Annotated in this window: 94 protein-coding genes, 1 pseudogene and 1 riboswitch (1 of these 96 running past the window's edge); of the genes and pseudogenes, 49 read left to right on the top strand and 46 right to left on the bottom strand. The window is 66.6% G+C overall.

Going from position 1 to position 115,343, the window contains the following annotated elements:
• A protein-coding gene (gene glnE / locus QM741_RS03890; RefSeq protein WP_415206428.1) for a bifunctional [glutamate--ammonia ligase]-adenylyl-L-tyrosine phosphorylase/[glutamate--ammonia-ligase] adenylyltransferase crosses the window boundary here: on the top strand, positions 1-700 show its 3' end. Its footprint begins 2,132 nt before the window's first position; 700 of the gene's 2,832 nt are visible here — the last part of the coding sequence; its start codon lies off the left edge, out of view; it ends in the stop codon at positions 698-700.
• A gap of 149 nt (positions 701-849) precedes the next feature.
• On the opposite strand, the gene QM741_RS03885 is transcribed toward glnE, so the two are convergent.
• Positions 850-1,872 carry a mitochondrial fission ELM1 family protein gene (locus QM741_RS03885; protein WP_415206427.1) on the bottom strand — a complete coding sequence of 341 codons (1,023 nt, stop codon included), beginning with the start codon at positions 1,870-1,872 and terminating at the stop codon, positions 850-852.
• A gap of 191 nt (positions 1,873-2,063) precedes the next feature.
• On the opposite strand from QM741_RS03885, the gene QM741_RS03880 reads away from it, so the two are divergent.
• Positions 2,064-2,675 carry a YceI family protein gene (locus tag QM741_RS03880; RefSeq protein WP_415206426.1) on the top strand — a complete coding sequence of 204 codons (612 nt, stop codon included), beginning with the start codon at positions 2,064-2,066 and terminating at the stop codon, positions 2,673-2,675.
• A 69-nt stretch (positions 2,676-2,744) separates the two neighbouring features.
• On the opposite strand, the gene QM741_RS03875 is transcribed toward QM741_RS03880, so the two are convergent.
• Complete coding sequence (locus QM741_RS03875; RefSeq protein ID WP_415206425.1) at positions 2,745-4,007, bottom strand: Yip1 family protein; 1,263 nt, start codon at positions 4,005-4,007, stop codon at positions 2,745-2,747.
• Positions 4,008-4,187: 180 nt separating this feature from the next.
• Here QM741_RS03875 and QM741_RS03870 point away from each other — a divergent pair, with 180 nt between their 5' ends.
• The 4 genes from QM741_RS03870 to QM741_RS03855 all read left to right on the top strand — a co-directional run bounded on the left by QM741_RS03870 (position 4,188) and on the right by QM741_RS03855 (position 8,761).
• On the top strand, positions 4,188-4,409 hold the full coding sequence (locus tag QM741_RS03870) for a zinc-finger domain-containing protein (RefSeq protein ID WP_415206424.1): 222 nt from the start codon (positions 4,188-4,190) through the stop codon (positions 4,407-4,409).
• Positions 4,410-4,431: 22 nt separating this feature from the next.
• Positions 4,432-5,607, top strand: a complete 1,176-nt coding sequence (locus QM741_RS03865) for a glycosyltransferase (RefSeq protein ID WP_415206423.1) — start codon at positions 4,432-4,434, stop codon at positions 5,605-5,607.
• Positions 5,608-5,693: 86 nt separating this feature from the next.
• Positions 5,694-6,887, top strand: coding sequence for an O-antigen ligase family protein (locus QM741_RS03860; RefSeq protein ID WP_415206422.1), 1,194 nt, complete (start codon positions 5,694-5,696; stop codon positions 6,885-6,887).
• Between the two features lie 62 nt (positions 6,888-6,949).
• Entirely contained in the window at positions 6,950-8,761 is a 1,812-nt protein-coding gene (locus QM741_RS03855; RefSeq protein WP_415206421.1) for an LTA synthase family protein, read from the top strand.
• A gap of 54 nt (positions 8,762-8,815) precedes the next feature.
• Here QM741_RS03855 and lpxL read toward each other — a convergent pair whose 3' ends face one another.
• Positions 8,816-9,733, bottom strand: coding sequence for an LpxL/LpxP family Kdo(2)-lipid IV(A) lauroyl/palmitoleoyl acyltransferase (gene lpxL, locus QM741_RS03850; RefSeq protein ID WP_415206420.1), 918 nt, complete (start codon positions 9,731-9,733; stop codon positions 8,816-8,818).
• A 77-nt stretch (positions 9,734-9,810) separates the two neighbouring features.
• Between lpxL and waaA the strand changes: the two genes are divergently transcribed.
• The gene (gene waaA, locus QM741_RS03845; protein WP_415206419.1) at positions 9,811-11,151 is read left to right on the top strand and encodes a lipid IV(A) 3-deoxy-D-manno-octulosonic acid transferase; all 1,341 of its coding nucleotides are present in this window, start codon (positions 9,811-9,813) and stop codon (positions 11,149-11,151) included.
• Between the two features lie 94 nt (positions 11,152-11,245).
• Here waaA and QM741_RS03840 read toward each other — a convergent pair whose 3' ends face one another.
• The 12 genes from QM741_RS03840 to QM741_RS03785 form a co-directional block, all read right to left on the bottom strand.
• The gene (locus QM741_RS03840; RefSeq protein WP_415206418.1) at positions 11,246-12,805 is read right to left on the bottom strand and encodes a sodium/sugar symporter; all 1,560 of its coding nucleotides are present in this window, start codon (positions 12,803-12,805) and stop codon (positions 11,246-11,248) included.
• Between the two features lie 66 nt (positions 12,806-12,871).
• Positions 12,872-13,753 carry a 2-dehydro-3-deoxygalactonokinase gene (locus QM741_RS03835; protein ID WP_415206417.1) on the bottom strand — a complete coding sequence of 294 codons (882 nt, stop codon included), beginning with the start codon at positions 13,751-13,753 and terminating at the stop codon, positions 12,872-12,874.
• Positions 13,750-14,652: an SMP-30/gluconolactonase/LRE family protein gene (locus QM741_RS03830; RefSeq protein ID WP_415206416.1), complete on the bottom strand. Its 903-nt coding sequence runs from the start codon at positions 14,650-14,652 to the stop codon at positions 13,750-13,752. The genes QM741_RS03835 and QM741_RS03830 overlap by 4 nt, the downstream gene beginning before the upstream one ends.
• Before the next feature lie 7 nt (positions 14,653-14,659).
• Positions 14,660-15,808, bottom strand: coding sequence for a galactonate dehydratase (gene dgoD / locus QM741_RS03825; RefSeq protein WP_415206415.1), 1,149 nt, complete (start codon positions 15,806-15,808; stop codon positions 14,660-14,662).
• Entirely contained in the window at positions 15,805-16,422 is a 618-nt protein-coding gene (locus QM741_RS03820) for a 2-dehydro-3-deoxy-6-phosphogalactonate aldolase (RefSeq protein ID WP_415206414.1), read from the bottom strand. The genes dgoD and QM741_RS03820 overlap by 4 nt, the downstream gene beginning before the upstream one ends.
• Positions 16,423-16,443: 21 nt before the next feature.
• Positions 16,444-17,214 carry an SDR family oxidoreductase gene (locus tag QM741_RS03815; RefSeq protein WP_415206413.1) on the bottom strand — a complete coding sequence of 257 codons (771 nt, stop codon included), beginning with the start codon at positions 17,212-17,214 and terminating at the stop codon, positions 16,444-16,446.
• A 12-nt stretch (positions 17,215-17,226) separates the two neighbouring features.
• Positions 17,227-18,168 carry a family 43 glycosylhydrolase gene (locus tag QM741_RS03810; RefSeq protein WP_415209070.1) on the bottom strand — a complete coding sequence of 314 codons (942 nt, stop codon included), beginning with the start codon at positions 18,166-18,168 and terminating at the stop codon, positions 17,227-17,229.
• Between the two features lie 62 nt (positions 18,169-18,230).
• Positions 18,231-19,883 carry an exo-alpha-sialidase gene (locus QM741_RS03805; protein ID WP_415206412.1) on the bottom strand — a complete coding sequence of 551 codons (1,653 nt, stop codon included), beginning with the start codon at positions 19,881-19,883 and terminating at the stop codon, positions 18,231-18,233.
• Entirely contained in the window at positions 19,865-21,871 is a 2,007-nt protein-coding gene (locus QM741_RS03800; protein ID WP_415206411.1) for an RICIN domain-containing protein, read from the bottom strand. Before QM741_RS03800 ends, QM741_RS03805 begins: the two co-directional genes overlap by 19 nt.
• Positions 21,872-21,981: 110 nt before the next feature.
• Entirely contained in the window at positions 21,982-24,777 is a 2,796-nt protein-coding gene (locus tag QM741_RS03795; RefSeq protein WP_415206410.1) for a TonB-dependent receptor, read from the bottom strand.
• Positions 24,778-24,833: 56 nt separating this feature from the next.
• Complete coding sequence (locus QM741_RS03790) at positions 24,834-26,015, bottom strand: 1,4-beta-xylanase (RefSeq protein ID WP_415206409.1); 1,182 nt, start codon at positions 26,013-26,015, stop codon at positions 24,834-24,836.
• Positions 26,016-26,036: 21 nt separating this feature from the next.
• Positions 26,037-27,197, bottom strand: a complete 1,161-nt coding sequence (locus QM741_RS03785) for an aldose epimerase family protein (protein WP_415206408.1) — start codon at positions 27,195-27,197, stop codon at positions 26,037-26,039.
• Positions 27,198-27,363: 166 nt separating this feature from the next.
• Between QM741_RS03785 and QM741_RS03780 the strand changes: the two genes are divergently transcribed.
• On the top strand, positions 27,364-28,110 hold the full coding sequence (locus QM741_RS03780) for a FadR/GntR family transcriptional regulator (RefSeq protein WP_415206407.1): 747 nt from the start codon (positions 27,364-27,366) through the stop codon (positions 28,108-28,110).
• 205 nt (positions 28,111-28,315) lie between these two features.
• On the opposite strand, the gene QM741_RS03775 is transcribed toward QM741_RS03780, so the two are convergent.
• The 5 genes from QM741_RS03775 to QM741_RS03755 form a co-directional block, all read right to left on the bottom strand.
• The gene (locus QM741_RS03775) at positions 28,316-29,770 is read right to left on the bottom strand and encodes a TolC family outer membrane protein (RefSeq protein ID WP_415206406.1); all 1,455 of its coding nucleotides are present in this window, start codon (positions 29,768-29,770) and stop codon (positions 28,316-28,318) included.
• Positions 29,771-29,811: 41 nt separating this feature from the next.
• Complete coding sequence (locus QM741_RS03770) at positions 29,812-30,471, bottom strand: protein-L-isoaspartate O-methyltransferase family protein (RefSeq protein WP_415206405.1); 660 nt, start codon at positions 30,469-30,471, stop codon at positions 29,812-29,814.
• Positions 30,472-30,730: 259 nt separating this feature from the next.
• Positions 30,731-33,901, bottom strand: a complete 3,171-nt coding sequence (locus QM741_RS03765) for an efflux RND transporter permease subunit (RefSeq protein WP_415206404.1) — start codon at positions 33,899-33,901, stop codon at positions 30,731-30,733.
• 82 nt (positions 33,902-33,983) lie between these two features.
• Positions 33,984-34,442 (bottom strand): DUF2214 family protein, encoded by a 459-nt coding sequence (locus QM741_RS03760; RefSeq protein ID WP_415206403.1) that lies wholly within the window; start codon positions 34,440-34,442, stop codon positions 33,984-33,986.
• A 12-nt stretch (positions 34,443-34,454) separates the two neighbouring features.
• A complete protein-coding gene (locus QM741_RS03755) occupies positions 34,455-35,606 on the bottom strand; it encodes an efflux RND transporter periplasmic adaptor subunit (RefSeq protein ID WP_415206402.1) in 1,152 nt (383 codons plus the stop codon).
• Between the two features lie 220 nt (positions 35,607-35,826).
• On the opposite strand from QM741_RS03755, the gene QM741_RS03750 reads away from it, so the two are divergent.
• Positions 35,827-36,468 carry a TetR/AcrR family transcriptional regulator gene (locus QM741_RS03750; RefSeq protein ID WP_415206401.1) on the top strand — a complete coding sequence of 214 codons (642 nt, stop codon included), beginning with the start codon at positions 35,827-35,829 and terminating at the stop codon, positions 36,466-36,468.
• A gap of 84 nt (positions 36,469-36,552) precedes the next feature.
• Here QM741_RS03750 and QM741_RS03745 read toward each other — a convergent pair whose 3' ends face one another.
• The 9 genes from QM741_RS03745 to QM741_RS03705 form a co-directional block, all read right to left on the bottom strand.
• Positions 36,553-37,887 carry a dipeptidase gene (locus QM741_RS03745; protein ID WP_415206400.1) on the bottom strand — a complete coding sequence of 445 codons (1,335 nt, stop codon included), beginning with the start codon at positions 37,885-37,887 and terminating at the stop codon, positions 36,553-36,555.
• Entirely contained in the window at positions 37,884-39,458 is a 1,575-nt protein-coding gene (locus QM741_RS03740; RefSeq protein ID WP_415206399.1) for a serine hydrolase, read from the bottom strand. Before QM741_RS03740 ends, QM741_RS03745 begins: the two co-directional genes overlap by 4 nt.
• On the bottom strand, positions 39,455-40,582 hold the full coding sequence (locus tag QM741_RS03735) for a hypothetical protein (RefSeq protein ID WP_415206398.1): 1,128 nt from the start codon (positions 40,580-40,582) through the stop codon (positions 39,455-39,457). Before QM741_RS03735 ends, QM741_RS03740 begins: the two co-directional genes overlap by 4 nt.
• Complete coding sequence (locus tag QM741_RS03730) at positions 40,582-41,922, bottom strand: peptide MFS transporter (RefSeq protein ID WP_415206397.1); 1,341 nt, start codon at positions 41,920-41,922, stop codon at positions 40,582-40,584. The genes QM741_RS03735 and QM741_RS03730 overlap by 1 nt, the downstream gene beginning before the upstream one ends.
• Complete coding sequence (locus tag QM741_RS03725) at positions 41,919-42,923, bottom strand: dipeptide epimerase (protein ID WP_415206396.1); 1,005 nt, start codon at positions 42,921-42,923, stop codon at positions 41,919-41,921. The genes QM741_RS03730 and QM741_RS03725 overlap by 4 nt, the downstream gene beginning before the upstream one ends.
• A complete protein-coding gene (locus QM741_RS03720) occupies positions 42,923-44,908 on the bottom strand; it encodes a serine hydrolase domain-containing protein (protein WP_415206395.1) in 1,986 nt (661 codons plus the stop codon). The genes QM741_RS03725 and QM741_RS03720 overlap by 1 nt, the downstream gene beginning before the upstream one ends.
• 88 nt (positions 44,909-44,996) lie before the next feature.
• Positions 44,997-46,037 carry a DUF1611 domain-containing protein gene (locus QM741_RS03715; RefSeq protein WP_415206394.1) on the bottom strand — a complete coding sequence of 347 codons (1,041 nt, stop codon included), beginning with the start codon at positions 46,035-46,037 and terminating at the stop codon, positions 44,997-44,999.
• A 7-nt stretch (positions 46,038-46,044) separates the two neighbouring features.
• The gene (locus tag QM741_RS03710) at positions 46,045-48,264 is read right to left on the bottom strand and encodes a TonB-dependent receptor (protein WP_415206393.1); all 2,220 of its coding nucleotides are present in this window, start codon (positions 48,262-48,264) and stop codon (positions 46,045-46,047) included.
• Positions 48,261-49,457: a dipeptidase gene (locus QM741_RS03705; RefSeq protein WP_415206392.1), complete on the bottom strand. Its 1,197-nt coding sequence runs from the start codon at positions 49,455-49,457 to the stop codon at positions 48,261-48,263. Before QM741_RS03705 ends, QM741_RS03710 begins: the two co-directional genes overlap by 4 nt.
• Before the next feature lie 284 nt (positions 49,458-49,741).
• Between QM741_RS03705 and QM741_RS03700 the strand changes: the two genes are divergently transcribed.
• On the top strand, positions 49,742-50,446 hold the full coding sequence (locus QM741_RS03700) for a helix-turn-helix domain-containing protein (RefSeq protein WP_415206391.1): 705 nt from the start codon (positions 49,742-49,744) through the stop codon (positions 50,444-50,446).
• Between the two features lie 33 nt (positions 50,447-50,479).
• On the opposite strand, the gene QM741_RS03695 is transcribed toward QM741_RS03700, so the two are convergent.
• Complete coding sequence (locus tag QM741_RS03695; RefSeq protein WP_415206390.1) at positions 50,480-51,025, bottom strand: DUF3016 domain-containing protein; 546 nt, start codon at positions 51,023-51,025, stop codon at positions 50,480-50,482.
• Between the two features lie 171 nt (positions 51,026-51,196).
• Positions 51,197-51,299, top strand: a riboswitch (TPP riboswitch).
• A gap of 102 nt (positions 51,300-51,401) precedes the next feature.
• Between QM741_RS03695 and thiC the strand changes: the two genes are divergently transcribed.
• From thiC to QM741_RS03660, 7 genes are all read left to right on the top strand, one after another.
• Positions 51,402-53,282: a phosphomethylpyrimidine synthase ThiC gene (thiC, locus tag QM741_RS03690; protein WP_415206389.1), complete on the top strand. Its 1,881-nt coding sequence runs from the start codon at positions 51,402-51,404 to the stop codon at positions 53,280-53,282.
• Positions 53,283-53,346: 64 nt separating this feature from the next.
• Entirely contained in the window at positions 53,347-53,589 is a 243-nt protein-coding gene (locus QM741_RS03685; RefSeq protein WP_415206388.1) for a DUF4258 domain-containing protein, read from the top strand.
• Between the two features lie 28 nt (positions 53,590-53,617).
• Positions 53,618-53,821 (top strand): DUF2283 domain-containing protein, encoded by a 204-nt coding sequence (locus tag QM741_RS03680; RefSeq protein ID WP_415206387.1) that lies wholly within the window; start codon positions 53,618-53,620, stop codon positions 53,819-53,821.
• A gap of 283 nt (positions 53,822-54,104) precedes the next feature.
• Positions 54,105-54,689: a ferritin-like domain-containing protein gene (locus QM741_RS03675; RefSeq protein WP_415206386.1), complete on the top strand. Its 585-nt coding sequence runs from the start codon at positions 54,105-54,107 to the stop codon at positions 54,687-54,689.
• A gap of 159 nt (positions 54,690-54,848) precedes the next feature.
• Positions 54,849-55,742 carry a sulfotransferase family protein gene (locus QM741_RS03670; protein WP_415206385.1) on the top strand — a complete coding sequence of 298 codons (894 nt, stop codon included), beginning with the start codon at positions 54,849-54,851 and terminating at the stop codon, positions 55,740-55,742.
• Between the two features lie 76 nt (positions 55,743-55,818).
• Positions 55,819-56,832: a DUF2333 family protein gene (locus QM741_RS03665; RefSeq protein ID WP_415206384.1), complete on the top strand. Its 1,014-nt coding sequence runs from the start codon at positions 55,819-55,821 to the stop codon at positions 56,830-56,832.
• A 28-nt stretch (positions 56,833-56,860) separates the two neighbouring features.
• Positions 56,861-58,510 carry an ArnT family glycosyltransferase gene (locus tag QM741_RS03660; protein WP_415206383.1) on the top strand — a complete coding sequence of 550 codons (1,650 nt, stop codon included), beginning with the start codon at positions 56,861-56,863 and terminating at the stop codon, positions 58,508-58,510.
• Positions 58,511-58,535: 25 nt separating this feature from the next.
• On the opposite strand, the gene ppa is transcribed toward QM741_RS03660, so the two are convergent.
• Complete coding sequence (gene ppa / locus QM741_RS03655) at positions 58,536-59,084, bottom strand: inorganic diphosphatase (protein WP_415206382.1); 549 nt, start codon at positions 59,082-59,084, stop codon at positions 58,536-58,538.
• A 264-nt stretch (positions 59,085-59,348) separates the two neighbouring features.
• Between ppa and QM741_RS03650 the strand changes: the two genes are divergently transcribed.
• Complete coding sequence (locus QM741_RS03650; RefSeq protein ID WP_415206381.1) at positions 59,349-61,283, top strand: leucine-rich repeat domain-containing protein; 1,935 nt, start codon at positions 59,349-59,351, stop codon at positions 61,281-61,283.
• Positions 61,284-61,342: 59 nt separating this feature from the next.
• The gene (locus QM741_RS03645; protein WP_415206380.1) at positions 61,343-63,478 is read left to right on the top strand and encodes a S53 family peptidase; all 2,136 of its coding nucleotides are present in this window, start codon (positions 61,343-61,345) and stop codon (positions 63,476-63,478) included.
• Positions 63,479-63,481: 3 nt separating this feature from the next.
• Here QM741_RS03645 and mprF read toward each other — a convergent pair whose 3' ends face one another.
• Positions 63,482-66,133, bottom strand: coding sequence for a bifunctional lysylphosphatidylglycerol flippase/synthetase MprF (gene mprF, locus QM741_RS03640; RefSeq protein ID WP_415206379.1), 2,652 nt, complete (start codon positions 66,131-66,133; stop codon positions 63,482-63,484).
• 105 nt (positions 66,134-66,238) lie between these two features.
• A complete protein-coding gene (locus QM741_RS03635) occupies positions 66,239-67,132 on the bottom strand; it encodes an ATP-grasp domain-containing protein (RefSeq protein WP_415206378.1) in 894 nt (297 codons plus the stop codon).
• A 449-nt stretch (positions 67,133-67,581) separates the two neighbouring features.
• Here QM741_RS03635 and tnpA point away from each other — a divergent pair, with 449 nt between their 5' ends.
• Positions 67,582-68,013 (top strand): IS200/IS605 family transposase, encoded by a 432-nt coding sequence (gene tnpA / locus QM741_RS03630; RefSeq protein ID WP_415206377.1) that lies wholly within the window; start codon positions 67,582-67,584, stop codon positions 68,011-68,013.
• A 69-nt stretch (positions 68,014-68,082) separates the two neighbouring features.
• Here the strand turns inward: tnpA and QM741_RS03625 are convergent, their stop codons facing one another.
• Positions 68,083-68,694 carry a nucleotidyltransferase family protein gene (locus tag QM741_RS03625; RefSeq protein ID WP_415206376.1) on the bottom strand — a complete coding sequence of 204 codons (612 nt, stop codon included), beginning with the start codon at positions 68,692-68,694 and terminating at the stop codon, positions 68,083-68,085.
• Positions 68,695-68,696: 2 nt separating this feature from the next.
• Complete coding sequence (locus QM741_RS03620; protein WP_415206375.1) at positions 68,697-70,334, bottom strand: 4Fe-4S dicluster domain-containing protein; 1,638 nt, start codon at positions 70,332-70,334, stop codon at positions 68,697-68,699.
• Positions 70,335-70,493: 159 nt separating this feature from the next.
• On the opposite strand from QM741_RS03620, the gene QM741_RS03615 reads away from it, so the two are divergent.
• The 3 genes from QM741_RS03615 (at position 70,494) to QM741_RS03605 (ending at position 73,950) form a co-directional block, all read left to right on the top strand.
• The gene (locus tag QM741_RS03615) at positions 70,494-71,927 is read left to right on the top strand and encodes an amidase (protein WP_415206374.1); all 1,434 of its coding nucleotides are present in this window, start codon (positions 70,494-70,496) and stop codon (positions 71,925-71,927) included.
• A 52-nt stretch (positions 71,928-71,979) separates the two neighbouring features.
• Positions 71,980-72,585, top strand: a complete 606-nt coding sequence (locus QM741_RS03610) for an alpha-ketoglutarate-dependent dioxygenase AlkB family protein (protein ID WP_415206373.1) — start codon at positions 71,980-71,982, stop codon at positions 72,583-72,585.
• 84 nt (positions 72,586-72,669) lie between these two features.
• On the top strand, positions 72,670-73,950 hold the full coding sequence (locus QM741_RS03605; RefSeq protein ID WP_415206372.1) for a threonine/serine ThrE exporter family protein: 1,281 nt from the start codon (positions 72,670-72,672) through the stop codon (positions 73,948-73,950).
• An 84-nt stretch (positions 73,951-74,034) separates the two neighbouring features.
• Here QM741_RS03605 and QM741_RS03600 read toward each other — a convergent pair whose 3' ends face one another.
• The 3 genes from QM741_RS03600 to QM741_RS03590 form a co-directional block, all read right to left on the bottom strand.
• Positions 74,035-74,454: an H-NS family nucleoid-associated regulatory protein gene (locus QM741_RS03600; protein WP_415206371.1), complete on the bottom strand. Its 420-nt coding sequence runs from the start codon at positions 74,452-74,454 to the stop codon at positions 74,035-74,037.
• 121 nt (positions 74,455-74,575) lie between these two features.
• Complete coding sequence (locus QM741_RS03595) at positions 74,576-76,276, bottom strand: proline--tRNA ligase (RefSeq protein ID WP_415206370.1); 1,701 nt, start codon at positions 76,274-76,276, stop codon at positions 74,576-74,578.
• A 55-nt stretch (positions 76,277-76,331) separates the two neighbouring features.
• Positions 76,332-76,796 (bottom strand): DUF4124 domain-containing protein, encoded by a 465-nt coding sequence (locus tag QM741_RS03590; protein WP_415206369.1) that lies wholly within the window; start codon positions 76,794-76,796, stop codon positions 76,332-76,334.
• A 91-nt stretch (positions 76,797-76,887) separates the two neighbouring features.
• On the opposite strand from QM741_RS03590, the gene QM741_RS03585 reads away from it, so the two are divergent.
• The 10 genes from QM741_RS03585 (at position 76,888) to QM741_RS03540 (ending at position 86,793) form a co-directional block, all read left to right on the top strand.
• Entirely contained in the window at positions 76,888-77,697 is an 810-nt protein-coding gene (locus QM741_RS03585; RefSeq protein ID WP_415206368.1) for a CDP-alcohol phosphatidyltransferase family protein, read from the top strand.
• Positions 77,694-79,400 (top strand): ATP-binding SpoIIE family protein phosphatase, encoded by a 1,707-nt coding sequence (locus tag QM741_RS03580; protein WP_415206367.1) that lies wholly within the window; start codon positions 77,694-77,696, stop codon positions 79,398-79,400. The genes QM741_RS03585 and QM741_RS03580 overlap by 4 nt, the downstream gene beginning before the upstream one ends.
• Positions 79,397-79,738: an STAS domain-containing protein gene (locus QM741_RS03575; RefSeq protein ID WP_415206366.1), complete on the top strand. Its 342-nt coding sequence runs from the start codon at positions 79,397-79,399 to the stop codon at positions 79,736-79,738. Before QM741_RS03580 ends, QM741_RS03575 begins: the two co-directional genes overlap by 4 nt.
• Positions 79,739-79,788: 50 nt before the next feature.
• Positions 79,789-80,586, top strand: coding sequence for an MlaE family ABC transporter permease (locus QM741_RS03570; RefSeq protein ID WP_415206365.1), 798 nt, complete (start codon positions 79,789-79,791; stop codon positions 80,584-80,586).
• A gap of 23 nt (positions 80,587-80,609) precedes the next feature.
• Complete coding sequence (locus QM741_RS03565; RefSeq protein WP_415206364.1) at positions 80,610-81,419, top strand: ABC transporter ATP-binding protein; 810 nt, start codon at positions 80,610-80,612, stop codon at positions 81,417-81,419.
• A gap of 104 nt (positions 81,420-81,523) precedes the next feature.
• Positions 81,524-82,462, top strand: coding sequence for an MlaD family protein (locus QM741_RS03560; RefSeq protein ID WP_415206363.1), 939 nt, complete (start codon positions 81,524-81,526; stop codon positions 82,460-82,462).
• The gene (locus QM741_RS03555; protein WP_415206362.1) at positions 82,462-83,070 is read left to right on the top strand and encodes an ABC-type transport auxiliary lipoprotein family protein; all 609 of its coding nucleotides are present in this window, start codon (positions 82,462-82,464) and stop codon (positions 83,068-83,070) included. Before QM741_RS03560 ends, QM741_RS03555 begins: the two co-directional genes overlap by 1 nt.
• A complete protein-coding gene (locus QM741_RS03550; RefSeq protein ID WP_415206361.1) occupies positions 83,067-83,537 on the top strand; it encodes a hypothetical protein in 471 nt (156 codons plus the stop codon). The genes QM741_RS03555 and QM741_RS03550 overlap by 4 nt, the downstream gene beginning before the upstream one ends.
• 4 nt (positions 83,538-83,541) lie before the next feature.
• Positions 83,542-84,021, top strand: a complete 480-nt coding sequence (rimI, locus tag QM741_RS03545) for a ribosomal protein S18-alanine N-acetyltransferase (RefSeq protein WP_415206360.1) — start codon at positions 83,542-83,544, stop codon at positions 84,019-84,021.
• A 273-nt stretch (positions 84,022-84,294) separates the two neighbouring features.
• A complete protein-coding gene (locus QM741_RS03540; protein ID WP_415206359.1) occupies positions 84,295-86,793 on the top strand; it encodes a family 20 glycosylhydrolase in 2,499 nt (832 codons plus the stop codon).
• A gap of 5 nt (positions 86,794-86,798) precedes the next feature.
• Here the strand turns inward: QM741_RS03540 and QM741_RS03535 are convergent, their stop codons facing one another.
• From QM741_RS03535 to QM741_RS03505, 7 genes are all read right to left on the bottom strand, one after another.
• Positions 86,799-89,753 (bottom strand): valine--tRNA ligase, encoded by a 2,955-nt coding sequence (locus QM741_RS03535; protein ID WP_415206358.1) that lies wholly within the window; start codon positions 89,751-89,753, stop codon positions 86,799-86,801.
• A 96-nt stretch (positions 89,754-89,849) separates the two neighbouring features.
• Positions 89,850-90,443: a helix-turn-helix domain-containing protein gene (locus QM741_RS03530; RefSeq protein ID WP_415206357.1), complete on the bottom strand. Its 594-nt coding sequence runs from the start codon at positions 90,441-90,443 to the stop codon at positions 89,850-89,852.
• A gap of 144 nt (positions 90,444-90,587) precedes the next feature.
• Positions 90,588-91,562 (bottom strand): peptidylprolyl isomerase, encoded by a 975-nt coding sequence (locus QM741_RS03525; RefSeq protein WP_415206356.1) that lies wholly within the window; start codon positions 91,560-91,562, stop codon positions 90,588-90,590.
• Between the two features lie 208 nt (positions 91,563-91,770).
• Positions 91,771-94,083, bottom strand: a complete 2,313-nt coding sequence (locus tag QM741_RS03520) for a TonB-dependent receptor (RefSeq protein ID WP_415206355.1) — start codon at positions 94,081-94,083, stop codon at positions 91,771-91,773.
• A 226-nt stretch (positions 94,084-94,309) separates the two neighbouring features.
• Complete coding sequence (locus QM741_RS03515) at positions 94,310-94,732, bottom strand: DNA polymerase III subunit chi (RefSeq protein WP_415206354.1); 423 nt, start codon at positions 94,730-94,732, stop codon at positions 94,310-94,312.
• Positions 94,733-94,735: 3 nt separating this feature from the next.
• Entirely contained in the window at positions 94,736-95,137 is a 402-nt protein-coding gene (locus QM741_RS03510; protein ID WP_415206353.1) for a hypothetical protein, read from the bottom strand.
• Complete coding sequence (locus QM741_RS03505) at positions 95,134-96,618, bottom strand: leucyl aminopeptidase (RefSeq protein WP_415206352.1); 1,485 nt, start codon at positions 96,616-96,618, stop codon at positions 95,134-95,136. Before QM741_RS03505 ends, QM741_RS03510 begins: the two co-directional genes overlap by 4 nt.
• A gap of 283 nt (positions 96,619-96,901) precedes the next feature.
• Here QM741_RS03505 and lptF point away from each other — a divergent pair, with 283 nt between their 5' ends.
• Entirely contained in the window at positions 96,902-98,113 is a 1,212-nt protein-coding gene (gene lptF, locus QM741_RS03500; protein WP_415206351.1) for an LPS export ABC transporter permease LptF, read from the top strand.
• Positions 98,113-99,246 (top strand): LPS export ABC transporter permease LptG, encoded by a 1,134-nt coding sequence (gene lptG, locus QM741_RS03495; protein WP_415206350.1) that lies wholly within the window; start codon positions 98,113-98,115, stop codon positions 99,244-99,246. The genes lptF and lptG overlap by 1 nt, the downstream gene beginning before the upstream one ends.
• A gap of 9 nt (positions 99,247-99,255) precedes the next feature.
• Here lptG and QM741_RS03490 read toward each other — a convergent pair whose 3' ends face one another.
• Positions 99,256-99,702, bottom strand: coding sequence for an RDD family protein (locus tag QM741_RS03490; RefSeq protein ID WP_415206349.1), 447 nt, complete (start codon positions 99,700-99,702; stop codon positions 99,256-99,258).
• Between the two features lie 84 nt (positions 99,703-99,786).
• On the opposite strand from QM741_RS03490, the pseudogene xerD reads away from it, so the two are divergent.
• From xerD to QM741_RS03420, 14 genes and pseudogenes are all read left to right on the top strand, one after another.
• Positions 99,787-100,732: pseudogene (xerD, locus tag QM741_RS03485) on the top strand (site-specific tyrosine recombinase XerD).
• A 153-nt stretch (positions 100,733-100,885) separates the two neighbouring features.
• Complete coding sequence (locus QM741_RS03480) at positions 100,886-101,704, top strand: DsbC family protein (RefSeq protein ID WP_415206348.1); 819 nt, start codon at positions 100,886-100,888, stop codon at positions 101,702-101,704.
• Between the two features lie 169 nt (positions 101,705-101,873).
• Positions 101,874-105,776 (top strand): phosphoribosylformylglycinamidine synthase, encoded by a 3,903-nt coding sequence (purL, locus tag QM741_RS03475; protein ID WP_415206347.1) that lies wholly within the window; start codon positions 101,874-101,876, stop codon positions 105,774-105,776.
• A complete protein-coding gene (locus QM741_RS03470; RefSeq protein ID WP_415206346.1) occupies positions 105,734-106,468 on the top strand; it encodes an exosortase H-associated membrane protein in 735 nt (244 codons plus the stop codon). The genes purL and QM741_RS03470 overlap by 43 nt, the downstream gene beginning before the upstream one ends.
• Positions 106,469-106,475: 7 nt before the next feature.
• Positions 106,476-108,212: a type II secretion system ATPase GspE gene (gspE, locus tag QM741_RS03465; RefSeq protein ID WP_415206345.1), complete on the top strand. Its 1,737-nt coding sequence runs from the start codon at positions 106,476-106,478 to the stop codon at positions 108,210-108,212.
• Positions 108,212-109,429, top strand: a complete 1,218-nt coding sequence (gene gspF, locus QM741_RS03460) for a type II secretion system inner membrane protein GspF (protein WP_415206344.1) — start codon at positions 108,212-108,214, stop codon at positions 109,427-109,429. Before gspE ends, gspF begins: the two co-directional genes overlap by 1 nt.
• Before the next feature lie 9 nt (positions 109,430-109,438).
• Complete coding sequence (gspG, locus tag QM741_RS03455; RefSeq protein ID WP_415206343.1) at positions 109,439-109,897, top strand: type II secretion system major pseudopilin GspG; 459 nt, start codon at positions 109,439-109,441, stop codon at positions 109,895-109,897.
• A 39-nt stretch (positions 109,898-109,936) separates the two neighbouring features.
• Entirely contained in the window at positions 109,937-110,392 is a 456-nt protein-coding gene (locus QM741_RS03450; protein ID WP_415206342.1) for a Tfp pilus assembly protein FimT/FimU, read from the top strand.
• Positions 110,389-110,871 carry a type II secretion system protein gene (locus QM741_RS03445; RefSeq protein ID WP_415206341.1) on the top strand — a complete coding sequence of 161 codons (483 nt, stop codon included), beginning with the start codon at positions 110,389-110,391 and terminating at the stop codon, positions 110,869-110,871. Before QM741_RS03450 ends, QM741_RS03445 begins: the two co-directional genes overlap by 4 nt.
• A 70-nt stretch (positions 110,872-110,941) precedes the next feature.
• Positions 110,942-111,622 carry a prepilin-type N-terminal cleavage/methylation domain-containing protein gene (locus QM741_RS03440; protein WP_415206340.1) on the top strand — a complete coding sequence of 227 codons (681 nt, stop codon included), beginning with the start codon at positions 110,942-110,944 and terminating at the stop codon, positions 111,620-111,622.
• A 95-nt stretch (positions 111,623-111,717) separates the two neighbouring features.
• Positions 111,718-112,587 (top strand): general secretion pathway protein GspK, encoded by an 870-nt coding sequence (locus QM741_RS03435; RefSeq protein WP_415206339.1) that lies wholly within the window; start codon positions 111,718-111,720, stop codon positions 112,585-112,587.
• Between the two features lie 151 nt (positions 112,588-112,738).
• Positions 112,739-113,956 (top strand): PilN domain-containing protein, encoded by a 1,218-nt coding sequence (locus tag QM741_RS03430; protein WP_415206338.1) that lies wholly within the window; start codon positions 112,739-112,741, stop codon positions 113,954-113,956.
• Positions 113,940-114,563, top strand: coding sequence for a type II secretion system protein GspM (gene gspM / locus QM741_RS03425; protein WP_415206337.1), 624 nt, complete (start codon positions 113,940-113,942; stop codon positions 114,561-114,563). Before QM741_RS03430 ends, gspM begins: the two co-directional genes overlap by 17 nt.
• Positions 114,560-115,309 carry a hypothetical protein gene (locus tag QM741_RS03420; RefSeq protein WP_415206336.1) on the top strand — a complete coding sequence of 250 codons (750 nt, stop codon included), beginning with the start codon at positions 114,560-114,562 and terminating at the stop codon, positions 115,307-115,309. The genes gspM and QM741_RS03420 overlap by 4 nt, the downstream gene beginning before the upstream one ends.
• The last annotated feature ends 34 nt before the right edge of the window (positions 115,310-115,343 follow it).

The raw sequence follows: 115,343 nt of genomic DNA, 5'->3' as shown, positions 1-115,343 counted from the left end.
CGACGGTGCGCGCCCGCTCGACGGCATGCGCTACTACGCACGCATCGCCCAGCGCATCGTCAACTGGCTCGGCGTACAGACCCATGCGGGGCGCCTCTACGAGGTGGACGTGCGCTTGCGCCCCGATGGCGGCAAGGGCCTGCTCGTGACCGGCATCAAAGCGTTCGCCGACTACCAGTGCGAGCGCGCCTGGGTCTGGGAGCAGCAGGCGCTCGTGCGCGCGCGCCCGCTCGCGGGCGGCGCAGCGACGCTCGCGCGTTTCGCCGGCGTGCGTGCGGCCACGCTCGCGCAGGCGCGCGACGCGCGCGAGGTGATCGCCCAGGTCGCCGGCATGCGCGAACGCTGGCGCGTCGAGCGCGATCGTTCGACGCCGGAACGGTTCGACCTGAAACAGGGGCAGGGCGCGCTGCTCGATATCGAATTCTTGCTGCAGGCGCTCGTGCTGGTCCACGCGCACGAACACGCCGCGCTGCTGCGCAGCGGCAACACCGCGACGCTGATCGCGCTCGCGCGCCAGTCCGGCCTGTTCGACCGCAGCCAGTCGCGCACGCTCGCCGACGCGCACGCAACCCTGCTCGCGCGTTCGCTTTCGTGCACGCTCGACGCACGCCCGCGCCTGGTCGAGCGCGATGCGGAATTGCTGCGGCATGCGCGTGGTGTCACCGACATCGCCGCGCAATTCGGCCTGAAGTTCGCTTAGCTTCCCTTCTCCCGGCGGGAGAAGGTGCCCGAAGGGCGGATGAGGGGAAAGCCTCACAAGCTACGCCAAGCTTTCAGTTCTGGTGGCGCTCTTCCCTCATCCGGCGCTTCGCGCCACCTTCTCCCGGCGAGAGAAGGGAAGCAGAGCAATCAGCGATCGAGCGCGACGGCGATGTCGGGCCGCGTGGCCTCGATGCGGTGCCGGATCTTGCTGGCGACCGTGGCGAGTTCGCGCAGCGGCGGCGGTTGCCGCACATCGGCGGGTTCCGCGCCGATATCGTGCAGCCAACCCTGGTCGACCAGTTCGGCATGGAATGCCGCGAGCTTGGCGGGCGGATTCGCCGGCAGCGAGGTGAACACCGGCGCGCCGGTCGCGCAGGCTTCGCTGAGCATGTTGACCGAGTCGGGGGTGACGACGATGCGGTCGGCGACGGCGAGATAGCCCGGATACGGATTCGCGCCGTCGGCCTCGCCGCCCCAGAAACAGGTGGTGCCGTTCTTGAAGGCGGCGCGCAGGCGCTCGCGCCATTGCGGTGGCGTGCGCCGCGAGGTCGTGATCAGCATCGAACCGCCGTCGCGCTCGCGCCAGCGTTCGAGCCGTGCGATGAGCGCCGCGAGCCAGGCCTCGTCCATGTCCAGTCCGTGCCGCAGGCCGCCGACGAGCAGCGCCGTGCGCGGCCGCGGCAATTGCTGCAATGTGGAAAATTCCACTTTCGCATCCGCGAGCCAGGCGTCGTCGACCGGGTTGAGCGAGCCCATCGTCTGCACGACGTTGTCGCCGTCGAGGCCGTCGTGGCGTGGCGCGACGACGACGTCGAAATGCGCGGGGTCGATGCGCGGATCGAGAATCTGCACGGCGAACGTAGCACCGCCGCTGGCCTCGCGTAGCGCGCGCACGATCACGGCCGCGTGGCGGCCGCAGCCGATCGCGAGTGCGGGCCATGGCGAAGACAGCGTCTTCCACTGCCAGCGCAGGATCGACAGACTGGCGCCGCGCACGAACCCCGGTCCGATCCAGCGCCATGGCGCGCGCAGCGCGATGCGCAGCATGCGCGGCGACACGCGCAGGCCGAGCGCAAGCGACAGCGCCTGGCGCTCGTTGCCGGCCGCCCCGTCGGTGACGACGACGGTGCCTGCGGCGCGTCCCGGGCGATGGAGCGGTTCCTGTTTCACGCGGCGATTGTACGTTTGATATGCCTCACTGTCCTATCCGCGGCGGCAATCGGGAGTGTCGAGCTTCGCTATACTGCGCCCGTCTCGTCGCCGGGGCGGGGCGGTCCGAATCGTCGCGCGCCGCTCATCGAATAGCGGTTCGTTCGCCGGTCCGTCGCCGTAGTTCCGACACCCACCCAAGAGGATCTCCCATGAAACGCCTGGCTTTCGCCGTCGCACTGTTCGCCACCCTGCCTGCCTTTGCCGCCGATGGCGCGAAAGCGCCCGCCGCGGCCGCCACCGGCATCGTCCGCTACGATATCGATGCCGGCCACAGCAGCGTGATCTTCAGCTGGAACCATATCGGCTTCAGCAATCCGAGCGCGCGCTTCGACAAGATCGAAGGCAGCGTGCTGCTCGATGCGGCCGATCTGACCAAGTCTTCCGTCGCCGTCAGCTTGCCGCTCGAAGGGCTCGACAGCGGCATCGCCAAGCTCGACGAGCACCTGAAGAGCCCCGACTTCCTCGACGCGGCCAAGTACCCGACGATCACGTTCAAGAGCACCAAGATCGAGAAGATCGGCGAGAACGGCCTCAAGATCACCGGCGACCTCAGCGTGCACGGCGTGACCAAACCGGTGACGCTCGACGCCAGGGTCAACAAGATCGGCCTGTTCGAAATGGGGCCGTTCAAGGCTCAGGCGGCGGGCTTCGACGCGACGACGACGATCAAGCGCTCGGACTTCGGCGTGACCAAGTACGTGCCTGCCGTGAGCGACGAGATTCCCGTGCGCATCACACTCGACGCGAAGCAGCCGAAATAGCCGGGAAGGAAAAACGGCGGGCGGGGAGTCGTTCGATCCCGCCCGTTGCGCGCGCAGCGGAACGCAATCTCAGCCGTTCTTCACGCCTTGCGACTTGAGTGCTTCGAGGCCGGCGAGATTGAGGCCGCCGAGCGCGCTCTTGAGCGCGTCGATGTTCGCCACGTGCGAACCCTTGACGTTGACGATGAAGCGGTCGCCGAGCACGACCGTGTATTCGCCGTCGCCGGACTGGTTCCATTGTTCGTGGACGAGGCGGCCGTCCTGATGGTAAGTCTTCTCGTAGCCGTGGTCGGTCTGCTCTTCGTTTTCCATCGCGCCGAAGCCGGCCAGCGCCATGAAGCCCTTGGCGCTGCCCGAATCGGTGACGGTCAGTTCGTAGCTCGGGCCATTGCCCGAGCCGTAGCGCGCTTCCGCGATCGACACCTGCATGCCGAGCGGCGCCTGCTTCTGCACCGAGAGGCTGGTGCGCGGCAGGCCGGCGAGCGTCTCGGGCACGAACGGCTTGAGCGCGTCGGGCGCGAGCGCCTCGACCTGCGAGCCGCCGCCGAGCACCGCGCCGAGCATCTGCCCGGCCGCCGCGGCCTGCGCATTGGCGTCGCCGGACTTCTGCGCCGCCTCCATCTTCTTGCTCGCCGCCTCGGCCTGCTGGCCGATCGCGGCGAGCGTGCCGAGCGCGCTGTTCTTGTCGGGAGTGTAGGTCGACGACGTGTTCAGGCCGCCGCTCATCGCGCCCGTCATCGCGCCGCTGAAACCGGTGACGCTCGCGAGCACGGCGCCGAGGACCAACGACAGCACGAAGCCGATGATGATCGTCGCGGCCGCGTAGCCGCCCGCTTTCTCCTGCGGACACTTCATCGTGTGCGGTAGGCCCAGGTAGAGCAGGTAGATGCCGTAGATCGCGGCCGCGAGCCCGGCGAGGGAGCCGAGCAGCCCGAGCAGTCCGAGCACGCTGACGACCCATGCCGGCGTATAGGCGTAGGCGAACGACTTGAGCGCCTGCACCTGGTTCTTTTCGCCGCCGAACGTGGGCGCGAGCGCGTCGATGATGAGCATCATCAGGTAACACACGGCGAGCGAGACGATGTAGACCACGATCATCTGGGTGATGCCCGTGCCGATGCCCATGCGGATCGATCCGCCGACGATCGGAATCGAGATGCCGATGATGCTCAGCTTGAGGAACTGCACCACCGCCGGTATCGCGGCGAGGATGACGATGTAATTCGTGAAGATGCCGGGCACCGTGTCCGGCTCGGCCGCGATCACCGGCCATTCGGTCTTCGGCGTGAGCAGGATGTTCTTGACGCGCGCGATCAGCTTGTTGAAGTCCATTGCGGTGTTCCCCCAATCGATAGTGGCGACCAGCGCATCATACCCATTCTTCGGGTTGCCGAAATGTCGTCTTGCACAATCCCGTGGCGCGAATTGCGTCACGGTTCTGCGTGCGGCGCGAACCTTGCTAGAATCCGTTCCCTCGCCGCCTCGCGGCATCGCCCATGTGGAAATCGCGCCATGACTGCCGCCGCCGTCGCTCCGTCGAATCCCGCCACGGCCAAGGCAATTCCGGCCAACGCCCAGAACCGTTACGAGGTCACGGCCGCCGACCTGCCGCTGTCCTGCCCGATGCCGGGCATGTCGCTGTGGAACTCGCATCCCAAGGTCTACCTGCCGGTCGAGGCCGAGGGCAGCGCGAAGTGTCCGTACTGCGGCGCGGTCTACACGCTCAAGTCGTGACGCCGGCCTGCCGCGCGCCGCGATGCCCGCGCGTCCGCTGACCGTCGTGCAACTGCTGCCTGCGCTCGCCGCGGGCGGCGTCGAACGTTCGACCCTGGAAATCGGTGCGGCGCTCGCCGCGGCCGGGCATCGCTCGATCGCGGTCTCGGCCGGCGGCCGGCTCGTGGAAAAGTTCGTCGCGCAAGGCAGCGAGCATGTCGCGCTCGACATCGGCCGCAAGTCGCCGGCGACGTTGCGGCATGTCCGCACGCTTCGCCGCCTGTTCGCCGAACTGAAGCCGGATATCGTCCATGCGCGCTCGCGCCTGCCTGCGTGGATCGGCTGGCATGCGCTGCGCGGAATGCGCGGCGCACGGCCGCATTTCGTCACCACGGTGCACGGCCTCAATTCGCCGGGGCGGTACAGCGCGATCCTCACGCGCGGCGAGCGCGTGATCTGCGTGTCGAACACGCTGCGCGAGTACGTGCTGCGGCACTACCCGCGGCTCGAGCCCGCACGCATCGCGGTGATCCCGCGCGGCATCGATCCGGCCGAGTTCCCGCGCGGCCATCGTGCGGACGAGGCTTGGCGCACGCGCTTCTTCGCCGACTTTCCGCAACTCGCCGGCGGCAGGCTGCTGACGCTGCCCGGTCGCGGCACGCGCCTCAAGGGCCATCGCGACGCGGTCGAATTGCTCGCGGCGCTGCGCGCGCGTGACCTCGACGCGCGCCTGCTGCTGCTCGGTGCGCGCGAGGCGGGGCGTGAAAAGTACCTAGAGGAAGTCGAAGCGCTCGCGCGCGAACGCGGCGTGTTCGATCGTCTCGCGATCACGCCGCCGCGCGGCGACGTGCGCGAGGTCTACGCGATTTCGGATCTGGTGCTGCAGTTGTCGACGCAGCCCGAGTCCTTCGGGCGTACCGTGGTCGAGGCGCTGTCGCTCGGCCGGCCCGTGCTCGGCTGGGCGCATGGCGGCGTCGGCGAACTGCTCGCCGAGCTGTATCCGCGCGGCGGCGTGGCATTCGGCGAGTTCAACGCGCTGCGCGAACGCGCCATCGAGTTTCTGAGTGCGCCGCCACCCGTCGCGCCGCTGGAAAAATACCGGCTCGCGGACATGCAGGCGGCGACGCTGGCGCTGTATGCCCGGGTTGCCGCACGAGACCCCCTCTTCTCCGATGGCTCCAGCGTCGGGGGAGGTGATTGCGGCGAGGGGGGCTCTTGATCTCCGACGACAAGTACCAGGGTACCCCCTCGCCCAACCGGGGGAGAGCGCTTCGGCAAACATGGCCCGCACTGCTCTTCGTCGCCGTGCTCGTGCTGCTGCCGCTCGGCGTCGGCGCCGCGACGGTGGCGGTCGCGGCGTGCGCGATCGCGGCGCTGATCCGCGCATGGCGTGAACGGCGAACGCTGGCGACCCATCCGGGCGTGTGTCTCGCACTCGCCCTGTTCGCCTGCTATTGGCTGCCCGCGTTCATCTCGGCATTCGATTCGATCACGCCCGGCAAGTCGTGGAGCACGACCGCCGGGTTGCTGCGTTTCCTGCCGTTTGCGCTTTTCGCCTGTCTCGCCTTGCGCGAGGCGAGCCCGTGGCCGCGCGTCACGTTCGCGATCGGCGCGATCCTCGCGCTGTGGCTGCTCGACGCCTGGGTGCAGGCGCTCACGGGCTACGGCGTCGCCGGCAAATCCGATCCGGAACGGCTGTCGGGCATCTTCGGCGCGGGCAACCTCAAACTCGGGCCGGTGCTTGCGGTGCTGTCGCCGTTCGTGCTGGCGGCGGCGCGCGCGCGCTTAGGCCGCGCGGGCTTTCTCGCCGCGTTCGTGTTCGCGCTCGTGCCGATCCTGCTTGCGGGCGAGCGTGCGGGCTGGCTGATGTATGCGCTGGTCGTGCTCGCCTTCCTCCGGCGCGAGGCGCCCTCGCCGCTGCGCTTCGCCGGATGGAGCGCGGCCGCGCTCGCGCTAGCGGCCGTGCCCGCGCTCGTCGCCTTGCATGTTTCGCCGGCGTTCGATGCGCGCGTCGATCGCTCGCTGCGCGCGTTGCAGGGCAGCGAGGCCGCGGTCGACTACGCCAGTTCAGGGCGCAGCATGCACATCTGGCCGACCGCACTGCGCATGATCGAGGCGCATCCCGTCAACGGCGTCGGCGTGCGCGCGTTCCGCTACGCCTATGCGCAATACGCCGGCGCGGGCGATACGTTCGCGAGCGCCGCCGATCCCGACGAAGGCGCGCTGCACGCGCACCAGATCGTGCTCGAAGTGCTGAGCGAAACCGGTACGATCGGACTCGCGTTCTGGATCGCCGGCGTCGCCTTCGCCGTTCGCGCCTGGCGCCGCGCCGACGCGGCCGCGCGCGCGCGCGCCTTCGCGCCCGCGCTCGCGCTCGCGGCGATGACGTTTCCGCTCGATACGCACCTTGCGTTCTATTCGGCATGGTGGGGGCTGGTGTTCTGGTGGCTGCTCGCGCTGTATTGCGCTGCGTTGAACGCGAACGGCTCGCGCTCGTGAGGCGGTCCTAACCTGCGGTTAACCCATGGTTGCCGCTGTCATGGCATTGTCGCAATCCTGTCATGATCGCCCGCACCGCCCTTTCCGCGCCGACCCCGAGCCGGCGCGACGTCCTCCGCACCGGCGCCGGCATCGCCGCCTGCGTGACGCTGATCGTCGTGCTCGTCGCATGCTACGGCTACGGCAGCGGCGCGACGCCGCTTGCGCCGGGCGATCTCGCCTGCGTCGCCGCGCTCAACGCGCTGCCGGTCGTCGCGCTTGGCGCGCTGCTGCTCGCGCTGACGCGCCGCCTGCTCCTGAGCAGCTGGCTCGCGCTGCTGCCGCTGACGGCGCTGTACGCCGCGAACGCGGCCAAGGTCGCACAGTTGCAAACGCCGCTGCTGCCAGCCGACTTCCGCATCCTCGGCAACCTCGCACCGGTGGTTCGCCTGTTCAGCCAGTATCTCCACGTCGGCGTGCCGGTGCTCGCGCTGGTCGCGGCGCTGGCTGGCGTGACCGTCCTGCTCGTGCGCGAACGCCGCGTGCTGCGCATGACGCCGGCGCTGCGCATCGGCATCGGCGCCTGCGCGCTGCTGACGGCGGCGACGCTGTTCTCGGGCGCGTCGCCGTGGCGCAAGCTGTTCGACGCCGAGCGCTTCGGATTCACGCCGTGGTCGCTTTCCCAGAGCGTCGGCCGCGCCGGACTGGTCGGCAGCCTGCTGCTGTACCACTGGGAGGTGGGCAGCGGCGACGTGCCGCCGGCCGACGAGGCGGCGGCGATCGCGCTGCTGCAGGAACACGCGCCGGCCATCCAGGCGCGTCTCGCAGCGATGGGGGTGGCGAACGACCTGCCCGACATCGTCGTCGTGCAAAGCGAATCGCTGTTCGATCCCGCGCGCCTCAACGACGTCGCGACTGGCCGCTGGCTGCGCGAGCTGTACCGGCTGCGCGAGCATGCGACCGGCGGCGACCTGAGCGTGCCGACCTTCGGCGGCGGCACGATCCGCACCGAGTTCGAGGTGTTGACGGGCGCGCCGCTCGCGAGCCTCGGCGGCGTGCAGTATCCGTGGGTCGAGATCGACCGCGCGCGCATGCCGGGGCTGGCCGCGACGCTCGCGCGGCACGGCTACCGCACCACGGCGATCCATCCGAACTCGGCCGCGTTCTGGAACCGCGGCCACGCCTATCCCGCGCTCGGTTTCGATCGTTTCGTCGACGAAAGCGCGTTCGCGCCCGAGCGCATCGTCGGCCTGTTCGAGTCCGATGCGGCGCTGACCGACCGCATCCTCGCCGAGCTTGCCGACGACGGCGCGCCGCAGTTCGTCTTTGCGATCAGCATGGAAGCGCACGGTCCGTTCGACTGGCGGCCCGGCCTCGATGCGCAGCGCCTCGCCGCGCTGCCCGTGCCCGAGCGTCTCGACGACGGCGGCAAGTACTGGTTCCGCAATTACCTGTACCTGATCGACGATGCCGACCGCGAACTCGGTCGCCTCGCCGATGCGCTCGCCAAGCGCGAGCGTCGCACGTTGTTGCTGTTCTACGGCGACCATCTGCCGGCGCTGCCGCCGGTGTATTTCCAGCTCGGCTTCGAGGACGGCCGAGCGCCCGAGGCGCAGCCGGTGCCATGGCTGCTGATCGACCCGGCCTCGCCGTATCCGCGCCATGTCGACACGCACAGCTGGATGCTGCCGGTACGGCTGCTCGCCGCCGCCGGCATCGACGACGACCCGTACTTCGCCGTGCTCGACGCGCTCGACGACGACCTGGACGGCGCCGACCCGCTCGACGACGATGCGCGCGCCGGCGTCGACGCGCTCGCGCGACTGCACCTGCGCGGCGAACTGCCCGCCGTGATCGAGGATGCGCTCGGCGTGAGCCTGTCCGCTTCGGATTGAAACCGGACCAGGGGAATCGCGGGACCGGACCGCCGCCGCCGCAGTGCCGGCGGCTCAATACAGCGGCGGTGCGCCCGGCGGCCGCGACTTGAAGCGTTTGTGCACCCACAGATACTGTTCCGGCGCTTCGCGCACCATGCGTTCGATCTGCGCGTTGACGCGCGCGGTGTCGGCGACGACGTCGGCGGTCGGAAAGTCCTCCAGCGGTGCTTCCAGGCGCAGCGCGTAGCCGCGGCCGCCGGCCAGGCGGCGGTGGAAGAACGGGATGACCGCCGCGCCGGACAGGCGCGCGAGGTGGTGGGTCGCCGTGATCGTCGCGGCCGGGACGCCGAAGAACGGCACGAACACCGCGTCCTTGCCGCGCATGTCCTGGTCGGGCGCGTACCAGACGGTGCCGCCGCGGCGCAGGTACTTCACCGTGGCGAGCAATTCGTCCTTGGTGAACATCGTTTCGGCGTAGTCCAGGCGCGCGCGCAGCACTGCGCGCTCGAACACCGGATTGTCCATCACGCGGTACATGCCGGCGATGCGGATGCGTTGCGAGACCAGGCGCGCGCACAGTTCCAGATGCGAAAAGTGCGCGCCGACGAGCAGCACGCCGCGGCCCTGCGCGCGGCAGGCGTCGAGATGTTCGAGTCCTTCGATCGTGCACGGAACGCGCGCGAGCGCTCGTTCGCTGCCCATCCAGGCGAAGGCGAATTCGACCAGCATCAGGCCGAGGTCGGCGAGCGCGGCGCGCAGCAGTCGCGCCGATGCGTCAGCATCGAGTTGCGGAAAGCAGATTTCCAGATTGCGCCGCGCGATGCGGCGCCGCTCGCCGGGCAGGTGGCGCGTGAGCAGCCCGAGCGCGCGGCCGAGCACGTACAGCGCGCGATACGGCAGCAGCGCCACGAGCTTGATCATGCCGACGCCGAGCCACGCAAGCCAGTGACGCGGGGCGGCGAGGCGCGCGGATGGTCCGGGTGAATTCATCGCGAAAGTATACGGGAGCGATGAGGGGACGGCTTTTACTCTTGCCCGTCATTGCCGCCTTCGCCGGAAGGACGGCGATGCAGGCTTTTCCCGCGTTCTGCGTGCCGCCTCGCCGCTATACTTCGCCATCCGTTTTCCGCGCATCCACAGTGCCGCTACGCCGCCTCCTCTATACGCTGACGATGTACCTGTTGACGCCGGCGATCCTTTACCGGCTCGCGGTACGCGGCCTGCGTTACCGCGAATACTTCGACCGCTGGCGCGAGCGCTTCGGCCATTCCGCCGTCGATCTCGAGGAAAGCATCTGGATCCATGCCGTGTCGATGGGCGAGGTCAATGCCGCGCTGCCGCTGATCGACGCGCTGATGGCGCGCTACGCGGGTACGCCGTTCGTGATCACCACGGTGACGCCGACCGGCTCGGAACGCGTGCGCCGCGTCTACGGCGATCGCGTGGTGAACCTTTATCTGCCCTACGACCTGCCGACCTCGATCGCGCGCTTCCTCGACCGCATCCGCCCGCGCGTCGCGCTGATCATGGAGACCGAGATCTGGCCGAACCTGTTCTTCGAGTGCGAGGCGCGGCGCATCCCTTTGATCATCTCCAATGCGCGGCTGTCGGAAAAAAGCCTGCGCGGCTACTCGCCGATCCGCCCGCTCGTGCAGCGCGCGCTCGCCGGCGTGAGCTACATCGCCGCGCAATCGGCCACCGATGCGGCGCGTTTCGCCGAACTCGGTGCGCCGGCCGCTCGGCTCGGCGTGGTCGGCAACCTCAAGTACGACATGACCGTGCCGAAACACCTGCTCGAAGAGGCCGCGGCGATGCGCGACGCCTGGGACGCGCGCCGGCCCGTGTGGATCGCCGCGTCCACGCACGACGGCGAGGAGCTGCCGGTGCTCAAGGCGCACGCGGAGGTGCTGCGGCGCTTTCCCGACGCACTGATGCTGCTCGTTCCGCGCCATCCCGAACGCTTCAAGCCGGTCGCGCTCGCCTGCCGCAGCTTCGGCTTCGTCACGCGCACGCGCAGCGAGGACGCGGCGGCGAAATCCGACACGCAATGCTTTGTCGTCGACACGCTCGGCGAACTGCTCAACTACTACGCCGGCGCCGACGTCGCCTTCGTCGGCGGCAGCCTCGTGCCGATCGGCGGCCACAACGTGCTCGAGCCGGCCGCGCTCGCGGTGCCGGTCGTGGTCGGTCCGTACATGTTCAATTTCGCCGAGATCAACGCCAGCCTGACCGAGGCCGGCGCCGCGCTGCAGGTGCTCGACGGCGAGGAACTCGGTGCCGCGATCACGCGCCTGTTCGCCGATGCGGCCCTGCGCAAGCGCGTCGGCCACGCTGCGCAGCAGGCGTTCGAGCGCGAACAGGGCAGCGTGTTGCGCACGCTGGCGATCGTGGAGAAGGCGTTGGGTTGATCGCCCGACGGACTGAAGCGTCGCGAATCGCGCGCGATTCGAGTCGTGGCGCACCGGGCTGCGCGATCCGTTGCGAACGCCACGGGCCTGCGCATTACCAGAACGCCGCGTACAGCGCGACCAGGATCAGTATCACGACCGTGGCCCCGGCATTGAACGTGGCCGACGTGCGGAAGCTCACATCGTCGGTGCGGATCGTGTCGGCGGATGCGGGCGCGGTGGTCACCAGCGAGGCGACGGCGGCCAGCACGAGCGAGAGGACGAAAACCCAGCCCATGCGATTCATGAACGGCATTGCCGGAAGCAGCAGCTTGATCGCGATCGACAGGACGACCGAACTGACGGCCGCGACGAGCGCGCCGTTCTCGTTGGCGCGCTTCCAGAACAGGCCGAGCAGGAAGATGACGGTGACGCCGGGCGTGAAGTAGCCGGTGAAATCCTGGATGTACTGGAACGCCTGGTCGAAACTGCCGAGCAACGGCTTGGCGCTGAGCACGCCGATGAGCACGGCGCCTATCGCGGCGAGCCGGCCGACCGTCACCGTACGCGTCGGGTCGCTCTGCGGCACCATCTTGGTGTAGAAATCGAGCGTGAAGATCGTCGCGATCGAATTGATCTTCGAGGCGAGCGAGGCCATGACCGCAGCGATCAGCGCGGCGAACACGAGGCCGAGCACGCCCGCCGGCAGCAGCCCCATCATCGTCGGATAGGCCTGGTCGGGTTTGGCGAGGCCGGGCGCCAGCGTCACCGCGGCGATGCCGGGCACCACGACGATCAGCGGCACGATCAGCTTGAGGAACGCGGCCAGCAGCACGCCGCGCTGAGCCTCCTCCACGCTCTTCGCCGCGAGCCCGCGCTGGATGATGTACTGGTTGAATCCCCAGTAGCTCAGGTTCGCCACCCACATGCCGCCGACGAGTACGCTCAGGCCCGGCAAATCCTTGTAGAACGGGTTGTCGGGGCCGAGGATCATGTGGAAATGCTCCGGGTGCGCGGCGCGCAACTGCGCGAAACCGGCGAGGATGCTGCCGTCGCCGACGCGCGCCAGGGTCAGCGCTGTGATCGCGATGCCGCCGGCGACGAGCAGGCCGACCTGCACGAAGTCGGTCAGCGCCACGGCCTTGAGTCCGCCGTAGAGCTGGTAGGCTAGCGAGAACACGCCGAGCAGCGCGAGCGCGAGGAATTGATCCATGCCGGTGACCTGGCTGACCGCGATCGAGCCGAGCCAGAGGATCGAGGTCAGGTTGACGAAGACGTACAGGATCAACCAGAACACCGCCATCACCGTGCGGATGCGCGGGCCGTAGCGGTGCTCGAGGAACTGCGGCATGGTGTCGATGCCGTTGCGCAGGAACACCGGCAGGAAGAACTTGCCCACGATCAGCAGCGTCGCTGCCGCCATCCATTCGTAGGAGGCGATCGCCAGGCCCAGCGCGTAGCCCGAACCGGACATGCCGATGATCTGCTCGGCCGAGATGTTCGCCGCGATCAGCGAGGTGCCGATCGCCCACCACGGCAGCGCCTTGCCGGCGAGGAAGTAGTCCTTGCCGTCCTTCGCGTGCCCGCGCTTCTCGCGCGACACCCATTGCGCGAGGGCGAAGATGCCCACCAGGTAGACGAGGACGATGGCGATATCCGGCGTCGACAGCTTCATTTGACCTCCCGTTTCGTTCTTGGTGTTTCGCCCGTCGGCGAAATGGATGTTTATATGTTTATAGGGCTAAACCAGACCATGACGGACGGCCAGCGCATGCAGCCCGTGCGCCGCGGCGTGATCCGCGTGGTTCACCGCGCGCACGCCGCGGCGCGCCAGCGCCTCGCCGTACGGCACCAGCAGGCGGTCGGCGGCGATCAGGTGCAGCGTGTCGGCGCCGGCCGGCAAGTCGTTCAGTTCGTGGCCGATCAGCAGGCCGGAGAGATACGACGGCAGTTCGTCCGCGCTCAGCGTGCCGAACAGGCCGAGCGTACGCACCGCGAACAACTGGTTGAGCAAGTCGCGCGGCCGGCGCGCGTCGTCGACGCCGCGCGCGAACGCGACGGGCCGGTGCGGCGCGTCTGCGTCCATCAGGCGGCTGAGTAGGCTGTGCTTGCGGAGCAGGTCGAACAGCTCGCCGGTCATCGCGGTGCGGAAGCGCGCGATGCGGCCGTCGTGCAGTTCCACGTGCTTGCTGTGCGTGCCGGGCAGGCATACCAGGTGCCGGCCCGCGGCGAGTTCCCTGAGCAGGCCACAGATCTGCGTCTCCTCGCCGCGCATGACGTCGTGCGTGCCGTCCGCGTCCTTCACGCTGAGGCCGGGCACGAGCCAGATGCGTCGGTCCGGCAGCGACGGCACATCGAGTGGCGCCATCGCGGCGGCGATCCGGTCGATTCCGGCGGGGCACTCGACGTACGCCGCCTCGCGCCAACCCTGGCGGCTGCCGATCATGCCGCTCATGACGATCGATGTGTCTTCCCAGCCGTCGATCGCGGCGCGCAGGACGGCCTCGAACCGGCCGCTGGCGGCGAGCACGCCGTCGGACGAGCGACGCGTCTCGACGACGCGGCCTTCCGCATCGATGCGGAACGCGCGCAGGCTCGTGGTGCCCCAGTCGATCGCGATCATCGGTCGTCGAAGCGCGATTCGCGCAGGCCGATCGGTGCGTCGAAGCGCACGGCGAACAGGCCGCCCGCGTGCGGCTCGCGCGCGAGCGCGTCGGCGTCGAGGTCTTCGCGCGCGGTGGTGATGTAGGCGACGTCGAGGCCGGGGCCGCCGAAGGCGATGCAACTCGGTTGCCGCGTCGGCAGGTCGACGCGCTGCGCGACGCGGCCGTCGCGGTCGTAGCAGACGATGCGCGAGGCGCCCCATTGCGCGCTCCACAGGCGGCCGAAACGGTCGACGGCCGCGCCGTCGGGCGCGGCGGGCGGTTCGACTTCCGCGAACGGCTCGGGTCGGCCCACGCCGGCGGAGTCCGCATCGTAGTCGCAGCGCATGATGCGCCCCTCGCAAGTGTCGCAGAAGTACAGGCTGCGCCCATCGAGGCCGAAGCCGAGGCTGTTCGGAATCGCGACGCCGCCGAGATCGAGTGCGCGCAGGCCGTGCCGCGCCGAGTATTGATGGAAGCGTCCGCGCGGCGCGCGCGGCACGCCTTCGTCAAGCGTGCCGAAGACGAAGTTGCCGGCGCGGTCGGCGCGGCCGTCGTTGCAGCGCAGGTTCGGTTCGTCCGGTTCGACCGCGGCGAGCGGTTGCACCGGCAATGCCTCGTCCGCCTCCGCCGCGTCGAGGTCGGCGCTGCAGATCTGCTTCGCGAGCGCGAGCAGCAGCCGGCCGGATTCGCACAGCGCGAACGAGCCGAGCCGGTCCGGCAGGCGCCAGGAGCGCACCTCGCCGCTTCCGGGCCGGTAGCGCCACAGCCTCGCGGCATGGATGTCCGTCCACAGCACGCTGCGGTCGCGATCGTTCCAGAGCACGCCTTCGCCGAGCATGCAGCGGCTGTCGACGGCGAGTCGGGCGACCGCGGTCATGCCCGCCTCACCACTCGGCCACGCTGCCGTCGGCGTGGCGCCAGACCGGATTGCGCCAGTCGGGCGGATTCTTGCTGCGCTCGATCACGCGCGCCTCGTCGATCTCGACGCCAAGACCCGGTTTCGTGAACGGCTTGACCGAACCCCGCTCCATCGCGAACGCCTCCTTGTTGACGACGTAGTCGAGCACCTCGCCGTCGGCGTTGTAGTGGATGCCGATGCTCTGTTCCTGCAGAACGGCATTCCAACTTGCGAAATCCACGTGCAGGCACGCGGCGAGCGCGATCGGCCCGAGCGGGCAATGCGGCGCGAGCGCGATGTCGTAGGCTTCGGCCATCGCCGCGATCTTCATGCACTCGGTGATGCCGCCCGCATGCGAAAGATCGGGCTGGATGATCGAAATGCCGCCGCGCTCGAACACGTGCTTGAACTCGAAGCGCGAGTACATGCGCTCGCCGGCGGCGAGCGGGATCGCCGTCTGCGCGGCGAGACGCGGATAGTGTTCGGCCTGTTCGGCAAGCACCGGTTCTTCGATGAACAACGGGCGGTAGGGTTCCAGTTCGCGGATCAGCGTCTTCGCCATCGGCGCGGCGACGCGGCCGTGGAAGTCGAGGCCGAATTCGATCGTGCTGCCGAAGGCCGCGCGGATCTCGGCGACCTTGGCCACCGCCGCGTCGATCGTGCGGCTCGAATCGATCAGACCCATTTCCTCGCAAGCATTGAGTTTGAACGTGTCGAAGCCGTGTTCGAGGCGCGTGCGAATCTGCGCGATGATGTCGGCGGGACGATCGCCGCCGACCCAGCAATACGTCTTCATCCTGTCGCGCACGAGGCCGCCGAACAGTTGGTACACCGGCACGCCGAGCGCCTTGCCCTTGATGTCCCACAGCGCCTGATCGATGCCGGCGATCGCGCTCATGAACACCGCGCCGCCGCGGTAGAACGCGCCGCGGTACATCGTCTGCCAATGGTCGTTGATGCGCGCCGGGTCCTTGCCGATCAACTGCTCGCCGATCTCGAGCACGGCCCCCTCGACGCTGCGCGCGCGGCCTTCGATCACGGGCTCGCCCCAGCCGACCAGGCCTTCGTCGGTTTCGATCTTGAGAAACATCCAGCGCGGGGCGACGCGGTAGGTGGTGAGCTTGGCGATTTTCACGAAGTATACTTTTTATGGGATTGGACAAATGCCTCGGCGCGGGCATACGTCGCGGTGGAGAGTTGGCCCGGCTTGTACAGATCGCCGCCGAGCCCCGCGCCGCTGCATCCCGCGCCGAGGAAATCGGGGAGGTTGTCGGGCGTGACGCCGCCGACGGCGAACAGCGGCACCGTCTTCGGCAACACGGCCTTGATCGCGCGCACGTAGCCCGCGCCGAGATTCGACGAAGGAAACAACTTGAGGATCTGCGCGCCTGCGGCGAGCGCGGCAAAGGCCTCGCTCGGCGTCATGAAACCGGCGGCGACCGTGAGCCCGGCCGCGACCGCGCGGCGGATCAGCGGCGGATCGGTGTTCGGCGTCACCATCAATGTCGCGCCCGTCGCGGCGAGCGCATCGGCATCGGCGGCGGTGAGCACCGTGCCTGCGCCGACGATCGCGCGTCCGTTCGCATGCTTTTGCGCGCGCTCGACGCTGCGCAGCCAGTCGGGCGAGTTGGTCGGAATCTCGATCAGCGCGATGCCGGCGTCGATCAGCGCATCGACCTGCTCTTCGATCTCGCCGGGCGTGACGCCGCGCAGAATCGCGATTAGCGGAAGCGGGTCCTGCCAGTTCACGGATACGTCCTCATTCGCGTCCTATTCATGGTAGAGCTGCGAGCGGCCGCCATCGATGAGGATGTCGGTGGCATTGATGAAACGCGCCTCGTCGCTGGCGAGGAACAACGCGGTGTAGGCGACTTCCTCAGGCGTGCCGATGCGCTTGCACGGCAGCAGATCGGTCTGGCGCTCGCGCGCGCCGGGCTCGCGCTCGAACCAGCGCTCGATGCGCTCGACCAGGATCAAGCCCGGCGAAATCGAATTGCAGCGCACGCCGCGCGCGGCATATTGAATGCCCAGCGCCTTCGTCATGCCGATCAGGCCGTGCTTGGCGACCGGATACGGAAACGCGCCCGGAATGATGCGATGCCCATGCACCGAAGCGATGTTGACGATAGCCCCCGCGCCGCCGTCGAGCATCGAAGGCAATACGGCACGGCTGAAATTCCACGCGCCGCCGAGATTGGTGTCGAGATTGCGCCGCCAGTCGGCGTCGCTCAGCGACAACGGCTCGGCGAACACGTCCGCACCGGCGTTGTTGACGAGCACGTCGATGCCGCCGAACTTCGCGACTGCCATCGCGACGAATGCCGTCACCGCCGCCGCATCGGCCACGTCGCCCTGAGCGAAATGCGCGCACGCCGAGGCCACGTTCGCCGCCGGCGCACTGCGGTCGTATCCCGCCACATGCGCGCCGTGCGCGGCGAACAGCTTCGCGATCGCCGCGCCGATGCCGCTGGCCGCGCCGGTGACGATGGCGCGCTTGCCGGCGAGGCGCATGGCGGAAGACGAATGGTTTTCGGGATTCATCGTTCAAAATCCTTATTGCGAATGTCCATCGCCCTCGGCCGCTCCGCCGAATTGCGGCACGCCGGCCGCACTCCAGCGAAACCGCCGGATGTAGGGCGCGCGCCGGGCGGTGCATTTCCAGCCGGGGCCGCCGTTGGCATGAAAGATGATCCAGTCCTGCTTGCCGTCCGCCGATTTGAAAAAGCCGTTGTGTCCCGGAGCGTACACCTTGTTGGCGGTCGACGTCGCGAGCACGGGCGCGGCGGCTTTCGTCCATGCCCCCGGATCGGTCGGGTCGGAATTCCCATCGGCGCTAAGCAGGCCGATCGCATACCCGTCGGACCAGCAGGCGCTGGCCGAGTAGGAAAGAAAGATCTTGCCGGTGGGGCCCTCGAGAAATTCCGGCGCTTCGAGAATCTTGCGGTCGCCCTGCATTTCCCACGAATACGTCGGCGCGGCGATGTCGACTTGGCGGTCCGACAAGGTCCAAGGGTTAAGCATCGGCGCGATCACCAGATCGCTATGGTCGTCGACGTAGGCGGAATAGACGAAATAGCGTTTGCCGCGGTGCTCGAATACCGTGCCGTCGATGCCGCTGCGCGCGAGGTTCAGGCGGCCCTTGTCGATCCAGTGGCCGGAAATCGGGTCGGGTGAGGCGTTCTCGAGCACGAACACGTAGCGGTGGGCGTCGTCGTCGTGCATTTTGTCTGCGGCACTGTAATAGAGATACCAGCGACCATCGAGGAAATGCAGTTCCGGCGCCCAGATCGAGGCCGAGTTCGGGCCTTGCGGCGGCGCCCGCCAGACGACTGTCGGCTGTGCTTTGCCGAGCTGCGTCATGTCGGTCGTTTTCCAGAGCGCAATGCGATCGCCCAAGGTGTGCGTATAGTAGTAGGTTCCATTGCGTTGCGTCGCCCACGGATCAGGCCCGGAGGGCAACAGCGGGCCTGCTACAACCGCGGCGTGCGTGCGCATGGCCAAGGCAAACAGCGTGCCTGTCGAGGCGACGAGCGGCCGATATGGAGGGTGGCCCGTCATCATGGCCGATCCGCCGTCGCGGTGTCGCCATCCATCTGCAAGTAGTCGACATCGAGGGCGTGGTTGCCGCCTTCGACGTCGATGGTATTGAAGCCTGTTAGCAGTACAGTCATTGCGTCAATGAACTCCCAGCCGTCGTTGGCCTTCGTCACTTTGCCATCCGACAGGCGCATACCGTTGACGGTAAGCGCCGGTCGAGCGGCGAGGCCGAGGTCCGCGAAACGCACGTGCAGCGCGTGTTCGCCACCGTTGTCGTTGACCACGAAGCGCAATCTTCCTTCCGGCCCCGCACCCAGACGCGCCTTGCGCAAATTCGATGCCTTGGGATCGGGCACCGCAACGGCACCGGTGAACTGTGCGTCTTCGGCTTCGTAACGATTGAAGTCCAGTTTGGCGGCGTGATACAGAATTTCATTGGTAGCCACGCTATCCGGCTTGTCCGACGACGACGAGCTGGTGACGTGCAGGAAACGGCCGTCGTCGCGCAACAGCAACGCCTGCGTCCAACCCGCGTGGATGTTGCCGGTACGTTTCTGTACCGGTGCACGCACTTCCCACCACGGGCCGCGTCCCGAAGCGTTGTTCCAGTAAAGGTCGCGACCGCCTTCGTCACCGCCGCCGCCGGCACGCTCGGCCGAAACGACGAGGACGCCTTCCGGTCCGCCCACGGGAAACCAGCGCACCACCGGACATGCCGCCGGCCAGAAACCCGAGAGCGTCGCCACCGGTTCGCCGTGGCGCTGCGGGTCGCCCCAATCCAGTCCGTCGCGGCTGAACTTGACGAACACCTGTCCGTTCTTCGGACCGTCGATGTTCTCGTAGGTCATCGCATGGCGGCCGTCGCCCAGACGCGTGACGATCGCCATGCCGGGTCGTTGTACGCCACCCGGTATGGTGACATCGAGCGCTTCGATGCCCCAGTGCTTGCCGCCGTCGCCGGACACCTTGTGCGCCAGCGCCTGGTTGTATCCGTCGGCCTTGTGCTGTTCGGTCGAGTAGTACGCAACCATGCGCCCATCGTCCAGCACGTGGAGGTTGGACTCCCACACGCCTTTGTTGTCCTTGTCTTCCGGACGGCCGCCGCCCTTGACGATGGAACTGCGGTAATGCCAAGTCTTGCCCGTGTCGTTTGAGGTGTAGGCCTGCAAATCCTCCTCGATCACGCGCCCCTGCGCATCGTTGCCGGTGGCATTGGCGGAGAGTACCAGCGTTCCCGCCGGCAGATCGCCGCTTGCCCGCTGCAATTCGGTGATGTGCGGCTGCCAGCGCAACTGCCAACGTTTGTCGTTGGCATGCGTCTGGTCGGTGACGTTCATGAGGAAACGCCAGTGCTCGCCGCCGTCGCGGCTTTCCCACAATGGGATGCCACCCATGCCGTCTTGCTCGAACACCATCAACAGGCGTCCTTTGTCTTCAATCAGGCCGTGCTCGACGCGCACGATGCTCACGTAACCGGAGCCGTCGGCAAGATGCGTTCCCACAACCGGATCGTGCCCAACTTGGCCCACGGTGCCGGCGGAGAATGCGGCAAACCAGGCCGAAGCCGACAGTCGAAGTCCGAATCTCAAACGTATCATGCACGGTTCCCGCATGCGGATGCTTAAGGTCTCTCTGATGCGCCGATCGAAGCTTGCTATGGCACGAAGGTCCATTGCTGCGGCGTCAAGCCATTGTCAGTCCAGATTTGCAGTTGCGTGCCGTGCGTCGTCGAACCGCCCGGATCGTCGAGCATCAGCGAGCCCGAAGCCTGGTTCATCAGTTTGAAGTTGCCGCTGCCGACCGGCATGATCATCCAGTTCTGGTTGGCGTTGTTGGCGCAGTCCCACAGCGTGACGAGATTGCCCGGCGCGGTGCTGCCGCCGGTGTTGTCCAGGCACAGCCCGGAATATTGGTTCTGCAGGCTGTACCAGCCGCTGCTTTTCGCATGCACGGTCCAGTTCTGCACGGACAGACCGTTGCAATCCCACAGTTCGGCGCTGGTGTTGTTCGACGTCGACCAGCCGGTATCGTCGAGGCAAAGAGCCGGAGCCCGCACGCTGTGTACGGCATAGGTCGCGCCGTCGGGCGGCAGTTGCTGCAGCGTCCATTGCTGCGGCGGAAGGCCGTTGTCGGTCCAGATCTGCAATTGCGTGCCGTGGGTGGTCGAGCCTTGCGGGTCGTCGAGCACCAGCGAACCGGACGCTTGGCTCATCAGCTTGTAGCTGCCGTCGCCGAGGTCCATGAACATCCAGTTCTGATTAGTGTTGTTGGCGCAACCCCATAGCGTGACGAGGTTGCCCGGCGTGGCGCTGCCGCCGGTGTCGTCCAGGCATAGTCCGGTGGCCTGATTCTGCAGCGAAAAATAGCCACTGCCATGCGCGTGCATCGTCCAATTCTGCACCGGATAACCCGTGCAGTCCCAAAGATCGGCGCTCGTGTTGTTGGATGTCGACCAACCGGCATTGTCCAGGCAAAGGCTCGACGCTTGCACGCTACGCAAGGCATAGGTTGCGCCGTCCGCGGGCAGGCGATTCCAGGCTTCGCTGGCGAAGTAGGTGTTGCACACGCCGTTGTTATAGTCGGAAGCAAGCTCAAGGATGCTTGATCCGTCCGCGGCCGGCAGCAGCGCCGAGGAATAATTCGGGCAATAGTTATCGTACGGATTCGGCACGTGCACCGGCGCGTTGATCGTGTACCAGTCGCCTGCGCCGTCGACGTTGGTGTTGACGAACAGCACCGAACCGTTCGACGCGGACACGCTGCCGTTGGCGTCGTAGACGATCTGGCCGGTGAGCATGATCGCACCATTGCTGGACAGCACCGACGGACTCCATTTGTTCAGCGGCGTATGTTCGAGATACTGGCCGCTCGCGGTCTGCACTTTCGTGCCCATGTTGGTCGGGTCGCCGAAGTTCCAGCCGTCGGTGGAGATGCGCGAGAATACCGTGCACGCGGCCGGGCCGCACAGTTCGTAGGTCATGAAGAAATGGTTGTTCGGCAGCTGGCTGACCGTGACCATGCCGGGGCGGTCGGCCTGGATCGTGCTGCGCACCGTATCGGTCTGGTTCTGCCAGCTCGTGCCGTCGTAGGTGCGGATCTGCGCCAGTTTCTGGCTGCAGCACGGATCGGTTTCGTCGGACCAGAACATCACGAGCGCGCCGTCGCTCGCAATTTCGAATTCCGGCTCCCACAATCCGTGCGGGCCGTCGGTGTCGCCGCCGACTACGGGCATGCTGTGATACGACCAGGTCGCGCCCTGGTCGGTGCTGGTGTACACCTCGATCGCCGGCGTGCCGCCGTAGAGATAGGATGCCGAGGACAGCAGCGTGCCTGCGGCGAGCGCGCCGACCGTCTGCGGCATTTCGTAGAGCGTGGCGCAGCAGCGCTCGGTGCTGCCGGCGGCGGTCGGCACGGTGCCGAGCTGGCTCCAGCTCGCGCCGTTGTCGGTGCTCTTGAAGATCACGCCGTTCGTGCTCGCGATCAGCTGCCCGTTGGACGCGGGCGGCGCGTGCGCCAGACGCACGACGCGCGGATACAGTGTGCCTCCCTCCAGCAGCGTTCCAGTGGCTCCGTGCGCACAGGAGGCGCACAGGCTGAAGGCAAGAATCAGAAAAACCCCCAAGGCGATCGACGCCGCCGAATCGAATTTCGAACCGCTCATGAAAAGGCCCTCGCTGAATTGCGGATGTCGGGGATACGGATTCGTTCGAAACCAAGCCGCCCCGAAAAAGAGCCCGCGGGCCATCCTGCGCCGCGGGCTGCCGGTGGAGATCAGAGTTTCACGCGCAGTCCGAGGCCTACCGTGCGGTCCTGGTAGCGGATGTCGCGCGGCCGCGTATCGCCGTCGCCCCAGAACTGGTGCAGGTCGGCGCCGAGGATATTGCTGGCGTTGAACACGACGGTGAGGTTCTTGTTCACGTCGTAGCCGAGCGACAGGTCGAGCTGGTTGGCCGGCTTGATTTCGTCGTTGATGCCGGCCACCGTCGGCTGGGTGAAGAAGTCGATGTAGCGGCTGCGGTAGTTGTAGGCCAGGCGCGCCGAGATGCCGTACTTCTCGTACATCAGCACGACGTTGCCGTTGTTCTTGGAAACGTTCTGCAGCGGCGTGGTTATGCTCGGGCCGCCGAGCGTTTGCGGCGATTTCGTCGAGCCGTTGACGCGCGTGTAGTTGACCTGCACGCCGAGTCCGCTCAACGCGCCGGGCAGGAAATCGAAGAACTGCTGGTAGGCCAGCTCCAGGCCGCTGAGATAGCCCGAGCCCGCGCTCTGCGGCGACGACAGCTGGTAGGCCTCGCCGTTGATCGTGACGTTGGTGACGTAGGTCTGGATGTAGCCGTTGATGTCGCGATAGAAACCGCCGGCGCTGAGGTAGCCGGACGGCGCGAAATACCATTCCAGCGACGCGTCGAAATTCTTCGAGCGGATCGGCGTCAGGTTCGGGTTGCCGCTGCTCGCGTAGCCGGCGCGGTTGATCGTGCCGGGCGTCAGCGAAATCGACGGATTGAGCGAGCCGAAGTCCGGATACGTCAGCGTCTTCGCCGCGGCCAGGCGCAGCTGCAGGTCGTCGCGGAAATGCCAGTTGAAGCTGGCGTTCGGCAAGTAGACCGGGGCGCTGGTCGAGACGGAAAGCGGCGAATAGGTATTGGTCGAGCTGTCGTAGGAGAACGCGTCGAGACTGCGCTTGACCCGCTCCGCGCGGATGCCGACCAGGCCGTCGAACGGCATGCCGAGCAGCTCGTTGCCGTAGGCGACCTGGAAGTAGCCGGCCAGCGACTTCTCGCCGATGCTGTAGAAACGGCCCGGATTCTCCGGCGCGAGGCCGGTCGGCAGGCCGTAGAGCGTGCGCAGCGCGTCCGCGTTGTTGATCAGATAGTCGTAGCAGCCGGTGAGCCAGGACACCGGAATCGCGTCGGTCGTCGGCATGCTGCAGAAATAGCCGTTCGGAAACCGCGCGGTCACCTGGTTGGCCGGATTCGGATTGGCCGGCACGTCGCCGGTGCCGCCGGGCGGCGGCGTGGAGATTTCCGTGCTGCCGTGGTACGTCGCCTTATGGTCCGCGTAGCGCAGCCCGAAATCCACGTATTGCAAGAAGGACGAGCCAATATCGTAGTTGCCGTCGGCGCGCCACGCGGTCTGCTTGGCCTGCTGCGTGTTCCAAGTCTGGAACAGGCCGTTGAGATAGTAGTTGGAGGGATCGAGCTGCAGATTGTTGCCGATCGTCCAGTTCTGCTGCTGTCCGCCCGTGCCGCTCCAGACGGTGGTGATCGGCGCCTTCAGGAACGTGTCGATGATGAAGTTCTGCAGATGGAACGAGGTCAGGTTCTGCGACAGATCGGAAGATAGGCGCAGCCGGTCGCCGTGCCACTTCACGCCGATCGAGTTCTGGATGTCGTGGCCCCATTCCTGATGCGCCTGCGTGCTCGTGGCGGCGTAGTTGTTGCCGGACCAGGTACCGCTCGCGGCATCGCAGATGGTCTGGCCGTAGTAGTCGCCCGCGAGTTGATCGGCGTAACAATGGTTGGTGACGGTCACGTTGGTCGGCGTGATCGCGCCGACCGGGAAGCTGAAGTAGAACGGCTGGTTGTAGTTGTCGCTGACCCAGGCGTAGAGCCCTTCCGCATAGAACTCGGTGCTGTCGTTGGCCTTCCACTGCAGGGCATAGTTGAATTCCGGACGCTTGCGGTCGCCGATGTTGTAGTCCGCGCCGAAACCGTTCGGCACGGCGATCAGGTTGCCGTTCGAGGTGAGCATTGGATTGCCCGAGGCATCCTTGAGCACGGTCGGGAAATCGCCCCAGACCGCGTTGTAGTCGTAGTGCAGGCCCATGTAGCTGAAATTGACCAGCGCACCGACTTCGCCGACGTCGGTCTGCCAGCGGTTGCTGAGCAACAGGCTCGCGGTCGGATCGGTGTGGCCGCCGTACTTGCTGTGCGTTTCCGTCAGCGTGGCGGCGACCTTGCTGCCTTCGAAGTCGAACGGCCGGAACAACTGCATGTCGACCACGCCGGCGATGCCGCCGTCGGGCAGGCTCGCATCGCTGGTCTTGTACACCTCGATTGCCTTGACCGCGGTGGCCGGAAGATTCTGGAACGCGAACGAGCGGCCGACGCCGCTGAAGATCTCGCGGCCGTTGAGCGTCGTGATCACGTTCGGCAGGCCGCGCACGACCACGCCCGTCGTCTCGCCCTGGAAGCCTTGCGCGACCTGCACGCCGGTGATGCGCTGGATCGCGTCGGCGACGCTGTTGTCCGGCAGCTTGCCGATATCCTCGGCGACGATGGAGTCGACGATACCGCGTGCATCCTGCTTGAGCGTCTGCGCGCTCTGCAGGCTTTCGCGCAAAGGCGTCACCGTCACTTCGGACAGCCTCACCGCCTGCTGCGGATCCGCATTCGTGGCGGTGGCCGCCTTCTTCGTCTGGGCAGCGTCGTCGGTCGTGGTCTGGTCGGCTGCCGTTGACGAATCCGTCGGGTTTGCCGCCGGCGCAACTTCGGCGGCGTGCGCCTGGAAAAGTGCCGTGACGATCATCGCCGCGAGCAGGGTCGTTCGTGTGCGAATGCGATTCATGTTGCCTTGTCCTCCCAAGGTGATCTTGTCGAGTGTGGAATTGCCACGACCGCCGCTCAGCGCTGGCGACCGCGATCTTTGTTGTCGATCGGAAACAGTTGCGCCGCGTCCGGCACCACGCCACGCGGTGCGCCGCTCAACGCGCGCAGGATGTCGACTTCGCGCTGGCGATACGGCGTGCCGTCCGTGTGCAGCACGTCGTGGAACCACAGTGGCGGCTGCTGCAACGTGTATGGCCGCTCCCACGAATCCCACGGATAGCGCGTCTGCTCCTTGCCGTCGACGAAGCCCCAGTTGACCATGCCGACGTCGAGCTTCTTCGCCGGCGGCAGCACGCCGTCGATCGTCGAGCCGTTGCCGCGCGCCATGTATTCGGTGCAAATCAGCGGGCGGCCGTATTTTTCGAGCTGGCGCACGCGCGCGGCGAACTGCTCGGGCCAGTCGTAGTTGTGGAAGCTGATGACGTCCGATTGTTCGAGCTGGGTGCGTTCCACCGTATTGAGCCTGGCCGTATCCGACCAGTCGTCGTCGTGCCATACGCCGCTGGTCAGCGGCTGCGACGGCGACGCGCTGCGCGCCCAGTCGAACACCTGCGGCAGGAGTTTCGCGACCAGCTCGTTCTTGTTTTTCGGTTCGTGGGTCTGATAGTGGCCGCCGCCCTCGTTGTCGGGCTCGTTCCAGACGTCCCATGCGAGCACACGCTTGTCGTTGGCGAAACTGCCGACGATGTCCTTCACGTAGCGCTCCAGGCGCGGGTACTGCGCAGGATCGGCCAACGCGACGCCGGGGCTTTGCACCCAGCCCGAGTTGTGCACGCCTGGAATCGGCGGATGCTGCGGCCCCAGCTTCGGCTCCGGATCCCAGCACGAGTCGAACAGCACGAAAATGGGCTTGATGCCGTGCTTGGCGGCAATGGCGAGGAACTTGTCGATGCGCTGCTTGAACCCCGGAGCGTCCTGCTGCCAAAGCAAGTCGTGCAGAAACACGCGCATCGTGTTCATGCCGAGCCCTTGCGCCCAGCCCAGTTCGAGGTCGATGCGTTCCGGATCGAACGTGTCGGCCTGCCACATTTCCAGTTCGTTGATCGCGTCGGCCGGCAAGTAATTTGCGCCGAGGATCCAGCGCTGCTGCGAATACCAGGCCTTTGCCTTCGTCTCGGACCAGCGCGCCGGGGTTTCGGCGGCATGCAACGACGACAGCGACAATGCAAGGATCCATATCGAGAGTAAGCGTTTCATGTGATCTCCATGCCTGCGCCATCAACGCGACTGCGGCGCAGCCGTGGTCGAGAATTCGTAGACCATCAAATGCCGGTACTCCTTGCCCGGATCCAGGCGCGCCGAACCGAACGCGGGCTGGTTGGGCGTATCGGGGAACAATTGCGGCTCGAGCACGAAAGCATCGCCCTGCCGGTACGGGTGTCCGCCGGTGCCGACGGTGGTGGCGTCGAGAAAATTGCCGGAATAAAACTGCAAGCCGGGCTGCGCCGAAAGCAGGGTGAGCACGCGGCCGGATTTCGGGTCCTCCACGCGCGCGACCATGCGCGGCGCTTTCGCCGCCTCGCGGCTGATCACCCAGTTGTGGTCGTAGCCTTTGGCGAGCACGAGCTGCGGTTCGCCGGCCGCGCGGATGTCGCGGCCGATCGGCTTTGCCTCGCGGAAGTCGAAAGCGGTGCCCGCAACGGATTTGAATTCGCCGGTCGGAATCGAGCCCTTGTCCGTGGGCAGATACGAATCGGCCGGTATCGTCAAACGCTCGTCCATGACCGAGCTGGAACCTTCGCCGGACAGGTTCCAATAGGCGTGATTGGTCAAATTGACGATGGTCGGTTTGTCGGTGGTCGCGCGGTATTCGATCGACAGGCGATTGCGCTCGTCGAGCGTGTAGATCGCCGCGAGATGCAGCGTGCCGGGATAACCCATCTCGCCATCGGGGCTCGTATAAGTGAACTGGACGCTCGCCGTGTCGGCGTCCTGCTTCACTTCGCCGATCGTCCAAAGCACCTTGTCGAGTCCGCGCGGGCCGCCGTGCAGCGAGTTCTCGCCGTCGTTGAGCGGCAACTGGTAAGTCTTGCCGTCGAGCACGAAACGTCCGCCGGCGATACGGTTCGCGTAACGCCCCACCGTCACGCCGAAAAACTGCGGTTTCTCCCGATACTTCGCCGCGTCGGCATAGCCGAGCGCGATGTTTTCGCTCTTGCCGTCGCGGTCCGGAACGGCCACGTATTGCAAACCGGCGCCGAGCGCGAGCACGCGCACACGCATGCCGTGCGCATTGCTCAATACCACAGCCTCGACCTTCGTGCCGTCGGCGAGCGCGCCGAAATTCTCGCGCGCAACAGTTGCCGCATGCGCCTGCGCGGCCATGCAGGCGACCGCCGCCACGCCGACGCTCGCCACCGTTCGTACTGCATTTGTCATGATCGACCCATCCTCGCGAAGCCGAACGTCGGCTGTAGTGTTTAGTCAGATTTATAAGATAAATAATATCCGGCAGGAAAAACTGCAAGCTGCACCGCAGCAACATGGACGCCGCCGCATCCCGGCCGGCGCGCGTCGGGAATTGTCTGTTTGATATGCTTTGCCGATGAAACCACTGGATCGAACGCGGCAAGCCGGCAGACTGACCCTGACCGAGCAACTGCTCGACACCCTGGGGCAGGCGATCGTCACCGGCGAGTTCGACGGGCGCAGCTTTCCGACCGAGGCGGAAATTTCGGAGCAGTACGCGACCAGCCGCAGCGTCACGCGCGAGGCGGTGAAGATGCTCACCGCCAAGGGCATGCTCACCGCGAGGCCGCGCAGCGGCATCACCGCGCAGGCGCAGGAGCGCTGGAGCCTGCTCGATCCGGACGTGCTGCGCTGGATGCTGGAGCGCAAGTTTTCCTACGACCTGCTGCGCCATTTCACCGAAATGCGCCTTGGCCTCGAGCCCGCCGCGGCCGCGCTGGCGGCGCAGCATGCGACGCCGCAGGCGCTGCGTAGCATCGAACAGGGACTCGAGCGCATGGCGGCGGCGGAACGCGGCGACGGCGACTCGCTCGCCGCGGACATCGCCTTCCACGTGTCGATTCTCGAGGCGACCGGCAATCCGTTCTACATGCAGCTCGACCAGCTCATCTCGACGGCGCTGAAGATTTCCATCCGCATGACCAACCGGATCAAGGGCCACACCGCCAGCGTGCCGGCGCACCGGCGCGTGTACGAGGCGATCCGCGCGCGCGACCCGCAGCGCGCGCGCGCGGCGATGAGCAGCATCTTGAGCGAAGTCGGCGAGCTGATTTCCTCGCAGAGCGATGCCGAACGGGCGCGCGTCAAATCACGCAGGAAGTGAGCTGCCGCGTATCCGGTCTGCTGGTTGGCTCAATTCTTTGGTTCGTCATTCCCGCCGGAAGCATGCGGGAATGACGAGCTTGGGCCATCCTTGGCAGAGACGTCAACCGAGAATTGACGCCAATGAGGTGCAGTACCGCGCACCGATCCATCCCTCGCCCCCGGGGCGAACCGGCGCGGGAAATGCGGGTTGGCGGATCGATCGCCTATTGCAGCAATGCGTTGACCGCTTCGAGATCCTTGGTGGACATCACGCCGGCCGCTTCCTTGAGCAGCAGGCCATTGAGCACGAATTGATGGCGCGCTTGCGAATACGCGCTTTGCGCCTCCAGCAGCGTGCTCTGGCTGGTCAGCACGTCGAGGATGGTCTTGGTGCCGACTTCGAAACCGGCCTGGGTGGCATCGACTGCGCTCTGCGCGGAGACGACGGAGGCCTTTGCCGCCTCGACCTCGCTGATGCCGGCGATGACCGCGCGGTAGGCGTTGCGCGTGTTGGCGTTGACGGTGCGCCGGGTCAGTTCGACCTGGTCCTGCGCCGCGTCGCGCTCGAACACGGCCTGCCGCGTCTGCGAGGAGACGAGACCGCCCGAGAAGATCGGAATGCTGAGGGTGACGCCGATCGTCGTGTCGCCGCTGACGCTGTTGCCGTGCAGCGGCCCCACGTTCGCGCCGTTCGGGCCGAAATAGCTCGAATTGCCCCAGCCCGGCGTCACTTGCCGTTGCAGCGTCGCGTTGAGGGTGGGGAAATGGCCGGAGCGCTGCGTCTGGATGTTGTATTCGGCCGAATCGAGCGACTTCTGCGCCGAGGCCAGTGTCGGGTTCTGCTTCGCGGCGAGGTCGACCCACGCCTGCATGTCGGCGGGAACGGGCTTGTCGAGCGGGATTGGATCGCGCAGCTTCTTCAGATCGCCGAAACTTTTGCCGATGATCTGCACTACGCCCTCGCGCGCCGTTTCCACGGCGTTCTGCGCGGTGATGACCTGGGCCACGGAGGCGTCGTGCTGCGCGCGTGCGACGTGCACGTCGGTGATCGCGGACAGGCCGACCTTGAAGCGCTCGTCGGCCTGGTCGAGCTGCTTCTGCAGCGACTTCTCGTTGAGCTGCGAGAAGGTGAGCTGGTCCTCGGCCGTGAGCACGTTGAAGTAGGCGGCCGCGGTGCGCACGAGCAGGTCCTGCGAGGCGGCGTCGTAGGTGAAGTCGGCGCCTTCGGCCAGCGCGTTCGCGCTGCGCAGGCGGGTGATGTCGCCCCAGTTGAACAGCGTCTGGCTCAGTTGCACCGTTGCCGGGCGCGAACGTTGGCGCACGTATTCCCCGGACGAAATGATTTCATACTGCTCGCCCGTGGTGCCGTCGGCGTTGGTGACCGTCACCAGGTCGGGCGCATGGCTGTTCGTGCCGGTGTCGCTGCGGGCGTAGCCGTAGCTGCCGTTGATCTGCGGCAGCAGCGCGGCGCGCGCCTGCGGCGCGCCTTCCCGGGTGACGAGGCGGTTCGCGTCGGCCGCGGCGAGCGTGGGGTCGGCTCCGCGCGCCTGCAGGTAGATCTGGCTCAGGTCTTCCGCGTGCAGCGGCGAGGCTGCCGCAACGATCGCGATCGCCGCGACGAGGATGCCGGGCTTTAGGCGCCCGTATGCGGCATTGTGGAGGAGTATATTTTTCTGCATTGTGGAATTCCCAGGAGAATCGGATGTCCGCGGCCGGCGTTTCAGAGCGTGAACTGCGGCGCCGGCGCCGCATGGGCGAGATAGGGCAGGTCGGTTTCGAACAGCGGCTCGCTGCTCCATTCGCCGCCGCCGTCGCGCGTGCACAGGACGGCGTGCTGCACCGGCGAGATGCCCGCGATCGCGACCAGGCGACCGCCCGGTTTGATCCACTCGCGCCAGCGTGGCGGAAGCGCGGCGACGGCGCCAGTGACAAGCATCACGTCGAACTGCTGCTGCGGCGCGTAGCCCGCGACCGCGTCGGCGTGCTCGATGTGCACGTTGCGCACGTCCGCGGCCCGCAGCCGGGCGCGCGCGGTTTCGACGAAATCGGCGCGCAGTTCCACGCTGGTGACGTTGCCGCCAAGCTGGGCGAGGCAGGCGGTGAGGAAGCCCGATCCGGTGCCGATCTCGAGCACGCTTTCGCCTTGCGCCGGCGCCGCCGCCTGCAGCAGGCGGCCTTCGAGCACGGGCTTGAGCATCACTTCGCCGTGGCCGAGCGGCAGTTCCAAGTCGGCGAAGGCGAGGCTTTTCAGGGCCTCGGGCACGAAGTCCTCGCGCCGCACCGCGCCGAGCGCGTCGAGCACGCGCACGTCGAGCACGTCCCAGGGGCGCACCTGCTGTTCGATCATGTTGTTGCGGGCGAGTTCGACGTTGAGCGACATGGCGGGCTTCCGGCTTTTGCGAAAAGAATCAAAGAATAAAGTCTGGGGATTGCGCCGGCAATCGTACGATGCCGCAGTCCGCGGCGGCGCTCGAAGTGCCGGAAGTCATTCAAACCTTCCGCGATCGTCGCGCATCGGCGCTGACGCCGAGTTGACGCGGATCGTCCAATGCGATGTTACCAATCGGTAACGGAAGAATGTTATCGGTTCGATCGTCCTCATTCACGCTCCCGGCGATGAAATTTCCTTCATGCGGACTTCAGGCCCGTGCCGTCGTGGCCACGTTTCCCGAACCCGGATGCGAGACGGCCTCGCCGCGTCGCACGTGAAACCAGGCGGCGTACAGCGCGGGCAGGAACAACAGAGTCAGCGCGGTGGCGATGAGCAGGCCGCCCATGATCGCCACCGCCATCGGCCCGTAGAACGCGCTGCGCGACAACGGGATCATCGCCAGGATCGCCGCGAGCGCGGTCAGCACGATCGGACGGAAACGGCGCACGGTCGCGTCCACTATGGCGGTCCAGCGCTCGTGGCCGGCGGCGATGTCCTGCTCGATCTGGTCGACGAGGATGACCGAGTTGCGCATGATCATGCCCATCAGCGCGATCGTGCCGAGCATCGCGACGAAGCCGAACGGCACGCGGAACACCAGCAGGAACAGGGTCACGCCGATCAGACCGAGCGGCGCGGTCAGGAACACGAGCAGCACGCGGCTGAAGCTGCGCAACTGGATCATCAGCACGGTCAGCACGACGATCAGGAACAGCGGCATGCCGGCGTTGACCGACGCCTGGCCCTTGGCCGATTCCTCGACCGCGCCGCCGACTTCGAGCAGGTAGCCCGGCGGCATCGAGGCATTGATCGCATCGAGCTGCGGCAGCACCTGCGCGGTGACGGTCGGCGCCGTGGTGTCGCCGTAGATGTCGCCGCGGATCGTCACGGTCGGCAGCCGGTTGCGGTGCCAGATGATGCCTTCCTCGAAACCGTAGCTCACGTTCGCGATCTGCTTGAGCGGCACGCTGGTGCCGGACGGCGTCGGCACCGCGAGGCTTTCGAGCAGCGACAGGCGCGCTCGCTCGTCGCTCGGGCCGCGCAGGTCGACCTCGATGAGCTGGTCGCGTTCGCGGTAATACGTCACCGGCACGCCCGACAGCGAGCTCTGCAGGAAGTTGGCGAGGTCCTGCGAGGACACGCCGAGCACGCGCGCGCGCTCCTGGTCGATGTCGAGCTTGACGACCTTGGACGGCTCTTCCCAGTCGAGATTGACATTGCGCAGGATCGGATTCTTGCGCATCACGTCGGCGACCCGGCGCGACAGTTCACGCACCGTGGCGATGTCTTCGCCGGACACGCGGAACTGCACGGGATAGCCGACAGGCGGCCCGTTCTCGAGGCGCACGACGCGCGCGCGCAACTCGGTGAAATCCCTGTCGAACAGCTCGATCAGGTCGGCGCGGATCTTCTCGCGGTCGGCGAGCGACTTGGTCAGCAGCACGAACTCGGCGAAGCTGGCCTGCGGCAGTTGCTGGTCGAGCGGCAGGTAGAAGCGCGGCGCGCCGCTGCCGACGAAATTGACGTAGTTTTCCAGTTCGGGGCGCTTGGCGAGCCAGGCTTCGAGTTTCTTTACTTGCGCTTCGGTGGCGTTGAGCGAGGCGCCTTCGGGCAGCTTGAGGTCCACCATCAGCTCGGGCCGCGTCGAGTCGGGGAAGAACTGCTGCTGCACGAAGCCGAAGCCGGCGATCGCCAGCACGAACGTGCCGACCGTCGCGCCGATCACGATCCAGCGATGGCCCACGCACCAGTCGAGGAGGCCGCGGAACGCGCGGTAGAACGGCGTCGCGTACGGATCGTGGCCGGCGTGCGGCGCATGCTCGCCGGTGACGATGCGGCGCAGGCGCGGCGGCAGTTTGTGCAGCCACGAATTCGCCGGCGGCGGCGCCTGGTCGCGTTCCGGCAACAGTTTGTAGCCGAGATACGGAATCAACATCACCGCGGCGACCCACGAGATCAGCAGCGCGATCGTCACGACTTCGAAGATCGAACGCGTGTACTCGCCCGTGCCGGACTTCGCCGTCGCGATCGGCAAAAAGCCCGCGGCGGTGACCAGCGTGCCGGTCAGCATCGGGAACGCGGTCGAGGTATAGGCGAACGCGGCGGCGCGCACGCGGTCGTAGCCCTGCTCGATCTTGATCGCCATCATTTCGACCGCGATGATCGCATCGTCCACGAGCAGGCCGAGCGCGAGCACGAGCGCGCCGAGCGAGATCTTGTGCAGGTCGATGCCGAAGTACTTCATCGCGGCGAACGTCATCGCGAGCACGAGCGGGATCGACAGCGCGACGACCAGGCCGGTGCGCAGGCCGAGCGAGAAGAAGCTGACCAGCAGCACGATCGCGACCGCGATCGCCAGCGTCTCGACGAACTCGCCGACCGAGCGCGCCACGGCGCGCGGCTGGTCGGTGACGCGCTCGAGTTCGAGGCCGACCGGCAGGGTCCGCTGCAGGCGCGCGATCGCCGCGTCGAGATTCCTGCCGAGATGGATGATGTCGCCGCCCGCGCGCATCGATACGGCGATGCCGAGCGCGTTCTTGCCCATGAAGCGCATGCGCGGATTCGGCGGGTCGGCGTAACCGCGCGTGACCTTGGCGATGTCGCCGAGGCGGAACAAGTTGCCGTTGGCGCGGATGGAGATGTTGCGGATCGCTTCGACCGAATCGAACGCGCCCGTGGTGCGCAGGTAGATGCGGTCGCTGCCGGTCTCGAAGCTGCCGGCGGGCGCGATCGCATTCTGCGCAACGAGGGTGGCCTGCAACTGGTCGAAGCCGACGCCGAGCGTGGCGAGCTTGGCGTTGGACAGTTCGATCGTGACCTTCTCGTCCTGCAGGCCGATGAATTCCACCTTGGCCACGTCGGGCACGCGCAACAGTTCGAGCTTGAGGCGCTCGGCATAGTCGCGCAATTGCGCGTCGGTGTAGCCTTCGCCGCTCAGCGCATAGATGTTGCCGAAGGTGTCGCCGAACTCGTCGTTGAAGAACGGCCCGAGCACGCCCTGCGGCAGGGTGTAGCGGATGTCGCCGATTTTCTTGCGCACCTGGTAGAAGAAATCGGGCACGGCGCTGGCCGGCACCGAGTCCTTGATGACCACCATCACCACCGATTCGCCCGGACGCGAATAGCTGCGCAGGTAGTCGAGATCGGGCAGTTCCTGCAATTTCTTTTCGATCTTCTCGGTGACCTGCTCGGTCACTTCGGCCGCGGTCGCGCCGGGCCATTGCGTCTGCACGACCATGATCTTGAACGTGAACGGCGGATCTTCGGACTGGCCCAGGCCCAGGTACGACCACACGCCGATCACGGCGAGCAGCACGATGAAGTAGCGCAACAGCGACTGGTTGCGCAGCGACCATTCGGAGAGATTGAATCGGGTCATGGGCGACGGATGGTCTGGGCCTTATGCGGAATGGCGGCGCGATTCGTCGTGCCCCTGCGCGAGCGTGCTGGCGTGTCGGGATTCATGGAAAGAAGCCGATGCCCTTGGCCATCAGCGCGGCGCAGAGGATCGCGAGTACGAGCAGGGCCAGCTCGACATGCACGATGGAACGCAATCGGCGCTGCGCGTCCGCGGCGAGCTCGGGCACGCGATTTTCGGCCGGCGTTTTGCGCCAGGAAAGAAATGTCAGCGTCGGCCGGATCGAGAGCAGGCCGATCGCGACGAACAGGATCATCTTCGCGATGAACGGCGCACTGTGCAGGTAGTACGCCGCACCCTTCTCGAACCACGCCACGCGTGCGACGCCGACGACGATGAGCGTGATCGCGGCGATGCCGTAGACCGCATCGGCCTGGATCAGGCGGCGGCCACGCTCGACGGTCAGTTCGCCGCGCAGCATGACGAGTTCGATGGCGAGCGCAACGGCGATCGCGAACGCAGCGAGGTGATGGACAAAGGCGGCGAGGGCTGAAGCGAGCATGTGCGGCCTCCCTCAAAGCGCGAGCGGACGATTGAGCGCGTCGACCGGTGCGACCGTCTCGCCTTCGCGCAGCTTGTGCACGCCGGCGGTGACGATCCAGTCCTGTACGCCGACGCCGTGCGACAGGACCACGCCTTGCTCGCGATAGGCGGAAACGACGACGGGCGCGAGTTTCACCTGGTGCGTCTTCGCATCGACGATCCACACCGCGGGCTTGCCGCCGAGTTCGTAGAGCGCCGGCAGCGGGATCAGCGTCTGGCCGGCCGTGCCGGCATCGGCGAAATAGACGCGTGCGGTCTGGCCCAGGCGCGGTGCGGCGCTGGCGTCGTCGAAGCTCACGCGCACGCGGTAGGTGCGGGTGACGCGGTCGGCTTCCGCGCCGATCTCGCGCAGATGGCCGCCGAGCCGCTTGCCGGCGTCGGCCCAGGATTCGATCGCGACCGGCGTGCCGACCTGGTAGGCGTGGATGCGGCTTTCGGGCACGGCGATCTCGACTTCGACCGCGCCGTCGCGCGCCAGCGTCGCAATGGTCTGTCCCGCCGCGACCACCTGTCCGGCTTCGGCGCTGATCGCGGTGATCGTGCCGGCATGGTCGGCACGCAGTACGGCGTACCCGGCCTGGTTCTTGGCGCTCGCCAGCGCCGCCTGCGCCTGCGCCACCTGCGCCTGCGCGACCTTGCGCGCGTTGAGCTGCGAGTCGAACTGCGTCTGGCTGACGTAGTGTTGCGCGTACATCGCCTTGTAGCGCTTGTATTCCGAGTCGGCCAGATCGAAGTTGGCGCGCGCGGCGACGAGATTGGCCTTGACGCTGTCGAGTTGCAGGTGCAGATCGACCGGATCGAGCTCGGCCAGCGCCTGGCCCGCCTCGACATGGTCGCCGACGTCGACCAGACGCGACTTGATTTTGCCGTTGAAGCTGAAGCCCAGGCCGTTGACGCGGAAGCCGAGCTGGCTTTCGTAACGCGCGCGCACGTCACCCGAATAGACTTCGGCGTTGATCGTATCAGCGGGTTGCGGATGCGCGACGATGGCGCTGCGCGGCGGCGGCGGCGCGGTGGCATGGCTGCCGCAGCCGGCGAGGGCGGCCGCGCCCATCAGCGCGAGCAGGCTCGCGGCGGCGCGGACGGCCGGGCGGATGATGGTGCGAAAGGCAAGATCGGACATGGCCTCTATTCCGTATCGTCGAACGCGGACTTGCTGCGGGGCAGGTTGCGAATTCCGTCGATTCGCGCAAGAGTACACGCGCCCGGACGAACGGAGTTTTTCACATCGCGAACCCATTTCGTGTTACTCTACAATTAGTAAACTGAACTGTCCAGTATTTTTGAAGTGCGAGAGCGGTTCGCCGCCGCGTCTCGCGACGAGTCCCGAAGATGTCCAAGCCATGTCAGCGTTAGCCGTTCCCCGATCCGCCGGCCCCGGTCGTCCCAAGGACATGGAGAAGCGCGCCGCCATCCTCGAGGCGGCCAAGCAACTGTTCGTCAAGCAGGGCTTCGAGGGCACGAGCATGGATGCGATCGCCAACAAGGCGGGCGTGTCCAAGCTCACCGTCTACAGCCACTACCGCGACAAGGAAACGCTGTTCGCCGAAGCGGTGAGCAGCAAGTGTCAGACGCTGATGCCCGAGGCGTTGTTCCGCGCCGATCTCAAGGGTCCGCTGCGCAAGCAATTGTTCGCGATCGCTCGCGCGTTCTTCGACTTGATCACGAGCGAGGACGCGATCGCGATCCACCGCACCATCGTCGCCAATGCCGCGAGCGCGCCGAAACTCGCGGCGCTGTTCTGGGAGGCCGGCCCGACGAAAGTGAAGCAAGGGCTGGAATCGTTCCTGCGCGCCGAGGTCGAGGCGGGTAAGCTCGACATCGCCGACCCGTACCGCGCCGCCACGCAGTTCTATTGCCTGCTCAAGGGCGAGTGCCATGCGCGCCTGGAATTCGGCTGCGGCGAGCCGCCGACCGCACGCGAGATCGACGAACACCTCAACGCGACGGTCGATTTCTTCCTGCGCGCCTACGCGCCGCGCTAGGCTCGCTTCGGGAATTTCCCGTCGCCGTCATTCCGCTTTCGCGGTAATGACGGCGGTTGGGTCTTTCGAATCGCGTGAGACTTGCTAGCGCGCCGCCTTCGTCGGCGTCCCGTCAAGCTGCTCGATCCTGGCCATCGACGGGCCGCGCTCCGCACGCAGTTTCGCCGCCACCGTCTCGGCTTGCGCCATCACGCGCAACAAATTGCCGCCGGCGACCTTGGCCAGGTTTTCGTCGCTCCAGCCGCGGCGCGCCAGTTCGGCGAGCAGCGCGGGATATTTGTCGACCCCGTCGAGACCTTCCGGCGCTTCCGGGATGCCGTCGAAATCCGAACCGATGCCGACGTGATCGACGCCGGCGACCTTGGCGATGTGCTCGATATGGTCGGCGACTTCGGCTAGCGTGACCTTCGGCGCCGGATGCGCCTTTTCCCACTCGGCCAGCGCGGCCTTGGCGCGCGCGGGATTGCCGATGTAGAGGCCACCGAACGGCGGGCTGCTGTAGCGCGCCTGCTCGGCGGAGCGATCTGCGTCCCAGCGGCGGTACGCGTCGGAAACGTAGTCCAGCGCGAAGTTCGCCATGACCACGCCGCCGTTCTTGGCGACGCGGCGCAGCACCACGTCGGAAACGTCGCGCGGGTGGTCGTCGATCGCGCGCGCCGAGGAGTGCGAGAAGATCACCGGCGCCTGCGACACGTCGAGCGCGGCGTTCATCGCCTCTTCGGAGACGTGGGCGAGATCGACGAGCATGCCGAGCCGGTTCATCTCGCGCACGACTTCCTTGCCGAACGGCGTCAGGCCGTGATGCGCGGGCGCGTCGGTGGCCGAATCGCTCCAGTCCGTGTTCGAGGAATGCGCCAGCGTCATGTAGCGCGCGCCGGCGTCGTAGCACTCGCGCAGCACGGCCAGCGAGTCGTTGATCTGATGGCCGCCCTCGATGCCGATCATCGAGGCGATCTTGCCTTCCTTGTGGATGCGGCGGATGTCGGCCGCGGTGTAGGCCATGGCGAAATCGCGCGGCCAGCGCGCCGCCATCGACTTGACGATATCCATTTGCTCGAGCGTGACCTGCACGGCCTCGGGCCCCTTGATCGACACCGGAATCCACACCGACCAGAACTGGCCGCCGACGTGGCCGGCGCGCAGGCGCGGGATGTCGGTCATCAGCTTCGCTTCGCCTTCGGGAGCGGGCAGTTTCGTGGTGTCCGCGGCGAGATCGATCTTGGTCACGTCGCCGCCGAAGCGCGTGCGGATCTCCCACGGCAGGTCGTTGTGGCCGTCGATCAGCGGCGTCTGCGCGAGCACGCGCGCTACGCGGGCGTTGACATCGTCGCCGACCGCGGAGGCCGGTGCCGTGGCGAGCGTCGCGGCGATCGCGGCGAACAGGAGCGGAAACTTCAGGCGCATCGGAGTGGTGGTCATTTCTTTGCCTCGACTGGGGTGAACATCAGGTCCTGATAGTCATAACTGAAATCGGCGAGCGGCGAAACCGGTTTCATCGTCACGCGCTCGACTTTGCCGTCGGCGTCGATCGCGAAGGTGACGTAGGCGGGTTCGATCGCCTTGTCGGTGAACTTCGTCGTGAAGCTGTCGTACTGCCAGTGTTCGAGCGTGCCGTTCATGCGCGGCGTCGACTTGAAGTCGATCGTTAGTTTGCCCTTCGCGATCCCGACGTCGATGTTGCCATACCACGGGTCGTTGTAGGTGCCGGCGTAGCGCGCGAGCGCCAGCGACGGGCCGACCTTGGCCGGCGTCGCCGCCTTGGTCTTGTATGTCTTGAGTCCTTCGGCGATGCGCTGCTTCTTGAAATCGCGGAACTTCGCCGGCCAGTCGTTGAGCGGCGCGCCGAGGTAGTGGTCGAGCAGCTCGAACATCAGGCCGCTGATGATCTCGCCGTCCTCGCTGTTGATCGTGATCGAGAAGCCGATTTTCTTTTCCGGCACGAGCACGACCGCGGTGAGTTCGCCGAACACCGCGCCGCCGTGCCAGATGATCTTCGCGCCGCGGTAGTCGCGCACGTCCCAGCCGAGCGCGTAAGTGTCGAACAGCGGCTGCGTGGCCTTGAGCGGCTCGGGCCGCGGCGCGATCGGCTGAAGCACCATCGGCTTCCACATTTCCTTCTGCGCCGCCTCGCTGAACAGGTGCGCGTCGCCGTCGACGAGTTTGCCGCCGGCGAGCTGGATGCGCAGCCAGCGCGACAGGTCGTTCGCGCTGATCGACAGGCCGCCAGCCGGCGCAGCGTTGCGGCCGAGCTCGTCGCGCTCGTCGAGCACTTCCTGGTCGCCCGCGCCGCGCAGGCCGCCGTTCATGCGCGCATGCGGCCAGGCGCGGTTCGGATCGGCGAAGTGCGACTCCGGGTCGGCCACGGCGTGCAGCATGCCCGCGGGCTTGAACAGGTGCTCGACGGTGAAGTGCTCCCAGGTTTCGCCGGTCACCGCCTCGATCAATTGCCCGGCGACCATGTAGAGCACGTTGTCGTAGGCGAAGCCGCTGCGGAAGCTCGTCGCCGGCTTGATGTAGCGCAGGCGCTTGACCGATTCGGCGCGCGACAGGTTCGTGCGCGGCACGAACATCAGGTCGCCCGCTCCGAGGCCGAGGCCGCTGCGGTGCACGAGCAGGTCGCGGACCGTCATCTCGCGCGTCACCCACGGGTCGTACATCTGGAAGCCCGGAAGTCGATCGATGACCTTGTCGTCCCAGCCGATCCTGCCCTGGTCGACGAGGATGGCGAGATCGGCCACGGTCATCGCCTTGCCGGTCGAGCCGGTGTCGAACAGCGTATCGGCGTCGACCTTCTCGGGCGAGCTGAGCTTGCGTACGCCGAAGCCCTGCACGAACGTGACCTTGCCGTCTTCGACGATCGAGATCGACAGGCCGGGCACGCCGATTTCCTTGCGCAGCGATTCGACGCGTTCGGCGAAACCGTCGGGCGGCGCCGCGACGGCGAACGCGGGGCAGGCGATCAGCAGGGCGAACGGCAGCAGGCGTTTCATGGAAGCTCCTCGGTGATGGCGGGACGGCGGCGCAGGCGCGCGACGCCGAAGGTGAGCAGCGGGACGACGTAGACGAGAAGAAACAGGATCGCGAGCAGGCGATAGCCCTTGGCGATCAGCGCGACGAGGCCGATGCGGTCGGCGAGCAGCATGCAGACGGCGAGCAGCACGACGGCGATGAGCAGGCGCGCGCGCGGCGACAACGCGGCGCCGCGTGCGGCCAGCCAAGCCTTGGCGATGCGCTCGTTGATCGCGTGCACGGCGCCGGTGCCGCTTTCGAGCAGCGCGGCGAAGATCATGAGCTGGAACAGCAGGTGGAACCACGGCAGGTTCATTTGGCGCAAAAGAAAATCCGACGGCAGCGTCTGCGCGCCGATCGCGGGATAGAACGCGACCATGCAGGTGAAGAACAGCACCGCCGGCAGGATCGCGAGCGGGCCGGCGATCGCGCCGGCGACGACGGCGTCGCGGTCGCTGCGCAGGTGGCGCAGCACGGGCAGGATCACGACCGCGCCGACGATGTTGTAGCTCGCGTAGGCGATGCCGCCGAGCGCCCAGTTCGCCGTCGCCGGCGCGTCGCTCGCGAAGCCGGCGGCGATGCGCTCGCCGAAGCGCGTGAACGCGAGGACCACGAACAGGAAGTAGACGCCGTAGAGCAGGAACGAAACGTACTTGAACAGACGCTCGACCGAGGCGTTGCCGAACATCGCGAAAGCGGCGATCGCGACGAGCAGCGCGAGCGTGCCGGAGAGAGGCGGCAGCCCGGTCAGCGCCGTGCCGATCTCGCCCGCGGCGGCGCCGAACACGGCGAGGATCAGCACGACGAAGATCAAATATGCGATCTCGAACACGATCCAGCCGCGGCCGAGCAGGGCGCGGAAGAAGCTCAGGTAGTCGCGCGCGCCGTGCGCGCGGGCGAACAGGAACGTGGCCATGCAGACGATGCTCCACAGCAGCATCGCGAGCAGCATCGCGGCGAGTCCGCCGCGCGGGCCGGACGGCAGGAAGAATTCGGCGAGCTCGCGCCCGGTGGCGTAGCCGCCGCCGATGACGACGGCCTTGAACGCGAACCCCGGCAGCAGGTAGCGCTGGAACCACGAACTGCTGGCTTCTGCGGTGCGCATCACGCAGTCGCGTCCGCGCGGCGCAGATCGGCCGCGGCGATCTCGGCGGCGCGCGCGTCTTCGATGCGGCGCGCGTTCGCATCGAGCGCGAGGAACAGCAGCGCGGCGGCGCAGGCGATGGCCGCGAGCAGCGCGAAATACGCCGCATGACTCGCGTGGCTCCACAGCGTGCCGACGAATCCCGCGGCGAGGCTGCCGCTGAAGATGCACAGATACCAGCCGCCGACCGTCGTCGCCCCGAGCGCGGGCGGCGCGAGGCGGGCGAACAGCCCGAGCCCGGTCGGCAGCACGTACAGCTCGCCGAGGGTGAACACGACCGAATACGCGAGCAGCCACGACCAGTGCGCGCGGCCGTCGCCGGCAAGCTGCGCCGCGAGCGCGAGCAGCAGGTAGGAAACCGCGACGAGCACCGCGCCGCCCGCCATCTTGCGCATCGACGAGGCGACCTTGCCGCGCCGCGCGCGGCGCTGCCAGAAGGCGAGCAGCGGCGGCGTCATCAGGAACACGAACAGGGGATCGAGCGACTGGAACCAGGTCATCGGGATCGTCATCGCACCGAACGCGCGGTCGACGCCTGTGTCCGACCACAGCGGCACCGTGTTGCCGATCTGCTCGTAGGCGCCGCGGAACACGGTCACCGCGAGGCCGACGCCGAGCAGCAGCAGGAAGGTCTGCTTGCCGTTGCGCAGCGGCGGCGCATTGCCGGATTCGCACCGCGCGGGCCGCGGCTCCGGCAGGTACTTGCCGCCGAGCAGGTACACGATCAATCCGAGCAGCATGCCGACGCCGGCCGCGCCGAAGCCGACGTGCCAGCCGTAGAACTCGCCGAGCGTGCCGCACACGAGCGGGGCGAGAAGACCGCCGAGGTTGATGCCGACGTAGTAGACGTTGTAGGCCCAGCCGCGGCGCGGATCGTCGCTGCGGTAGAGGTCGTTGATCTGGCTCGGCAGGCTCGGCATGAACAGGCCGTTGCCGAGCGCGATCGTCGCCAGCGCCGGGTAGAACAGCGGCTCGCACGCCATCATGAAATGCCCCAGGGCCATCGTCGCGCCGCCGATGATGACGGAGCGGCGCTTGCCGAGCCAGCGGTCGCACAGGATGCCGCCGAGGATCGGCGTGAAGAACGCCATCGACGTGTACGCGCCGTAGATCAGCGAGGATTTTTCCTGGCCGAAGGCGAGCTGCTTGGTCATGTAGTAGACCAGCAGCGCGCGCATGCCGTAGTAGGAGAAGATCTCCCACATCTCGGTCAGGAACAGGATCGTCAGCCCGCGCGGCTGGCCGAACCAATTCGGACTGAGTGTCGTCACGTTCTTGCCGCGCAGTGTCGACGCAGTCATGTCGCCGCTCTTGATCCCCACACTTCCTTGCCCACCCAAACGTGGCCGTCGTCGTAATTCAGAGACGGCGTGCGATCCTGCGCGAGAAACACCGGCCCGTCGAGATCGACGATGTCGCAGAGCTGGCCGACGACGAACGCCGGCGCCATCGCCCAACTCGTGCCGACCATGTTGCCGACCATCACGCCGAGCCCGAGCCGCCGCGCCTCGCGCGCGATCGCGAGCGCTTCGGTGAGGCCGCCGCACTTGTCGAGCTTGATGTTGACGACGTTGAAGCGGCCGATCAGTCCGGGCACGTCGGCGAGGCACAGCGCGCTTTCGTCGGCCGCTATCGGCACCGGCGAAGCGAAGCCGTCGAGGTCGGCCTCTTTTCCGCGCTGCAACGGCTGTTCGAGCAGCGACACCTTCGCCTCGACCAGCGTGGGAATCAATTCGCCGAGCGTGCCGATCGCATAGCCCTGGTTCGCATCGACGCCGAGCCAGACCTCCGGCCTCGCCTCGCGCACCGCACGCACGCGCGCGATGTCGAGGTCGGGTTCGCCGGTCAGCTTCATCTTGAGCGCTTTCGCCTGCGCGAACTTGCGCGCGCCGGCGGCCATCTTCGCGGGTTCGTCGGCGCCCATCGTGAACGTCGTGACGAGCGGCTTGACCGAATCGAGGCCCGCCAGCTTCCAGACCTCCTTGCCGCTGCGGTGCGCCTCCAGATCCCACAGCGCGCAGTCGAGCGCGTTGCGCGCGCCGCCCGGCGGCAGCAGCGCCTGCAGCGCGGCGCGGTCGATGCCCGCTTCGATCGCGCCGCGGTTGGCCTCGATCGCCGCAACCATCTCGGGCGCGTTGTCGCCGAGGTAGTAGACGCCCGAGGCCTCGCCGCGGCCGCGATGCGTGCCGTCGTCGAGCGTGACGACGACGGCATCCTGCGCCTCGAACACGTAGCCCGAGATGTGGAACGGCTCGGCCAGCTTGAGTTTCTCGACCGCAACCTGAAGCGCGAGCGCGGACATCAGTAGTTCACTCCCCAGCCGATCAGGTGGAAGGCGAACGCGACCCAGAGCACGACGAACGCGGACAGCGCGAGCACGACGCTCCAGAGTTTCGCCGGCCAGCGCCGCCCGCCGCCGCGCCATACCGTCCACAGATTCCACAGGCTCAGCGCGAAGCCGCCGATGAAGGCGAGGAAGCCGAACACCTGGTCGAAGCGCAGCACCGGATCGAACTTCGCGCTGGTGTTGTTGAGATCGGAGAACATCGTCAGCACCGAGGCGATCCACGCGCCGAACGCGAGCAGCATCAGCAGCGCGCCGATCTTGCCCGCGCGGTAGGCGCTCAGCGCCTTCGGCGCGAGGTCGAGGCGCGCGCCATACTTGCGGCGCACGATCGCGGCGACCGGCCAGACCAGCACCGTCAACAGCAGCGCGGCGAGACTCGCGTAGAACGCGGGCGTCAGCCACGCGCCGTTGTGCGCGATGTCGGGGCGCAGCCACACTTCGAACGGGCCGACGAGGCCGTAGCTGAAGCGCACGACCCGGCCGTCGACGACTTTCGCGGCGAGCAGGTCGTGGCCGTTCGCGTCCTGCCAGACGAACGGCGAGATTTCGATCCACCGGATCGGCTTGCCGTCGAGACCCTTCGCCTCCGGAACCAGCAAGCCGCCCTTGTCGTCGACCGCGACCTTGGTTTGCCCGATCAGGCCGATCACCGAAAAGAAATTCGTGAACGCGCCGCGCGAAGCGACCCAGTTGCCGGTCAACATCTGCGCGTGCTGCTTCGCGGTCGCGTCATCGATGTGCGTGGCGCCGCGCGGGCCGGGGAAGTAACGGTCGGCGAAGTCGCTGAACAGTGCAACGCGCAGGTGATGCGCGGCGCCTTCCTTGCCGGCGCTGTTGAACGACACGTAGAAGCCGACGTTCTCCTTGGGGAACAGATGCAGCGAGGTGTGGAAATAGTCGGTGTCGCCGAGATGGCCGATCACTTCGCGGCCGTTGATGTTGGTCTCGAAGAAGCCGAGTTCCATGCGGTTGAGCGGCGGCAGCAGTGTCAGCGGGCTGTCGTGCATCCGCTTCGCGGTTTCCTCCTTGAGGATGCGGTTGCCCTTGTACTCGCCGTTCTGCAGGTGCGCGATCATGAAGTGCGCCATCTCCTCGGCGGGCGAGGCCACCGAACCGGCCGGCGCCGGGCCGACCATTTCGAACTTCTTCGCGCCACCCGACGCGGTCTGGTAACCGGTCGCCATCAGCGGCACGAGTTCCTTCGGCAGCGGCTGGCGGAACGTCGAGTGGGTCATCTCCAGCGGCGCGAAGATGTGCTTGTCGACGTAGTCGTAGAACGATTCGCCCGAAACGCGTTCGACGATGTAGCCGGCGAGCGAGGTCGCGTAGTTCGAATACGCCGGCGTCGTGCCCGGGTCGAACACGCGCGTCGGCGTCCAGCGCTTGAGCAGGGTGACGTAGTCCGGCGCGTTCGGGTCTTCGGTGATGATGTTCTTGATCTGCTCCTCGAAGCCGGCCGTGTGCGTCATGACGTTGCGCAGCGTGATCGGCTTGCCGTCGCGCGGCGGCACCTGGAAGTCGGCGGGGAGATATTGGTTGACGTCGGCATCGAGATCGAGCTTGCCCTGTTCGACGAGCTGCATCACCGCCGTCCAGGTGAACAGCTTCGACACCGAGCCGGGGCGGAACAGCGTGAGCTTGGGATCGACCGGCTTCTTCGCGGCGACGTCGGCGTAGCCGAAGCCGCGTTCGGTGAGGATCTCGCCGTCCTTGACCACGGCGACGACCGCGCCGGCGATGTCGCCGGTGGCGAGTGCGTACGGCATGTAGCCATCGAGCCAGGCGTCGACGTCGGTTTTGGTCAGAGCCGTGCCACCGGCTTCGGTGGCCGGTGGCGTAACCGCCGCCGCGGCCGGCAGCGGTTCGGCCGGGTTCTGCGCCGACAGCGATACGGTCGTGAGAGCAGCCAGCGCCGCTGCAAGCCATACAAGTTTTTTCATGGTCTTCATCTCTGCAATCAATCGTTTTGCGCGTCATTCGCTTTCACGCTCGTGCCATTTCATCGGCGTATTCATTTCATCGACGCTGTCAGGCGAGGCAGGCATCGACGAGACGCGCGAATTCCGCGCCGCCGCGCATCGGATCGGCCGCGGGCAGGCCGAGGCGCGCGGCGTGCTCGGCGAGCACTTCGCGCGCGGCGGTATCGTCGAGCCCGGCCGTGTTCAGGCTGATGCCGGCGCAGCGGATCGCCGGATTCGTGCGCCGGCCGAGGCGTATCGTCAGGTCGATCGTTTCCTCGATGCTCGGCAGCGCGAACGTCGGACTGCCGAGCACGTGCGTGCGGCGCGGCTCGTGGCAGACGACGAACACGTCGGGCTGGCTGCCGTGCAAGAGGCCGAGCGAGACGCCCGCGTAGGCCGGATGGAACAGCGAGCCCTGGCCTTCGACGACGTCCCAATGGCGCGCGTCGGCGGCCGGGCTGAGCATCTCGGCCGCGCCGGCTTCGAAGTCGGAGACGACCGCGTCCATCGGCATGCCGCGGCCGGCGATGAGGATGCCGGTCTGCCCGGTCGCGCGGAAGTCGACGTCGACGCCACGCCCGGCGAACGCGCGCGCCAGCGCGAGCGCCGTGTATTTTTTTCCGAGCGCGCAGTCGGTGCCGACTGTGAGCAGGCGCATGCCGCTGCGCTTGCGTCCGCTCGCGATAGGGATGTTCGGCGGCGGCGTGCGCACATCGATCAGGCGCGCGCCGCGCCGCGCCGCGGCGGCCTTGAGCTGCGGCACGTCGGCGAGGCGCACGTGCATGCCGCTGACGAGGTCGAGGCCGGCCTCGATCGCCTCGACGAGCGAGGCGATCCAGTTCTCCTGGATCGCGCCGCCGACGTTGGCGACGCCGATGACGAGCCCGCGCGCGCCGCGCGCGTGGGCCTCGCGCGGCGCGAGGAACGGCAGGCCGGTCGTCACGGTCGCGCCGCACGACCACTCGCCGACGCAGCGCTCGCCGGCCCAGTCGCGCAGGCCGAACGCGGTCTTGGCGTAGCCGGGTTCGGTCGTGTCGCCGAGGAACAGCAGGTACGGCTGCGGCAGAGTCGGCACCTGCACGCCGCGCAGTGCGGTCACTGAACTCATCGCGTCCTCAATACTTCAGGTCGAAGCCGACGCCGATCGTGCGCGGAGCCAGCGGCACGCCGCTGATCGCGCCAATCCCGCCGGTGACCGCATTCGTGCGGACGATGTAGTTCGTGTAGACGCGCTTGTCGGTCACGTTCTTGGCGAATAAGCGCACGGTCCAGCGATCGTTGCTGACGTCGGCGTTGAGGTCCAGCGCGGTGTAGCTGTCCTGCGGCAGGGAGTTCGGCGCGTGGGTGAGGCCGCTCGTCGAAGCGCCGACGTAGCGAAGCCCGCCGCCGAGACGGCCGGTCCAGCCGTTGCCGAGCGGGAAGTTGTAGTCGGCCGTGGCCGACGTCGACCATTTCGGGATGTTCGGCAGGCGGTCGCCGTCGAGGCCGCCGATGCCGGGCACGTCCTCGGTCAACACCGCATCGGTGTACGCGCCGTTGAGGCCGAGGCGCAGGCCCGCGACCGGCGTATACAAGGCCGAGAATTCCAGGCCGCGGCTGCGCGCGGTGCCGCCGTTGGTGAAATAGCCGACGCCATTGATCGACGCCGGCACCTGGATCTTCTCCCATTCGACGTCGTAGACGGCGGCGTCGAGCGTCAGCCTGCGGTCGTCGAGCGTCGCCTTGATGCCGCCCTCGTAGCTCGTCAGCTTCGACGAATCGACTTGCGTCGGCACGCCCGGCAGCGCGAGATTCGGGCCGCCCGGCTGGTAGCCGGTGGCGACGCGGGCGTAGATCATCGTGTTTGCGTTGAGGTGGAAGCGCGGGCTCACCGAGTAGGTGAACACGCTTTCCGCCGACGAGCCGGGCTGGTCGACCGTGCCCGTCACCGCGCCGCTGGTCAGTTCGGTGAACGTCTGTTCGTTGCGCGCCCAGCGCACGCCCGCGGTCACGTCGAAGCTGCCCGTGAACTTGTACGTCAGGTCGCCGTAGGCGGCGTATTCCTTGTACGTCGACGGCAGGCCTACCTGCGCGAGCGGGTTCAGTCCGGGAATGAAGGAGTAGTCGTCGAACTGCGCGGTGAGCGACTGGTCCTGCGTGCTGTTCTCGCGCGTGCCGAACGCGCCCACGAGCCATTCGATGCGATCGCCCTCCTTCGAGGTGAGGCGGAATTCCTGCGTCGTCTTGTAAAGCCGCAGGTGGTAGAAGACTTCCGACAGGAACGGGCCGGGCAGGCCGATCAGCGGGCCCAGCGGACCATAGACGCTCGATGCGTCGTCGTTGGTATGCGCGTCGGTGCGCGAATACGAGGTCGCCGAGACGAAATCCGCCCAGCCGAGGTTCCAGTTCACCGTCGCGGTATACACGCCGTACGCTTTCTCGTACGGCTCGGCGAAATAATTGTCGTCCTTGTTCTTGCCGTAGAGCGGCTTGAGCGTCGCCGGATCGATCGCGACGTAGCTGAACGAGTCGGCGTCGACCTTCGAATCCATCGCCGAGATCGTGACCGAGAGGTCGTCGCTCGCCTTCCACAGCAGCGCGACGCGGCTCGCGCGTTGCCAGAAGCCGTTCTGCTCCTTCGTGCCGGTCTGCACGTTGTCGATGTAGCCCGGCGTGTTCTGCCGCGCGAAGTCGACGCTGAGCGCGAGCTTGTCGGCGACGAGCGGCGCGCTGAAGCCGGCGTGGCCGCCGACGCCGAGGTCGCCGGCGCCCGCAACGCTGAACATGTTCGCGCCGACGTTCCACGAAGACGCGGCAAGGTCGGGCGCGCGCGTCACGTAGCGGATCACGCCGCCCATCGCGCTCGCGCCGTACAGGGTGCCCTGCGGACCGCGCAGCACTTCGACGCTCTGGAACGTGTTGGACAGCAGGTCGAGGATCGCCGTGCCGCCGTCGCCGTACATGCTGCTCGATCCGATCGGCGTCTCGTCGATGTAGGTCGCGACCGTGGACGTGGCCGTCAGCGGCGAGATGCCGCGGATGCCGATCGACGCCGAGCCGGGCGCACCGCCGTCGCTGATCGTCAGGCCGGGAATGTACGCGGCATAGTCGGCGAGCTGCGTCGCGTGCAGGTTCTGCAGCTGGTCGGCATCGATCACGCCGACCGACATCGGCACGTTCATCACGTCCTCGCTGCGCTTTTCCGAAGTGACGATGATCGTGCCGAGCGTTGCCGACGGGTCTTTCGAATTGTCCGGCACGTCTTCGGCATGCGCGGCGCCGGCGATCAGGGCGAGCAGAATGGCCTGCCCCAGACGCGTGCGCGTGGCCGGCCGGATTGCGGAAATCGGGGTCATGATTTCTTCTCCTCGGGATGGTTTTCGGAAGGGGGCGGCGTGCGTTTCGGTTCCTTCCAGACGGCGCCGAGCAGGCGGCGGAAATTGCCGCCGAGCACGGCCTGGATGTTCGCCTCGCCGTAGCCGCGCTTGAGCAGGGATTCGGTGAGGTCGTAGACCTTTTGCGGGTGGTCGAAGCCGTCGGTATCGATGCGGCTGCGGAACGAATAGCTGGCCTTGTACGCGGCCTTGAGCTTCTCGTACTGATCCTTGGGCATGTGGTCGTAGCCCATCAGGTCGGAGTCCGAACCGATGCCGACGTGCTCGATGCCGACGAGCTTCACGACATGGTCGATGTGATCGACGATGTCCTCGACCGTCGTCGGCTCCCGGTCCTTGACGAAGTTGCGCACGCCGGTGATGCCCATGACGCCGCCCTTGGCCGCGAGCTTTTTGATCGCCTCGTCGGTCTTCAGGCGCGGATGGTTGTTGAGCGCGCGGCAGTTCGAGTGGGTGATCGCGATCGGCCGCGGCGAAATCTCGATCGCGTCGAGCGTGGTGCGGTCGCCGGAGTGCGAGACGTCGATCAGCATGCCGGCGTCGTTCATCGCCTCGATGATCTTGACGCCGTAGTCGGTGACGCCGCCGTCGACGCGCTCGGTCGAGCCGCTGCCGATCAGGTTCTGCGTGTTGTAGGTCAGTTGCGCGCAGCGCAGGCCGAGGTCGTAGAAATCCTTGACGTCGGCCGGGGTGCGGAACTGGTCGGCGTTCTGCAGGCCGATGACGACGGCGGTCTTGCGCTTGGCCTTGGCGCGGTCGATGTCCGCCACGCCGCCGACCAGGGAAAACACCTCGCTGTTGCGGCCGGCGAAGCCGCTCCAGGCGGCGATGAACTGGAGCGCCTCGTCGTAGCTGCCGACGCCGACCGAGTTGTGGAAAACGTTGATGCCGCAGCTGCGGAACCTGTCCGCGTCGGATTCGCTCAGCGGCAGCGAGAATGCGTCCGGATTGAAGTCGATCTTGAGCGGCGCGAGCATGTCGATGACGAGCGCGCGCTGCACGATCTCGTTGGCTTGCTTCGAGTATTTGCGCCTCGCTTGCGCGGGCGCGATCGCCGCCGCGCGCAGGAACGCTGGTGACAGCGGCAGCGTCGCCGCGGCGCCCATCATCGTGAGCGCCCGGCGGCGGCCGGCTTGAAAGGATGCCCGGATCATCTTCGTCCCCGTTGGCGTGCGGAGGCGAGTATGATCCTGATTAGAGAATTGTCAACAAAATTTTCTAATCAGGACAATACGTGCCTCGGGCAGGGTCGCTTGCGTCGACCCGTGGGTGGTGAAAAACCATGGAGTGCCGATCGATTCCGCGCAGCGCGGACGCGGGTTGCAGGATGCCGCCGTTTTGTCATTGATCCGGATCATTGGGAAAGTAGGCGCTCTATGTGCGAATATCCGCGGCGCGTCCTGATCGGAAAATTCGCAGGAAAAAGGAACCTATGGATATGAAAGCGCGCCACCACACCCTGGGCGGTCTTTTGCGCGGTTTGCGCGCCCGCAACGGCTGGACGCTCAAGGAGATGAGCGAGCGCACGCAGATTCCGGTGTCGACGCTGTCCAAGGTCGAGCACGACCGGCTGACGCTGACCTACGACAAGCTGCTGCAACTGAGCCAGCGCCTCAATATCCGCATGTCGGAGCTGTTCGCCGATCCCGCCGAAAGCGGCGAGGCGGCGGTGACGGCGCGCCGCAGCGTCGGCCGCATGGGCGATGCGGTGCGCGTCAACACGAAGAACTATGACTACTACTACCTGTGCCCGGAACTGCGCCGCAAGCGCATGATCCCGATCCATACGCGCATCCGCGCGAAGAGCGTCGAGGAATTCGGCGAACTCGTGCGCCATCAGGGCGAGGAATTCATTTACGTCCTCGAAGGCGCGGTCGAGGTGCTCACCGAATTCTACGATGCGGTCGTGCTGCACGAAGGCGAATCGATCTACATCGACAGCAACATGGGCCACGCGTACATCGCCGCCGAAGACTGCGACGAGGCGCTGGTGCTCGCGGTCTGTTCGAGCGCCGAAGAGGGCTTACTCGAATCGCTGTATTCGCTGCACGGCGACGTCGAAGCGGTGCGTCCGCCTGCTGCCAACGCGCGCAGGCGCAGCGCCAGGCCGCTCGGCAAGCGTGCTACCCGCAGAGCGCGCTGAACGCCGTCCGCGAATGCCGTCGGGCCCGGGAATTCATGATTTGGTGCGACCGAATTCCCTGCTTATCCAGTCGTCCAGCAAGCGCTTGTCGTAGGACAGCGGGTCGTTCGAGTCGATTATTGTCGTGCGCTGCAGGTAGGCAAGGTCGGTGAGCTTGCGCTCGCCTTCGCGGATCGTCGCGCCGCTGGCGTCGGTGAGCTTGAAGCGCAGGGTCGCGCGCGGCGGGTAGATGTCTTTCATGAAACGGACGTCGTGGGCCTCCGGTCCGTGCCACGGTTCGAAATCGCCGGCGAGCTTGATGTCCTCGAACGTCACGTCGAGCTTCTGCCCCGGCGGCAGCACGAGTGCGGCGCGCTTGCGCAGATGATCGGACAGCGTCTTCTGCCAGTCCGCGGGTTTGAGCCAGCCGCGCTGGAAGGAGTTGTTCTTGACCTCGCTCAACTGGTCGTTCGGCGCCCAGCTCACCTGCACGCGGTCGGGAAGCGGTTTTCTGGGTTCCGTGGCCGCGCAGGCCGCGAGCATGAGGCCCGACGACAGCATGACGACGGCGGGGCGAAGCAATTTCGAAATGGCGTTCATGACGACCTCGCGGCGTGAATGGCATCGCAGGAAAATGGTACTCCTTTGACCGGGTGGCGCAGAAATGGTTTTCGTCGCGAAATACGGCCCCGATGCCGGAGTTGCCTTCCGTTCAGGCAACGGCGACGGACACGCGGCTCGCTCCGGCGGGCGCTTCGTGATTCAATAGCCGGCATGAAGCGGGGGTGTTTTCCGGCATGACCGGGGAACTGAGAAAAACCCTTCGTACCTGATCCGGGTCATGCCGGCGTAGGGAAGTTTCATGGGCGCGCGGCCGGCATGGCGCTTTTTGCTCGTCATCCCGCGAAAGCGGGAATCCAGCGCCTTTGAAATCTCCTCCGTCGCGAGCCCGGCGAAACTTCGAGGAGACGATGCCATGAATGCCTTAGCCGCCGACCTGATCCGCGACACGACCGCGCTGTCGGAAGCCGTCACGCGCCCGATCCCCGGTTCGCGCAAGATCCACGTGCAGGGCTCGCGCGCCGACCTCAAGGTGCCGATGCGCGAAGTGGCGCTGAGCGACACGCCGCTCGTGTTCGGCGCCGAGAAGAATGCGCCGCTCGCCGTGTACGACACGTCGGGTCCGTACACCGATCCGTCGGTGCGCATCGACCTCGTCGCCGGCCTCGCGCCGCTGCGCGCGAAGTGGATCGCCGAGCGCGGCGATACGGAAACCTTGAAGGGCCTGTCGAGCGAGTTCGGCCGCAGGCGCGCCGCCGATCCCAAGCTTGCCGGCGTGCGCTTCCCGCACACGCGCGCGCCATTGCGCGCGAAGGCCGGCGCGAACGTCTCGCAGATGCACTACGCGCGAAAAGGCATCGTCACGCCAGAGATGGAATACATCGCGATTCGCGAGAACCAGAAACTCGACGCGCTGCGCGATGCCGAATTGTCCCGACAACATGCGGGCCAGAGCTTCGGCGCGGCGATTCCGAAAATCATCACGCCCGAATTCGTGCGCAGTGAAGTCGAGCGCGGCCGCGCGATCATTCCGAACAACATCAACCATCCGGAAAGCGAGCCGATGATCATCGGCCGCAACTTCCTAACCAAGATCAATGCCAACATCGGCAACTCGGCGGTGACGAGCTCGATTTCCGAAGAAGTCGAGAAGATGGTCTGGGCGATCCGCTGGGGCGGCGACACGGTCATGGACCTGTCGACCGGCAAGCACATCCACGAGACGCGCGAGTGGATCATCCGCAACTCGCCCGTGCCGATCGGCACGGTGCCGATCTATCAAGCGTTGGAAAAAGTCGACGGCAAGGCCGAGGAACTGACTTGGGAAATCTTCCGCGACACGCTGATCGAGCAGGCCGAGCAGGGCGTCGACTACTTCACAATCCATGCCGGCGTGCGCCTGCCGTTCATTCCGCTGACCGCAAAGCGCGTCACCGGCATCGTTTCGCGCGGCGGCTCGATCATGGCGAAGTGGTGCCTCGCCCATCACAAGGAGTCGTTTCTCTACGAACGCTTCGAGGACATCTGCGAAATCATGAAGGCCTACGACGTCGCCTTCTCGCTCGGCGACGGTCTGCGTCCCGGCTCGATCGCGGACGCGAACGACGCCGCGCAGTTCGCCGAACTCGACACGCTCGGCGAGCTCACCCAGATCGCCTGGAAGCACGACGTGCAGACCATGATCGAAGGCCCCGGCCACGTGCCGATGCACCTGATCAAGGAAAACATGGAGCGACAGCTCGAGAAGTGCCACGAAGCGCCGTTCTACACGCTCGGCCCGCTGACCACGGACATCGCGCCCGGCTACGACCACATCACCAGCGCCATTGGAGCGGCGATGATCGGCTGGTACGGCACGGCGATGCTCTGCTACGTGACGCCGAAGGAACATCTCGGCCTGCCGAACAAGCAGGACGTGCGCGACGGCATCGTCACCTACAAGATCGCCGCGCACGCGGCCGACCTCGCCAAGGGCCATCCGGGCGCGCAGGTGCGCGACAACGCATTGAGCAAGGCGCGTTTCGAGTTCCGCTGGCAGGACCAGTTCAACCTCGGCCTCGATCCGGAGAAGGCGCAGGAATTCCACGACGAGACGCTGCCGAAGGAAGCCGCCAAACACGCGCATTTCTGCTCGATGTGCGGCCCGCACTTCTGCTCGATGAAGATCACGCAGGACGTGCGCGACTATGCCAAGGACCACGGCGTCGCCAACGAAGCCGATGCCTTGGCGAAAGGCATGGAGGAAAAGGCGCGCGAATTCCGCGAGCGGGGCGGCGAGGTCTACAGGCCAGGCTGAGAATCCCCCGGCCCTTCTTGCCGATGGATTTGTCCGTTCCTATTATTTGCCGAGGAGGATGGCGTTGGCCGACTTTTTCAGTGCGAGGTTTGGAAAAAACGTCTGGATCACCACGCACGCCAGAGCAAGCATGACGCGCCGAAATATTGGCATCGCCCTCCTTGAAGAGGTGATTGAGGAAGGCGAGATCAAGCGAAGCAGCGAGACGAGCCTTTGGATCTTCAAGCATGTCGAAGGGCGATCCGACAACCTGGTCTGCGCGGCGGTGGTCGAACAAGCTGCCCTGGTGTGGTGGTCAAGACCGTGATGATCGATTGGCAATCGGAGGACGAGACATGAGAATCAAGTACGACGAAACCGACGATATTCTTCACATCGAGTTCACCCGTGAGCCGATCGTCAAGGGCGTCTCGCACGGCTGGAACATCAACGTCGGATATTCGCAGAAGGGTATCGCCGAGATCACGATCCTGGATGCCAAGGCCGCCGGGTATTGGCCTCTGGAAAACATCAACGACTTGCTGCCGCGAGCGGCTTGACCGCCGGCTGCGTGCGCGGCGCAGGAATTCCACGACGAGACGCTGCTGAAAGAAACCGCCAAGCACGCGCATTTCTGCGCCACCGCGCGGGATCGATGGCTATGCTGATTGATTCTTCATGGTTTTCGAATTGGCTCTCGTCGATCCATCGGTGCGAGCGGGAAGCGGGAACGGTTTTGTTTTAGACCACGCTCGCGCGATGCGTATAGAATGGCCGCGCAGCATATATGCCGGCGTCCATCCGGCGTCGGCTTCCCAGGCGATCAACCCAGGAGGATGCGACATGGCTGGCAAGCCCTTTCTTTCCGACATCAAGACGATCCGCAAGCGCGCGCGTGAGCATATGGAGCGCGGTGCGGTCACCGATTCGTACACGCTCGACAGCGATACCGTGGTGAGATTGTTGAACGAGGCGCTGGCGACGGAGATCATCTGCGTGTTGCGCTACAAGGCGCATTTCTACATGGCCTCGGGCATCAATGCGAAAAGCATCGCGGCCGAGTTCCTCGAACACGCGAACGAGGAGCAGCAGCACGCCGACCAGATCGCCGAGCGCATCACCCAGCTCGACGGCGATCCGAACTTCTCGCCGGAGGGTTTGCAGACGCGCAGCCACGCGGAGTTCATCGTGCCCGACGATCTCGCCGCGATGATCGAGGAGAACCTCGTCGCCGAGCGCATCGCGATCGACAGCTATCGCGAGATCATCAATTACGTCGGCGACAAGGACACGACGACCAAGCGCCTGCTCGAAGGCATCCTCGCGATGGAAGAGGAGCACGCCGAGGACATGAAGACGCTGATGGAACAGCTCGGCAAGAAGGGCGAGCCCGCGAAGCCGAAGCAGCGCAAGGCCAAGAGCAAGTAAGCCGCCGCTGTTGCTGCGGGCCGGGTCGATGAAAACGTGTGTGGTGGTTCGTTTCGTGCGGAGAGACGGCGCTCGCTTCTGCGCTCACCGGCTTCGGCATCGCAAGCGCGCCGCGGAACGATGCGGTCGGCGTCATTTCGATCCGGACGCGATGCGGCGATGGCGGTGATTCCCGGCGAACCGCGCGATGCGCCGGTGAACTCGGGCGCGCAGGACGGCCGCGACGCGCAGTTCGACCGGCCCGTGTTCATCGTCTCGCCGCCGCGCTCGGGCTCGACCCTGCTGTTCGAAGCGCTCGCGCGCGCGAAGGACGTCTACACGATCGGCGACGAGAGCCACGGGTTGCTCGAAAACATCCGCGGACTGAATCCGGGCGATCACGGCCTCGCCTCGAACCGGCTCGACGCCGCCGCCGCGACTAGCGCCGCCGGGCAAGAGTTGCGCGCGCGTTTTCGCGCCGCATTGCGCGACCGCGGCGGCAGGCCGCCGACGGCGTGGCCGCTGCGCATGCTCGAGAAGACGCCGAAGAATTCGCTGCGCATCCCGTTTTTCGCCAAGGTGTTTCCCGAAGCGCGGTTCGTATACCTGCATCGCGACGCGCGCCAGGTGCTGGCGAGCATGATCGAGGGCTGGATGTCGGGACGTTTCCGCACTTATCTCGGCCTGCCGGGTTGGCGCGGGCCCGACTGGTCGTTCGTGTTGACTGCGGGCTGGCGTCAACTTTCCGGCAGGCCGCTGCACGAGATCGTCGCTGCGCAATGGCGCGCGGTGATGCAAACGCTGCTCGACGATCTCGCCGCGTTGCCGCGCGAGCGCGTCCACGTGGCGCGTTACGATGCGCTGACGGCCGCTCCGGCTGCGGAGATCGCGCGCCTGTGCCGAGCCGTAGACTACGTTTGGGACCGGCCGCTCGAAGCGAACCTTCCGCTGGCGCGGACGACGGTGTCGCGTCCCGATCCGGAAAAATGGCGGCGTCACGAAGCCGAGATCGAATCGGTGCTGCCGGGTCTGCGCGACGTGATCGCGCGCGGCGACGCCTTCGCCGCGCGCTGACGCGGGTGTAAGTGCCGCGTGCATGCGGCACAATGCGCGCACGTACCGGCGCGATGCGCGCCGCCAGGAGAATCCGATGAACGCGACCCCTGTTTCCCGTCCCTTGGGCCGGCGCCATTGGCTGCGCGGCCTCGGCATCGTCGTCGCGCTGTACGCGATCGTCGTGCTCGCGCTGATGTGGTGGTGGAGCTACGAGCCGGCGCAGTTCGACGTGGTCAAGTTCGCGCAGGAGCGCTCGGCGCGGCACAACCAGCCGGTCGTGGCCGGCAGCGTCGTCACCGCCACGCTGATCGGCAGCGCGGAAACGCTGCTCGACAAGCGCGGCGGCTACATTTCCAACGACAAGTTCCCGCCCGGCGTGCTGATGGACAACGTGCCGAACTGGGAATTCGGCGTGCTCACGGCATCGCGCGACCTCGCGCGCGAGATGCGCAACAAGTTCGCGCGCTCGCAGTCGCAGTCGGAGGAAGATCCTGATTTGAAGGAAGCCGATCCGCTGTTTTCCTCGCCGAACGACCGCTGGCTGCTGCCGAGTTCGGAGGGCCAGTACCGCAAGGCGATCGACCACGTCGAGAACTACTTCATGCGCCTCGGCAAGAACGATCCGAACGGTGCGCAGTTCTATGCGCGCGCCGATAGCCTCGCCGATTATCTCGACCTCGTCTCCACACGGTTGGGTTCGCTGTCGCAGCGTCTTTCTGCAAGCGTAGGCCAGATCCAGTTGCAGGGCGATGCGCCGGCCGGCACCGAGTCGACGCAGAACGAACAGGGGCAGAGAATCGTCAAGACGCCGTGGAGCAAGATCGACGACATCTTCTACGAGTCGCGCGGCTATTCCTGGGCGCTGCTCGAACAGCTCAAGGCGATCGAAGTCGACTTCGGCCCGGTGCTCGAGCGCAAGGGCGCGATGGTGAGCCTCAAGCAGGTGATTCGCGAGCTCGAAGAATCGCAGAAGCCGGTATGGAGCCCGGTGATCCTCAACGGCAGCCCGTTCGGCTTCTTCGCCAACCATTCGCTGGTGATGGCGAACTACGTGTCGCGTGCGAACGCGGCGACCATCGATCTGAAGAATCTGTTGAACCGGGGCTGATGGCGCGTTGCCGTCCGATGGCGAATCCATGAAGAAGTTTTTTGCGGACTGGCGCGTTTGCTGGCTCCTGATCCTGCTGCCCGTCGCGCTGTTCCTGCCGGCACTGCCGATCGACGAGACGCGCTATCTCTCGGTGGCGTGGGAACTGCGCAATTCGCCGGGTTGGCTGTTGCTGCATCTCAACGGCGAACCCTATTCGCACAAGGGGCCGCTGCTGTTCTGGCTCATCAATATCGCCTGGACCGCGGCCGGCTTGAACGTGTGGATCGTGCGCCTCGGCATGCTCGTGGTCTCGCTGGCCTTGCTGCTGCTGTTCGAGCGCCTCGTGCGCCGGCTCGATGCGGACGACCCAGCGCTCGCCACGCGCGCCGCGCAGATTTTCGCCGGCATGCTGTTCTTCGCGATCTTCGCCAGCGCGATCATGTTCGACGTCGTGCTCGCCGCCTGCGTGCTGCTCGCGTTGCACGGCCTCGTCGATTTCGACGAGCGGCGCTGGGGCCGTGGCGTCGCGGTCTTCGCAACGGGCCTGAGCCTCGGCTTGCTCAACAAGGGGCCGGTGATGCTGCTCGATGCGGGCCTCGTCGGCCTGCTCGGGCCATGGTGGAGCGCCACCGCGCGCAGCATGTCGTTGCGTTGGTACGCGGCCGTGTTCGCGGGTGTGTTCGCCAGCGTCGCGGTGGGCTTCGTCTACATGGCGTCGGCCGGCGGCTGGAGCTACGTGACCGACGTGGTGCTCCATCAGACTGCTGCACGCATGACCCAGAGCTTCGCCCATGCGCGGCCCGTCTGGTGGTATTTCATGGTGCTGCCGCTGATGATCCTGCCGTGGACGCTGAGCCTGCGCGCGCCGTGGCGCGCGTGGCGCGCCGGCTTCGCGCTGAACAAGGCGGCGCGGTTCGCAGCCGCGTGGTTCGTGCCGGCATTCGTGATTTTTTGTTTCGCCAGCGGCAAGCAGCCGCACTATCTGTTGCCGCTGCTGCCCGGCCTCGCGCTGTATTTCGCGATCGTGCTGCGCGACGGCGAGGCGCGCGTGCGCGGTCGTGTGTTCGGCGCGCTGCTCGTGCTCGCCGGCGTTTTCCTTCTCGCCGTGCCGTGGCTCGCGCAGCATGCGGCGCACGTTCCGGGGCTCGATCGTCTGGTTCGCGACGGCAGTTTCTCGCCGCGTGAGCAGGGTGTGATCGGCGGCATGTGGTTGCTCTGGGGCGCGCTGGCCGCGGCGCTGGGCGTTTTCCTGCTCGCGCACCCGCGCGCGCATGCGCGCGTGGGTGCGGTCGCGCTGTGTGCGGTCGCGACGGCGGCGATCGGCATGCTGACGATCGCGCAGGTGGTCGGGCCGACGCTCGACGTGACCGCGGTCGCGAAGCGCATCCGCGCGACGCAAGAAGCGGGTACGCCGATCGCGCACTTGGGCTGGCATCACGGCCTGTTCGAGTTCCCGGGGCGAATGACGCAGCCGCTCGAGGCGATCAATCTCGGCGAACTCTACGTGTGGTGCGCGGCGCACCCGGACGGCGAGGTGGTGACGATCTACAGCAAGTACGGCGTGCCGACCAAAGCCGAGACGGAAGTGCCATGGCGACTCGGCAGCATCCTGTTCTGGCGCGCGTCCGAGGTGTGCGCCGGACCGCGCGCCGCGCCGCAGGCCAAGCCGGAAGAGGACGACAGGCGCGAAGACTGACGCGAAATCGCGTTGCGGCGCGGCGTCAGAACTTCAACTTTTCCGGCGATGCCTGATAGCGCCTCACGCCTGCGACGATCTCCGCCTTCGCCGCCGCGTCGCCTTCCCAGCCTTCGATCTTGACCCACTTGCCCTTTTCGAGATCCTTGTAGTGCTCGAAGAAATGGCCGATGCGTTCGAGCCAGTTGCCGGACACCTGGCCGATATCGGTAATGTGTGCGTATCCGGCGAACACCTTGGTCACGGGCACGACCACGAGCTTTTCGTCGCTGCCGGCCTCGTCGGTCATCTTGAGCATGCCGACCGGCGAGCAGCGGATCACCGAGCCCGGCACCAGAGGCAGCGGCAGGATCACGAGGGCGTCGAGCGGGTCGCCGTCGCCGCCGAGCGTCTGCGGCACATAGCCGTAGTTGCACGGATAGCGCATCGGCGTGGACAGCACGCGGTCGACGAAGATCGCGCCCGAAGCCTTGTCCACCTCGTACTTCACCGGTTCCGCATCCTTCGGAATCTCGATGACGACATTGATTTCGTTCGGCGTGTCGCGGCCGCTGGATACGAGGTCGAGGCCCATGATTGGCTCCTTGTGCGTGAACTTTGCCGCAGCGCGAGGCGGCGAGGCGGGGTGAAAGCCGCCGGAAAGGGGAGCGCAGCATACGTGAAATGATGCGCTGCCGCATCCGACTTTCGGGCACGGGTATGGATTGCCGCACCGACGGATTCGCGCGAATGACCGGTTCCCGAATAATTCATCGTTTCTGCACAAGAATTTTGGATCGGCTTAACTGCGGCAAGCTACATTCGCAGCCGAGTCTCTCGATTTGCAGGAACGATGGCGATGCGCCGAACGACGGGCGTTTGCATCTGGCTATACGCGGCGCTCTGCGCAGGAACGGCCGCGCAGGCGGCGATTCCGGCCGCCGAGCGTCAGGCATTGCTGAACCTCTACAGCAGTACGGGCGGCTCCGGCTGGATCCAGAACGGCGGCTGGAACAACGGCAACGGTGGCACCGGCACGGCCGGCAGCGAATGCGGCAGCAGCAGTGCGCCGCCCTGGTACGGCGTGACCTGCAACGGCAGCAGCACCCACGTGATCGGCATCAACCTCGAGCAGAACGGCCTCGTCGGCACGCTGCCCGATTTGTCCGCACTGACCTATCTGCAAACCTTCATCGTCTCGTACAACAACTATTGTTCGAGCAGCAGCGACACGAATTGCGGACTCGGCGGCACGATTCCGTCGTTGAGCGCGCTGACCAGCCTGCAGGGCTTCAGCATCGAAGGCGACGAGTTCACCGGTTCGATCCCGACGCTGAGCGCGCTGAGCCAGTTGCGCGGCTTCGACGTCGCGGGCAACGAACTTACCGGTTCGATTCCGAGCCTCTCCGGCCTTGCGAACCTGCAAGGCTTCAATGCCTCGAACAACGACTTGTCCGGCAACTTGCCGACGTTGAGCGGGCTGACCAGCCTCGCCGTGTTCGACGTCCACGGCAACGAGCTGACCGGCTCGATTCCCGCCTTGTCCGGGTTGACCAGCCTGCAGGCGTTCTACGTGTTCTCCAACGAACTCAGCGGTTCGATTCCCGCGCTGGGCGGCTTGACCGCGTTGCAGTTCTTCAACGCAAGCGACAACGAGTTGAGCGGTTCGATTCCGTCGCTGAGCGGGTTGACCAGCCTTGCCACGTTCGACGTGGACTCCAACGAATTGACCGGCGCGATGCCTGCGCTGACTGGCCTGACCGCGCTGACCGGCATCGACGTCGGCGGCAACAAGCTGACCGGCAACGTGCCCGTGGTGCCGAACCCGGACGGTCTGCAGGCCGGCGGCTCCGTCCTCTGCGGCAACGCCTTTACCGCCACGCCCGACGCGAACTGGGATGCCGCCACCGGCACGTCGCCGTGGTACCTCGCCTGCGGACTCTCCGCGAGCACGGTCGATCTCGACCAGCACGGTTTGACCGGCACGTGGTGGAATCCCGACACCAGCGGCCAGGGTTTCGTCTTCAATGTTTACGCCGACAACGTCGCGACCGGCCATGGCACGTTCTTCGCCGGCTGGTACACGTTCGACGTATCGGGCGGCAGCGGCGCGCAGCGCTGGTATACCTTGCAGGGCGACGTCTACAGCGCCACGACCTCGGCCTCGCTCGGCATCTACACCGCGACCGACGGCTATCTCGCCGCAAGCCCGAGCCCGGGCAGCAGCCAGGTCGGCACGGCGACGCTGAGCTTCAGCGACTGCTCGACCGGCACGCTGGTCTACGCCTTCGATGATGGGCGCGCGGGCTCGATCCCGCTCACGCGCCTGACCGCGAACACCACCTGCGGCAGCAGCGGCGACAACGGCAGCGCGGCGGCCAACTATCTGCTCTCCGGCGCATGGTACGACCCGAACCACAGTGGGCAGGGCCTGTTCATCGATATCAGCCCGGGCATCACGACGCTGTTCGGCTCGTGGTATACCTTTTTCCCGTCGAGTTACACCGCCTCCTCGCCGCGCCAGCAATGGTTCGTGTTCCAGGACAGCAGCTTCGCCTCGACCGCGACCTCGGCGACCGGCATCAAGCTGGGTCAGGCGAGGGGCGGCAGCTTCGACGCTGCCGGTGGCGTGACCCGCGACGATGACGTCGGCACGGTGAGCCTGAGCTTCAAGAGCTGCACGGCAGCGATGCTGACCTACTCGATCGCGCCGAACACGCTCTATTCGGAATCGGCGAGCGGAACGATTTCCCTCGTGCGGCTCGGCCCGGCACCGGCGGGGTGCAGCCTGTGAATGCCTCGTTCGCCATCGCCCCGCTTCGCCGCGCCGGGAAAACTTGCAAGGTTCGAATCATGATCAAGCGCACTCTGTGGGCGATCCCGGTGCTCGGCCTCGCATTCGCCAGCCATGCCGCCGGACCGACCGCGCGGATTACATCCCGGGTGAGCGAGAGCAGCCTCACGACGCTGGCCGGCAACGTGCGCCCCGAGGCCACGGCGGCGCACGACCGCGGCGCCGTCGCCGACACGATGCCGCTGGCGCACATGCAACTGCTGCTGCAACGCTCGTCTGATCAGGAAAGCGCGCTCGCCAGCGCGATCGATGCGCTGCACGATCCGAAATCGCCGACGTATCACCAATGGCTCAGCGCAAAGCAGTTCGGCGCGCAGTACGGCGTCGCGCAGAGCGACATCGCGACGGTGACGCAGTGGCTGGCCGCGCACGGCTTCAAGGTCGATCGCGTCCAGGCCAATGCGATGACGATCGATTTCTCCGGCACGGCCGGCGCCGTGCGCGACGCCTTCCACACCGAGATCCACAAGCTCGCGGTCAAGGGCGCGAAGCACTTCGCCAACATGAGCGATCCGCGGATTCCGTCCGCGCTCGCAAGCGTGGTCAAGGGCGTCGTTTCGCTCAACGATTTCCGTCCGCGCGCGCTGGCGGTGCGCGCGCGCAAGGCCGCGGCGCATCCGCAGGACGCCGCCTCGGGCAGCGGCGCCAACCTCGCCCCGGCCGACCTCGCGACGATCTACAACTTCAGCCCGGTCTTCGCCGCGGGCAACACGGGTCAGGGCCAGACCATCGCCGTAGTCGAGGACACCGACGTCTACAGCGCACAGGACTGGAGCACGTTCCGCAGCCGGCTCGGCCTGTCCGGCTACACCACCGGCAGCCTCGTCCAGTCGCATCCGGCGCCGACGTCCGGCACCAACAATTGCGCCGATCCCGGCATCAATGCCAATGCGATCGAAGCCGAGGTCGACGCGCAGTGGGCCAGCGCCGCTGCGCCGGGCGCGAAGATTGTCGTCGCCGCCTGCGCCGATACGAGCACGCTGTTCGGCGGCCTGATCGCCGTGCAGAACCTGCTCGAGGCGAGCGCGCCGCCGCAGATCATCAGCGTGAGCTACGGCGAATGCGAAGCCGGGCTCGGCACGACGGGCAACGCCGCCTACGTCGCGGCGTACCAGCAGGCGGTGGCCGAAGGCGTATCGGTGTTCGTCTCCTCGGGCGACGAGGGCGGGGCGGGCTGCGACGCGGGCCAGAACGGCGCGTACGACGGCATCGGCGTGAACGGCTTCGCCTCGACGCCGTACAACGTCGCCGTCGGCGGTACCGACTTCGCCGACGAATCCGCCGAAGCGACGTCGTCCTACTGGAGCGGCGGCGCGGCGCTGTCCTATATCCCGGAAATTCCCTGGAACGACTCCTGCGCGGGTTCGGTGTTCCTGAGTTACGCCAGCCAGGGCATCGCCTACGGATCCTCCGGGTTCTGCAATAGCGTCGATGCGCTGGAGTATGCGATGGACAACACGATCGCCGCCAGCGGCGGCCCGAGCAATTGCGCTTCGGGTTCGCCGACCTTCGACAGCAGCGGCCTGATTTCCGCGCTCGGCAGTTGCAAGGGCACGACGAAGCCGTCCTGGCAGAGCGGCGTCTACGGGTTGACCAGCGACGGCGTGCGCGACCTTCCCGACGTGTCGATGTTCGCCTCGAATTATTTCTGGGGGCACGCCTACGTTGAGTGCTACAGCGACATCGCCAACGGCGGCAGCGCGTGCACCGGCACGCCGGACGACTGGACCCTGCTCGGCGGCACCTCGATCGCCGCGCCCGTCCTCGCCGGCGTGCAGGCGCTGGTCAACTACAAAACCGGATCGGCGCAAGGCAACCCGAACTACGTCTTCTACAAGCTCGCCGCTTCGGAGTACGGCAGCAGCGGCAATGCGAGCTGCAATTCGAGCAAGGGCAGCGGCGTCGGTTCGTCGTGCATCTTCCACGACGTGACCCAGGGCGACATCGTGGTGAATTGCTACGGTTTCGATTGCTACGGCTACACGGGCACGGCGTCGGGCTTCTACTGGGGCGTGCTTTCCACCTCGAGGTCGACCGATTCGCCGGCCTACGCCGCCGCGACGGGCTGGGATTTCGCCACCGGCATCGGCACGGTGAACGTGGCCAATCTCGTCAACGGCTGGAGCAGCCAGTAGCCTTCAGGATTCGCGGTCCGCCGCAAGGTACCTGACCAGGAATCGCGCGTAGCCGCCGGCGACGAGCGCGGCGATGTCGATCAGCAGGCCCGGCACCCAGATGCCTCGCGGATAGGCGAGGTACGAGCCGGTCCATTCCGGCTTGAACTTGTCCTTGTATCTGCGTACACCTTGATAATTGTATAAATTGTTGCCGTAGCGGAACGCGAGCGAGGCGAGGCGCTCGTTGATGCGCGCGTACGGGTTGTCGCCGACGCGCGACAGCGGCGCCATGCCGAGGCTGAATTGCTTGTGCCCCTGCGTCTGCGACCAGAGCATGACCTTGGCGAACAGGAAATCCATCGTGCTGCGCGGCGCGTCGTTGACGTGGCGCATCAGGTCCACGCTCGCGGTGCCGTTCGGACCGTAGGGCGGCACGATGTTGGCGAACGCGATCAGCCTGCCGGCGCGGCGCACGAGGGCGAGCGGGCTCCAGTCCAGATAGTCGCCGTCGAAGCGGCCGAGCGAGAAGCCTTTCTCGACGGCGCCCTTGTCGGCGAGCCAGGCGTCGGAAACCTCGCGGATTTCGGCGACCAGCGCCGAGTCGTGCGGCGCATCGACGATCTCGAACGCGAGCTGTTCCTTGGCCGAGCGGTTCACGGCCTGGCGCAGGTCTTCCCAGCGCTTGCCGGCGAGCGAGAATTCGTCGAGCTTGACGATCGCCAGTTCGCCGAGCTTGAACAGGTCGAAGCCCGCGTCGTGGTAGTGGGAAAGATCCGGTTCGAGCACTTCGTAGAAGATCGGCACGCGGTCCTGCGCGTCGGCGTGGCGGCGGAATTCGAGGATCGCCTGGTCGATCAGGTCTTCCGGGCCGCACGGCGAGCCGAGCGCGACGAGCCGGTTGCGCACGCTGCCGTAGGCGACGACGCAGCGATGGTCCGTGGTCCAGAACAGGTGCTTATCGCGCATGAACGTGAGATGCGCGAACTCGCCGCCGCCATGTGCGTCGTAGATGGCGCGGGCGTGTTCGAGGTCGCCGCGGTTCGGCAGCGAAAGTTCCGGCCGGCGCACCGCGAAGAACTGCCAGATGAAGTAGACGACGACGCCGAGCGCCGCCGCGGCGAGCCCGCGGCCCACGCGCGAGGTGTGCTCGCCGAAGCCGAAGTAGAACAGGTCGAACGAATCGTCGCCGAGCACTTGCGCCGCGCCGATCGCGAAGAACACGAGCACGCAGATCGCCAGGCCCGCGTACCAGCCCAGCGACGTCATCGCGCCGAGCGTCATCGCGCGCCGCACGAATACGCGCTTGCGCACGCGCAGCAGCAGCGCGACCGCGAGCAGGAACGCGGCTTCGCCGAAGTGCAGGCCCTTGGTCACGGCGAGCCCCGCGCTGATCAGCAGCAGCACGATCGTCAACCGGTAGGCGACGCGCAGGCGTCCGTCGATGCCCCGCGCGAGGCCGAGCAGCAGCACGCCGGTCAGCACCGAGAACCAGCTCGCGCTTTCGACGAACAGGATCGGCAGATGCTCGCGCACGACGTTGACGTGCTCGATCACCGACGGCATCGCCGCCGAGGCGAGCAGCAGCACGCCGGCGAGGAAGGTCAGCATCGCGACGAGGCGCGTGCCGAGGTCGGCCAGCAGCACCGCGGGCAGGCCGAGCAGGCCGAACAGCGGATGGCTGCCGAGGCGCGTGCGCAGCCGCGCGAGCGCCTTCGAATTCTGCGTGAACATCTCCGAGCCGACGTAGAGCCCGGCGAGCAGCGGCAGCAGGTAATACGCGAGGCGGAACAACAGCAGACCCGACACGATCACGGGCGGATCGTAGTCTTCGCCTTTGAGCGCGATCAGGATCAGGCCGTCGAACACGCCGAGGCCGCCCGGCACTTGGCTGACGAGGCCGAGCACCGAGGCGCCCGCGAACGAACCGAGCAGCAGGCCGGCTTTCACGTGCGCGCCGGAGATGTACAGGCAGGCCCAGAGCACGGTCGCGGCGAGCAGCCAGTCGGCCAGCGAGACGACCATCAGTTCGAGCTTCAGGCGCAGCGGCGGCAGGCCGAGGTCGTGCGGCAGCCAGCGCATCAGCCGCCGCCGCGCCGTCAGGAAAAAGTACAGCGGCAGATACAGCGCGGCGGCGGCGAGCACGAGGTACGCGATCGTGCGCTCGGTCGTGCCCACGCCCAGCGGCAGCGAGCGCGTCGCCAGCGTCAGCGCCACCAGCAGCGACAGGCCCAGCGGCAGCGACAGCGCCTGCATGCCGATCAGCGCCGCCGCGCGCGGCAGATGTACCTTGTGCGCGGTCAGTCCCATCAGACGGATGCCCGCACCCATCGCGCCGGAAAGATTGAGGATGTTCGCAAGCGCATTGGCGACGAACGACAGGCGCAGGTAATCGCGCCAGTCGAGGCCCAGCCGCAGCCAGCGCCCGATCAGGCCGTCGACGAGCCCGGTGAACGCGACCGCGGACAGCGCGAGCACGGCAATGGCCAGCGCCGGCAGCGTCGGCACGTCGAGCAGCGTGCGCTGGATTTCCGGCAGGTCGAACTGGTGGCCGAGTTCGCGCCAGAGCAGCCATGCCGTTACCGCGAGAAACGTCGCCGGCACGAGCCAGCGCAGGCGCACGAGCGTGCTGCGCGGTGCGGCGTGGTGCGCGGCGGTATTGCCGGGTTCGGTCATCGGCTGCGACGGCGGAAAGGGATGCGCATTATCGCAGGCATTCGCCCGCAGTTGGCTGCGGTCTGCTCCCTCGCGACCGGTGGTTTCGCCGCCGCCGTCGCGCCGCTACGCGAGCCGCCGCGCCAGCGCCCGCGCGAAGCGTTGCGCGGCGCCGTCGGCATGCGCGAAGAACAGCGAGGGCTCGGTCAGTTCGAGTTCGAGCACGCAGGGCTTGTCGGCGCCGTCGCGGATCAGGTCGACGCGCGCGTAAAGCAGAGGCGTGTCGAACGCAATCGCGGCCAGTGCGTCCTGCGCGACGCGCAATTCGTCGGCGCCCGGCGTGCGCGGCGTGATGTGCTCTCCCGCGAACAGCGCACGCGTCGGACCTTCGCCACGGCGCAGCAGCGGACCTTTGCGGATCGCGTGGCTGAACTCGCCGTCGAAATGGATCAGCGCGGTCTCGCCGTGAGCGTCGACGCGATCGAGATACGGTTGCAGCAGCACGCTGCGTCCCGCGTCGAGCAGGCGCCGCGCATGCGCGAGCGCGGCGTCGCGTTCCTCGCGCTCGTAGCGCTGCGCGTCGCGCGATCCCGCGCCGACGCTGGGCTTGACGACGAATTCGCCCATTGCGTGCTTGTGCAGAAAGCGGTCGATCAGGGCGCCCGCGTCTTCGCCGGGCTCGACGAAATGGCTGGCGACGGTCGCCACGCCCGCGCGCGCAAGATCGCCGAGGTAGTGCTTGTCGGTGTTCCAGCGGATCACGTCGAGCGGATTGAGGAGGCGCGTCGCGCGGCTCGCGCGCTCGGCCCAGTCGAGGAATTCGTGCAGGCGCGTCGTGTAGTCCCAAGTCGAGCGCAGCACTGCGAGCGCGTACCGCGACCAGTCGAGGCGCGCGTCGTCCCAATCCACAATGTCGTGCGCGATGCCGGCTTCGTCCAATGCCGCGACGAGCGGCGGCAGGTCTTCGTCGAGATCGCGCGCGGCAGCGGCGGTGACGAGGGCGATGCGGGTGTTGGACATGCAAGACTCCATCTGTGCGGGCGAATGCGCCAGCATGCCTTTGCGCAGGGCGACAAGCAATCGGGTCTCAACTTGGAGATCGCATGACAAGGATCGCTTGTTGTTTCATCGCTGAATCCTGCGTGCCGCTTGGTGGAATTGCGGCGCAATGCGCTGCGCTTATTGCGCCCTACTTGCTGAAAAAGCCCAGCCATTGGGATTGCGCAAGAACTACGCTGGGCTTGGCAGCCCAGCCTATTCGCTACGCGTTATTTGATCTGGATGTATCCGCGATTAAGAATTCTATGCATCTTGGGTGTTAGTTCTGGAGACGCGTAAACTTCCAAATCTAAACAACTATAGGAGTTCCCCCGGCTTTGCCGGGGTGGCAGTAACAGTTTGACATTTACGGGAGTCCATCGGAAACACTCCGGGCGTGAGCCGCCAAGCACACGAAACGGAGAGTCCCGATGGACGGGTATGAGAGTTTGAGCCACACAAAATGGGAGTGCAAATACCACGTGGTATTCATCCCGAAGTGTCGAAGAAAGAGTTTGTACGCGGAGCTACGCAAGCATCTTGGAGAGGTGTTCCGGCAGTTGGCGAGGCAAAGAGAGAGCCGGGTAGAAGAAGGCCATCTGATGTCGGATCACGTCCACATGCTTTTGGCGATACCGCCGAAGTACGCGGTGTCGGAAGTGGTGGGATACATCAAGGGCAAGAGCGCGATTCATCTGGCGCGTACGTACGCAGAGCGGAAGCGGAATTTTCAGGGCCAGCACTTTTGGGCGAGAGGGTATTTCGTTTCGACGGTAGGTCGGGATGAAACGCAGATACGAGCCTACATTCAAAATCAGGAGCACGAGGACAAGCGCATGGATCGGTTGAATCTGTGGCGCTGAGTTGGCACCGACAGGTGCCAAAGAACGCGGGGCCGCGTTAGCGTCCCCGCACAAGCCGCTTTGAGCGGCTCACATCAATAAAGCCCCCGGCTTTGCCGGGGGATACTTACTTTCCAAGGGATGATTTGGTGCCAGTGTCGTCTCAAGTTCAGGAAGAACGGCGAACCAATAATCCATAGGAGTTTCGTAGCGGTCACTAGGTACAAGTTCGACAGCGAGATCGAAATCGCTTTCCGATCCATGTGTTCCGCGAAGACGACTCCCGAATACGTATGCCCGTGAAACACTTTCCTCGGACTCTGCCCAAGCGCGACGTGATTTCAAGAACGGCAGGGTCGAAGATGGAACGGTCCAAGAAGTCGACGCCCAAGTTGCATCTCCGAGTACAAAATCCTCAATCCATCCAGTCCCGCCACAGTGATAACAGCCGCCGTTGTTACCCCCGTCACCTCCACAGGCAGTGCAACTATGTCCTGATTCGGACTTGTCGGGAGGAAGCACTAACAAAGGCTCATGTGCGCCACATTTGCTGGATTTGAACTTCTTCAAATCATCTTCGAAAACTGCGCCAGCTGTGCGACGTAGTTTTCGTGCGACAGCATCAATTTTTGCGCGAGACAAATCGACCGAATGTCCACATTCGGCGCAAAGTAAGGCTGAGCCTGGTGTGATTTGTTGCATGTTTACAAATTCTGATAATTCGGCCCGCTCCCACCCTCCGGCGTCACCCAAGTGATGAGCTGATACGGATCCTTGATGTCGCAAGTCTTGCAGTGCACGCAGTTGGCGGCGTTGATCTGCAGGCGCTTGCCGGTGCTCGCGGTTTCGTCGGCGACGATTTCGTAGACGCCGGCGGGGCAGAAGCGCGTGCAGGGATTCTGGTATTCGCTCGCGCATTTCGTCACGCAGACGTCGGTGTCGGCGACGTGCAGATGCACCGGTTGATCCTCGTCGTGTTCGGTCGCGGCGAAATAGACCGAGGCGAGCCGGTCGCGCGGCGCGAGCGTGCGTTCGACGTAGCCGAGTCGCTTCTGATCGTCGGCGACGGTTTCGCCAGGCGCGACTTTTTTCAACGAGGACCAATCGGCGTGGTTCTTCAGCGTCCACGGCGACAAGCCGCCGGTGACCGTTTCCCAGCCCGCGTTGGCGAGGCCGAACCACAGCCCTTTGTTGAAGCCGGGGCGGATGTTGCGCACCTTCTTCAGCTCGCTCATCACGACCGAGCCGCGCAGCTTCGCGTCCCAGCCGGCCGGCGCATTCGCGGCGACGACGTGCTCGGCGGCGAGCATGCCCGAGCGGATCGCCTGGTGCGTGCCCTTGATCTTCGGCACGTTGAGCAGGCCGGCGGAATCGCCGATCAGCATCGCGCCGGGCATCTCGACCTTCGGCAGCGATTGCCAGCCGCCTTCGACGATCGCGCGCGCGCCGGCCGAGACGATGTTGCCGCCGTCGAGCAGCGGCTTGATGTGCGGATGGTTCTTGAGCTGCTGGAACGCCTCGAACGGCGACAGCAGCGCGTCGGGATAGTCGAGGCCGGTGACGAAGCCGATCGCGACGCGGTCGTTGTCGAGGTGATAGAGGAAACTGCCGCCGTAGGTCGCACTGTCCATCGGCCAGCCGACCGTGTGCATGACCTTGCCCGGCGTGGTGCGGCCTGCGGGCACCTGCCAAAGTTCCTTGATGCCGATGCCGTAGGTTTGCGGATCGCTGTCCGCGTCGAGCTTGTATTTCGCGATCAGCTGCTTCGACAGATGGCCGCGGCAGCCTTCGGCGAGCACGGTGATCGGCGCGACGATGTCGATGCCCTGCGTGTAGCCGGGTTTGTGCGATCCGTCCTTGGCCACGCCCATGTCGCCGATACGCACGCCCTTGACCGCGCCGTTGTCGTCGAACAGCGGCTCGCTCGCGGCGAAGCCCGGATAGATTTCCACGCCGAGCGCCTCGGCCTGCGGCGCGAGCCACGCGCACAGCGCGCCGAGCGAGACGATGAAGTTGCCGTGGTTGTGCATCTGCGGCGGCACGACGGGCGACTGGATCGCACGCGCGTGGTCGGGCAGGAACCAGAACTCGTCCTCGGTCACCGGCACGCAGATCGGTGGCGGATGCTTGCCCCATTCGGGCAGCAGTTCGTTGAGCGGCTGCGGCTCGATCACCGCACCGGAAAGAATCTGCGCGCCGATCGTCGATGCTTTCTCGATCACGCAGACGCGGATGTCGGGCTTCAACTGCTTGAGACGGATCGCGAACGCAAGGCCGGCGGGACCGGCGCCGACGGTGACGACGTCGTATTCCATCACGTCGCGGGGAAGGGGCTCGCTCATGCTGGCTCTCGCTCTGGAGGTTGGTATAGATGTGGAATTGTGCGGCTTTGCGGCGGGCGCAGCAAATGCCCGTCGTTTCATCGCGGTTCGGCCTCGCATCCCGAAATGCACGCTTCGACAACAAAATTTTGGTAATAATGCGGGAAAGGGGAGAGCTGCATGAATGTCGAATTGAGTCCGGTCGCCACCCAATCGCTGGCGCCGCTGCCGCCGCCCGATGCGAAGCGGCTGCGCGGTGCGGAGCTGTGCCAGATACTGCACTGGCTCGCGAGCGCACGCATCGGCGCGCAGGCGCTCACCCAGACCTATCTCGATGCGATTGCCGCACAGAACGCGGAATTGAACGCCTACGTCGCGCTCAATCCGCGCGCGCTCGACGAAGCGGGTGCGAGCGACGTGCGCCGCGCGAACGGCAAGATCGGCCGCCTCGACGGCGTACCGGTCGCGATCAAGGACAACTTCGACGCGGCCGGCCTGCCGACCGGCTGCGGCCTGCCGGGCGCGCACGCGCCGGCCGCGGCGGACTCGCATGTCGTTGCGCGCCTGCGCGGCGCGGGCGCGGTGATCCTCGGCAAGACGCAGGTGCCCGAGGCCAGCCTCGCGGCGACCAGCCACAATCCGCATACCGGCGCCGCGCACAATCCGCATCGGCACGGCTATCAGGCCGGCGGTTCGTCGGGCGGCGCCGCGGTCGCCGTGGCGGCGGGACTTGCGGCGGCGGCGATCGGTTCCGATAGCCTGGGTTCGATCCGCATTCCCGCGAGCTACTGCGGCCTGTTCGCCCTGAAGCCGACGAGCGGGGAAATCTCCACGCGCGGAATGATTCCCGCCGCGCGCCGTCTCGATTCCGTCGGCCTGATCGCGCGCAGCGTGCACGACCTCGGTGTGCTGCTGCACGTGCTCGGCGGCCACGATCCGGCCGATCCACGCTCGCGCCGGCGCCGCGTCGAACTGGCGCTGCCGGACTGGGAGCCCGGCAAGCTGCGCGTCGGCCTGTTCGGCGATCTCGACGCGTTCGGCACCGAGCCGGGCGTGAAGCGCGCATTCGAGCGCGCGCTGATGACGCTGGCGCACGAACTCGAAAACCGCCGCCCGGTCGGCTTCGGCGATTTTCCGCTGACCCGGGCGCGGCGCGCGGCGTTTTTCCTGATCGAAGCCGAGATGCTCGTGACCCATGCGCGAGCGTTCGCCGACAAGGCCAATCCGGTATCGCCGGAGTTGGACGCGTGGCTGGCTTATGCGCGGCGCAAGTCCGCCGCCGACTACGCCGCGGCCGACCGCCTGCTCGATGCCGCCGTCGTCTTCGCGCGCGGGCTGTTCGAGCAGATCGACGTGCTCGTCACGCCGACCACGCCGCAGACCGCCTTTCCGCTCGAAGCGCCGTTGCCCGACAACTCGGGCGATTTCACCTGCATCGCCAATCTCGCCGGCCTGCCCGCGGTCACGATCCCGATGGGCACGACGCTCGACGGCCTGCCCGCCGGCATGCAGTTCGTCGGCCCGCCGGGTTCGGACCTGCGCCTGCTCGAACTCGCCGAAGTCTGCGCGGCGGCGCTCGACGCGGCGCCGGGTTATCCGTGCGGTCATCCGTGACCGCGAAGATCACGAAGCGGCCATCCATGGCCGCACTCTTCACTCGTTTTTCGTGACGGCACGAATCGAATGGCGGAGTTTCGATCTGCCCGGTGCCGACGTGCGCCTCACACAGTTTTGCGACGAGGGTGAAGCCGCACGCTGGTTCGCGCGCCTGCATGCGGGAATCCCGTGGGAGCGGCATCGTCTGCGCTTGTTCGGGCGCGAGATCGACTCGCCGAGGTTGTCCTGCTGGATCGGCGATTCCGATGCCGCCTACGCCTATTCGGGCACGCGCTTCGCGCCGCGGGCGTGGACGCCGGCGCTCGACGAGTTGAAAAAGTGGCTTTTTGCGCATTGCGGAGAACGCTGCAACGGTGTGCTCGCGAACCTCTATCGCGACGGCCGCGATTCGATGGGCTGGCACAGCGACGACGAGCCCGAACTCGGCGCCGAGCCTGTGATCCTTTCCTTCAGCTTCGGCGGCGTGCGCCGCTTCCGCCTGCGCCATCGCTGCGATCCGCGCCTGCGCCTCGAACTCGACCTGCCTTCCGGCAGCCTGTTGCGCCTCGCCGGGGGCACGCAGCGCCACTATCGCCACGACCTGCCGAAAACCGCACGCGCGGTGGCCGCGCGGATCAATCTGACGTTCCGCCGTGTGCGTGCCGCCCGTCGCTGAGCGCGCAAATCGAAAGGCGGCCGCGCTCTGCGCAAAAAAGCCGCCGCAAATGTCGCCGGTGGACATGGATACAATGCGCAGCCTATGTCGGTCGAACCGGAATCGAAATTTCAAGCCCACGACGCGATCGTGCCGAGCGCGCGCGCGCCGCTGCACGCGCGCATCGCCTTCGTCGTCGAGACTGCGCGCAGGCTGCACCAGTACGGCACGTCCGCGCCGCGCCTGGAAAGCGCGCTCGACAAGCTCGCTGCGCGCCTCGACCTGCGCGCGCAGGTGTGGTCGAGCCCGACCGCGATCATTTTTTCGTTCGCCGACCGCGACGACGAGGGCCACGTCAGCGAAACCACGCGCGTCGTCCGCCTCGCGCCCGGCGACATCGACCTGCACCATCTGGTCGAGGTCAACGAGATCGCCGACAAGGTCGTCGCAGCCGAACTCGACATCATCGAGGGTGCGCATCTGCTGCATACGCTGAACGACCGCATCGGCCGGCGCGCGCAGGCGCACGAGGTGCTCTGCTATGGCCTCGTCTCCGCCACGCTCGCCGCGCTGATGCGCGGCGCCTGGGTCGACGTCGCCGCGGCCGGGTGCATAGGTCTCGTCGTCGGCCTCGTCGCCCAGCTGAGCGCGCACAGCCAGCGCGCGCGCCTCGCGCTCGAAGCGGTCAGCGCGATGATCGCGACCTTCCTCGCGACGCTGATCAGCCTGCATCTCGCGCCGCTGACGCTGAAGACCACCGTGCTCGCCAGCCTGATCGTGCTGTTTCCCGGCATGACGCTGACGACGGCGGTGCGCGAATTGTCGACGCGCCATCTGGTCTCCGGCGTCGCGCGCATGGCCGATGCGATCACGATCCTGATCAAGCTCGCGTTCGGCACGCTGGTCGCGAACGAGCTGTGCAAGGCGCTCGGGCTGGTGCCGTCGGCGCAGCCGCAGCCGCCGGTTCCGGACTGGGGCATCTGGGTCGCGCTGATCTTCGGCGCGTACGGATTCGCGGTGCTGTTCCGCGCGGCGCGGCGCGATTTCCCGCTGGTCATGGTCGCGGCCGCGCTCGGCTATGCGATCACGTATTTCGGCAGCCGCCGGTTCAGCCCGGAATTCGGCGTGTTTCTCGCCGGCGCGATCATGGGCGCGCTGAGCAATCTCTATGCGCGCGTGTCCAACCGGCCCGGCGCACTCGTGCGCGAGCCCGGCATCATCCTGCTGGTGCCCGGCAGCCTGGGATTCCTGACCGTGTCGGCGATCGTCGGCCGCGACGTGTTTCTCGGCATCAATACCGCCGCATCGTTGCTCGTGATTCTCGTGTCGCTGGTCGCCGGGCTCTTGTTTGGCGATTTGATCGTGGCGCCGCGAAGGGCATTGTGAATCGATGATTTGCGGTCGGGAGAGGCGCAGACAAAAAAAGCGGCCGTCCGGGCCGCTTTTATATTGGCGCTGTTTCGATTCGCTTCAAATCAGCAGATCTTTTTCCTTCTTGCCTGCCGCGAGCGCGGCGTTGTACCAGCGCGGACGCTTGCCGCGACCGGACCAGACCTGCGCGTGGTCGGCCGGGTTGCGGTATTTCGCCTTGGCCGGGCGGCGCGTCTTGCGTCCCGCTGCGGCACGCCCGCCGAACACCTGCTCGAGCGTCAGATTTTCGGCCTTGAGGAGCGCGGCGATTTTTTCGCGCACCTTGACGACTTTTTCTTTCGCCAATTCGCTCTTGCGCGATTCGGCGCGGTTGATGAGTTCGTTCAACTGGAGATGGGAAAGACCCTTGAGATCAATTGCCATTGTTAAGCCTCTGACTGAGATGACTGGGCGCCGGGAGCGTTGGCAGAACTCGCGGCGAGCGGCCAGAATGCCATTAAACGCGGCTAAAATAAACACTTTCCCGCAATGCGATACGTTGCGGGTTTATTCTACAACCCGGTTCGCCGTTTTTCGGCGTCGACGAACGAGCGGTTTGAAAACCGCAGCAGGATGCCGGATTTTGCGAACCGCCCGAATTTCAATTTCGCAGCAAGGCGATCGTTTCTTCGCGCTTGAGTTGCCGGCTTTCGCTGTCGCGGCGTGCACGATATTCGAACGTGCCGGCGGCGAGACCGCGTTCGGAAACGACGATGCGATGCGGAATGCCGATCAGCTCGATGTCGGCGAACATCGCGCCGGGGCGCAGGCCGCGATCGTCGAGCACGGTGTCGATGCCGGCGGCATTGAGCTCGTCGTACAGCGCCGTCGCCGCCTCGTCGACCTTGGCGTCGTTCTTCGGATTGATCACGCAGATCGCCACGCGCCACGGCGCCATCGGTTCCGGCCAGACGATGCCGGCGTCGTCGTGGTTCTGCTCGATCGCCGCGGCGACGATGCGCGACACGCCGATGCCGTAACAGCCCATCTGCATCGGGCGGCTCGATCCGTCGGCGTCGAGCACGTTCGCGTCCATCGCTTCGGAGTACTTGGTGCCGAGCGCGAACACGTGGCCGACTTCGATGCCCCGCGCGATTTTCAGCACGCCTTTTCCATCCGGCGATAAATCGCCTTCGACCACCTTGCGGATATCGGCCACGACGTCGGCTTCGGGCAGGTCGCGAACCCAGTTGACGCCGGCGATGTGGAAATCGACCTTGTTCGCACCGACGACGAAATCGGCCATCGCCGCGACGTCGCGGTCGGCGACGACGTGCACCTTGCTGCGATCCGCGCCGACCGGCCCGAGATAGCCGGGCTTGGCGCCGAGCGCGTCGACGATTTCCTGTTCGTTGGCGAGCCGGTATTCGGCGAGCCCCGCGATCTTCTGCAGCTTGACCTCGTTGATCTCGTGGTCGCCGCGCACGAGCGCGAGGACGAAGCCTTGCTCGCCGATCACGCAGACCGACTTCACCGTGCGCTTGATGTCGATGCCGAGCAGCGCGGCGACGTCGGCGCAGGTCGACTTGCCCGGGGTCGGCACCTCGCGCATCGCCTCGACCGGCGCGGCGCGCGGGGCGGGCGGCAGGGGCGAAGCGAGTTCGACGTTGGCCGCGTAGTCGGAGCCGTCGGAAAATACCAGCGCGTCCTCACCCGAATCGGCGAGCACCTGGAACTCGTGGCTGCGGCTGCCGCCGATCGCGCCGGTGTCGGCGGCGACCGCGCGGAAGGCGAGGCCGAGGCGCGTGAAGATGCGGCCGTAGGTCGCGTAGATATTGTCGTATTCGCGGCCGAGGCTGTCCTCGTCGATGTGGAACGAGTAGGCGTCCTTCATCAGGAACTCGCGCGCGCGCATCACGCCGAAGCGCGGGCGGATCTCGTCGCGGAACTTGGTGTTGATCTGGTAGAAATTGACCGGCAGCTGCTTGTAGCTCTTCAGCTCGCTGCGCGCGAAGTCGGTGACGACTTCCTCGGCGGTCGGCGCGTAGCAATACTCGGCTTCCTTGCGGTCCTTGATCTTGAGTAGCTGCGGGCCGAACTTCTGCCAACGGCCGGTCTCTTCCCACAGTTCGCGCGGCTGCACGGTCGGCATGACGACTTCGAGCGCGCCGGCGCGATCCATTTCCTCGCGCACGATGGCCTCGACCTTCTTCAGCACCTTGAGGCCGAGCGGCGACCAGGTATACAAACCGGCGGCGTGCTTGCGCAGGAGCCCGGCGCGCAGCATCAGCTGGTGGCTGGCGATCTCCGCGTCGGCGGGCACTTCCTTGACGGTGGCGAGGTGGAACCGGGACAGGCGCATGGCGATTCGCAGGGCACGTGAGGGCCCGCGATTGTAGCGGCAGACGGCGAGATCGTCAGTTCTGGCAATAGGCCGACGCGGCCTGCTTCGCCTGCACGGTGCGTTCGGCGCGCGTCTTGTCGTCGAGCGGTTTGCCGCTGGAGTCGGCGACCTGGAATTTGCTCTGCAGCAGATCGACCTGCGACTGCGCCTGCTCGCACAGGCGCTTGCGGTTTTCCGGCGTGTCGGGCAGCGCGGCCGCTGCCGGTTCGGGCGGTTTCCCGGCTTCGGTCTTTTCCGGCTCGGCCGGTTTCGCTTCGGCGGCGGGCTCGTCGTTCGGGCTTTCGGTGCCGTTGAGGCGCACGCGCTTGGCGGTCTCGTCGCCTTTCGGCGGCGGCACGTCGGAGTAGTGGACGACGCCGTTCTTGTCGGTCCATTTGTACAGTTCGGTCGCGCCGATCGGGCCGCTGGCGATCAGCGCGGCGACGGCGAGCGCAATGCCGGCGGCGAAGCGTGACGAAGCGACGCGAGGGCGGTACATCGGTGGACTCCGGAGCGGTCGAGCGGTGCCGATTCTAGCGCCGCGCCGGCTTGCGGTACACTTTTGCTCCGCCCATCCCTGCAGGATACGCGTGGATTCCGCACCCGACCCTTCGCCGAAACCGCGCCGCGGCATCTATCTCCTGCCGAACCTGTTCACCACGGGCGCGCTGTTCTCGGGCTTCTACGCCATGCTCGCGGCGTTCGCCGGCAACTACGTCGATGCCGCGGTCGCGGTGTTCATGGCCGCGATCCTCGATTCGCTCGACGGCCGCGTAGCGCGCTTGACCAATACGCAGAGCGAATTCGGCGTGCAGTACGACTCGCTGTCGGACATGTGCAGCTTCGGCCTCGCGCCGGCGGTCGTCATGTATGCCTGGTCGCTGTCGACGCTCAAGGCCTACGGGCCGCTCTGGGGCAAGCTCGGTTTCGGCGCGGCGTTTGTCTATGCCGCTTGCGCCGCTTTGCGCCTGGCGCGTTTCAACACCCAGGTCGGCGTGGCCGACAAGCGCTACTTCCAGGGGCTGGCGAGCCCGGCCGCGGCAGGCCTGCTGATGTCTTCGCTGTGGACGGCGACCGAGTACGGCATCGACGGCACGATGGCGCAGTTCGTCGCGCCTTTCCTCACCGTGCTCGCCGGCGGCCTCATGGTCAGCCGCGTGCGCTACTGGAGTTTCAAGTCCGGGCCGAAGTCGGACAAGGTGCCGTTCGCGATCATTCCGCTCGCGGTGCTCGTGCTCGTTGCGCTCTACGTCTACACCGCGCTCGTGCTGTTCCTGATCGCCGCGTTGTACGTGCTTTCCGGCCCGCTGCTGACGCTATGGGGCATGCGCGCGGCGCGCGGCCGCCGCGACGTGCGCGGCGACGATCCCCGCCACGGCGCGGAGCCGCCGCCGCCGTGAAAGCGGCGCGTTCCGCCGCCGCTTCCGCGCGCGGTCCGACGCGCACGGACGGGCGGCGCGCGCTGGGTTTCCTCGCCGACCTCTCGCAATCGCTCGCGGTGTCCCTCGACCTGAAGACGACGCTCGGGCCTGCGCTCGATCGCATCGTGGACTTCATGCATGCCGAAGCGGCGTCGCTGTTCCTGCTCGACGCCGCCGGGAAACTTCTCGAATGCAAGATCTGCGCGGGCCCGGTCGACATCGTCGGCCTCAAGCTCGAGGCCGGGCAGGGCCTGGTCGGCCGCGCGGTCGCCGAAAACGCGCCGCAGCACAGCGACGACGCGCGCCGCGATGCGCGCGTCAACGCGCGCGTCGATGCCGAGACCGGGTTCGTCACGCGCGCGCTGCTGTGCGTGCCGCTGGCCACCGCGCAGGGCCCGATCGGAGCGCTCGAGATCATCAACCGTCGCGACGGCGGCGCGTTCGACGCGGACGACGCCGAGATCCTGCGCCTCGTCGCCGCGCCGATGGCGCTCGCGATCAACAACGCGCGCCTCGCGCTCGACGTCGCCGAGCAGGAGCGCATCCGCCGCGAGATGGGGCTGGCGCGCACGATCCAGAAATCGCTGCTGCCGAAGCGGCGGCGCGGAAAGTTCCCGCTGATCGGCGTTAACTTGCCCGCGCACGAGATCTCGGGCGATTTTTACGATTATTTCGATTTGCCGGACGGGCGCATCGCGTTCTTCATCGGCGACATTTCCGGCAAGGGCCTCGACGCCGCGTTCCTGATGGTGCGCGTCGCCAGCCTGTTGCGCTTCAGCGGCAAGACCGCGCCGGCGCCGTCTGCGTGGCTGCGCGAGGCCAACGCGGAATTGTGCAAGACGCTGCGCAACGGCCGCTTCGTCTGTGCCGCGGTCGGCATCTACGACCGCGCCTCGCGCAAAGCGGTCATCGCCAATGCGGGCTTTCCGCCGGCCCAGCTCGATCGCGGCACGCGGTTCGAGGAACTGCCCGCCGACGGCCCGCCACTCGGCATACTCGCCGACGCGGAGTACGCCGAGCGCACGATCGATCTCGGTGCCGCGGCGCTGTATCTGTTCTCCGACGGCGCCATCGACGTGCGCGACGGCCCGCGCGCGCGCCTCGGCACCGACGGCGTGCGCGAACTGATCCGCCGGCATGCGCCGCTCGCGCCCGAGCCGCGCCTGCGCGCGCTGATCGGCGAACTGAAGCGGCGCCGGCTCGTCGACGACACCACGCTGTTGCTGTTGCAGGAGCCGTGCGGCAGCGAGGTACGCGAACTGATCGCGCTGGATTTTCCCGCCGACCCGTGCGAGATGCGCCGCGTGCGCGCCCGGTTGCGCAACGCGCTCGACGCCGAAGACGTGGCGCCCGCGTTGCGCGACCGCCTCGTCCTCGTCGTCGACGAGGCGTGCACGAACATCATGCGTCACGCCTATTGCGGCGCCACCGCCGGCGCCATCGCCCTGCGCGTGACGCGCGAGCGCGATATGCTCGGCTTCGAGCTGCGCGACGAGGCGCCGTGCGTGGATCCCGCGCGGATCAGGCCGCGCGACCTCTCGGAATGCCGCAGCGGCGGCCTCGGCGTCGCTTTCATCGACGCGACGATGGATTCCTGGTGCGTCGAGGCGCTGCCGGGCGGACGCGGCAACCGGCTGCTCATGCGCAAGCGCCTGGCGGCGAGGACGGAGAACGACGAGTGAGCGACAACGACAACGAATGCGTCATCGAAATCCTGGACGACTACGCCGTCGTGCGCTTGCGCGGCGAGGTGGACCTGTCCTGGTCGCAACAGGTGCGGCGTGCGATCCTCGACGCGCTCGGCGATACGGGCAAGGTCGGCGTGGAACTGTCCGAAGTCAGTTACATCGATTCGTCGGGCATCGCCGCGTTGGTCGAAGGGTTCCAGAGCGCGCGCAGCCGCAACCAGAAGTTCGGTCTCGTCGCGGTGAGCATCGCGGTCATGGCGGTGCTGCAACTCGCGCGGCTTGACCGCGTTTTCCCGATCTTCGCCGATCTCGACGCGGCGCGGGAAGCGTAGCCGTTTCGTTCGTTGCTCAGGCAGTTCCTGCCGGAACGACGGAGTGAGAAATGACCGCAGTCCTCGCCATCCTCGAATCCTTCGGCCGCGCGACGATAAGATCGCTCGCCGGCATCGGCCACGCCGCGATGCTGTTCGGCGAAAGCGTCGGCTTTGCGATCACCGGCTGGCGCCGCGGCCAGCCCGTGCGCGTCGCCTCGGTGTTCGCGCAGATGCGCCAGATCGGCGTCGACGCGCTGCCGATCACGGCGCTGCTCGCACTCGTCATCGGCATCATGCTCGGCATCCAGTTCGTTGCCGCATTGAGCGAGTTCGGCGCGCAGTCGCAGGTCGTCATCGCCGTGGCCAAGTCGGTGACGCGCGAGTTCGGCGCGCTGATCACGGCCATCCTCGTGGCCGGCCGTTCGGGCTCGGCACTGGCCGCGCGCATCGGCTCGATGAGCGTTTCGCAGGAAATCGACGCGCTCGCCGTGATCGGCATCGATCCGGTGCGCTACCTCGCCGCGCCGGCGCTGTTCGCGATGGCGATCATGCTGCCGGTACTGACGGTCTTCGCCGACGCGATCGCGATCCTCGGCGCCGCGTTCTACTCCGCGCCCGCGCTCGACGTCAGCCCGACGGCGTACATCGCGCAGACGCTCGCGCTGCTGACGCCGGGCGACATCGGCCAGGGCCTCGCCAAATCCGTCGTGTTCGCCGTGCTGATTTCGCTGATCGGCATCAGCACCGGTTTTTCCGTGTCCGGCGGCGCCGAAGGCGTCGGCCGCGCGACCACGCGCGCGGTCGTGCTGTCGATCTGCTACATCATCGTCGCGGACATGGTGTTTTCGTTCTTCCTCAATCGTTGAACGGCGGAAAACGGAGCAGTCGCATGGTTTCGTCGCAGCCCTTGATCGAAGTCGAAAAGCTCGAAGCCTGGTACGGCCGCCGCCGCATCCTCAAGGGCGTGGACTTCGACGTGCGCGCCGGCGAAATCCGCGTGATCATGGGCGGTTCGGGTTCGGGCAAAAGCACGCTGTTGCGCCATCTGCTCGGGCTGCGCCGGCCGCGCGGCGGCGCGATCCGGCTGCTCGGCGTCGATATCGGTCGCGCCAGCGAAGCGCAGATGCTCGCGCTGCGTCGGCAGATCGGCGTGTCGTTCCAGGGCGGCGCGCTGCTGACCTCGCTCAGCGTCGGCGACAACGTGGCGCTGCCGCTGCGCGAACTGACCGCGCTCGATGAAAACACGATCCGCATCATGTCGCGCCTCAAGCTCGAGGTCGTCAACCTCGGCGGTTTCCAGGACCTGATGCCGGCACAGTTGTCCGGCGGCATGATCAAGCGCGCCGCGCTCGCCCGTGCGATCGTGATGGACCCCAAGCTGCTGTTCTTCGACGAACCCTCGGCCGGTCTCGATCCGGTCGTCTCGGCCGAACTCGACGAACTGATCCTGCGCCTGCGCGACGCGCTGCGCATGACCATCGTCGTCGTCACGCACGAACTGGAAAGCGCGTTCAAGATCGCCGACACGATCACCGTTCTCGACCAGGGCGAGATCCTCATGACCGATACGGTCGATGCGGTGCGCCGCGCCGACAACGAGCGCATCCAGGACCTGCTCAACCGCCGGCCGCGCGAAACGCCGATCGACGCCGACGCCTACCTGCGCCGGCTCACCGAGGAGCACGCGGCACCGCTTTGAGCCGCGCTGGAGCATGCGGCGAGGCTCCGGGCGCTCGCCGGCGGCCGGCGGCCGTGTATGATTTCGACACGCGGCGCCGATGCCGCCGCGGCCTCGGAGCACGCGTGAAACGCGACAACATCAACTACGTGCTGGTCGGCGCCGTCGTTGCCGCCGCCGCCATCGTGCTGCTGCTCGCGCTCGCCGCGATCACCGGACGCGGCGGCGCCAGCACCGATTACGTCGCGCGCTACCGCAACGTCACCGGCCTGCGCGACGGCGCGCCGGTGTTCTACGAGGGCTTTCGCATCGGCCAGGTGGCGGCGATCGATCCCGAGCGCGCGCCCAGGGACGGCAAGATCGAGACGCGCTACAGGGTCACGCTGGCCGTGCGCCGCGACTGGGCCATCCCGAAGGACTCGGTCGCGCGCCTGACCTCGAGCGGTCTGCTCGCCGACGTCGCCGTCGGCATCAGCGAGGGCGCGAGCGCGGACATGGCCAAGCCGGGTGGCGAACTGGCCGGCGTCGAGAACGCGGACCTGTTCTCGTCGATGAACGCGCTCGCGGTGCAGCTCGGCGACCTCGCGCGCAACCAGGTGTCGCCGCTGGTGAAGACGCTGACCACGCACGTCGACTCGATCGCGAGCACGCTCGACCAGAACACGCCCGAGATCGTCGCCCAGTCGCGCCAGCTGCTGCAGCGGCTCAACTCCGCGTCGGCCTCGGTCGATGACCTGCTCAAGCCGCAGAACCGCGCGGCGATCGGCGCCATCCTCGGCAACGTGCAGGCGTTGTCGCACGATCTGCGCGCGACCCAGGCCAAGCTCGACAGCGCGGTCAACCAAATCGACCAGGTGATCCGCGAGAACCGTCCCGGCGTGCGCGATTCGGTCGACGACCTGCGCGGCATCCTCGCCTCGCTGTCCGAGCGCATCGATTCGATCACGCAGAACCTCGCCGTCGCCGCGCGCAACTTAAACGAGTTCTCGCGCGAGGTGCGCATGAGCCCGAACCGCCTGCTGATCGCGCCGAAGCCGGACAAGGTCGACGAGGAGCCGAAATGATGTACCTGCGATTGCTCGCGGCCGCCGTCGCCGCACTGGCTTTGTCGGCGTGTTCGCCTCCGACCGTTCCGGACGTCACGTACTTTCGCCTGCCGCCCGCGGCGCCGGTGCCGCGCCTGGCGAAACCGTTGTCGGTGCTGCCGATCGAAGTGGCCACGTTCCGCGCCGAGGGCGTCTATGCCGAACAGGCCGTGCTCTACGCGACCGCGCCCGACGCCGGCGCGCTGCGCGCGTATCACTATCAATTGTGGAGCGATCCGCCCGCGCGCGGCCTGCAGGAACGCCTGACCAACCGCCTGCGCGATGCCGGCGTCGCGCCGCTCGTCACCGACCGCCTGCCGGCGAGCGTGCAGGCGCTGCGCGTGCAGGGGCGCATCCTGCATTACGAGCGCGTGCCGCAGGCGCAGGGCGTCGTCGCGCAGGTGGAGTTCGAGATGCGCGTCGAGCAGGATTCCGGCGAACCGCTGCTCGAACGCAGCTATCGCGCCGAGGCCGCGGCCGCCGGCGACACGATGGCCGCGACCGCGCAGGCGTTCGGCGCGGCGGTCGACGAGACGTTCGCGAAATTCCAGGGCGACTTCGTCGTGCTCGCGGGCGGCAAGCCATGATCGACGCGACGCGCCTCGATCTGCTCGAAGCGATGGGCGTCGACGTCTACGTCTTGCGCACGCGCGCGGCGTCTGGCGCCTCTTCGCCGTCTGTCGCCGCGACGGGCGCGGCATCGCCGCGGCTGGCCGTCGTCTGCGCGCACGGCGTTCGCGCAGACGCGCGGCTTGCGCGCCTGTTCCGGCATCTGCCGCAGGCGCTCGGCATCTCCGCCGACGCGATCGACTGGCTCGAAGCCGATGCGAACGACGAACTCGCGGCCGCCGCGGATGCGCCCGCGTATCTCGTGTTCGGCGCGGCGATGGCGCGCTCGCTGGGAGCGCAATTGTCCACGATGCAGCAAAATACGGCGACGATCGCGGTGACGGCCGATGCCGCCCGGTTGCCCGGCGACGCCGCCGGCAAGCGCGCGCTGTGGCAGACGCTGAAACCCCTCGCGCGCCGGTTGCGCACAGGATCGGCGGAATAGCGCGATGGTCGCCATCCTCGCCGAACCGCGGCCGCAGATGCGCGCGATGCGCGCCGACGATCTCGATACCGTCGCCGCGCTCGAGGCGGCCGCCTACGAATTCCCGTGGACGCACGGCATCTTCCGCGACTGCCTGCGCGCCGGCTACGAATGCTGGGTGCTGCAGCACGGCGCGGAGATCGTCGGTTACGGCATCCTCTCGGTCGCGGCGGGCGAGGCGCACCTGCTCAACGCCTGCATCGCGCCCGCGCACCAGGGCCGCGGCCATGGCCGGCACCTCGTCAAGCGCATGATCGAGCTGGCGCGCTGGCATCGCGTGCAGCGTATCTTCCTCGAAGTGCGTCCATCGAATCGCGCCGCGCTCGCGCTCTATCCCACCCTCGGGTTCAACGAGATCGCGACGCGGCCGAATTACTATCTGGCGAAGCACGGCCGCGAGGACGCGATCGTGATGGCGATGGAGTTGTTGCCGCCGGAGGACTGACTTCGCTTGTCATTTCCGCAAAGGCGCTTGCTCGTAACTCCCGCACAAGCCGGATCGCAAACTGCACCTGCAGTGCGCCGTTCGGGCCGCTCGCCATGCGTCGGAGGTTGCGATGCGACAGAGGTTGACAACGTTGTCATCGTTCGGCCATCCTGCGCTTGGAACGACGCCGCGGCCCGTTGTCGCGCAAGGTTTCCGGGGAGAGCGATGAAACGGCCACGCATGAGTCTGGATCGACGGTCCGCGCGATGCGCTTTCGCGGCGGCGCTGCTGTTGCAAAACGCGATCGCGTTCGCCGGCGCAGAACCGGCGCCGCTGCAACTGCAGTGGGAGACGGTGAGGATCGGCGTTGCGGACGATGGCGCGGAGCGCCGCAGCGAAGCCGAGTTCGTGTTGACCAATCGCGATGCGAAGCCGCTGCCGGCCGCCGGCTGGGCGATCTACTTCGATTGCCTGGCCGACGTGGAAACGGGCAAGGCGCGCGGCCACGTCGACATCGAGCGCGTCAACGGCGGCCTGTTCCGGTTGCGACCGGAGGCCGGCTTCAAGGCGCTGGCGCCGGGCGAGAGCGTGCACCTTGGTCTGATCCATCCGGCCGTGCTGTTCAACGCGGACAAGGCGCCGAAAGCGCCGTATTTCGTCAGCGATGCGGCGGCCGAGGTCGGCCATCCCATCGTCGATTACCGTATCGTGTTGCCGAAGCTGGCCGATCAGGTCGATACGAACGCGAGCGATCGTTCGCCGCCGGCGACGCCCGGCGAAATCTTCGAGCGCAACCGCCTCGTCGCCGACGTGCCGGAAGGCGATCTGCCGCCGGTATTCCCGACGCCACGCCGGTTCGTGCGCGGCAAGGGTCGGCTGGTCTGGTCCGCGGCGCCGCGCATCGATGCGGATGCGGCGTCGGCGAACGAAGCGGAACAGGCGCGCGTGCTGCTCGCGCCGTACTTCGCCGCGGACGCGCACGGGGGCGCCAGGGAACCGGGGCTGGCGCTGCGCGTCGGTACGGTGGCCGGCGAGACGTCGGCGGAAGCCTACGAGTTGACGGTCGATCGCAGGCAAGGCGTGCGCATCACCGGCAACACCGCCGCGGGCGTGGCCCGCGGCGTGCAGTCGCTGCGCGACCTGCTGCCGCTGCAATTCAGGCGCGGCGACCCCGTCGCGCTGGAAGCGATCACGCTCGTCGATGCGCCGCGCTTCGCCTGGCGCGGGTTCATGCTCGACGTGGCGCGCAATTTCCAGGGCAAGCAGACCGTCTTCCGGCTGCTCGACCTGATGGCGCGCTACAAGCTCAATACGTTCCATTTCCACCTGACCGACGACGAGGGCTGGCGGCTGGAGATCGCCGGCCTGCCCGAACTGACCTCGTTCGGTGCGCGGCGCGGACACACGACCGACGAGGCCGAGCACCTGTTTCCCGCGTTCGGTTCCGGCCCCGACGTCGACGATGCGTACGGCAGCGGCCATTACACGCGCGCCGACTACATCGAAATCCTGCGCTACGCCGCCGCGCGCCACATCGAGGTGATCCCGGAAATCGAGATGCCGGGCCATGCGCGCGCCGCGATCAAGGCGATGGCGTTTCGCGCGCGCCGCATCGCGCAGGCGGGCGGCGCCGACGCGAACGCGCTGTTGCTCGCCGATCCGGGCGACCAGTCCACCTACCACTCGGCGCAGTTGTATGCCGACAACGTGATGGACCCCGGACTGGAATCGACCTACGCCTTCATCGAGCGCGTCGTCGCCGACCTCGTCGCGATGCACGCGCAGGCGGGCGTGCCGCTCGCCACGCTGCACGTCGGTGGCGACGAGGTGCCGGCCGGGGCATGGGACCATTCCCCCGCCGTGCGTCAATTGATGCAGCGCGAGCATCTGGATTCGACCGCGCAGGTCTGGGACGTTTTCTACGATCGCGTCGACCGCATCCTGCGCGCGCACGGCATCGCCGCAACCGGTTGGGAGGAACTCGGCGCACGACGCACCGCGCTGCGCGGCAAGTCGGTGTTGATCCCGAATCCCGCGTTCGTGCAGCGCGGCTTCACGCTGCAGGTCTGGAACGACACCCGCGGCGCCGAGGACCTGGCCTACCGGCTCGCGAACGCGGGCTACGACGTGGTGCTCTCGCCGGCGACCAACCTCTATGCCGACATGGCCTACAGCCAGGATCCCGCAGAGCCCGGCATGAATTGGGCCGCCTACGTCGACCTCGACGGCGTCTACGACTTCATCCCGTTCGACTTCACGCGCAAGAGCGCGACCGATGCGACGCTGGTGGCGGGCCGCGACGGCCTGACCGAGTACGGCCAGCGGCACGTGCGCGGCGTCGAGATGGCGTTGTTCGGCGAAAACCTGCGCGATCCCGCGCGCATCGATTACCTCGTGATGCCGCGCCTGCTCGGCGCGGCCGAACTCGGCTGGGCGGCCGATCCCGCATGGACGCGCGAGGCCGATCCCGCGCGCGCGGCGAGCGCGCACGCGGCGGCGTGGTCGGTGTTCGTCAACGAAGTCGGCAAGCGTATGCTGCCGCGCCTCGTCGCGGAGCACGCCGACGTCGCTTGTCGCATTCCGCTGCCCGGCTTGAAGCGCGTCGGCGACGAGGTGCAGGCGAACATGCAGATTCCGGGCTTCACGCTGCGCTACCGCAGCGACGGCGGCGAACCCGATGCGGGCAGTCCGGTCGTGAGCGGGCCGCTACGAGAACGCGGCAGCCTGCGCGTGGCGGCGTTCGATGCGAGCGGCCGCAGGGGGCGCTCCGCGCAGATCGACAATCCGTAAGCCGCTCAGAGCTTGGCGAATTGCGCACGCAGGCCATCGAGTGCGGCGGCGAAATCGGCGACGCGCTTCTTCTCCTGTTCGACCACGGCCGCGGGCGTCTTGTCGCCGAAGTTGGCGAGCTTGGCGCTCGACTTCGCCAGTTCGCCGTCGAGTCGCTTGATCTCCTTTTCGAGACGCGCCTTCTCCGCGGAAAGATCGATCAGGCCGGCGAGCGGAATCAGCAGCGTCATCTCGCCGACGATCGCGGCGGCGGCGGCCGGCTCGGTTTCGCCCGCGGCGAGCCAGCGCTGCGACTCGGCCTTGGCGAGAAAGGCGATCTGCGTGCTGAATTTCTCCGCGCGCCCGCGATCGATCGCGCTGCCGTTCGCATAGAGCAGCGCGATCGCCTTGCCCGGCGCGATGTTCATCTCGCTGCGGATGCGGCGAATCTGCGAGAGCACGGTGCGCAGCCATTCGATGTCGGCGCTCGCCACCGCGTCGTCAACGGGCAGTTCATCCGCCCGTGGATAGGGGCGCTGTGTGATGCTCGCTTCCTTCAAGCCGAGCAACGGCGCGACCGATTGATAAATTTCTTCCGTGATGAACGGCGTAATCGGATGCAGCGCGCGCAGTGCGGCTTCGAGCACGGAAAGCAAGGTGTGGCGCGTCGATTCCGCGGCGGCCTTGTCGCCGCCATTGAGCGCCGGCTTGGCCAGTTCGACGAACCAGTCGCAGTATTCGTTCCAGACGAATTCGTACAGCGCCTGCGCGACGAGGTCGAAGCGGTAGAGCTTCATCTGCGTCTCGACTTCGGCCAGCATCGCGCGCAGGCGCGCGAGGATCCAGCGCTCCGCTTCCGTCTTTGCTTCCCTTCTCCCGTCGGGAGAAGGTGCCGAAGGCGGATGAGGGAAAGGCATTGCACTTTGCGACGCCGTGGCAGAGTGAGAAGCTTTTCCCTCATCCGTCGCTGCCGCGACACCTTCCCCCGGCGGGGGAAGGGAAGCAGAGGTATTCATCAGCACGAAGCGCGCCGCGTTCCACAGCTTGTTGCAGAACGCCTTGTAGCCCTCGGCGCGCTTGAGGTCGAAGTTGATCGTGCGGCCGTAGGTGGCGAGCGCGGCGAAGGTGAAGCGCAGCGCGTCGGTGCCGACCGCGGCGATGCCGTCGGGATAGTCCTTGCGGATGCGCTTTTCGACCTTTTCGCGCACTTGCGGAATCAGCAGCGACGCGGTCGACTTCTTCACCAGCGAGTCGAGATCGATGCCGTCGATCAGGTCGAGCGGGTCGATCGTGTTGCCCTTCGACTTCGACATCTTCTGGCCTTCGGCGTCGCGCACGATCGCGTTGATGTAGACCTCGCGGAACGGCACCTTGCCGGTGAAGTACTGCGTCGCCATGACCATGCGCGCGACCCAGAAGAAGATGATGTCGAAGCCGGTGACGAGCACCGCGCTCGGCAGGAACGCCTGATCCTGCGGCCAGTCCGCGACGATCTCGCCGCGCTCGTTCTTGACCGGCGCGTCCGACGGCCAGCCCAGCGTCGAGAACGGCCACAGCGCGGAGGAGAACCAGGTGTCGAGCACGTCCTCGTCCTGCCGTAGGGCGGGTTTCAACCCGCCGTCTTCACCGCGCAACTCCGGATAGTGCGCAAGCAAATCGGCCTCGTCCTCGCCGACGAAGATGTTGCCGGCCTCGTCGTACCAGGCCGGAATCTGGTGGCCCCACCAGAGCTGGCGGCTGACGCACCAGTCCTGGATGTTCTCGAGCCACTGGTTGTACGTCGTCGACCAGTTCTCTGGCACGAACTTGATCTCGCCGTCGCGCACCGCGGCGAGCGCGGGCTCGGTGATCGCCTTGCGCCCGCCCGGGCCGGGCTTGCCGTCGACGCGCGTGTCGCTCGTGAGGTCGAGAAACCACTGGTCGGTCAGCATCGGCTCGATGATCGCGTCGGTGCGCTGGCTGACCGGCACCTGCAGCTTGTGCTTCTTCGTTTCGACGAGCAGGCCCGCGGCTTCCAGATCTGCGAGCACGGCTTTGCGCGCGGCGAAGCGATCCATGCCGCGATATTTTTTTGGCGCGTTGTCGTTTATCTTCGCATCGAGCGTGAGGATCGTGATCGGCGTGAGTTTGTGGCGCGCGCCGATCTGCCAGTCGTTGAAGTCGTGCGCCGGCGTGGTCTTGACGCAGCCGGTGCCGAATTCGCGATCGACGTAGTCGTCGGCGATGACCGGAATTTCGCGATCGGTCAGCGGCAACCTGAGCGTCTTGCCGATCAGCGATCGGTAGCGCTCGTCCTGCGGATGCACCGCGACGGCGACGTCGCCGAGCATCGTTTCCGGGCGTGTCGTCGCGACGACGAGGCCATCGCCGCCGTCGCTCGCGGGATAGCGGATCGACCACAGCGAGCCGTCCTTCTCCTCGTTGTTCACTTCGAGATCGGACACGGCCGTCATCAGCACCGGGTCCCAATTGACTAGGCGGCGGCCGCGGTAGAGAAGGCCATCGCGGTACCACTGCACGAACACGCGCCTGACCGCGGCAGACAGGCCCGGATCCATCGTGAAGCGCTCGCGCGACCAGTCGACCGACGCGCCGAGGCGGCGCATCTGGTTCGTGATCGTGGAGCCGGATTGCTGCTTCCATTCCCACACGCGCTCGACGAACTTCTCGCGGCCGAGGTCGTGGCGCGACTGGCCGTTCGCCGCGAGCTGGTTCTCGACGATCTTCTGCGTCGCGATGCCGGCGTGGTCGGTGCCGCCCTGCCACAGCGTGCGGAAGCCGCGCATGCGGTGGTAGCGCGTCAGCGCGTCCATGATCGTCTGCTGGAACGCATGGCCCATGTGCAGCGTGCCGGTCACGTTCGGCGGCGGCAGCAGGATGCAGTACGGCGCGCCGTCGCCGCGCGGCTTGAAGTCGCCCGCGGCTTCCCAGGCGGCGTACCACTTCGATTCGATGTCCCGGGGTTCGAAACTTTTTTCCATGACGACGTTGCCTGGCCCGCGCGGAACACGGGCGCAAAAGAGGAAAGGATCCGTCATTGTAGCCGCGCGCGCCGCGCGGCGCTAAGCGCGAGGCCGTCAGCTCTTGCCACGCGGCTCTTCACCCATCACGCTCGGCGTGCCGATATAAAGCAGCGTGACAGTGGAGCAGGTTTCGTTGCGCGAGGAGTGCGGCGACTGCGAATTGAAATGCATGCTGTCGCCGGGGCCGAGCACGGTCTCGATGTCGCCGACGCGCGCATGGATGCGGCCCTTGAGCACCATGACGAATTCCTCGCCGTCGCGCTGGTCGGTCGGGAAGGCGTGGCCGGGCGGGATCTCCATGAGGATCGCGTCCATCATGCGATGGATCAGGCTCGAGGAAAGATCGTAGAACGCGACCGGCGAATTGATGCGGATGCACGGGCGTTCCTTGGCGCGGCAGACGATGCTGCGTTCGGTCGGGCTTTCGAGAAAGTACTGCAGGTCGACCTTGAGCGCCTTGGCCAGCGCCATCAGCGACATGATCGACGGCACGGTCTGGTTGCGTTCGGCCTGCGACAGGAACGGCGCGGACAGCCCCGCGCGCGCGCCGAGCTCGCTCAGGGTCAGGCCGAGCTGCTTGCGCCGATGCTGGATACGCGCGCCCATGCCGATGCCCGGCTTTCTTTTTCGCGATGCTGCCGTGCTCATATTCGCCTCCCCCTGTTCCCTGACGGGTGTTCCTTTTTCTTTTCTGCGCCCGCGAACACGAGGGAACGCGACACGGATTCTAGTCCTGCTGGTTGTAACGGGTTGTATCAACGCCGGATTCGCGGACACGCGATTCCGGCGCATTCAGCGTGCGCCTGGCGCAGCGCGCACGGGTACCTCGACGTTGCAGACGTCGATGTGTCCCGCCGCCACCGCGTACCATTCTTCGCGATGGTTGCGGCGCGATTCGACGTAGGCCTCGAAGGTTGGCGTGTCGGTGCGCAGCACTTCGAGCGCCACGCGTTCGTTTTCTGGCACGTCGGCGGCGACGCGGATGCGCTGGATCGGCGCGCGCTGCTCGGGCTTCTCGTACAGGCTGTAGGGCCCGGTGCCGCGCGGCAGCGTCGACAGCAGCTCGATGCCCTTGACGACGCGGCCGACGACGGTGACGTTGCGGTCGAGCTGGCGCGGCGGCGTGCCGATGACGACGTAGAGTTCCGGACCGCCGCCCGAATCGACCGGGTTGAGGCGGCCGACGCCGACCGTGCCGTAGCAGTGCGTCAGCCAAGTGCGCTGCGCCTTCATGTCGCGCGCCGCAGCGAAACCGTCGGAGAAGCCGGTTTCGGGTGCGTAGCCGTCCGGGTCGGGCAGGCGCGTGAACGGAATCTTCGCGTCCCAGGCGACGGTGAACTCGGGCGGCAGGCTGCGCTTGGCCGTCTTGATCGGCTTGCGCGCCGCCTCGTTCTCGTAGTCGGGATCATTCATCTGCACGACGTAGTTGTCCTGCGCGCGCACGATCGCGAGGCCGTCGTAGTACTTCTCGCGCGCCAGCGCCTTGATATTGGCGATATGGTTCGGTGCGAACGCGGGCGCCAATTCGATGACGACGCGGCCACCCGAAAGTTCGAGATAAAGCGTGTTCTGCGGATCGAGCGCACGCCAGTCGCCCGGCTTGGCCGCGGCGAGCACGGCGGCGGTGGTCGGTGCGGAAACGGGTTTTGCTGCGGTCACGGGCGGTTTGGCGTGGAGGGATGCGGCGAGCATCGTAGCCAAGCCGAGCGCGCAAAGCGACGCAGCGCGCGTCAGGGAAAGGTCTTGTTGCTGCGTGTCCGCCTTCATGTCGTTACCTCTCGAGCATTGAGTCAGCTTGCTGTTCCCTTCTCCCATCGGGAGAAGATGCCCCGAAGGGGCGGATGAGGGTTCGGTCTCGGCGTAACGCTGTGAGATGCCCGAACCCTCACCCCAGCCCGCACCCCGTTCGGCATCCTGCCTCACCCTCAGTCGGCTGCCGCCGACTTCGACCCGGCGGGAGAGGGGCTTTTTCCGATCAGAACCAGTAACGCAGCGACGCGCCGATCGTGCGCGGCTGCACCCGGTAGGCGCCGTCCGGATAGAACGGCGTGGCCGAGACCTGGCGGATCACGCCGTCGCTGTTGTTGAGGTTCTGCACGAACACCGAAGCTTCCATCGAACTCCACTGCACGCCGGCGCGCACGTTGAGCGTGTCGTAGGCATCCATCACACGATAGAGCGGATTGGCCGGATCGAACTGGGTGACGCGCTTGCCGACGTAGTTCCAGCCGCCCCAGAGGAAGCCGTGCATGTCCGCGCCGAGCGGGAAAGTATACTCGGCCGTGGCGTTGAACGAGGTCTTCGGCACGAACGGCGCGAACTCGCCCTTGAGCGCCGGCAGTTCGGGCGTGTCCGCATCGATCGTGGAATGCGTGTACGAGCCGCCCGCGGTGACCTTCAGGTTTTCGATCGGCCGCCAGGCGAGTTCGAGTTCCGCGCCCTTGCTGGTCAGGCCGGCCGCGTTCTCGACGTAGTTGACGCCGCAGTTGAGGCCGCGGCGCACCTGCACGTTGTTCCACTTGATCAGGTACAGGCTGCCGTTCAGCGTGAAGTGGTTGTCGAACAAGCTCGACTTGTTGCCGATCTCGTAGTTCCACAGATCGTCCGAGCCGTAGTCGGTCGACGGATGCAGACCGTCGGCCTCGAGCTCGGCGCCGCACAGGTTCATCGGGATCACCTGGTTGACGCCGCCGTAGCGGAAACCCTTCGCCGCCTGCGCGTAGACCTCGTTGTTGTCGTCGACCGTGTAGGCGACGTTGACCTTCGGGTTGACGCCGTTCTCCTTCGAATGCTGCATGCCGTTCGAGGTTGCGCCGCCGTTGAAGAAGCCGGACTGGTACTGCCAGTGGCGCTCCTTCCAGTCGAACGCGCGCAGGCCAGCGGTCAAGGCGAAATTGCCGAGCTTGTACGTGCCCTCGCCGAACAGCGCGGCTTCCTCGATGTGCACGTTCTGGATGCCCCAGAACGCGTAGTCGGTCGGCGCGCCGAAGTCCGCGCTCGGCAAGCCGGTGTAGGCATCCCAGCCCGGATCGGGAAAAGCGTTGACGTAACCGCGATTGCGCTTGTGGTAGTAGGCGCCGAGCAGCCACTTGAGCACGCCGTCGTCGTTCGAGACCGCGCGCACTTCCTGGGTGAAGTCGTTGAGATGCGTTTCATCGGCCAGCGACGCCATCGGGCCGTCCGCGGAAAGACCCAGTGCCGGATAGGTCGACGAATAGATCTTGTCGAGGTTCCAGCGGTTGAGCATGTTCATCGCGAAATACGACGTCGAGGAAACGACGCTGCCCCAGCCCAGCGTCTGGGTCAGGGTGAGGTTGGAGAGCGTGTAGTCCTCGTTCGAATTCTCCGGCGACTGGTAGGCGCGCGTGTAGTTGCCGGTCTCGTCGAGGCCGCGGCCGTGGTCGTTCTGGTCGTGCGCCCAGATCGACAGGTCGACGGTGAGGCTGTCGGTCGGCAGCACGCGCAGCGCGACGCGGCCGCCGACCGCGTCGGCACGGTTGATGTTGTTCTCGTCGGTCGTGGTGTTCTTGATGAAGCCGCCGTTGCGGTCGTCGTACATCGACACGCGCAAGCCGGCCACGTCCTTGACCAGCGGCACGTTGATCACGCCGCGCATGTCGTAGCTCGTGCCGCCGTGGTCGATGTCGGCGACCGAGGTCTCGACGCTACCTTCGACCGTGTCGAGCAGCGGCTTGCGCGTGACCAGGCGGATCGCGCCGGCCATCGCGCCGGCGCCGTACAGCGTGCCCTGCGGGCCGCGCAGCACCTCGACGCGTTCGAGGTCGAACAGGCCGAACTCCGGATTGAAGCCGTTGATCGCGACCGGCGCGTCGTCGACGTAGAGGCCGACCGTCTCCTGCGTCTGCGGGTCGTCCTCCGAGGAATTGCCCGCGTTGACGCCGCGCATGATGATCTGCGAACGGCCCGAGCCGGTCTTGAAGATGCCGAGGCTCGGCACGCTCGAGATCAGGTCGGTGAAGTTCTGCGAGCCGGCATTGGTCATGTCCTTGCCGTCGATCGCGGAGATGCTCATCGCCACCTTCTGCAGCGACTCGGCGCGCTTGTTTGCGGTGACCGTCACCGTCTCGAGCGAAGTGGAATCGGTCCCGGCGCTTGTGTCGGTCGGCTTGGCCTGCGGGTCCGCCTCGGTTGCGGCGGAGTCGGCGGCATGCACTGAACCGAAAGCGAGCGCGCTGAGCGCGCAGAAGACGGCATGGGCGATCTTGTTGCGTGTCGGACGCGGCGCAGAAGATCGGCAGGCGGAAGAAGCGGCGGACTGCGTGTTCATCGAATGTTCCCGGGGGAGTGGAGTGGGCGGATGGCGGCATCCTGCCGTTGCTGCAGGTCGAGGCGAGCTGGCGAAATCGGTGACCGGAGGGCATGGAACGCCGGTCGCCGAAATTCGACATGTCAAAAAAATTTGACAAATTGATAACGTTTTGACCGGCGCGTGTCAAGCGCAGTGGACGTCCGACGGCATTCCAGTTCGGAATTCCGGTGCGCGCCGGCGAGGCCTACATGTCGTGCTTGCTTACTTCGAAGCCGGCAGCCTTGTAGGTCTTCCAACGCTCGCGCGAGCCGAGGCGCTGCGCTTCGTCCGCGGGCACGACTTCGAGCACGCGCTCGAACAGGCCCGGCGCACACTCGTCGCGCAGGTTGATCACGAGCGCGCGGTCCGGCGTTTCGACGCCGGGCGCGACGATCAGCACCGGCGTGATCGCGTCGTCGTCGTCGCCGGCGAGCTGGTGCGGGATGAAAGCCTGCTCGTCGAATTCCCAGAGCTTCTCGTCGATCGCGTCGGCCTGGTCGGCCGAGCGCGCGAGGATCAGCGCCGGCTGCCCCGACTCGAACGCGCGCCTGGCGAGTTCGCAGACGAGCAGCAGCGGGTCGTCGCGGAAACGCGGTTTGGCGATCAGGTAGAAGTCGGCGCGAGGCATCGCTTATGTTCCCGAGCCTTGTAGCGACATGCTCAACAAAGCGCCGATCGTCGACAAGAATGCGCAGGCAATCACGAGTCCGAAGAAAGCACCGATCGCCTTACCGCATTGTCCGATGGCGCGGGTCTTGTAGAGATAATACGGTACGAACGCGATCGCGATCAGTACGATGCCGAGATTCAGCCATGTCGGTCGGCGGATACCAAGATGCCGCGAGTCGATGTGCAGCCAGTAGAAACCGATCAGCAGCATGATCGCGCTGCCACAGACCTGCAGCGCGAACATTTTTTCCCCAAGTGCGGGCAGCAATGCAGCCTCGACGATCCCAAGCACGAGGGAAACGCCAAGCAGAGCTATCAGCGCTGCCTGCTTCCGAGAGTAGAAATCCGGCGCTGCTTCGCTCATGCGCAGCGGTCGAGCAGATACTCCACGAGCAGCGGCACCGGTCTTCCCGTCGCGGAGCCCTTGCGGCCTTCGTCCCACGCGCTGCCGGCGATGTCGAGGTGCGCCCAGCGGAAGCCCTCAGCGAAGCGCGAGAGGAAGCAGCCGGCGGTGATCGCGCCCGCGTACTTGCCGCCGATGTTGGCGATGTCGGCGTAGCCGGTTTCGAGCTGGCTTTGATAGTCGTCCCAGAGCGGCAGGCGCCAGGCGCGGTCGAGCGTGGCGTTGCCGGCTTTGAGAAGTTCGTCGGCGAGCGCATCGTCCTGCGTCATCAGGCCGCTCGCATGCTTGCCGAGCGCGACGACGCAGGCGCCGGTCAGCGTCGCCACGTCGATGATGACCTGCGGTTTGTACTTCTGCACCCAGGTCAGCGCATCGCACAGGATCAGGCGGCCCTCGGCGTCGGTGTTGAGCACTTCGACGGTCTGGCCCGACATCGTCGTGACCACGTCGCTCGGTCGCTGCGCGTTGCCCCCGGGCATGTTCTCGACCGCGGGCACGACGCAGACGAGGTTGAGCTTGAGCTTGAGTTCGACCGCGGCGAGGAACGCGCCGAGCACGCCGGCCGCGCCGCACATGTCGAACTTCATCTCTTCCATGCCGGCGCTCGGCTTGATCGAGATGCCGCCGGTGTCGAAGGTGACGCCCTTGCCGACGAGCGCGTAAGGCTTTTCATCCGCCGCGCCGCCCTTCCATTCGAGCGCGATCAGGCGCGGCTTGTTCGCCGAGCCTTGGGCGACGCCGAGCAGGGCGCCCATGCCGAGCTTGTACATCGCTTCTTCCTCGAGCACCTCGCAGACGACGCCTGGATGATCCTTGGCGAGCTGGTGCGCTTCGCCGGCGAGATAGGCCGGCGTGCAGATGTTCGGCGGCAGGTTGCCGAGTTGGCGCGCGAAGCGCACGCCCTTGGCGATCGCGGTGGCCTGGTCGAGCGCGCTCGCATCGGTGCCGGCCGGCGCGGCGTAGGCGAGGGTGTGCAATTCGGGCGTCTTCGCCTTCTCGCGCGGCTTGAACGTGGTCGTGTACTTGTACGCCTGAGCGTCGCTGGCGAGGGCGGCCGTGCGCAGTTTCCAGGCCGGATCCCTGCCGGGCACATCGAGTTCGCTCAGATACGACACGGCGCTGTCGATCGGCAGACCCTTCAGGGCGCGTGTCGCGTCGCCGCAGGCCTTGGCGTAGCGCGCGGCATCGAATTTCTTCGCATCGCCCAGGCCGACTGCCAGCACGCGCACCGTCTTGACGCCAGGAAGGGCGAACAAGACTTGCGTCGCGCCGCTTTTGCCGGAGAGGTCGTTCGATTCGAGCAGCCGCGTCAGCGCGCCGCCCGCGGCATCGTCGATGCGTTTCGCCGCGGCGGAAAACTGGCCGTCGAACAGGCCGACGACGACACAAGGCGTTTCGACGGCTTCGGGGAGTTGCTGGGCAAGCGTGAATTGAAGGGTCATTTCTTTTCCATCGTGTGCCGTGGCCGTCGTATCGAGGACGGCGGGCAGAAGCTACAATTAAGGCTGCGTAAACGTGTTTCCGTGTGCAATCGCGCGGCTCGCGTCCGCGGCGAGCACAAAGAGTCAGTTGCAAAACCGGGCATCCTGCCGCGGTTTGCAAGAAAACGGACGCGGCAAAGCCGCGCCACGTTTTCCGAATCAAATACTTGCGTGTTTGATTCGGCGGCACATCCTTGTGCCGCTGGCTTTTGCAAAAACTCATAAGAGAACCATTTTACCGCAAATGCGAATCCCCTCCCTGCGCATCATCGACCGCTACCTCGCGAGCGAGCTGGCGGTCAGCTTCGTCGCAGCGACCGCGATCCTGCTGCTCGTCAGCATCGGCGGCACCGTGGCCGATCTGCTCAACAAGATCGCGCGCGGACGCATTCCGGCGGAACTGCTGTTCTCGCTGATCGGCCTGCGCACGGTCAGCGCGCTGACCCTGCTCGCGCCGCTCGCCGTGTTCATCGGCGTGCAACTGGCCTATGGCCGCCTGTATCGCGAAAGCGAAATGGCCGTGTTCGCCGCGTCCGGCCTGCCGGTGACCGGGTTGCTGCGGCCGCTGGCACTGCTTGCGGTGCCGCTGGCGCTGACGATGGCGCTGATCGCGTTCTGGCTGGCGCCGGCCTCCGACCGCCTTTCGCAAAGCCTCGTGCTCGAGGCGAACCGTTCGCTGATCATCGCCGGACTCGAGCCGGGGCGTTTCGTCGAGCTGCCGAACAACGACGGCGTGATGTACGTCGAGGCGATGAACGAGGACGGCACGAAGTTCAAGAAGATGTTCGTCGCCAGCGAGCGCACCGACGTCGCCGACAAGCCGGCGCCGGCAGACGCGAAGCCCGGCGCGGCGCGCGGCACGAAAGCGGATGCGAATGCCGCGCCGTTGCCCGTGCGTCTCAACGTCGTCACCGCCGCGGACGGCGAGCTGTACCACGACGCCAACGGCGCCGAGCGCTACCTCCGCCTCAACGACGGCTTTCGCGTCGAAGGCATCATCGGCCAGGACAACTATCGCCTGCTGCGCTACGAGCGCAACGACGTAAGGCTCACCGATTCCGAGCCCGACGCCACTGCCGACGCGGCCAAGCGCGCCGCGTCGACGTCGGAACTGCTGCGCAGCGACGATCCGGTGGAGCGCGCCGAACTGCACTGGCGGCTCGCCGCGCCGGTATCGACGCTGGTGCTGATCCTGCTCGCGCTGCCGTTGTCGAAATCGAGCCCGCGCCAGCCGCGCTATGCGGGCCTCATCATCGCTTTCCTGACCTGGTCGATCTATTACGCGCTCATGAACATTTCGCGCGAGCAGCTGGTCCGCGGCAAGCTGAGCTTCGCGCTCGGCCTGTGGTGGGTGCACGTGCCGGTGCTGCTGGTCGCGTTGTACCTGCTGTGGCGCAGCCAGCAACTGCCGAAACCGAAGGCTCCGAAAGCGCGGCTCGCGGCGGGAGCGGCATGATGGCCGCCGCGTTCGCCTCGCGCCTCGGCCTGCACCGCCTGCGCTTCAAGAAGGTCGACAAGGTCGTCGCGCTGTCGGTGATCGGCGCGGTGCTGATCGCCTGGATCGTCGTCGTCGCGCTCGACGCGATGATGGCCTTCGTCAACGAGATCAACGACGTCGGCACTGGCGACTACACCCTGGCCAAGGCGGTGAGCTACATCCTGCTCACCGTGCCGCGGCGCATGTACCAATTCTTCGCCTACGGAGGCCTGATCGGCGGCCTCATGGGCATGGGCGCGCTCGCCGCGAGCGGCGAGCTGACCGCGCTGCGCGCCGCCGGCATGTCGAAGCTGCGCATCTGCGCTTCGGTCGTGCTCGCGCTGACCGTGCTGACCGCGTTCGTCGCGTTCATGGGCGAGGCGATCGCGCCGCGCGCGCAGCAGAAGGCCGAGGCGCTCGCGCTGACCGCGAAGAACCGCGACGTGACGATCGGCAAGGGCGGCGCGCTGTGGGCGCGCGACGGCGAGACGGTGATCAACGCCAAGCGCGGGCGCACGCGCCGCGGACATGACGGCACGCCGGCCATCGAGCTGTCCGAGGTGCGCGTGTTCGAGTTCACCCCGGCCGGCCAGCTCTCCGCGCTGTCGATCGCGAAGACGGCGACGCACGCCAGCGGCGAGTGGACGCTGCACGACGTGCGCCGCACCGAGTTCGCCCGGCGCTCGGCGACGAGCAAGGTCGAACAGACCGCGCAATGGAAGTCGCAACTCGACCCGAACGTGCTCGCCGTGTCGATGATCCATCCCGAATACCTGTCGATGGCCGACCTCTCGCGCAACATCGACTACATGAACCGCAACCGCCAGGACGCGGGCACGTACAAGGTCGCCTACTGGGGCCGCATCTTCTATCCGCTCAACGTGCTCGTGCTCGCGTTCTGCGCGGTGCCGTTCGCGTTCGGCTCGCTGCGCACGGGCGGCCTCGGCAAGCGCCTGTTCATGGGCATGGCGCTCGCGATCAGCTACTACTTCTTCCAGAAATCCGTGGTCAGCATGGGCGCGGTATACAATTTCAACCTCGCCGTGGTGAACGCGCTGCCGTCGCTGCTGCTCGCCGCGGCGGCGTTCGTGTATTTCCGCAGGAACGCGTGAGGACGCGCCTCACTTCTCCAGCCGCACCAGCAGCGTACCCGCCGCGATGTCGTGCCACGCGCGCCGCTCGCGGTCGACGAGGCACCAGAGAAAACCCGCGCCGAGTGCGCCGAGCGAGACCAGCGCGACGGCGAAGCGCAGCAGTGCGCGACGCAGGTCGGGCGCATCGCCGCCGGCGCCGACCACGCGCAGTCGCCAGGGCTTCATGCCGACGGTCTGGCCGCCGCGCAGCCACGAGACGACGAAATAGGCGCCGCTCGCCGCGAGCACGAGCGCCTGCACGAGCAGCTTGTGCGCGAGGCGGTGCGTGTCGAGTTTGCCGCCGGTGAGCAGGATCGCGCCGAGGGTCGCGAAGAACCACAGCGCGAGCAGCGGAAACAGGTCGTATGCCGCGGCGAGCAGGCGCCAGCCGAGGTGGGCCGGAGCGGCGGTGGTGCGTGAAGAAGTAGAATCCATCGAGTACCCCAATTCGTCATTCCCGCGAAAGCGGGAATGACGGCAGAAGAAAAGCAAGTCTAGCCCCGACGTTGCAATGAAGAAATCCGCACGCCAATCCGCCGCCGCCGCGTTGCGCGTCGGCGACCGCATCGTCGCGGACGAGCGCGCGCTGATCGAGGGCTTTCTCGAACGCGCCTGGTCCGAGTCGGGCCTCGCCGAGAATTCGCTGGCGAGCTATCGACGCGATCTCGAAGGCCTCGCGCGCTGGTGCGCAGGCCACGGCACGACGCTGCTCGGCGCGTCGCGCGAGCATTTGTACGCCTGTCTCGCCGAGCGCCAGGAAGGCGGCTACTCCTCGCGCAGCAACGCGCGCCTGCTGTCGAGCCTGCGTCATTTCTACCGCATGCAACAACGCCTCGGCGCGATCGGGACCGATCCGACCCTGCTGCTCGACACGCCCAAGCTGGCCAAGCCATTGCCGAAGGCGCTCAGCGAGGCGCAGGTCGAGGCGCTGATCCGCGCGCCCGAGGTTGACACGCCGCTCGGCCTGCGCGACCGGGCGATGTTCGAGCTGCTCTACGCCACGGGCCTGCGCGTATCCGAACTCGTCGGTCTCGCGCTCGACCAGGTCAACCTGCGCGCCGGCGTGTTGCGCGTGACCGGCAAGGGCGGCAAGGACCGCCTCGTGCCGATCGGCGAGGAAGCGCTGGACTGGCTCGAACGCTACTACCGCGACGCGCGCCCTGCGTTGCTGGCCGGCCGCCTCGCCGATGCCGCATTCGTCACGACGCGCAAGGCGGCGATGACGCGGCAGATGTTCTGGACTATGGTCAAACGGCATGCCGCGAAGGCCGGCATCGACGCCAAACGCATCTCGCCGCACGTCTTGCGCCACTGCTTCGCCACGCATCTGCTCAACCACGGCGCCGACCTGCGCGCGCTGCAGATGCTGCTCGGCCACAGTTCGCTGTCGACGACGCAGATCTACACGCTGGTTGCGCGCGAGGGGCTGAAGAAGTTGCATGCGCAACATCACCCGCGAGGGTGACCGAGCGCGAGCGTTCGCCAACCCCGACGCCGCCAATCGTGCGATAATCGAAAGCAATCACGGGCCCTGCCGGTCTGGAATGCAGTCGAACTTCCGGCCCGCGCGCAGGTCGCATTGCCATCGTTCCGCTCGCCCAACCCATCGAGTAACGCCATGATCAAGCCCATTCTTGCCGCCGGTTTTCTTTTCGTCGCGGCCGCCGCGTTTGCCCGCGGCACGACGTTCGACGATGTCTCCAGCAGTGGTGCGTCCGCCGCCGCAAGCCAGGCCGCGCCCGCATCCGGCGAGGAAAAGACCGTGCGCGACGCACTCGCGACACTGGCGCCGAAGGCCAAGGCGGAGGCGGTGGCGAAGTCCGAATTGCCGGGCTTCTACGAGGTGGTCGTCGACAACGGCCAGGTGGTCTACATCAGCGCCGACGGCAAATACCTGATCCAGGGCGACGTGATCGACCTGGCGCAGAAGGCGAGCCTGACCAGCCGCGCGCAGGCTTCGCTGCGCCTCGCCGCGCTGAAGAACCTGCCGCAAAGCAAGCGTCTCGTGTTCGCGCCGGCCAACCCGAAGCACACGGTGACCGTGTTCACCGACGTCGACTGCCCGTACTGCCGTCAGTTCCACAAGCAGATCGCGGCCTACAACCAGGTCGGCATCGCGGTCGAATACGTGTTCTTCCCGCTGTCGATCCATCCGGGCGCCGACAAGAAGGCCGAGGCGGTATGGTGCTCGCAGGACCGCAATGCGGCCTACACCGCGGCGATGAACGGCCAGGACCCGGGCAAGAAGACCTGCCCGAATCCGATTGCCGAGACGACCGCGCTCGGCATGAAACTCGGCATCGGCGGCACGCCGACCATCCTCAACGAGAAGGGAGTGCAGGTGAACGGTGGCGTCGTGCAGGATCCGAACAAGTTCCTCGCCGAACTCGACCGCCTCGCCGCGCTGGATGCGAAAGGCCCCGTCGCGGCGAAGTGACTTCAGGATGAAGTCATCCCGTGCAGGCAATGGATGGCCGATGACACGGGATCCAGCCTTTGTCCTCGTCGTCCCTGAAGTCTGGCCTCCGGCAGTCCCTGCGGGGGAGACGTACTTCCTGCGCGTCGGCTAGAATACGCGCCCCTCTCGCAAGCAGCCGATGCGCGCCATGTTGGTTTTCGATGGGCAACCGGCCCTTTCGGCGTTTCGCCTCGAGCGTCTCAACCATGAATTGAACCGCGCGCTGCCCGACTTCCGCGTCGGTGCGGCGCGCCATGTCTATTTCGTCGACGGCGCCGACGAAAAGATCGACCGCGACGCGCTCTGCCGCGTGCTGCGCGCGCAGCACGCGCCGGCGAAGAACGCGACGCTGTGGGTGGTGCCGCGCCTGGGCACGCAGTCGCCGTGGTCGAGCAAGGCGACCGAAATCCTGCGCGGCTGCGGCATCGGCGTGGACCGCGTCGAGCGCGGCGTCGCGTTCATGGTCGACAGACCGCCGATGCCGGGTTCCACGCAGTGGCAGAAACTCGCGCAGGCGCTGCACGATCCGATGACGCAGTCCGTGCTGGCCACGCTCGACGAGGCCGCCGCGCTGTTCCGCGCGGGCGCACCGGCGCCGCTCGAACGCATCGCGCTCGGCGCCAATCCGGCATTGGCTTTGAACGAAGCGAACGCGCGCCTCGGCCTTGCGCTGGCGCCCGACGAGATCGAATACCTCATCGCGCGCTACGGCGAACTCGGTCGCGATCCGACCGACGTCGAACTGATGATGTTCGCGCAGGCGAACTCCGAGCATTGCCGGCACAAGGTGTTCAACGCGAGCTGGACGATCGACGGCAAGCCGCAGGATCGCTCGCTGTTCGCGATGATCAAGAACACGCACCGGCTCGCGCCGGCGCACACGCTGTCCGCGTACAAGGACAATGCGGCGGTGATCGAGGGCAGCGCCGCGGCGCGTTTCTTCCCGCGCGAAGACGGCCGTTTCGCCGCGACGAACGAAGCCGTGCCCTATGCGATCAAGGTGGAGACGCACAACCATCCGACCGCGATCGCGCCGCTGTCCGGAGCGGCGACCGGCGCGGGCGGCGAGATCCGCGACGAGGGCGCGACCGGACGCGGCGCCAAGCCGAAGGCCGGCCTCGTCGGCTACGCGACCTCGTACCTGCGCATTCCCGATCTGCCGCGGCCGTGGGAGAAGGAGCGCCCGCTGCCGCCGCGCATGGCGAGCGCGTTCGAGATCATGCGCGACGCGCCGATCGGCGCCGCGGCGTTCAACAACGAGTTCGGCCGGCCCTGCCTCGGCGGCTATTTCCGCACGTTCGAGCAGGAGACGAGCGATCCGAGCTACCGGCGCGGCTTCGACAAGCCGATCATGATCGCGGGCGGTTTGGCGAACATGCGCCTGCCCGACGTGGAAAAGGGCAGCCTGCGGCCGGGCGATGCGATCGTCGTGCTCGGAGGGCCGGCGATGCTGATCGGCCTCGGCGGCGGCGCGGCGTCCTCGCTCGCCGGCGGCGATTCGTCCGAAGCGCTCGACTTCGCCTCGGTGCAGCGCGACAACGCCGAGATGGAGCGGCGCTGCCAGGAAGTGATCGATCGTTGCTGGGCGCTCGGCGAGGCCAATCCCATCGTCAGCATTCACGACGTCGGCGCGGGCGGCCTGTCGAATGCGATCCCGGAGATCCTCAACGACTCGCACGTCGGCGGACGCATCGAATTGCGCCGCATTCCGAGCGCCGATCCGTCGCTGTCGCCGATGCAGATCTGGTGCAACGAATCGCAGGAGCGCTACGTGCTCGGCCTGCGTGCGGCCGACGTCGAACGCTTCACCGCGCTGTGCGAGCGCGAGCGTTGCCCGTTCGCGGTCGTCGGCGAAGTCACCGAGGATCGGCGGCTCGTTCTCGCCGACGATGCGACTTCCGCTGCCGGCTCTGCCGAATCACGAATCACGAATCACGAATCGCGGCCTCTCCCGATCGACCTTCCGATGGACGTCCTGTTCGGCAAGCCGCCGAAGATGCAGCGCGAGGCGAAGCGCAAGCCGGCGCGCCTGGACATCGTGCCCGACCTCGACGGCATCGCACTCGAAGATGCGTTGCAGCGCGTGCTGCGCGCGCCGGCGGTGGGCTCGAAGTCGTTCCTCGTCACGATCGGCGACCGCACGGTCGGTGGCCTCTGCGCGCGCGACCCGATGGTCGGCCCGTGGCAGGTGCCGGTGGCCGACTGCGCGGTGACGCTGACCGATTTCGAGGGCTACGCGGGCGAGGCGATGGCGATGGGCGAGCGCGTGCCGGTCGCAGTGTTGTCGGCGCCGGCCTCGGCGCGGCTTGCGGTCGGCGAGGCGATCACCAACCTCGCTGCAAGTGGTGCCGTTGCGGACATCGGTGAGATCCGTCTTTCCGCCAACTGGATGGCCGCGGTCGCCGTGCCCGGCGAGGATGCGGCATTGTTCGACGCGGTGCGGGCGGTCGGCATGGAATTGTGTCCCGCGCTCGGCATCTCGATTCCGGTCGGCAAGGATTCGTTGTCGATGGCGACGGTCTGGCAGCTCGACGGGCGCAAGCAGAAAACCGTTTCGCCGGTGTCGCTCAACGTCACCGGCTTCGCGCGCGTGACCGACGTGCGCCAGTCGCTGACGCCGCAGTTGCGCATGGACGCGGGCGAGACCGAGTTGTGGCTGATCGACCTCGGCGCGCGCAAGAATCGGCTCGGCGGCTCGATGCTCGCCCAGGTCTACAACCGCGGCGGCGGCCTGCCGGCCGACGTCGACGATCCGCAGCGGCTGAAGAATTTCTTCGCCGCGGTCCAGGCGGCGAACGCGAAGGGCCTCTTGCTCGCCTATCACGACCGTGCCGACGGCGGCGTGCTCGTCACCCTGATCGAGATGGCGCTCGCCGGACACTGCGGCCTCGACGTCGAAATGAACGGCTGGGGCGAGGCCATCCTGTCGTCGTTGTTCTCCGAGGAACTCGGCGCCGTCGTCCAGATCCGCAAGAGCGATCGCGAGGCTTTCCTTGCGCTGCTCGCCGAGCACGAACTCGACAAGCTGGCGAATTTCTGCGGCGTGCCGCACAAGCGCAAGCGCGTGAAGCTCTGGCTCGGCGGCGAGCGCATCGCGCGCTGGCCGTGGGAAGACCTGATGAGCGCGTGGTCGGAGACCAGCTACCAGATGGCCGCGCGCCGCGACAACCCGCAAAGCGCGCGCGACGAGGATGGCTTGCGCAGCGACGATTCCGACCCCGGCATCATGCCGAAGCTGACGTTCAATCCGGCCGACGACGTCGCCGCGCCGTACATCGCCGCCGGCGCGCGGCCGAAGATCGCGATCCTGCGCGAGCAGGGCGTCAACGGCCAGGTCGAGATGGCCGCCGCGTTCACGCGTGCGGGCTTCGATGCCTACGACGTGCATATGAGCGACCTGCAATCCGGTCGTCACAAGCTCGCCGATTTCCGCGGCTTCGCCGCGTGCGGCGGCTTCTCCTACGGCGACGTGCTCGGCGCGGGCCGCGGCTGGGCGACCTCGATCCTGTTCAATGCGAAACTGCGCGACGAATTCGCCGCGTTCTTCGCCGACCCGACCAAGTTCGCGCTCGGCGTCTGCAACGGCTGCCAGATGCTCGCGGCGCTCAAGGAAATCATCCCGGGCGCCGAACCGTGGCCGAGCTTCGAGCGCAACACGTCCGAACAATACGAGGCGCGCCTGGTCACGCTCGAAGTCGTCGATTCGCCTTCGCTGTTCTTCAAAGGCATGGCCGGTTCGCGCATCCCGATCGCGGTCGCGCACGGCGAGGGGCGCGCCGAGTTCGCGAAAGGCGGCGACGCGCGGCGCACGGCGGTGAGCCTGCGCTACGCCGACCACTACGGCCGCGCGACCGAAGCGTATCCGCTCAACCCGAACGGCTCGCCGGGCGGCATCGCCGGCATCACCGCGGCGGACGGCCGCGTCACCGCGCTGATGCCGCATCCCGAACGCGTGTTCCGTACGGTGCAGATGTCGTGGGCGCCGCGCGAATGGGGCGAGGATTCGCCATGGATGCGCATGTTCCGCAACGCGCGCGTGTGGACGCGTTGATGCGCGATTCGCCGATCTACCGTTTTCTGCTGATCGGCGCGCTGTGGCTGCCCGCGGCGTTCTTCCTCTGGTTCTCGCTGCGCGCCCAGTTCGCCTGGCCTGTGGTGCAGATCGCCAAGGCGACGTTGCTGCACTTCTGGCCGCATCTGTTTCTCGACGTCGTCGCCGGCGCCGACGAGATCAACCAGGCGACCGGGCAGCTCCTCGCGCACCACGGCGACTGGATGCAGGTCGACACCAACGTCCTCTACAACGCGGTGAAGGACGGCGCGCCGAAGTTCGCGTTCTTCGACTTCGCCCTCAACCCGATGATCTACGGTTACAGCGTGCCGCTGTTCGCCGGCCTCGTCATGGCGACGCCGCTGGAAACGTGGCGGCGCGCGGTGCAGATCGTCACGGGCCTCGTCGTGCTCTGGCTGACCCAGTCTTTCGGCGTCGTCGCCGAGGCGTTCAAGGTACTCGGTTTGCAATTGCCCGAAGGCACGGCGAAGATGCACGAACTGGGCTATTCGACGGAGCTGATCGCGCTGGCCTACCAGTTCGGATATCTGATCCTGCCGCCGCTCGTGCCGGCGGTGTTGTGGATCCTGTTCAACCGCGCGTTCATCGAGGAATTGACGCGCCCGTCGGCCGCTGCGGCAGCGGAACCTAATCGCGCGAACGCGGTCGAAGCGCCGCAGCCAGGGGAATGAATCGACCATGTCCGCCGTACAGCCATTGCCGGATCCGCCGAGGCAGGATCAGAACGAGTCGCTCGACGAGCGCATCTGCGCGTACCTCGTCGGCCGCGGCCGCCTGAAGGAGAACGACCTCGCGCGCGCGCGGCGCTTGCTCGAGGAGAACGGCGAAGGCAATCTCGTGCCGCTGCTGACGCGCCTGGGCCTCGTCTCCGAGCGCGAGATGGGCGATGCGCTGTCCGAGGTGATGGGCCTGCCGCTGGTCACCGCGAAGGAGTTTCCCGACGCGCCGCCGCAGAACGTGGCCATGTCGATCCGTTTCCTCAAACAGCACCATATCGCACCGATCGGCGAAACCGACGACAAAATCACTTGGGTCGTCGCCGATCCGGCCGAGGAATATCCCATCCAGGCGGTACAACTGGCGACCGGCAAGACGGCCGAAGTCAAAGTCGGCTTCCGCTCCGAGATCGACGACCTGATCGAGCGTTACTACGGCCAGGGCCGCTCGGCGATGGGTTCGATCGTCGAGAGCCTGTCCGAGGACGCGACGCGCAGCGAGGACGACATCGAGCATCTGCGCGATCTCGCCTCCGAGGCGCCGGTCATTCGCCTGGTCAACCTGATCATCCAGCGCGCGGTCGAGCAGCGCGCCTCCGACGTGCACATCGAGCCGTTCGAGAGCCGTCTCAAGGTCCGCTACCGCATCGACGGCGTGCTGCTCGAGGCCGAGTCGCCGCCGGCGGCGTCGACCGCAGCAGTAATTTCGCGCGTCAAGATCATGGCCAAGCTCAACATCGCCGAGCGCCGCCTGCCGCAGGACGGACGCATCCCGCTGCGCGTGCAGGGCAAGGAGCTCGACCTGCGCGTGTCGACCGTGCCGACCAGCTTCGGCGAGTCGGTGGTCATGCGTATCCTCGACCGCGAATCGGTCGTGTTCGATTTCCACAAGCTCGGCTTCACCGACGAGTTCCTGCCGAAATTCCTCAAGGTGCTCGAACTGCCGCACGGCATCATGCTCGTCACCGGCCCGACCGGCTCGGGCAAGACGACGACGCTGTACACGGCGTTGTCCAAGCTCAATACGCCGGACGTCAAGATCATCACGGTCGAGGATCCGGTCGAATACCAGATCGAGGGCATCAACCAGATCCAGGCCAAGCCGCAGATCGGCCTCGACTTCAGCCATGCGCTGCGCTCGATCGTGCGCCAGGACCCGGACATCATCATGATCGGCGAAATGCGCGACCTGGAGACCGCGAAGATCGCGATCCAGTCCGCGCTGACCGGCCACTTGGTGTTGTCGACGCTGCATACGAACAATGCCGCCGGCGCGGTGACGCGCATGCTCGATATGGGCGTCGAAGACTATCTGCTCACCTCCACCGTGAACGGTGTGCTCGCGCAGCGCCTCGTGCGCCGGCTCGATATCGAGCATGCGCACAAGTACGAGGCCATGCCCGAGGTAATCGAGGAGTTCGGCCTGCGCCGCTTCCAGCCGGAGGGCAGGATCGAACTGTACAAGCCGGTGCCGTCGCCGCTGTCGTCGACCGGTTATCACGGACGCACTACGATCATGGAATTCCTCGTCATGAGCGAGCCGCTGCGCCGCCTCGTCATGCAGCACGCCGACATGACCAAGCTCGAGGAGCAGGCGCGCGCCGAGGGCATGCGCACCATGTACGAGGATGGCCTGGTCAAATCGCTGCAAGGGCAGACGACGATCGAGGAAGTGCTGCGCGTGACCTCGGAAAGCTGATGGCGCTGTTCCGCTACAAAGCCGTCACGTCGGCCGGCGAGATCGTCGAAGGCCAGTACGACGTCGTCTCGGAAAGCGAGGCCATCTCCAAGATCCAGGATGCGGGCAACATTCCGCTCGAGGTGTTCGCGGCCGATGGCGCGACGGGCGGCGGTGGCCTCGCGGCTCTGTTCAAGCGCGAGGCGATGAGCCAGACCCAGGTGCTGCAGTTCACCCAGCAGCTCGCGACCCTGCTCGGCGCCGGCCAGCCGCTCGATCGCGCATTGCAGATCCTTCTGGAACTGCCCGAAAGCGAAAAGGCCAGGCGCATCGTCGAGCGCATCCGTGACCATGTGCGCAGCGGCGCGCCGCTGTCGGAGGCGCTCGAGGCCGAGCCGGGCGTGTTCACGCGCCTGTACGTGAACATGGTGCGGGCGGGCGAAGTCGGCGGTTCGCTCGACTCCACGCTGACGCGCCTCGCCGACTACCTCGAACGCGCCAAGTCGCTCAAGGAAAGCGTGGTCAACGCGCTGATCTATCCGGCTATCCTGGTGGTGATGGTGTTCGCCGCGTTGTTCGTCCTGCTGACAGTCGTCGTACCGCAGTTCCTGCCAATGTTCCGCGACATGAACGTCGAACTACCGCTGATCACCAAGGTCACGCTGTTCGTCGGCACGTTGCTGCAGGACTGGTGGTGGGCAATGATCCTTGCCGTCGTCTTCGGCGTGGCAGCGGTCCGCAAGCGCCTGGCCGATCCGGAGAAGAAGCTCGCCTGGGATACCCGCCTGCTCGGCATGCGCGTGGTCGGGCCGCTGGTCGCCAAGCTCGAAACGGCGCGCCTCGCGCGCACGCTGGGAACTTTGCTCAAGAACGGCGTTCCATTGCTTACGGCGCTGTCGATCGCGCGCAACGTGCTCGGCAATTCGGCTCTGGCCGAGTCGGTCGACAAGGCGACCGAGGACGTGAAAACCGGCGGCGGCCTCGCGCATTCGCTGGGCCAGAGCAAACGATTCCCGAAGCTCGCGACGCAGATGATCTCGGTCGGTGAGGAGTCGGGCGAGCTCGACACGATGATGATGAAGATCGCCGACACGTTCGACGTCGAGGCGAAGAATACGGTCGATCGCATGCTCGCCGCGCTCGTCCCCGTGCTGACGGTGGCGATGACCGGCATGGTGGCGGTCATCATGATGGCGATCCTGTTGCCGATCCTGAGCTTGAGCAGTTCCATCCAGTGAGAAATGGCCATGAAAAAGTATAATTCTGTACCTGCCGTCGCGCGCCGCGAAATGCCGGCGAACGTGATGCGCAGCGCGGGCTTCACCCTGATCGAGATGATTGCCGTGCTCGTGCTGATCGGCATCGTCATGGGCGTGGTCGCCAACCGCGTGGGCGACAGCATCAACCGCGGCAAGGTCAATGCCGGCATCGCGCAGATGCGCTCGCTGGCGACCAAGATCGAGAACTATGCGCTCGACAACGGCGGGCCGCCGGCCAACCTCGCCGACCTCGTCACCCGGCCGAGCAACGCGACCAATTGGAACGGTCCCTACGCGACCGAGTCCGCGCTCAAGGATCCGTTCGGCCATGCGTTCCTGTACAAGGCGCCCGGCGATGACGGCCGTGATTTCGACCTGACCTTCCTCGGCAAGGACGGCCAGCCCGGCGGCGACGGCCTGAACCGGGACGTCGGCAATTGGCAGTAACGATCGGCGGCGAGCCGCTCGTGCGATGACGTTTCCAGAATGAATGGCGCGCGCTCATCGCGGGGCTTCAGCCTGATCGAGATCATCGCGGTGGTGTTCCTGATCGCGCTTGCGATCGGTGCGGTTTCGATCTCGTTCTCGAAGAGCATGAGCGGCGCGAAGATCCAGGCGGCGACGCGCGACATGGTCGCCGCGCTGCGCTATACGCGCGGTCAGGCCATCGTCAAGGGCAAGGAAACCACGTTCGACCTCGATCTCGCCAATAACAGCTATCGCGGGCCTGGCCGGCCCTCGGTGCAATTGCCGAAAAACATGCACGTGACGATGTTCACGGCCGATCAAGAAATCACGAGCGAAACCTCGGGCCGCATCCGTTTCTTCGCCGACGGCGCTTCGACCGGCGGCCACGTTTCCGTGCTCATGGAGCGCGTGGAATGGCGCATCAACGTCGACTGGCTGACCGGCGCGATCACGCGTGAGGAATTGCAGAGATGAACGCCGAATCGTGCAACGCTATGCTGCGTCGCCAAGGCGGCTTCACCTTGGTCGAGCTGATCGCGGCATTCGTCATCTTCGCGCTCGGCTTCGGCATCCTGCTGGAAGTGCTCGGCGACGCCATCCACACCACGCGGCAGGCTCAGCAGGCAACGCAGGCCGCGTTGTACGCGCAGTCGCTGCTCGATGCGCAGGGCATCGGCGAACCGCTCAGGGAAGGCGGCAGCAGCGGCGATTTCGACGATACCTACCATTGGCAGCTCAACGTCGTGCGCTACCAGCCGCAGATCGCCGCGGGATCGACGATGGCGCCGGCATTGGCCGCGCCCGGTCAAGCCGAATTGTTCCAGCTCGAGTTGGTCGTGAGCTGGGGAAACCAGTACCTGCAACACCACGCCCGTTTCGTCACGCTGCGCTCGATGACGCCGCCGAAGGCGGGCGGTCAATTGCCGTCGGGCCAGCCGCCGGGGTTCGGTTGACATGGGCAGGCCGATCACTTGGGTCGACCCCGCTCACCCGTTGCCCTCTCGCGCACGCGGGGGAGGGGGAGTGATCGTCGCACCGCGCACGCTATACGTACTTCATGGAAGCGATGGATTCAGCCTGCTCGAAGTGATGCTGGCCATCCTGCTGCTGGCGCTGTTGCTGGCGGGCGCCTACAGCGGCATCACTTCGGCCCGGCACAGCATGCGCTCGGGCGAGGCGATCATCGAACGCGTCGACAAGGTGCGCACGGTGCAGGAATTCCTGCGCCACCAGATTTCGCGCATCCTGCCGTTTCCGTACGCCCAGGACGGAACGAAAGTCGAGGTGTTCCAGGGCGACGGCAAGTTCATGCGCTTCGTCGCACCGATGCCCGGCTACCTTTCGCGCGGGGGCGCCTACGTGCAGACGCTGGCGTTGACGCCGGGCGACGACGGCCTGCAGCTCGTCTTCACGAGCACGCTGCTCAACGGCTTCGGCAAGGGCAAGAACGGGCCGGATGACGGGTCGACCGTGGTCTTGCTCGATCACATCGAGGACGGCACGTTCCGTTATCGCGGACTCGACCCGCAGGGCGAGCTCATGAACTGGGGCGAGAACTGGCAGGACTCGGGCACGACGCCCTTGCTCGTGCGCCTGGACCTGCAGCTTGCGAATGGCGCCCGGGTCCCATGGCCGCAGATGACGATACCGCTGATGATGGACGTCGGCGCGCGGCGGGCCGGCCCGATGGGGCTGGCCCGATGATCGCGCATTCTTCCCCGACCAAGGGAACAGAGCAACGGCCATCCGCGGCCGCAGTTCCTGGCAGGCGTTGTCCGGACCGGGAGCGAGGCGTCGCCTTGATCCTGGTCATGTGGGTCATCGCCCTGATGGCCGTGCTGCTCGGCAGTTTCGCCCTGATCGCGCGTACCGAGAATCTCGAATCGCGCCATCTGTTCGACGCAACGACGGCGCGCTACGATGCGATCGCCGGCATCGAGCTGGCGCTGTTCCAGTTGCGCAATCCCGATTCGCAGCAACGCTGGGTGGCGGACGGGCGCCCCTACGAATTCCCGTACGAAGGCGCGACGGTGCATGTGGAGATCACCAACGAGTCGGGCAAGATCGACCTCAACGTCGCCGACAGCCTGACCTTGACGACCCTGTTCCAGTCGATCGGCTTGGACCTCGATGCGGCCGATGCGCTGTCCGACGCGATCCAGGACTGGCGCGACGCGGATTCGCAAGTGCGTCCGCACGGTGCCGAAGCGCCGCAGTACGCCGCCGCCGGCCTCGATTACGGGCCGACCAATGCGCCGTTCCAGACCGTGTCCGAAGTGCAGCAGGTGCTCGGCATGAACTACGAGATCTTCAAGCGGATCGAGCCTGCGATCACGGTCTACTCGGGCGCGCGCACGCCCAACGCGGCCTATGCGCCTTACGAGGCGCTCATGGCGATTCCGGGCATGACCGCGCAACTGGCCCAGCAGATCATCGCAGTCCGTCAGTCGCAGCCGCCCGGAACCGCCGGCGCGATTCAGGGTCTGGCACTGCCCGGCGGCGCTTCGATCATGGCCTCGGGCGGCAGTCTCACGTATAGTATCAAGTCCAAGGCGACCCTCTCCAACGGCGTCAGCATCACCCTCGACGCCACCGTTCGTGCGGGCGGAATGAGTTCGTCGGGGAGGCCTTACACGGTATTGCGCTGGCGCGACGGAGAAGCGTCCTGATGCGGGCGCGCGGCATGTGCCTGCCGTCATTTCCGTTGCCTTTCGTTACATTTCGAGAACTTATCCCCTGTCGCGGAGTCTTTGATGCCGCGTATCGCGTCGTGAATCGCAACAAGCAGATATCCCATTCGCCGTTCCAGTCATTTTCTCCATGAGTGTCATCTCCACCATCGACGTCCAACTCGCACGCCTGCGTCTGCGCTATGCGAACAGCGGCCTGCCGAAGTTCTTCGCATGGTGGATGCGCGAGTTGACCGGCATGCTGCCGCAGCGCTGGCGCGCGTTGTTTGCCGAAGGCGCGCAGGAACTGCTGGTCGATGCGAAGCCCGGCCAACTGGACGTCTGGCGCCAGTCGGGCGGACGCTGCAGCGAATACGGCCGCATTGCGCGCGACGCGGCGGTCGAGGACCAGCGCAACGAATTCCTGCGTTTGCGCGACCGCATCGACGATCCCGGCCTGCGCGTGTTTTACTGCATCGCGCCGCAGCGCGCGCTGCGGCGCGAATTGACCCTGCCGGTCGCGGCCGAGGACAAGCTGCGCCAGGTGCTCGCGTTCGAAATGGACCGGCAGACGCCATTCAAGGCCGACCAGGTGTTCTTCGACTACCGCATCGTCCAGCGCGATGCGACGGCCAAGACCCTGCGCGTCGAACTGCACGTCGTGCCGCGCGCGCAGATCGACGGCGAGCTGACCGCACTGGCCGGCATCGGCATCGCGCTCGATGGGGTCGATTGCTGGCGCGGCACGCCGAATGGCGGTCGCGCGGGGCTCAACCTGCTGCCGCCGGAGCGGCGCGTCAAGCGCGTCAACCAGCGCCTGCGCCTCAATCTTGCGCTGGGCGCGGCGGCGGCAGTGCTGTTCGTCGTCGCCGGCCTGCTGTTCCTCAATAACCGCCAGGCCGGCCTCGATGCCATGAGCGCCGAGGTCGAAAAGGCCAAGGGGGAGGCGAAACAGACCGCGGTTCTGGCCAGGCGGCTCAAGGACAACACCAGTTCGGCCAGTTACCTGTACCGGCTCAAGCGCGACACGACGCCGATGACGGCGATGCTCGCCGACCTGACCAAACGCCTGCCGGACGATACCTTCCTCGAACGCCTGACCGTCGACGAAAAAGGCAAGGTCGAAGTGCAGGGCCAAAGCGGCAACGCCAACAAGCTGATCGAGGGTCTGCAGAAGTCAGAAATGCTCGACAACGCCGCCTTCATCGGCACGGTGCAGCCCGACGTGCGTACCAAGAAAGACCGGTTCACGATGAATTTCCAGCTGCACAGGCAGCCCGAGCCCGAGGCGCCCGACAAGGATGCCAGCAAGCCGGGCGACAAGAATGCGAAGAAGCCCGCGGAGGCCGCCGATGCGCCTGCTGCCTGAGTCCGCGCGCAGCCAGCGCTTTCTCGCCGTGACCCTGTTGCTGATCGCGCTGCTGCTGGTCTACCTGCTGTGCGTGCACTGGTGGCTGATATCGCCGTACCTGGCGATGCGCGAGCAGTACTACGACCTGAAGGATCAGCAATATCATTTCGCCGAGCTGATCCAGAGCAAGCCGGTGATCGAGCGGCAGCTCAAGGATGTTGCCGGGCTCGAGCAGGAAAACCAGGCCTTCCTCAACGACGCCGATGCGACGAGCGCGTTCTCGGACCTGTCCGAACGGGTCAAGCACGCGGTCGAAGAGTATCGCGACCCGAACGGACGCTGCACGATCAGCGGCATTTCGCCGATCAGCATCCATGCGCCGGAGGTGTATCTGCGCGTCTCGGCCAACGTCAACCTGAGTTGCCAGGCCGAGACGTTTTCGAAGGTGCTCTACGCGCTCGAGGCGAGCAACCCGTACCTGTTCGTCGACCGGCTCGTGATGTTCCGCCAGCCGATGCCCGGCACCGGCGGCAAGGCGGCCGCCCCCGCCGCGACCCTGGTCAACGCCCAGTTCATGCTCTCCGGTTTCCTGCGCCAGCCCGGCAACGCGAAGGGGGACAAATGAACCTGCGCGTCGCACGTGGCCTGAGTCTGGCCCTGGCGGGTTTCGCCGCGTGCATGCTGCTCCTCATCGTGCTGTTCTGGTTCGGCGTCGGCCGCGGTTACGGCTGGTGGCCGCTCGATCCGCCCGATTCGGCCGCGAGCCAGAAAAAATTCGCCAATGCCCAGTTCCGGCTCGGCGGCTGGGACAATTTCGCCGAAATCACCGCCCGCCCGCTGTTCAACGAGGACCGCAGGCCCACGCCGCCGATGCCGCCCGAGGCGCCGCCGGGCGAGGCGAAGCCGGTCCGCAAGCTCGATGTCGTGCTTGCCGGCGTCATCATCACCTCGAAGACGCGCCTGGCGATGGTCAAGGAGAAAGGCAAGGAAACCTCGATGACGGTCAAGGAGGGCGGCGCGATGCCCGGTGAATGGGCGGCGTGGAGTCTCGCCGAGATCAAGCCGCGCAGCGCCGTGTTCAAAAACACGGCCGGCGAGAGCGAGACCGTGGAACTCATTCCCGTCGCCACGACTCAAAAGCCCACGCCGTTGCCGACGCACGCCGCTCCCGCCGCGCCGGCCCAGCCGCCGGCGCAGACTTCGCCACAGCCGGGGCAGGCGCCGCCGATGCTGCCGGCCGCCGGGCCGGCGACGGCGGCCGATGCGGCGGCGGCGACCGATTTGCAACAGCGCATCGAAGCGCGCCGGCAGCAGATACGCGAGCAACAGCAACAGGGGCGGTCGGCCGAAGCGCCGCCGCAACAGCAGTGAACGAGATCAAAATGAGTTCGAGAGGTACCAAGCC

The organism is Rudaea sp. (assembly GCF_047601565.1).
In the GTDB taxonomy this organism is placed as follows: Bacteria; Pseudomonadota; Gammaproteobacteria; order Xanthomonadales; family Rhodanobacteraceae; genus Rudaea.
Note: the sequence above shows the minus strand (reverse complement) of the source record. Positions and strands in the feature narration are given on the sequence as shown.

Bases quoted from the DNA above. Each gene is read 5' to 3' on its own strand.
- QM741_RS03880 (WP_415206426.1), top strand. From the start codon at position 2,064: ATGAAACGCCTGGCTTTCGCCGTCGCACTGTTCGCCACCCTGCCTGCC.
- QM741_RS03875 (WP_415206425.1), bottom strand. From the start codon at position 4,007: ATGGACTTCAACAAGCTGATCGCGCGCGTCAAGAACATCCTGCTCACG.
- QM741_RS03870 (WP_415206424.1), top strand. From the start codon at position 4,188: ATGACTGCCGCCGCCGTCGCTCCGTCGAATCCCGCCACGGCCAAGGCA.
- QM741_RS03865 (WP_415206423.1), top strand. From the start codon at position 4,432: ATGCCCGCGCGTCCGCTGACCGTCGTGCAACTGCTGCCTGCGCTCGCC.
- QM741_RS03855 (WP_415206421.1), top strand. From the start codon at position 6,950: ATGATCGCCCGCACCGCCCTTTCCGCGCCGACCCCGAGCCGGCGCGAC.
- lpxL (WP_415206420.1), bottom strand. From the start codon at position 9,733: ATGAATTCACCCGGACCATCCGCGCGCCTCGCCGCCCCGCGTCACTGG.
- waaA (WP_415206419.1), top strand. From the start codon at position 9,811: ATGCAGGCTTTTCCCGCGTTCTGCGTGCCGCCTCGCCGCTATACTTCG.
- QM741_RS03840 (WP_415206418.1), bottom strand. From the start codon at position 12,805: ATGAAGCTGTCGACGCCGGATATCGCCATCGTCCTCGTCTACCTGGTG.
- QM741_RS03835 (WP_415206417.1), bottom strand. From the start codon at position 13,753: ATGATCGCGATCGACTGGGGCACCACGAGCCTGCGCGCGTTCCGCATC.
- QM741_RS03830 (WP_415206416.1), bottom strand. From the start codon at position 14,652: ATGACCGCGGTCGCCCGACTCGCCGTCGACAGCCGCTGCATGCTCGGC.
- QM741_RS03815 (WP_415206413.1), bottom strand. From the start codon at position 17,214: ATGAATCCCGAAAACCATTCGTCTTCCGCCATGCGCCTCGCCGGCAAG.
- QM741_RS03810 (WP_415209070.1), bottom strand. From the start codon at position 18,168: ATGCGCACGCACGCCGCGGTTGTAGCAGGCCCGCTGTTGCCCTCCGGG.
- QM741_RS03805 (WP_415206412.1), bottom strand. From the start codon at position 19,883: ATGGACCTTCGTGCCATAGCAAGCTTCGATCGGCGCATCAGAGAGACC.
- QM741_RS03800 (WP_415206411.1), bottom strand. From the start codon at position 21,871: ATGAGCGGTTCGAAATTCGATTCGGCGGCGTCGATCGCCTTGGGGGTT.
- QM741_RS03795 (WP_415206410.1), bottom strand. From the start codon at position 24,777: ATGAATCGCATTCGCACACGAACGACCCTGCTCGCGGCGATGATCGTC.
- QM741_RS03790 (WP_415206409.1), bottom strand. From the start codon at position 26,015: ATGAAACGCTTACTCTCGATATGGATCCTTGCATTGTCGCTGTCGTCG.
- QM741_RS03785 (WP_415206408.1), bottom strand. From the start codon at position 27,197: ATGACAAATGCAGTACGAACGGTGGCGAGCGTCGGCGTGGCGGCGGTC.
- QM741_RS03780 (WP_415206407.1), top strand. From the start codon at position 27,364: ATGAAACCACTGGATCGAACGCGGCAAGCCGGCAGACTGACCCTGACC.
- QM741_RS03775 (WP_415206406.1), bottom strand. From the start codon at position 29,770: ATGCAGAAAAATATACTCCTCCACAATGCCGCATACGGGCGCCTAAAG.
- QM741_RS03770 (WP_415206405.1), bottom strand. From the start codon at position 30,471: ATGTCGCTCAACGTCGAACTCGCCCGCAACAACATGATCGAACAGCAG.
- QM741_RS03765 (WP_415206404.1), bottom strand. From the start codon at position 33,901: ATGACCCGATTCAATCTCTCCGAATGGTCGCTGCGCAACCAGTCGCTG.
- QM741_RS03760 (WP_415206403.1), bottom strand. From the start codon at position 34,442: ATGCTCGCTTCAGCCCTCGCCGCCTTTGTCCATCACCTCGCTGCGTTC.
- QM741_RS03755 (WP_415206402.1), bottom strand. From the start codon at position 35,606: ATGTCCGATCTTGCCTTTCGCACCATCATCCGCCCGGCCGTCCGCGCC.
- QM741_RS03750 (WP_415206401.1), top strand. From the start codon at position 35,827: ATGTCAGCGTTAGCCGTTCCCCGATCCGCCGGCCCCGGTCGTCCCAAG.
- QM741_RS03745 (WP_415206400.1), bottom strand. From the start codon at position 37,887: ATGACCACCACTCCGATGCGCCTGAAGTTTCCGCTCCTGTTCGCCGCG.
- QM741_RS03740 (WP_415206399.1), bottom strand. From the start codon at position 39,458: ATGAAACGCCTGCTGCCGTTCGCCCTGCTGATCGCCTGCCCCGCGTTC.
- QM741_RS03735 (WP_415206398.1), bottom strand. From the start codon at position 40,582: ATGCGCACCGCAGAAGCCAGCAGTTCGTGGTTCCAGCGCTACCTGCTG.
- QM741_RS03730 (WP_415206397.1), bottom strand. From the start codon at position 41,922: ATGACTGCGTCGACACTGCGCGGCAAGAACGTGACGACACTCAGTCCG.
- QM741_RS03725 (WP_415206396.1), bottom strand. From the start codon at position 42,923: ATGTCCGCGCTCGCGCTTCAGGTTGCGGTCGAGAAACTCAAGCTGGCC.
- QM741_RS03720 (WP_415206395.1), bottom strand. From the start codon at position 44,908: ATGAAAAAACTTGTATGGCTTGCAGCGGCGCTGGCTGCTCTCACGACC.
- QM741_RS03715 (WP_415206394.1), bottom strand. From the start codon at position 46,037: ATGAGTTCAGTGACCGCACTGCGCGGCGTGCAGGTGCCGACTCTGCCG.
- QM741_RS03710 (WP_415206393.1), bottom strand. From the start codon at position 48,264: ATGACCCCGATTTCCGCAATCCGGCCGGCCACGCGCACGCGTCTGGGG.
- QM741_RS03705 (WP_415206392.1), bottom strand. From the start codon at position 49,457: ATGATCCGGGCATCCTTTCAAGCCGGCCGCCGCCGGGCGCTCACGATG.
- QM741_RS03700 (WP_415206391.1), top strand. From the start codon at position 49,742: ATGAAAGCGCGCCACCACACCCTGGGCGGTCTTTTGCGCGGTTTGCGC.
- QM741_RS03695 (WP_415206390.1), bottom strand. From the start codon at position 51,025: ATGAACGCCATTTCGAAATTGCTTCGCCCCGCCGTCGTCATGCTGTCG.
- thiC (WP_415206389.1), top strand. From the start codon at position 51,402: ATGAATGCCTTAGCCGCCGACCTGATCCGCGACACGACCGCGCTGTCG.
- QM741_RS03680 (WP_415206387.1), top strand. From the start codon at position 53,618: ATGAGAATCAAGTACGACGAAACCGACGATATTCTTCACATCGAGTTC.
- QM741_RS03675 (WP_415206386.1), top strand. From the start codon at position 54,105: ATGGCTGGCAAGCCCTTTCTTTCCGACATCAAGACGATCCGCAAGCGC.
- QM741_RS03670 (WP_415206385.1), top strand. From the start codon at position 54,849: ATGGCGGTGATTCCCGGCGAACCGCGCGATGCGCCGGTGAACTCGGGC.
- QM741_RS03665 (WP_415206384.1), top strand. From the start codon at position 55,819: ATGAACGCGACCCCTGTTTCCCGTCCCTTGGGCCGGCGCCATTGGCTG.
- QM741_RS03660 (WP_415206383.1), top strand. From the start codon at position 56,861: ATGAAGAAGTTTTTTGCGGACTGGCGCGTTTGCTGGCTCCTGATCCTG.
- ppa (WP_415206382.1), bottom strand. From the start codon at position 59,084: ATGGGCCTCGACCTCGTATCCAGCGGCCGCGACACGCCGAACGAAATC.
- QM741_RS03650 (WP_415206381.1), top strand. From the start codon at position 59,349: ATGCGCCGAACGACGGGCGTTTGCATCTGGCTATACGCGGCGCTCTGC.
- QM741_RS03645 (WP_415206380.1), top strand. From the start codon at position 61,343: ATGATCAAGCGCACTCTGTGGGCGATCCCGGTGCTCGGCCTCGCATTC.
- mprF (WP_415206379.1), bottom strand. From the start codon at position 66,133: ATGACCGAACCCGGCAATACCGCCGCGCACCACGCCGCACCGCGCAGC.
- QM741_RS03635 (WP_415206378.1), bottom strand. From the start codon at position 67,132: ATGTCCAACACCCGCATCGCCCTCGTCACCGCCGCTGCCGCGCGCGAT.
- tnpA (WP_415206377.1), top strand. From the start codon at position 67,582: ATGGACGGGTATGAGAGTTTGAGCCACACAAAATGGGAGTGCAAATAC.
- QM741_RS03625 (WP_415206376.1), bottom strand. From the start codon at position 68,694: ATGCAACAAATCACACCAGGCTCAGCCTTACTTTGCGCCGAATGTGGA.
- QM741_RS03620 (WP_415206375.1), bottom strand. From the start codon at position 70,334: ATGAGCGAGCCCCTTCCCCGCGACGTGATGGAATACGACGTCGTCACC.
- QM741_RS03615 (WP_415206374.1), top strand. From the start codon at position 70,494: ATGAATGTCGAATTGAGTCCGGTCGCCACCCAATCGCTGGCGCCGCTG.
- QM741_RS03605 (WP_415206372.1), top strand. From the start codon at position 72,670: ATGTCGGTCGAACCGGAATCGAAATTTCAAGCCCACGACGCGATCGTG.
- QM741_RS03595 (WP_415206370.1), bottom strand. From the start codon at position 76,276: ATGCGCCTGTCCCGGTTCCACCTCGCCACCGTCAAGGAAGTGCCCGCC.
- QM741_RS03590 (WP_415206369.1), bottom strand. From the start codon at position 76,796: ATGTACCGCCCTCGCGTCGCTTCGTCACGCTTCGCCGCCGGCATTGCG.
- QM741_RS03570 (WP_415206365.1), top strand. From the start codon at position 79,789: ATGACCGCAGTCCTCGCCATCCTCGAATCCTTCGGCCGCGCGACGATA.
- QM741_RS03565 (WP_415206364.1), top strand. From the start codon at position 80,610: ATGGTTTCGTCGCAGCCCTTGATCGAAGTCGAAAAGCTCGAAGCCTGG.
- QM741_RS03555 (WP_415206362.1), top strand. From the start codon at position 82,462: ATGTACCTGCGATTGCTCGCGGCCGCCGTCGCCGCACTGGCTTTGTCG.
- QM741_RS03550 (WP_415206361.1), top strand. From the start codon at position 83,067: ATGATCGACGCGACGCGCCTCGATCTGCTCGAAGCGATGGGCGTCGAC.
- rimI (WP_415206360.1), top strand. From the start codon at position 83,542: ATGGTCGCCATCCTCGCCGAACCGCGGCCGCAGATGCGCGCGATGCGC.
- QM741_RS03535 (WP_415206358.1), bottom strand. From the start codon at position 89,753: ATGGAAAAAAGTTTCGAACCCCGGGACATCGAATCGAAGTGGTACGCC.
- QM741_RS03530 (WP_415206357.1), bottom strand. From the start codon at position 90,443: ATGAGCACGGCAGCATCGCGAAAAAGAAAGCCGGGCATCGGCATGGGC.
- QM741_RS03525 (WP_415206356.1), bottom strand. From the start codon at position 91,562: ATGAAGGCGGACACGCAGCAACAAGACCTTTCCCTGACGCGCGCTGCG.
- QM741_RS03520 (WP_415206355.1), bottom strand. From the start codon at position 94,083: ATGAACACGCAGTCCGCCGCTTCTTCCGCCTGCCGATCTTCTGCGCCG.
- QM741_RS03515 (WP_415206354.1), bottom strand. From the start codon at position 94,732: ATGCCTCGCGCCGACTTCTACCTGATCGCCAAACCGCGTTTCCGCGAC.
- QM741_RS03510 (WP_415206353.1), bottom strand. From the start codon at position 95,137: ATGAGCGAAGCAGCGCCGGATTTCTACTCTCGGAAGCAGGCAGCGCTG.
- QM741_RS03505 (WP_415206352.1), bottom strand. From the start codon at position 96,618: ATGACCCTTCAATTCACGCTTGCCCAGCAACTCCCCGAAGCCGTCGAA.
- lptF (WP_415206351.1), top strand. From the start codon at position 96,902: ATGCGAATCCCCTCCCTGCGCATCATCGACCGCTACCTCGCGAGCGAG.
- lptG (WP_415206350.1), top strand. From the start codon at position 98,113: ATGGCCGCCGCGTTCGCCTCGCGCCTCGGCCTGCACCGCCTGCGCTTC.
- QM741_RS03490 (WP_415206349.1), bottom strand. From the start codon at position 99,702: ATGGATTCTACTTCTTCACGCACCACCGCCGCTCCGGCCCACCTCGGC.
- QM741_RS03480 (WP_415206348.1), top strand. From the start codon at position 100,886: ATGATCAAGCCCATTCTTGCCGCCGGTTTTCTTTTCGTCGCGGCCGCC.
- purL (WP_415206347.1), top strand. From the start codon at position 101,874: ATGTTGGTTTTCGATGGGCAACCGGCCCTTTCGGCGTTTCGCCTCGAG.
- QM741_RS03470 (WP_415206346.1), top strand. From the start codon at position 105,734: ATGGATGCGCATGTTCCGCAACGCGCGCGTGTGGACGCGTTGATGCGC.
- gspE (WP_415206345.1), top strand. From the start codon at position 106,476: ATGTCCGCCGTACAGCCATTGCCGGATCCGCCGAGGCAGGATCAGAAC.
- gspF (WP_415206344.1), top strand. From the start codon at position 108,212: ATGGCGCTGTTCCGCTACAAAGCCGTCACGTCGGCCGGCGAGATCGTC.
- gspG (WP_415206343.1), top strand. From the start codon at position 109,439: ATGAAAAAGTATAATTCTGTACCTGCCGTCGCGCGCCGCGAAATGCCG.
- QM741_RS03450 (WP_415206342.1), top strand. From the start codon at position 109,937: ATGAATGGCGCGCGCTCATCGCGGGGCTTCAGCCTGATCGAGATCATC.
- QM741_RS03445 (WP_415206341.1), top strand. From the start codon at position 110,389: ATGAACGCCGAATCGTGCAACGCTATGCTGCGTCGCCAAGGCGGCTTC.
- QM741_RS03430 (WP_415206338.1), top strand. From the start codon at position 112,739: ATGAGTGTCATCTCCACCATCGACGTCCAACTCGCACGCCTGCGTCTG.
- gspM (WP_415206337.1), top strand. From the start codon at position 113,940: ATGCGCCTGCTGCCTGAGTCCGCGCGCAGCCAGCGCTTTCTCGCCGTG.
- QM741_RS03420 (WP_415206336.1), top strand. From the start codon at position 114,560: ATGAACCTGCGCGTCGCACGTGGCCTGAGTCTGGCCCTGGCGGGTTTC.